This is a genomic window from Streptomyces sp. NPDC040589, from assembly GCF_055594445.1.
In genome coordinates, this window is sequence record NZ_JBVIWP010000015.1 from 56345 (window position 1) to 166654 (window position 110310).

109 protein-coding genes and 2 pseudogenes (2 of these 111 only partly in view) are annotated in these 110310 nt (G+C 72.0%); 46 read left to right on the plus strand and 65 right to left on the minus strand.

The features are described from left to right. On the plus strand, positions 1 to 897 hold the 3' portion of the coding sequence (locus tag ACZ58V_RS39355; protein WP_468189376.1) for a serine hydrolase domain-containing protein. Its footprint begins 318 nt before the window's first position; 897 of the gene's 1215 nt are visible here — the last part of the coding sequence; the start codon falls outside the window, past its left edge; its stop codon occupies positions 895 to 897. On the opposite strand, the gene ACZ58V_RS39360 is transcribed toward ACZ58V_RS39355, so the two are convergent. Continuing rightward, positions 894 to 1943, minus strand: a complete 1050-nt coding sequence (locus tag ACZ58V_RS39360) for an acyl-CoA dehydrogenase family protein (RefSeq protein WP_468189378.1) — start codon at positions 1941 to 1943, stop codon at positions 894 to 896. The two genes, ACZ58V_RS39355 and ACZ58V_RS39360, sit on opposite strands and share 4 nt — an antisense overlap. Positions 1944 to 2073: 130 nt before the next feature. On the opposite strand from ACZ58V_RS39360, the gene ACZ58V_RS39365 reads away from it, so the two are divergent. Both ACZ58V_RS39365 and ACZ58V_RS39370 read left to right on the plus strand, forming a co-directional pair. Then, on the plus strand, positions 2074 to 2424 hold the full coding sequence (locus ACZ58V_RS39365; RefSeq protein ID WP_382833188.1) for a YciI family protein: 351 nt from the start codon (positions 2074 to 2076) through the stop codon (positions 2422 to 2424). Continuing rightward, entirely contained in the window at positions 2421 to 3656 is a 1236-nt protein-coding gene (locus tag ACZ58V_RS39370) for an RNA polymerase sigma factor (RefSeq protein ID WP_471296067.1), read from the plus strand. The genes ACZ58V_RS39365 and ACZ58V_RS39370 overlap by 4 nt, the downstream gene beginning before the upstream one ends. Here the strand turns inward: ACZ58V_RS39370 and ACZ58V_RS39375 are convergent. Next, positions 3631 to 4734: a substrate-binding domain-containing protein gene (locus ACZ58V_RS39375; RefSeq protein WP_468189382.1), complete on the minus strand. Its 1104-nt coding sequence runs from the start codon at positions 4732 to 4734 to the stop codon at positions 3631 to 3633. The two genes, ACZ58V_RS39370 and ACZ58V_RS39375, sit on opposite strands and share 26 nt — an antisense overlap. A gap of 77 nt (positions 4735 to 4811) precedes the next feature. On the opposite strand from ACZ58V_RS39375, the gene ACZ58V_RS39380 reads away from it, so the two are divergent. The 4 genes from ACZ58V_RS39380 to ACZ58V_RS39395 all read left to right on the plus strand — a co-directional run bounded on the left by ACZ58V_RS39380 (position 4812) and on the right by ACZ58V_RS39395 (position 8755). Then, positions 4812 to 5249 (plus strand): MarR family winged helix-turn-helix transcriptional regulator, encoded by a 438-nt coding sequence (locus ACZ58V_RS39380; protein WP_468189384.1) that lies wholly within the window; start codon positions 4812 to 4814, stop codon positions 5247 to 5249. 194 nt (positions 5250 to 5443) lie between these two features. After that, positions 5444 to 6334, plus strand: coding sequence for a glycoside hydrolase family 19 protein (locus ACZ58V_RS39385; RefSeq protein WP_468189386.1), 891 nt, complete (start codon positions 5444 to 5446; stop codon positions 6332 to 6334). Positions 6335 to 6430: 96 nt separating this feature from the next. After that, positions 6431 to 7795 (plus strand): phospholipase, encoded by a 1365-nt coding sequence (locus tag ACZ58V_RS39390; RefSeq protein ID WP_468189583.1) that lies wholly within the window; start codon positions 6431 to 6433, stop codon positions 7793 to 7795. 42 nt (positions 7796 to 7837) lie between these two features. Continuing rightward, positions 7838 to 8755, plus strand: a complete 918-nt coding sequence (locus ACZ58V_RS39395; RefSeq protein ID WP_468189388.1) for an oxidoreductase — start codon at positions 7838 to 7840, stop codon at positions 8753 to 8755. On the opposite strand, the gene ACZ58V_RS39400 is transcribed toward ACZ58V_RS39395, so the two are convergent. Continuing rightward, positions 8752 to 9210 carry a pyridoxamine 5'-phosphate oxidase family protein gene (locus tag ACZ58V_RS39400; RefSeq protein WP_471296068.1) on the minus strand — a complete coding sequence of 153 codons (459 nt, stop codon included), beginning with the start codon at positions 9208 to 9210 and terminating at the stop codon, positions 8752 to 8754. The two genes, ACZ58V_RS39395 and ACZ58V_RS39400, sit on opposite strands and share 4 nt — an antisense overlap. A gap of 62 nt (positions 9211 to 9272) precedes the next feature. Next, positions 9273 to 9668 (minus strand): tautomerase family protein, encoded by a 396-nt coding sequence (locus ACZ58V_RS39405; protein ID WP_471296070.1) that lies wholly within the window; start codon positions 9666 to 9668, stop codon positions 9273 to 9275. 127 nt (positions 9669 to 9795) lie between these two features. On the opposite strand from ACZ58V_RS39405, the gene ACZ58V_RS39410 reads away from it, so the two are divergent. Beyond that, positions 9796 to 10188: a VOC family protein gene (locus ACZ58V_RS39410; protein ID WP_471296072.1), complete on the plus strand. Its 393-nt coding sequence runs from the start codon at positions 9796 to 9798 to the stop codon at positions 10186 to 10188. A 43-nt stretch (positions 10189 to 10231) separates the two neighbouring features. After that, a complete protein-coding gene (locus tag ACZ58V_RS39415) occupies positions 10232 to 11311 on the plus strand; it encodes an adenosine deaminase (protein WP_471296075.1) in 1080 nt (359 codons plus the stop codon). Here ACZ58V_RS39415 and ACZ58V_RS39420 read toward each other — a convergent pair. The 3 genes from ACZ58V_RS39420 to ACZ58V_RS39430 all read right to left on the minus strand — a co-directional run bounded on the left by ACZ58V_RS39420 (position 11293) and on the right by ACZ58V_RS39430 (position 14317). Beyond that, complete coding sequence (locus ACZ58V_RS39420; protein WP_189725368.1) at positions 11293 to 11808, minus strand: mycothiol transferase; 516 nt, start codon at positions 11806 to 11808, stop codon at positions 11293 to 11295. The genes ACZ58V_RS39415 and ACZ58V_RS39420 overlap by 19 nt on opposite strands. Positions 11809 to 11835: 27 nt before the next feature. After that, on the minus strand, positions 11836 to 13335 hold the full coding sequence (locus ACZ58V_RS39425; RefSeq protein WP_471296077.1) for a carotenoid oxygenase family protein: 1500 nt from the start codon (positions 13333 to 13335) through the stop codon (positions 11836 to 11838). Between the two features lie 67 nt (positions 13336 to 13402). Continuing rightward, complete coding sequence (locus tag ACZ58V_RS39430; RefSeq protein ID WP_189725370.1) at positions 13403 to 14317, minus strand: LysR family transcriptional regulator; 915 nt, start codon at positions 14315 to 14317, stop codon at positions 13403 to 13405. Positions 14318 to 14434: 117 nt separating this feature from the next. Here ACZ58V_RS39430 and mgrA point away from each other — a divergent pair, with 117 nt between their 5' ends. Further along, positions 14435 to 15427 (plus strand): L-glyceraldehyde 3-phosphate reductase, encoded by a 993-nt coding sequence (gene mgrA / locus ACZ58V_RS39435; protein WP_471296078.1) that lies wholly within the window; start codon positions 14435 to 14437, stop codon positions 15425 to 15427. A 44-nt stretch (positions 15428 to 15471) separates the two neighbouring features. On the opposite strand, the gene ACZ58V_RS39440 is transcribed toward mgrA, so the two are convergent. Next, a complete protein-coding gene (locus ACZ58V_RS39440; protein WP_468189404.1) occupies positions 15472 to 15759 on the minus strand; it encodes a DUF1905 domain-containing protein in 288 nt (95 codons plus the stop codon). A gap of 402 nt (positions 15760 to 16161) precedes the next feature. Between ACZ58V_RS39440 and ACZ58V_RS39445 the strand changes: the two genes are divergently transcribed. From ACZ58V_RS39445 to ACZ58V_RS39460, 4 genes are read left to right on the plus strand one after another with little or no spacing between them, the layout of a single operon-like run. Beyond that, positions 16162 to 16572 (plus strand): hypothetical protein, encoded by a 411-nt coding sequence (locus ACZ58V_RS39445; protein ID WP_184595929.1) that lies wholly within the window; start codon positions 16162 to 16164, stop codon positions 16570 to 16572. Between the two features lie 46 nt (positions 16573 to 16618). Then, positions 16619 to 18949 (plus strand): FHA domain-containing protein, encoded by a 2331-nt coding sequence (locus ACZ58V_RS39450; protein WP_468189406.1) that lies wholly within the window; start codon positions 16619 to 16621, stop codon positions 18947 to 18949. 9 nt (positions 18950 to 18958) lie between these two features. Next, positions 18959 to 19885, plus strand: coding sequence for a hypothetical protein (locus ACZ58V_RS39455; protein ID WP_471296082.1), 927 nt, complete (start codon positions 18959 to 18961; stop codon positions 19883 to 19885). Continuing rightward, entirely contained in the window at positions 19882 to 20868 is a 987-nt protein-coding gene (locus ACZ58V_RS39460) for a serine/threonine-protein kinase (RefSeq protein ID WP_468189410.1), read from the plus strand. The genes ACZ58V_RS39455 and ACZ58V_RS39460 overlap by 4 nt, the downstream gene beginning before the upstream one ends. 10 nt (positions 20869 to 20878) lie before the next feature. Here ACZ58V_RS39460 and ACZ58V_RS39465 read toward each other — a convergent pair whose 3' ends face one another. Then, complete coding sequence (locus ACZ58V_RS39465; RefSeq protein WP_471296085.1) at positions 20879 to 22177, minus strand: streptophobe family protein; 1299 nt, start codon at positions 22175 to 22177, stop codon at positions 20879 to 20881. A gap of 179 nt (positions 22178 to 22356) precedes the next feature. Between ACZ58V_RS39465 and ACZ58V_RS39470 the strand changes: the two genes are divergently transcribed. Beyond that, positions 22357 to 23481, plus strand: coding sequence for a DUF6777 domain-containing protein (locus tag ACZ58V_RS39470; RefSeq protein ID WP_471296088.1), 1125 nt, complete (start codon positions 22357 to 22359; stop codon positions 23479 to 23481). A 1-nt stretch (position 23482) separates the two neighbouring features. On the opposite strand, the gene ACZ58V_RS39475 is transcribed toward ACZ58V_RS39470, so the two are convergent. The 3 genes from ACZ58V_RS39475 to ACZ58V_RS39485 are packed head-to-tail and all read right to left on the minus strand — an operon-like array spanning position 23483 to position 24617. After that, on the minus strand, positions 23483 to 23899 hold the full coding sequence (locus ACZ58V_RS39475) for a PRC-barrel domain-containing protein (protein WP_471296091.1): 417 nt from the start codon (positions 23897 to 23899) through the stop codon (positions 23483 to 23485). Beyond that, positions 23896 to 24480, minus strand: a complete 585-nt coding sequence (locus ACZ58V_RS39480; protein WP_471296093.1) for a PRC-barrel domain-containing protein — start codon at positions 24478 to 24480, stop codon at positions 23896 to 23898. Before ACZ58V_RS39480 ends, ACZ58V_RS39475 begins: the two co-directional genes overlap by 4 nt. Next, complete coding sequence (locus tag ACZ58V_RS39485; protein ID WP_468189420.1) at positions 24477 to 24617, minus strand: hypothetical protein; 141 nt, start codon at positions 24615 to 24617, stop codon at positions 24477 to 24479. The genes ACZ58V_RS39480 and ACZ58V_RS39485 overlap by 4 nt, the downstream gene beginning before the upstream one ends. A gap of 191 nt (positions 24618 to 24808) precedes the next feature. Here ACZ58V_RS39485 and ACZ58V_RS39490 point away from each other — a divergent pair, with 191 nt between their 5' ends. Further along, positions 24809 to 25273, plus strand: a complete 465-nt coding sequence (locus tag ACZ58V_RS39490) for an ATP-binding protein (protein ID WP_468189422.1) — start codon at positions 24809 to 24811, stop codon at positions 25271 to 25273. A gap of 162 nt (positions 25274 to 25435) precedes the next feature. Here ACZ58V_RS39490 and ACZ58V_RS39495 read toward each other — a convergent pair whose 3' ends face one another. After that, positions 25436 to 26320 (minus strand): RNA polymerase sigma factor SigF, encoded by an 885-nt coding sequence (locus ACZ58V_RS39495; RefSeq protein ID WP_189725381.1) that lies wholly within the window; start codon positions 26318 to 26320, stop codon positions 25436 to 25438. 301 nt (positions 26321 to 26621) lie between these two features. Here ACZ58V_RS39495 and ACZ58V_RS39500 point away from each other — a divergent pair, with 301 nt between their 5' ends. Next, a complete protein-coding gene (locus ACZ58V_RS39500) occupies positions 26622 to 27014 on the plus strand; it encodes a helix-turn-helix domain-containing protein (protein WP_468189424.1) in 393 nt (130 codons plus the stop codon). Between the two features lie 21 nt (positions 27015 to 27035). Here the strand turns inward: ACZ58V_RS39500 and ACZ58V_RS39505 are convergent, their stop codons facing one another. The 3 genes from ACZ58V_RS39505 to ACZ58V_RS39515 all read right to left on the minus strand — a co-directional run bounded on the left by ACZ58V_RS39505 (position 27036) and on the right by ACZ58V_RS39515 (position 29605). After that, a complete protein-coding gene (locus tag ACZ58V_RS39505) occupies positions 27036 to 27638 on the minus strand; it encodes a ClpP family protease (protein WP_382833233.1) in 603 nt (200 codons plus the stop codon). Further along, positions 27638 to 28279, minus strand: coding sequence for an ATP-dependent Clp protease proteolytic subunit (locus ACZ58V_RS39510; RefSeq protein WP_468189427.1), 642 nt, complete (start codon positions 28277 to 28279; stop codon positions 27638 to 27640). Before ACZ58V_RS39510 ends, ACZ58V_RS39505 begins: the two co-directional genes overlap by 1 nt. 102 nt (positions 28280 to 28381) lie before the next feature. Then, positions 28382 to 29605, minus strand: a complete 1224-nt coding sequence (locus tag ACZ58V_RS39515; protein WP_468189429.1) for an epoxide hydrolase family protein — start codon at positions 29603 to 29605, stop codon at positions 28382 to 28384. 123 nt (positions 29606 to 29728) lie between these two features. On the opposite strand from ACZ58V_RS39515, the gene ACZ58V_RS39520 reads away from it, so the two are divergent. Continuing rightward, entirely contained in the window at positions 29729 to 30211 is a 483-nt protein-coding gene (locus ACZ58V_RS39520) for a VOC family protein (protein ID WP_468189431.1), read from the plus strand. Between the two features lie 37 nt (positions 30212 to 30248). Here the strand turns inward: ACZ58V_RS39520 and ACZ58V_RS39525 are convergent, their stop codons facing one another. From ACZ58V_RS39525 to ACZ58V_RS39540, 4 genes and pseudogenes are all read right to left on the minus strand, one after another. Next, positions 30249 to 31139 carry an aminoglycoside phosphotransferase family protein gene (locus ACZ58V_RS39525; protein ID WP_468189433.1) on the minus strand — a complete coding sequence of 297 codons (891 nt, stop codon included), beginning with the start codon at positions 31137 to 31139 and terminating at the stop codon, positions 30249 to 30251. Between the two features lie 17 nt (positions 31140 to 31156). Further along, entirely contained in the window at positions 31157 to 32059 is a 903-nt protein-coding gene (locus ACZ58V_RS39530; protein WP_468189435.1) for an SGNH/GDSL hydrolase family protein, read from the minus strand. A 198-nt stretch (positions 32060 to 32257) separates the two neighbouring features. Next, positions 32258 to 32812, minus strand: a pseudogene (locus ACZ58V_RS39535) (cyclic nucleotide-binding domain-containing protein); the annotation flags it as partial. Between the two features lie 448 nt (positions 32813 to 33260). Further along, positions 33261 to 34268: a zinc-binding alcohol dehydrogenase family protein gene (locus ACZ58V_RS39540; protein WP_471296148.1), complete on the minus strand. Its 1008-nt coding sequence runs from the start codon at positions 34266 to 34268 to the stop codon at positions 33261 to 33263. Between the two features lie 145 nt (positions 34269 to 34413). Between ACZ58V_RS39540 and ACZ58V_RS39545 the strand changes: the two genes are divergently transcribed. Together ACZ58V_RS39545 and ACZ58V_RS39550 are read left to right on the plus strand one after the other, a co-directional pair. Next, entirely contained in the window at positions 34414 to 35214 is an 801-nt protein-coding gene (locus ACZ58V_RS39545) for a VOC family protein (RefSeq protein ID WP_468189437.1), read from the plus strand. A 41-nt stretch (positions 35215 to 35255) separates the two neighbouring features. After that, on the plus strand, positions 35256 to 35969 hold the full coding sequence (locus tag ACZ58V_RS39550) for a ribonuclease H family protein (RefSeq protein ID WP_468189439.1): 714 nt from the start codon (positions 35256 to 35258) through the stop codon (positions 35967 to 35969). On the opposite strand, the gene melC2 is transcribed toward ACZ58V_RS39550, so the two are convergent. Both melC2 and melC1 read right to left on the minus strand, forming a co-directional pair. Continuing rightward, the gene (gene melC2, locus ACZ58V_RS39555) at positions 35970 to 36791 is read right to left on the minus strand and encodes a tyrosinase MelC2 (protein WP_468189441.1); all 822 of its coding nucleotides are present in this window, start codon (positions 36789 to 36791) and stop codon (positions 35970 to 35972) included. Between the two features lie 31 nt (positions 36792 to 36822). Next, on the minus strand, positions 36823 to 37197 hold the full coding sequence (melC1, locus tag ACZ58V_RS39560; protein ID WP_468189443.1) for an apotyrosinase chaperone MelC1: 375 nt from the start codon (positions 37195 to 37197) through the stop codon (positions 36823 to 36825). 398 nt (positions 37198 to 37595) lie between these two features. Here melC1 and ACZ58V_RS39565 point away from each other — a divergent pair, with 398 nt between their 5' ends. Both ACZ58V_RS39565 and ACZ58V_RS39570 read left to right on the plus strand, forming a co-directional pair. Further along, complete coding sequence (locus tag ACZ58V_RS39565; protein ID WP_468189445.1) at positions 37596 to 39059, plus strand: MFS transporter; 1464 nt, start codon at positions 37596 to 37598, stop codon at positions 39057 to 39059. Continuing rightward, on the plus strand, positions 39056 to 39640 hold the full coding sequence (locus tag ACZ58V_RS39570; RefSeq protein ID WP_471296099.1) for a TetR/AcrR family transcriptional regulator: 585 nt from the start codon (positions 39056 to 39058) through the stop codon (positions 39638 to 39640). Before ACZ58V_RS39565 ends, ACZ58V_RS39570 begins: the two co-directional genes overlap by 4 nt. On the opposite strand, the gene ACZ58V_RS39575 is transcribed toward ACZ58V_RS39570, so the two are convergent. Further along, positions 39630 to 41351 (minus strand): cholesterol oxidase substrate-binding domain-containing protein, encoded by a 1722-nt coding sequence (locus tag ACZ58V_RS39575; protein ID WP_468189585.1) that lies wholly within the window; start codon positions 41349 to 41351, stop codon positions 39630 to 39632. The two genes, ACZ58V_RS39570 and ACZ58V_RS39575, sit on opposite strands and share 11 nt — an antisense overlap. A gap of 154 nt (positions 41352 to 41505) precedes the next feature. Between ACZ58V_RS39575 and ACZ58V_RS39580 the strand changes: the two genes are divergently transcribed. After that, complete coding sequence (locus tag ACZ58V_RS39580; protein WP_468189449.1) at positions 41506 to 42489, plus strand: aldo/keto reductase; 984 nt, start codon at positions 41506 to 41508, stop codon at positions 42487 to 42489. A 24-nt stretch (positions 42490 to 42513) separates the two neighbouring features. On the opposite strand, the gene ACZ58V_RS39585 is transcribed toward ACZ58V_RS39580, so the two are convergent. Next, on the minus strand, positions 42514 to 42858 hold the full coding sequence (locus tag ACZ58V_RS39585) for a hypothetical protein (protein ID WP_468189451.1): 345 nt from the start codon (positions 42856 to 42858) through the stop codon (positions 42514 to 42516). Between the two features lie 221 nt (positions 42859 to 43079). Here ACZ58V_RS39585 and ACZ58V_RS39590 point away from each other — a divergent pair, with 221 nt between their 5' ends. Next, positions 43080 to 43505 carry a DUF6328 family protein gene (locus ACZ58V_RS39590; protein WP_468189587.1) on the plus strand — a complete coding sequence of 142 codons (426 nt, stop codon included), beginning with the start codon at positions 43080 to 43082 and terminating at the stop codon, positions 43503 to 43505. A 39-nt stretch (positions 43506 to 43544) separates the two neighbouring features. Here the strand turns inward: ACZ58V_RS39590 and ACZ58V_RS39595 are convergent, their stop codons facing one another. From ACZ58V_RS39595 to ACZ58V_RS39605, 3 genes are all read right to left on the minus strand, one after another. Further along, positions 43545 to 43970 (minus strand): SsgA family sporulation/cell division regulator, encoded by a 426-nt coding sequence (locus ACZ58V_RS39595; RefSeq protein ID WP_468189453.1) that lies wholly within the window; start codon positions 43968 to 43970, stop codon positions 43545 to 43547. Positions 43971 to 44032: 62 nt separating this feature from the next. Further along, positions 44033 to 45064: a hypothetical protein gene (locus tag ACZ58V_RS39600; RefSeq protein ID WP_468189455.1), complete on the minus strand. Its 1032-nt coding sequence runs from the start codon at positions 45062 to 45064 to the stop codon at positions 44033 to 44035. A 91-nt stretch (positions 45065 to 45155) separates the two neighbouring features. Then, a complete protein-coding gene (locus ACZ58V_RS39605; protein WP_468189457.1) occupies positions 45156 to 46127 on the minus strand; it encodes an LLM class F420-dependent oxidoreductase in 972 nt (323 codons plus the stop codon). A 73-nt stretch (positions 46128 to 46200) separates the two neighbouring features. Between ACZ58V_RS39605 and ACZ58V_RS39610 the strand changes: the two genes are divergently transcribed. Continuing rightward, positions 46201 to 47634 (plus strand): serine hydrolase domain-containing protein, encoded by a 1434-nt coding sequence (locus ACZ58V_RS39610; protein WP_471296102.1) that lies wholly within the window; start codon positions 46201 to 46203, stop codon positions 47632 to 47634. Here ACZ58V_RS39610 and ACZ58V_RS39615 read toward each other — a convergent pair. From ACZ58V_RS39615 to ACZ58V_RS39640, 6 genes are all read right to left on the minus strand, one after another. Beyond that, entirely contained in the window at positions 47626 to 49272 is a 1647-nt protein-coding gene (locus ACZ58V_RS39615) for a serine/threonine protein kinase (protein ID WP_471296150.1), read from the minus strand. The genes ACZ58V_RS39610 and ACZ58V_RS39615 overlap by 9 nt on opposite strands. Positions 49273 to 49615: 343 nt before the next feature. After that, positions 49616 to 50575, minus strand: a complete 960-nt coding sequence (locus ACZ58V_RS39620) for a threonine/serine dehydratase (RefSeq protein ID WP_471296105.1) — start codon at positions 50573 to 50575, stop codon at positions 49616 to 49618. Positions 50576 to 50675: 100 nt separating this feature from the next. Further along, complete coding sequence (locus tag ACZ58V_RS39625) at positions 50676 to 51746, minus strand: polyprenyl synthetase family protein (RefSeq protein WP_471296107.1); 1071 nt, start codon at positions 51744 to 51746, stop codon at positions 50676 to 50678. Then, positions 51743 to 52807, minus strand: a complete 1065-nt coding sequence (locus tag ACZ58V_RS39630; protein ID WP_468189465.1) for a tetratricopeptide repeat protein — start codon at positions 52805 to 52807, stop codon at positions 51743 to 51745. Before ACZ58V_RS39630 ends, ACZ58V_RS39625 begins: the two co-directional genes overlap by 4 nt. A gap of 182 nt (positions 52808 to 52989) precedes the next feature. After that, positions 52990 to 53667, minus strand: a complete 678-nt coding sequence (locus tag ACZ58V_RS39635; protein ID WP_468189467.1) for an AIM24 family protein — start codon at positions 53665 to 53667, stop codon at positions 52990 to 52992. Positions 53668 to 53747: 80 nt separating this feature from the next. Then, positions 53748 to 55172 (minus strand): CAP domain-containing protein, encoded by a 1425-nt coding sequence (locus tag ACZ58V_RS39640; RefSeq protein ID WP_471296151.1) that lies wholly within the window; start codon positions 55170 to 55172, stop codon positions 53748 to 53750. Positions 55173 to 55256: 84 nt separating this feature from the next. Here ACZ58V_RS39640 and ACZ58V_RS39645 point away from each other — a divergent pair. Continuing rightward, positions 55257 to 55525, plus strand: a pseudogene (locus ACZ58V_RS39645) (alpha-galactosidase D); the annotation flags it as partial. Positions 55526 to 55707: 182 nt separating this feature from the next. Next, complete coding sequence (locus tag ACZ58V_RS39650) at positions 55708 to 56952, plus strand: SGNH/GDSL hydrolase family protein (RefSeq protein ID WP_468189469.1); 1245 nt, start codon at positions 55708 to 55710, stop codon at positions 56950 to 56952. Positions 56953 to 56998: 46 nt separating this feature from the next. Here the strand turns inward: ACZ58V_RS39650 and ACZ58V_RS39655 are convergent, their stop codons facing one another. From ACZ58V_RS39655 to ACZ58V_RS39670, 4 genes are all read right to left on the minus strand, one after another. Then, complete coding sequence (locus ACZ58V_RS39655) at positions 56999 to 59935, minus strand: helix-turn-helix transcriptional regulator (protein ID WP_471296110.1); 2937 nt, start codon at positions 59933 to 59935, stop codon at positions 56999 to 57001. Positions 59936 to 60032: 97 nt separating this feature from the next. Then, complete coding sequence (locus ACZ58V_RS39660) at positions 60033 to 60395, minus strand: UBP-type zinc finger domain-containing protein (RefSeq protein ID WP_468189473.1); 363 nt, start codon at positions 60393 to 60395, stop codon at positions 60033 to 60035. Then, the gene (locus tag ACZ58V_RS39665; protein WP_471296112.1) at positions 60392 to 61837 is read right to left on the minus strand and encodes an ATP-binding protein; all 1446 of its coding nucleotides are present in this window, start codon (positions 61835 to 61837) and stop codon (positions 60392 to 60394) included. The genes ACZ58V_RS39660 and ACZ58V_RS39665 overlap by 4 nt, the downstream gene beginning before the upstream one ends. After that, complete coding sequence (locus ACZ58V_RS39670) at positions 61834 to 63510, minus strand: NAD(P)/FAD-dependent oxidoreductase (protein ID WP_471296114.1); 1677 nt, start codon at positions 63508 to 63510, stop codon at positions 61834 to 61836. Before ACZ58V_RS39670 ends, ACZ58V_RS39665 begins: the two co-directional genes overlap by 4 nt. Before the next feature lie 189 nt (positions 63511 to 63699). Between ACZ58V_RS39670 and ACZ58V_RS39675 the strand changes: the two genes are divergently transcribed. Continuing rightward, positions 63700 to 64581 carry a universal stress protein gene (locus ACZ58V_RS39675; protein WP_468189477.1) on the plus strand — a complete coding sequence of 294 codons (882 nt, stop codon included), beginning with the start codon at positions 63700 to 63702 and terminating at the stop codon, positions 64579 to 64581. A 13-nt stretch (positions 64582 to 64594) separates the two neighbouring features. Here the strand turns inward: ACZ58V_RS39675 and ACZ58V_RS39680 are convergent, their stop codons facing one another. The 3 genes from ACZ58V_RS39680 to ACZ58V_RS39690 form a co-directional block, all read right to left on the minus strand. Next, entirely contained in the window at positions 64595 to 65827 is a 1233-nt protein-coding gene (locus tag ACZ58V_RS39680) for a DUF4032 domain-containing protein (protein WP_468189479.1), read from the minus strand. 41 nt (positions 65828 to 65868) lie between these two features. Continuing rightward, positions 65869 to 66615, minus strand: coding sequence for an MBL fold metallo-hydrolase (locus ACZ58V_RS39685; protein WP_468189481.1), 747 nt, complete (start codon positions 66613 to 66615; stop codon positions 65869 to 65871). A gap of 115 nt (positions 66616 to 66730) precedes the next feature. Continuing rightward, positions 66731 to 67354, minus strand: a complete 624-nt coding sequence (locus ACZ58V_RS39690; RefSeq protein WP_468189483.1) for an alpha-ketoglutarate-dependent dioxygenase AlkB — start codon at positions 67352 to 67354, stop codon at positions 66731 to 66733. Between the two features lie 119 nt (positions 67355 to 67473). On the opposite strand from ACZ58V_RS39690, the gene ACZ58V_RS39695 reads away from it, so the two are divergent. Both ACZ58V_RS39695 and ACZ58V_RS39700 read left to right on the plus strand, forming a co-directional pair. Beyond that, a complete protein-coding gene (locus tag ACZ58V_RS39695; protein WP_468189485.1) occupies positions 67474 to 68154 on the plus strand; it encodes a TetR/AcrR family transcriptional regulator in 681 nt (226 codons plus the stop codon). Continuing rightward, positions 68130 to 69803 (plus strand): FAD-binding dehydrogenase, encoded by a 1674-nt coding sequence (locus tag ACZ58V_RS39700; RefSeq protein ID WP_471296118.1) that lies wholly within the window; start codon positions 68130 to 68132, stop codon positions 69801 to 69803. The genes ACZ58V_RS39695 and ACZ58V_RS39700 overlap by 25 nt, the downstream gene beginning before the upstream one ends. Positions 69804 to 69822: 19 nt before the next feature. Here ACZ58V_RS39700 and ACZ58V_RS39705 read toward each other — a convergent pair whose 3' ends face one another. From ACZ58V_RS39705 to ACZ58V_RS39715, 3 genes are all read right to left on the minus strand, one after another. Continuing rightward, positions 69823 to 70173 (minus strand): DUF488 domain-containing protein, encoded by a 351-nt coding sequence (locus ACZ58V_RS39705; protein WP_471296120.1) that lies wholly within the window; start codon positions 70171 to 70173, stop codon positions 69823 to 69825. A 75-nt stretch (positions 70174 to 70248) separates the two neighbouring features. Beyond that, entirely contained in the window at positions 70249 to 70500 is a 252-nt protein-coding gene (locus tag ACZ58V_RS39710) for a WhiB family transcriptional regulator (RefSeq protein WP_193478998.1), read from the minus strand. 103 nt (positions 70501 to 70603) lie between these two features. Next, positions 70604 to 71821, minus strand: coding sequence for a saccharopine dehydrogenase family protein (locus ACZ58V_RS39715; RefSeq protein WP_468189491.1), 1218 nt, complete (start codon positions 71819 to 71821; stop codon positions 70604 to 70606). A gap of 103 nt (positions 71822 to 71924) precedes the next feature. Here ACZ58V_RS39715 and ACZ58V_RS39720 point away from each other — a divergent pair, with 103 nt between their 5' ends. Further along, positions 71925 to 72632, plus strand: a complete 708-nt coding sequence (locus tag ACZ58V_RS39720; RefSeq protein WP_382833303.1) for a TetR/AcrR family transcriptional regulator — start codon at positions 71925 to 71927, stop codon at positions 72630 to 72632. Between the two features lie 13 nt (positions 72633 to 72645). Here ACZ58V_RS39720 and ACZ58V_RS39725 read toward each other — a convergent pair whose 3' ends face one another. Next, entirely contained in the window at positions 72646 to 73554 is a 909-nt protein-coding gene (locus tag ACZ58V_RS39725) for a LysR family transcriptional regulator ArgP (protein WP_468189593.1), read from the minus strand. Positions 73555 to 73623: 69 nt separating this feature from the next. Between ACZ58V_RS39725 and ACZ58V_RS39730 the strand changes: the two genes are divergently transcribed. Both ACZ58V_RS39730 and ACZ58V_RS39735 read left to right on the plus strand, forming a co-directional pair. Further along, positions 73624 to 74241, plus strand: a complete 618-nt coding sequence (locus ACZ58V_RS39730; RefSeq protein WP_468189494.1) for a LysE/ArgO family amino acid transporter — start codon at positions 73624 to 73626, stop codon at positions 74239 to 74241. A gap of 83 nt (positions 74242 to 74324) precedes the next feature. Continuing rightward, positions 74325 to 75302, plus strand: coding sequence for an MFS transporter (locus ACZ58V_RS39735; protein WP_471296124.1), 978 nt, complete (start codon positions 74325 to 74327; stop codon positions 75300 to 75302). Between the two features lie 4 nt (positions 75303 to 75306). On the opposite strand, the gene ACZ58V_RS39740 is transcribed toward ACZ58V_RS39735, so the two are convergent. Both ACZ58V_RS39740 and ACZ58V_RS39745 read right to left on the minus strand, forming a co-directional pair. Then, positions 75307 to 75762 (minus strand): cyclic nucleotide-binding domain-containing protein, encoded by a 456-nt coding sequence (locus tag ACZ58V_RS39740; RefSeq protein WP_189725423.1) that lies wholly within the window; start codon positions 75760 to 75762, stop codon positions 75307 to 75309. Between the two features lie 528 nt (positions 75763 to 76290). Continuing rightward, on the minus strand, positions 76291 to 76512 hold the full coding sequence (locus ACZ58V_RS39745) for a hypothetical protein (protein ID WP_468189498.1): 222 nt from the start codon (positions 76510 to 76512) through the stop codon (positions 76291 to 76293). 274 nt (positions 76513 to 76786) lie between these two features. On the opposite strand from ACZ58V_RS39745, the gene ACZ58V_RS39750 reads away from it, so the two are divergent. The 5 genes from ACZ58V_RS39750 (at position 76787) to ACZ58V_RS39770 (ending at position 80025) form a co-directional block, all read left to right on the plus strand. Further along, positions 76787 to 77221, plus strand: coding sequence for an ATP-binding protein (locus ACZ58V_RS39750; RefSeq protein WP_468189500.1), 435 nt, complete (start codon positions 76787 to 76789; stop codon positions 77219 to 77221). 202 nt (positions 77222 to 77423) lie between these two features. Next, positions 77424 to 78287: a SigB/SigF/SigG family RNA polymerase sigma factor gene (locus tag ACZ58V_RS39755; RefSeq protein WP_468189502.1), complete on the plus strand. Its 864-nt coding sequence runs from the start codon at positions 77424 to 77426 to the stop codon at positions 78285 to 78287. A 29-nt stretch (positions 78288 to 78316) separates the two neighbouring features. Continuing rightward, complete coding sequence (locus ACZ58V_RS39760) at positions 78317 to 78553, plus strand: DUF5133 domain-containing protein (protein ID WP_468189504.1); 237 nt, start codon at positions 78317 to 78319, stop codon at positions 78551 to 78553. 169 nt (positions 78554 to 78722) lie between these two features. After that, positions 78723 to 79562: a DUF1206 domain-containing protein gene (locus ACZ58V_RS39765; RefSeq protein ID WP_468189506.1), complete on the plus strand. Its 840-nt coding sequence runs from the start codon at positions 78723 to 78725 to the stop codon at positions 79560 to 79562. Between the two features lie 28 nt (positions 79563 to 79590). Next, a complete protein-coding gene (locus tag ACZ58V_RS39770) occupies positions 79591 to 80025 on the plus strand; it encodes a hypothetical protein (RefSeq protein ID WP_184586420.1) in 435 nt (144 codons plus the stop codon). A 12-nt stretch (positions 80026 to 80037) separates the two neighbouring features. Here ACZ58V_RS39770 and ACZ58V_RS39775 read toward each other — a convergent pair whose 3' ends face one another. The 8 genes from ACZ58V_RS39775 to ACZ58V_RS39810 form a co-directional block, all read right to left on the minus strand. Next, positions 80038 to 82281, minus strand: coding sequence for an FUSC family protein (locus tag ACZ58V_RS39775; RefSeq protein WP_468189508.1), 2244 nt, complete (start codon positions 82279 to 82281; stop codon positions 80038 to 80040). Positions 82282 to 82364: 83 nt separating this feature from the next. Further along, complete coding sequence (locus tag ACZ58V_RS39780; protein ID WP_468189511.1) at positions 82365 to 83738, minus strand: NAD(P)/FAD-dependent oxidoreductase; 1374 nt, start codon at positions 83736 to 83738, stop codon at positions 82365 to 82367. A 230-nt stretch (positions 83739 to 83968) separates the two neighbouring features. Next, positions 83969 to 85699 (minus strand): PP2C family protein-serine/threonine phosphatase, encoded by a 1731-nt coding sequence (locus ACZ58V_RS39785; RefSeq protein WP_468189513.1) that lies wholly within the window; start codon positions 85697 to 85699, stop codon positions 83969 to 83971. Continuing rightward, positions 85696 to 86907 carry an anti-sigma regulatory factor gene (locus ACZ58V_RS39790; RefSeq protein ID WP_471296128.1) on the minus strand — a complete coding sequence of 404 codons (1212 nt, stop codon included), beginning with the start codon at positions 86905 to 86907 and terminating at the stop codon, positions 85696 to 85698. The genes ACZ58V_RS39785 and ACZ58V_RS39790 overlap by 4 nt, the downstream gene beginning before the upstream one ends. Next, on the minus strand, positions 86907 to 87347 hold the full coding sequence (locus tag ACZ58V_RS39795) for an anti-sigma regulatory factor (protein WP_468189517.1): 441 nt from the start codon (positions 87345 to 87347) through the stop codon (positions 86907 to 86909). Before ACZ58V_RS39795 ends, ACZ58V_RS39790 begins: the two co-directional genes overlap by 1 nt. Then, positions 87347 to 87766, minus strand: coding sequence for an STAS domain-containing protein (locus ACZ58V_RS39800; protein WP_471296130.1), 420 nt, complete (start codon positions 87764 to 87766; stop codon positions 87347 to 87349). Before ACZ58V_RS39800 ends, ACZ58V_RS39795 begins: the two co-directional genes overlap by 1 nt. Then, positions 87763 to 88650 (minus strand): STAS domain-containing protein, encoded by an 888-nt coding sequence (locus ACZ58V_RS39805; protein WP_468189521.1) that lies wholly within the window; start codon positions 88648 to 88650, stop codon positions 87763 to 87765. Before ACZ58V_RS39805 ends, ACZ58V_RS39800 begins: the two co-directional genes overlap by 4 nt. Positions 88651 to 88847: 197 nt before the next feature. Beyond that, positions 88848 to 89249, minus strand: coding sequence for an STAS domain-containing protein (locus ACZ58V_RS39810; protein ID WP_382833330.1), 402 nt, complete (start codon positions 89247 to 89249; stop codon positions 88848 to 88850). Between the two features lie 344 nt (positions 89250 to 89593). On the opposite strand from ACZ58V_RS39810, the gene ACZ58V_RS39815 reads away from it, so the two are divergent. Continuing rightward, positions 89594 to 89965, plus strand: coding sequence for a PRC-barrel domain containing protein (locus ACZ58V_RS39815; RefSeq protein ID WP_471296132.1), 372 nt, complete (start codon positions 89594 to 89596; stop codon positions 89963 to 89965). A gap of 38 nt (positions 89966 to 90003) precedes the next feature. On the opposite strand, the gene ACZ58V_RS39820 is transcribed toward ACZ58V_RS39815, so the two are convergent. The 8 genes from ACZ58V_RS39820 to ACZ58V_RS39855 form a co-directional block, all read right to left on the minus strand. Further along, positions 90004 to 90438 (minus strand): ATP-binding protein, encoded by a 435-nt coding sequence (locus tag ACZ58V_RS39820; protein WP_189725437.1) that lies wholly within the window; start codon positions 90436 to 90438, stop codon positions 90004 to 90006. Between the two features lie 114 nt (positions 90439 to 90552). Continuing rightward, positions 90553 to 92451, minus strand: a complete 1899-nt coding sequence (locus tag ACZ58V_RS39825) for an AMP-dependent synthetase/ligase (protein WP_468189524.1) — start codon at positions 92449 to 92451, stop codon at positions 90553 to 90555. 170 nt (positions 92452 to 92621) lie between these two features. Next, positions 92622 to 93710, minus strand: a complete 1089-nt coding sequence (locus ACZ58V_RS39830) for a glutamate--cysteine ligase 2 (protein ID WP_468189526.1) — start codon at positions 93708 to 93710, stop codon at positions 92622 to 92624. A gap of 112 nt (positions 93711 to 93822) precedes the next feature. Continuing rightward, complete coding sequence (glgB, locus tag ACZ58V_RS39835) at positions 93823 to 96030, minus strand: 1,4-alpha-glucan branching enzyme (protein ID WP_471296135.1); 2208 nt, start codon at positions 96028 to 96030, stop codon at positions 93823 to 93825. Positions 96031 to 96033: 3 nt separating this feature from the next. Then, a complete protein-coding gene (locus ACZ58V_RS39840) occupies positions 96034 to 97404 on the minus strand; it encodes a maltokinase N-terminal cap-like domain-containing protein (protein ID WP_468189530.1) in 1371 nt (456 codons plus the stop codon). Positions 97405 to 97432: 28 nt separating this feature from the next. Continuing rightward, positions 97433 to 99151: a maltose alpha-D-glucosyltransferase gene (gene treS / locus ACZ58V_RS39845; RefSeq protein ID WP_468189532.1), complete on the minus strand. Its 1719-nt coding sequence runs from the start codon at positions 99149 to 99151 to the stop codon at positions 97433 to 97435. Then, a complete protein-coding gene (locus ACZ58V_RS39850; RefSeq protein WP_471296138.1) occupies positions 99148 to 101145 on the minus strand; it encodes an alpha-1,4-glucan--maltose-1-phosphate maltosyltransferase in 1998 nt (665 codons plus the stop codon). Before ACZ58V_RS39850 ends, treS begins: the two co-directional genes overlap by 4 nt. A 75-nt stretch (positions 101146 to 101220) precedes the next feature. After that, a complete protein-coding gene (locus ACZ58V_RS39855) occupies positions 101221 to 101544 on the minus strand; it encodes a DUF5133 domain-containing protein (RefSeq protein ID WP_189729889.1) in 324 nt (107 codons plus the stop codon). Positions 101545 to 101908: 364 nt separating this feature from the next. Between ACZ58V_RS39855 and ACZ58V_RS39860 the strand changes: the two genes are divergently transcribed. Beyond that, on the plus strand, positions 101909 to 102421 hold the full coding sequence (locus ACZ58V_RS39860; protein WP_189729887.1) for a pep a2: 513 nt from the start codon (positions 101909 to 101911) through the stop codon (positions 102419 to 102421). Further along, complete coding sequence (gene glgX / locus ACZ58V_RS39865; RefSeq protein WP_468198253.1) at positions 102418 to 104562, plus strand: glycogen debranching protein GlgX; 2145 nt, start codon at positions 102418 to 102420, stop codon at positions 104560 to 104562. Before ACZ58V_RS39860 ends, glgX begins: the two co-directional genes overlap by 4 nt. A gap of 6 nt (positions 104563 to 104568) precedes the next feature. Here the strand turns inward: glgX and ACZ58V_RS39870 are convergent, their stop codons facing one another. Further along, positions 104569 to 105372: a VOC family protein gene (locus ACZ58V_RS39870; protein ID WP_468198251.1), complete on the minus strand. Its 804-nt coding sequence runs from the start codon at positions 105370 to 105372 to the stop codon at positions 104569 to 104571. Between the two features lie 251 nt (positions 105373 to 105623). On the opposite strand from ACZ58V_RS39870, the gene ACZ58V_RS39875 reads away from it, so the two are divergent. Continuing rightward, positions 105624 to 105950, plus strand: coding sequence for an ANTAR domain-containing protein (locus ACZ58V_RS39875; protein WP_468198249.1), 327 nt, complete (start codon positions 105624 to 105626; stop codon positions 105948 to 105950). Between the two features lie 20 nt (positions 105951 to 105970). Here the strand turns inward: ACZ58V_RS39875 and ACZ58V_RS39880 are convergent, their stop codons facing one another. Further along, positions 105971 to 106762 (minus strand): RNA polymerase sigma factor SigF, encoded by a 792-nt coding sequence (locus ACZ58V_RS39880; RefSeq protein WP_468198246.1) that lies wholly within the window; start codon positions 106760 to 106762, stop codon positions 105971 to 105973. A gap of 248 nt (positions 106763 to 107010) precedes the next feature. Between ACZ58V_RS39880 and ACZ58V_RS39885 the strand changes: the two genes are divergently transcribed. The 4 genes from ACZ58V_RS39885 to ACZ58V_RS39900 all read left to right on the plus strand — a co-directional run bounded on the left by ACZ58V_RS39885 (position 107011) and on the right by ACZ58V_RS39900 (position 109853). Beyond that, the gene (locus ACZ58V_RS39885) at positions 107011 to 107466 is read left to right on the plus strand and encodes a MarR family winged helix-turn-helix transcriptional regulator (RefSeq protein WP_468198244.1); all 456 of its coding nucleotides are present in this window, start codon (positions 107011 to 107013) and stop codon (positions 107464 to 107466) included. Continuing rightward, positions 107463 to 108320 carry an ABC transporter ATP-binding protein gene (locus ACZ58V_RS39890; RefSeq protein ID WP_471296142.1) on the plus strand — a complete coding sequence of 286 codons (858 nt, stop codon included), beginning with the start codon at positions 107463 to 107465 and terminating at the stop codon, positions 108318 to 108320. The genes ACZ58V_RS39885 and ACZ58V_RS39890 overlap by 4 nt, the downstream gene beginning before the upstream one ends. Then, positions 108280 to 109140, plus strand: coding sequence for an ABC transporter permease (locus tag ACZ58V_RS39895; protein WP_471296144.1), 861 nt, complete (start codon positions 108280 to 108282; stop codon positions 109138 to 109140). The genes ACZ58V_RS39890 and ACZ58V_RS39895 overlap by 41 nt, the downstream gene beginning before the upstream one ends. Before the next feature lie 191 nt (positions 109141 to 109331). After that, on the plus strand, positions 109332 to 109853 hold the full coding sequence (locus tag ACZ58V_RS39900; RefSeq protein WP_215123975.1) for a hypothetical protein: 522 nt from the start codon (positions 109332 to 109334) through the stop codon (positions 109851 to 109853). A gap of 33 nt (positions 109854 to 109886) precedes the next feature. On the opposite strand, the gene hemC is transcribed toward ACZ58V_RS39900, so the two are convergent. Continuing rightward, positions 109887 to 110310, minus strand: partial view of a hydroxymethylbilane synthase gene (gene hemC, locus ACZ58V_RS39905; RefSeq protein ID WP_468198236.1) — the final stretch only. Its footprint extends 512 nt past the window's final position; the window shows 424 of its 936 coding nt (coding positions 513-936); its start codon lies beyond the right edge, outside the window; its stop codon occupies positions 109887 to 109889.

Genomic DNA, 110310 nt, shown 5'->3' on the forward strand with positions numbered 1-110310 from the left:
GCCGAAGGCAGACTGAGCCTGGACGACACGGTCGAGTCCTGGCTGCCCGGCCTGGTGCGGGGCAACGGCTACGACGGGAACAAGATCACCCTGCGCCGGCTCCTCAACCACACCAGCGGCATCGCCAACTACACCGACGACCCCGCGTTCATCCACGGCGCAGCCGGACCCGGCTTCCCGGAGCACCGGTACGACACCCACACGCCCGAGGAACTCGTGGCGATCGCGCTGAAGTACCCGCCGCTGCCCGACCCGGAGACGGCGCCGGTGTACTCCAACACCAACTTCGTCATCGCCGGAATGGTCATCGAGAAGGCGACGGGCCGCTCCTACGCGGAGGAGATCACCCGTCGCGTGATCCGGCCGCTGAAGCTGCGCGGGACGTCCTTCCCCGGGACATCGCCGAAGATGCCCGACCCGCACCCCGTCGGCTACTCCCGGCTCCATGAGGAGGCCCCGGACGCGGAGATCCATGACGCCACCGGACAGAACATGACCTGGCTGGGCGCGGCCGGCGACGTCATCTCCACCAGCGGTGACCTCAACCGGTTCCAACGAGCTCTGCTCAAGGGCGAGTTGTTGCGACCGGCCCAGCTGAAGGAGATGCTCGACGAGGTCCCGGCGGGGGGCGGCATCGGGTACGGACTCGGAGTCGAGTTCGCGGAGCTGTCCTGCGGCGTGAAGGTGGTGGGCAAGAGCGGCCGTACCAACGGATCCCTGTCCGCGATGGTGGGCACACAGGACGGCAAGCACCAGATGACGTTCAACATCAACGGTGACTGGCTCCAGGACGGATCGCTCTACGTCGATGTGATCGAAGCGGAGTTCTGCGGCAAGGTCCCGTCCCGCACCGGCAAACCCCTGACCGGCAGGCCGCTCCTGCCCCGGCTCGGTTAAGCCGACGCCAGCGACCCGAGGTGCCTCCGGCGTGCCTCGGCCGTCTGGCCCTGCACCAGGAGGAACATCCCCTCGCGGGCCAGCCGCTGCGCCCGGCTGTCCAGGGCCATGGACCGGCCGCCCCCGGCCACGACCGCCGCGGTCGTGGCCGCGCGCATGAGGTCGTACGCGCGTGTCTTCACAGTCAGGCGCTCCGGGACGCACTCGTGGGGGACCGGGTGGTCGGCCAGCGCGTAGGCCTCCCGCCGGACCTCGTCCAGCCGTGCCCGCAACGAATGGGCCGTGTCCTCGCCGTCCGGGGCGTCCGCCACCAGGTCCAGCGCCGCGTACGCCACCCCGAAGACGGCCGGACTGGCGTTGGCGGCCCTGGGCAGGTCGACCAGGGCGAACTCCTTCTGCGGCACGCGCAGCACGACGGCCTCGTCCGGCACCCACAGGCCGTCCAGTTCCAGGGAGACCGTACGGGCGGCGGTGAGGGCCGCGAGCCGCATCGGCGCCGACGGAGACAGCCCCGGCTGCTCGCGGGCCTCGGCGAAGACGAACACCACCTCGGCCGTGTCCGTCACACCGGCCAGCAGCATCACGTCGTTCAGACCCCAGCCCGTGAACCAGGGCACCGTTCCCTCGAAGCGCCAGCCGCCCCGCTCGGGAACCGCCCGCACGGGGACGCGGGGGAAGGCACGGACATGGGCGAACGCGATACCGGCCATCACCTCGCCGGTCGCCAGCGGGCGCAGGAGCTTCTCGCGGACGGGCGAGTCATAGGTGGCGAGCAGCTTCACCGGAGTGTGGTGCTGTGTCTGCACGAACCATGTGGAGCAGCACGCCCCGGCCAGGATCTCCGCGGTCTCCCGCGCCACCTCGACGGGCGCCTCCGCCCCGCCGTACTCCTTCGGCGCGCCCACCCCGAGCAGCCCGGCCCGTTTCACCGCCTCGATATGGCTTTCCGGCACACCCTCCTGGTCGACGCGCTCGGCGTGCGGGACGAGGAGATCGTGCGCCAGTCGCTGTGCGCGGGTGACGAGGGGATGGGGTGTGGTGGTCATGGGAGAAATTCTCTCGGTCGCGCGGCGCGGGGTGTCGATCCGGGGGCGTGTCGTTCGTGTAGGAGGTGCAAGGACACCCCGACATCCCCGTACCCCGACAGCCCGACACAAGGACGCCATGGAGGCCGTCATGAAGTACTACCTGCTCAGCGTGATGCAGCCGGTCGGCGGTCCGCCCGCCATCGAGGTCCTCGAAGAGATCGGCAAGAACCTCGACGCCTTCCACCAGGAGCTGCGCGAGGCGGGTGCGTGGGTCTTCGCCGGAGGACTGCACGGCCCGGAGTCCTCCACCGTGCTGCGGCCCCGCGACGGCGACGTCCTGATCACCGACGGCCCGTACGCCGAGGGCAAGGAGATGCTCGGCGGCATCTGCCTCGTCAGGGCGCCCGACCTGGACGCCGCCCTGGAGTGGGGGCGCAAGGCGGCCCTGGCCACCACCCTGCCGATCGAGGTGCGCCCCTTCATGGGCGGCGCCGAATGACGGGTGTGGACGTCGAGGCGGTCTTCCGTGCCGAGTACGGCCGCGCGCTCGCCGTCCTGGTCCGCTTCCTCGGCGACATCGACCTCGCCGAGGAAGCGGTCCAGGACGCCTTCACCACGGCCGTGCGGCGCTGGCCGGAGACGGGCGTCCCGCCGAGCCCCGCCGGGTGGATCATCACCACGGCCCGGAACCGGGCCGTCGACCGGCTGCGCCGCGAGTCCTCGAGACAGGCCCGGCACGCCGAGGCCGCCCTGCTGCACGCCTCCGACGCACCGCCCGAGGAGGGCCCCGTGCGCGACGACCGGCTCCGCCTGATCTTCACCTGCTGCCACCCCGCGCTCTCCCTCCGGGCCCGGGTCGCCCTGACCCTGCGCCTGCTCGGCGGGCTCACCACCGCGCAGATCGCCCGCGCCTTCCTCGTGCCCGAACCGACGATGGCCCAGCGGCTGGTCCGCGCCAAGGCGAAGATCCGCGACGCCGGGATCCCGTACCGGGTGCCCCGCGACGCCGACCTTCCCGACCGGCTCGGCGGGGTCCTGGCCGTCGTCTACCTGATCTTCAACCAGGGGTACGAGGGCTCGCCCGACCTGTGCGCCGAAGCCGTACGGCTCGGCCGCCTCCTGACCGACCTCATGCCGGACGAGGCCGAGGCGACCGGCCTGCTCGCGCTGATGCTCCTGGTCGAGGCGCGCCGCGACGCCCGCGAGAACGACCGGGGCGAACTGGTGCCGCTGCCCGAGCAGGACCGGGCCCGCTGGGACCGTGACCTGATCACCGAGGGACAGGCGCTCGTCCGCCGCTGCCTGCGCCGCGACCGGCCCGGGCCCTACCAGATCCAGGCCGCCATCCAGGCCGTGCACAGCGACGCGCCGACCGGCGACGCCACCGACTGGGACCAGATCCGGCAGCTCTACGACCAGCTCATGACCCTCGCCCCGAGCCCGGTCGTGGCCCTGAACCGGGCCGTCGCCGTCGCCGAGACCGACGGCCCCGGGCCTGCCCTCGACCTCGTGGACGCCCTCGACCTCGACGGCTACCACGTCCTGCACGCCGTCCGCGCCGACCTGCTGCGTCGCCTGGGCCGCGACACGGAAGCCGTAGCGGCGTACGACGCGGCCCTCGCGCTCGCGGAGAACCCGGCGGAACGCGCGTTCCTCGACCGCCGCAGGGAGGCGCTCGTACGGCGGCGCCGGGCGGACAGCCCTGTCACGGACGAGCGTCGAGCTCCGTGAGCACGTCGAAGTCGAGACCGTCGGCACGGGCCAGGTAGATGCGCTGGCGCACATGACCGTCCCGCAGGTGCAGCAGCCCGCGCGGGCCCTCGTACGACACCGCGCCCGCCGCCGCGCCGATCGCCGACACGTCCAGCGTCCCGGCCCTCCTCAGCAGCGCGGCCAGCAGCAGCACGCCCTCGTAGCAGGACTCGCCGAGGCTGCCGAGGGCGGGTGCCTCGACGCCGTAGCGGGCCGCGTACCGCCCGTGGAAGTCGAGGGCGTCCAGGTTGGCCAGCGAGGCGAAGAAGCCGGCCGTGCTGTAGAGGTCCTCGGTGGCCGCCGGGCCGCTCGCCATCAGCATGTTCTCGTCCATCAGCGTGCTCAGCCGCAGACAGCGCGCGTGCAGACCGTACGCCGCGAACGCCCGGTTGAAGCGCACCGCGTCGCTGCCGACGAGCAGCATCAGCACCCCGTCGGCGTTCGCGCGCTCGACGCGGCGCAGCACCGGCTCGAAGTCGTCGGTGCCGAGCGGGAGATAGGCCTCACCGGCGACACACCCGCCGGACGCGCGGGCGTACGCCCGGGCCGCCCGTGCCGTGCGCCGTGGCCACACATAGTCGTTCCCGACGACGAACCACCGCCGCACCCCGCGCTCGTGGGCCAGCAGGTCCATCGCGGGCCGCAGCTGATCGCGCGGGGTCTCGCTCGTCAGGAACACGCCCGCCGTGTCCTCCCCGCCCTCGTACAGCGCCGTGTACACGTACGGGACGCGGTGCGCGATCCTCGGCGCCAGCGCCTGCCGCACCGAGGAGATGTGCCAGCCCGTGACGCCCTGCACGACGCCCAGGTCCACCAGCGCCTCGACCTGGCCGGCGATCTCGTGCGGCGGGCCCGAGCCGTCGACCGGTACCAACCGGAGTTCCCTGCCGAGCACGCCGCCGTCCCGGTTGACCTCCTCGGCGGCCAGCCGCGCGCACAGCTCGCACGTCGGCCCGAAGATCCCGGCCGGCCCCTGCAGGGGAAACACGAGAGCCACGCCGAGCACGGAGTCGTCGGCCGTGAACCACTCGGGCGCGGGGAGGTCGTGCCGGAACATGGCGTCATGATTCCGGCTCCGTCAGGCGAACTCCAGTGCGTCTCTTACGATGGACGCACCTCTGAGCTAGGAGCGGCATGCCCACCCCAACTCCGCGTCGGTCCGACGACCTGGTGCAGCTGCTGACGCGGGCCGAGCGGCTCGCGGCGCGGCGGTTGCAGGCCGTGCTGGAGGAGGAGGGCTGCTCGCTCGACGCGTGGCGGGTGCTGGTCCTGCTGTCCGGCGGCGAGGGGCACCACATGACGGCGATCGCGGAGGCCGCCTTCCTGCCGCCTCCGACGCTGACCAAGCTGGTCGACCAGCTCGTCGACCAGAACCTGGTGCACCGCCGGGTCGACCCGTTCGACCGCCGCCGCATTCTCGCCCACCTCACCCCGCGCGGCCGGGAGTACTGGCAGCGCGTCGACCGAGCGGTCCGCGCCGGCCGGCCCACGCTCGGCGACGGCGACGACGAACTGCTGCGGTCCCTGCTGGACCGACTCGCGGCGACGCTGGCGGAGTCGGCCCACGTGTGAGCCCCCGGCAGCCCCGGACGCGGATGACTGGTCTACACCCTTGACTGGTACAGACCAACGCGGTTGAGTGTGCCTCCACAACCCCCCACCACGGCCGCCCCCACGCCGTGACCGGCCCGGCCGGCATGTGCGCCAAGGCTCTGCTTCGCCCTGCCTTGCCGGGTGCGGCCGTGCTCCGCAAAGGAGTTGAGCCCGTGTCGAGACGCCGTCTGTCCGCAGTCCTGGTCACCCTCGCCCTCGCGGGCACCGCCCCGGTGCTGCTGCCCGCCTCGAACGCCTCCGCCGCCGCGTGCTCCAGCTACCCGAACTGGGTGGCGGGCAAGTCGTACGCGGCCGGCGACATCGTCCGCTACACCGACGGCAAGGCGTACATCGCCGAGCACGCCAACCCGGGCTACGACCCGGTCATCAGCACCTGGTACTGGGAGCCGTACGCCTGCGACAGCGGTCCGGGCACGCCCAACGCGCGCTTCGTCGTCACCGAGGCGCAGTTCAACCAGATGTTCCCGAACCGGAATCCCTTCTACACGTACAGCGGGCTCACCGCGGCCCTGAGCGCCTACCCCGGTTTCGCCAACACCGGCAGCGACACGGTGAAGAAGCAGGAGGCCGCCGCCTTCCTCGCCAACGTCAGCCACGAGACCGGCGGCCTGGTGCACGTCGTCGAGCAGAACACCGCCAACTACCCGCACTACTGTGACTGGAGCCGGCCCTACGGCTGTCCGGCCGGCCAGGCCGCCTACTACGGGCGCGGCCCGATCCAGCTGAGCTGGAACTTCAACTACAAGGCCGCGGGCGACGCGCTCGGCATCGACCTGCTGAACAACCCCTGGCTGGTCCAGAACGACGCGGCCGTCGCCTGGAAGACGGCCCTGTGGTACTGGAACACCCAGTCCGGCCCCGGCACGATGACCCCGCACAACGCCATGGTGAACAGCGCCGGCTTCGGCCAGACCATCCGCAGCATCAACGGCTCTCTGGAGTGCGACGGCAAGAACCCGGCGCAGGTGCAGAGCCGCGTCAACAACTATCAGCGGTTCACGCAGATCCTCGGGACGTCACCCGGCGGCAACCTCTACTGCTGACGCCGGACCCCAGGGCGTGGTGTCATACGGGATGTCATGCACCTGATCAATTTCGATCGGTCCTGATCAGTCCGACGAAAGGCATCCCTCATGCGTCTGCGCACCCCCCACGCCCTGCTCGCCACGACCGCCGCGCTGGCCGCCGCGGTCGTGGCCCCGCCGCCCGCCACTGCCGCCGCGGTTCCGGCCCCGGGCACGTACTACGTCCAGAGCGCCACCTCTGGGCTCAACGCGGCCGACAACAACGGAGCGGTCGAGCAGCACAGACCCCGCGGCAACGAGGACCGCCAGCAGTGGCGGCTGAAGGCGAACGGGTCAGCCTCCCTCCTCGAGAACACCGACACACCGGGCACCTGCCTCGGCCGCAACGGCGACCAGGCCGCGACCGTCGCCTGCGCGAGCGCCGACGCCGCCTGGGAGATCGCCCCGGCCGGCACCGACCGTTACACGCTCAAGGCCCCGGGCACCGCGCGCCACCTCACGGTGGCCCCCAAACCGGCCGACGCCACCTACCCCGCCCGGCTCGCTGTCGGCCCGGCGGGCGACCTCGCCGCCTGGTACCTCACCCCCGTCGACCCCGCCACCGGCCCGATGCCGCCGCAGGACCACCGCACTCTGGACCAGGTCACGTTCCTCACCTCGCACAACGCGTACGCCAACGGCGTCGACGGCGGCTTCGCACCGCCCTTCGTCAACCTCGTGCCCAACCAGACCCGCGGTATCGAGCGGCAACTCGCCGACGGGGTCCGCGGATTCATGCTCGACGTCCACCAGACCCCGGACGGCGCGATCCTCTGCCACAACAGCTGCACCCTCGTCAGCAGGCCGGTCGCCCTGTGGGTCGACCTCCAGCGCATGGTGGACTTCCTCAAGGCCCATCCCGACCAGTTCGTCACCGTCTTCCTGGAGGACTACGTCGACCCGGGCGTCCTGCGCGCGGAACTCGCCCGGGTCAGCGGCCTGTCGGACGTGCTGTACCGGCCCGACCGCACCGGCGTACGGCAGAACGGCTGGCCGACGATGGCGGACCTGGCCGCCGCCGGCGACCGGCTGCTGATCTTCACCGACCACAGTCGTTCCGCCGACCAGGCGGCGGGCCTGCCCCGGGACAGCTTCGGCGTCATGTACCAGCGCGAGTGGACCGTCGAGAACTACTGGTCCATGGGCTCGGGCGTCGGCTCCTCCGACTGGTCCTGCTACAGCCGCTGGTACGACGCCGGCACGAACATCCCGCTGACCCGCACCGACCCCGGTTTCCGCCCGCTGTTCGTCATGAACCACTTCCGCGACGTCGGCATCACCTCCACCGCCACGACCGACAACACCAAACTCGCCGACCGCGCCCGGCGGTTCTGCCAGCCGGCCGCCCGCAAGAAGCCCAACTTCCTCGCCGTGGACCACTACGACCGCGGCGACCCGGCCTCCGCCGTCGCCACCCTCAACTCGTACACCTATCCGTAAAACGGCTCCACCGGCCCCCGCGGCGCGTGTGAGACTCCGCCGATGAGCTCACAGACGATCACCGCGGACGCCGCGGGCACCTGGAAACTCGGCGACCTGCCCGTCCACCGCCTCGGCTTCGGCGCGATGCGGCTGACGGGCAGCGCCGCCTTCCACCACGGCACACCGAGCGACCGCGACCGGTCGATCGCCGTCCTGCGCAAGGCGATCGACCTCGGCGTGAACCACATCGACACCGCCGCCTTCTACTTCTCGTCGCTGCGCTCAGCGAACGAGCTCATCAACACCGCGCTGGGGCCCTACCCGGACGACCTGGTCATCGTCACCAAGGTGGGCCCGTACCGGACCTACGACGGGGAGTGGGGCACCTCGGCACGCCCCGAGGATCTGCGCGGCCACGTCGAGGAGAATCTGCGCCAGCTCGGCCGCGACCACCTGGACGTCGTCAACCTGCGCCGGATGCCGAAGTACGACTCGATCGCCGAGCATTTCGGCGTCCTCGCGGATCTGCGGGACGCGGGCCTGATCAGGCACCTGGGCATCTCGGGCGTCGAGCCCCGTCACCTCGCCGAGGCGGAGGCCATCGCACCCGTGGTCTGCGTACAGAATCGGTACGCCCTCGACCGTCCCGACCCCGTGGCCGACGAACTGCTGCGGATCTGCGGCGAACAGGGCGTCGCCTTCGTGCCGTTCTACGCCGTCGCCGGCGAGAGCGGGGAGCACGGTGCGACCACCGTCCACGACGAGGAGCTGCGAGCCGTGGCCCGCGCCCATGGCGCGAGCCCCGCGCAGATCCGCCTCGCCTGGACGCTGCACCAGGGCCCGCACGTCCTCGCCATCCCCGGCACCGGCAACCCCGACCACCTCGCCGAGAACGTGGCGGCGGGTGCGATCCGCCTCACCGACGAGGAACTGGACCGGCTGGGCGCACCGCGGCGAAGGGCCGGGGCGAGCGGCTAGACCGTCCAGCTCCCGTCCCGCATGAGATGCCTGCGGGGCAACTCGTGCGCCTCGCACCACGCCTGCACCGTACGCGGCCGCACCTGGAAGAACGCGTACGACGCGTGGTCCTCGCGGGGATCCCAGCCGGTCTTCGCACGGAACGCCTCGGCCGCGGCGGGCGGCACCTCGGCGGATGTGAAGGTCTCCACGTCGCCGTCGACGAGCACGACGTCCCGGGTGTCCCCGAACGCCAGCCGGGCCTGTCGGCCGTCCCGCAGATTGCGGCCGGTGGGGTTGGTCAGCCGGGTGCACAGCCACACGGCCTCGTCGTGCCACACGAACCACAGCGGAACCAGACACGGCACCCCTTCGGCGCCGGCCGTGGCGACCCAGATGTCGATGTCCCGCTCCAGCCGGACCAGCAGGTCCGCCTTGCGCTGCTCGGGGGTGCGAGGTGGCTCGGTGATCTTCATGGACGGGACGCTAGCGGCCGGTCCGGGGGTCCCGCCTCGGGCTGCGGGCGTAGGCCGAAGGCCTAGGCCCTCGTGGAATCGAGGTACTGCGCCAGCCCCTCGCCCAATGACCAGTCGGCCGACTCGTTCTCGGTCAGGACCACGAACACGTTCCTCGGCTCGGTGCCCGCGTACGCCTGGGCGAGCTCGGCGATTCTCCGGTACAGCGCCTGCTTCCGCGCGGGCATGCGACCGGAGCGGAGTGTGATCGCGACGTAGACGATGCCGTCGTCGCGGTGCACGCCGAGGTAGTCGTCGTACCGCAGCGTGCCGCTCGTGCCGTCGTGGTCCGTCAGGATCTGGAACCGGTCGTCGGGTGGAATGCCGAGCGTCTCCCGCAGGGCGTCGTGGACGGCGCGGCCGAGCGCGGCGAGGCGCTCGGGGCCGGCGCGGAGCGTGTCGATGCGGACCAAGGGCATAGGGCCTCCCGGGGATCGTGGATCACGACTGTACATACTAGTAGTTACAGAGAAGAGTGATGTAGTTGGCATCCCATGCGTTTTACGTTTAACCTCTCCCGTCAACCGCACGCTCCGAGAGGTCCCGATGAGACGTATCGCCCTGGTCACCCTCGTCGTCGACGACTACGACGAGGCGATCCGCTTCTACACCGAGGCCCTCGGATTCCGGCTCGCCGAGGACGCGCCCCGGCCCGACGGATCCCGCTGGGTCGTCGTCGAGCCCGGTGCCCCGGGAGCCGGCAGCGGCCTGCTGCTCGCCCGCGCCAAGGGGGAGGCTCAGGCCGCCCGGGTGGGGGACCAGGCCGGAGGGCGGGTCGGATTCTTCCTGCACACCGACGACTTCGCCCGCGACCACAACCGGATGACCGCCGCGGGCGTCACCTTCCTGGAGGAGCCGCGGCGTGAGCCGTACGGCATCGTCGCCGTCTTCCAGGATCTGTACGGCAACCGCTGGGATCTCCTCCAGCCCGTCGGCTGACCTTCCCCTCGCTTCGAACCGCCCGCTCAAGGAAAGACCCGCCATGACTGCTACGCGCGTAGACGCCGAACTGATCCGCCGGCTTCCCAAGGCCGTGCTGCACGACCACCTCGACGGCGGCCTGCGCCCCGCCACCGTGGTGGAGCTCGCGGACGCGGTCGGCCACACCCTGCCCACCACCGACCCCGACGAGCTCGCCGCCTGGTACTACGAGGCCGCCAACTCCGGCGACCTGGTGCGCTACATAGCCACCTTCGAGCACACCCTCGCCGTCATGCAGACCCGCGAGGGCCTGCTGCGCACCGCCGAGGAGTACGTCCTCGACCTCGCCGCCGACGGCGTCGTCTACGGCGAGGTGCGTTACGCCCCCGAGCTGATGCTGAACGGCGGGCTCACCCTGCCCGAGGTCGTGGAGACGGTCCAGGAGGGCCTCGCGGCGGGCATGGCGAAGGCGGCTGCCGCAGGCACACCGGTCCGTGTCGGCACCCTGCTGTGCGGGATGCGGATGTTCGACCGGGTGCGGGAGGCCGCCGACCTGGCCGTGGCGTTCCGGGACGCCGGTGTCGTCGGCTTCGACATCGCCGGTGCCGAGGACGGGTTCCCGCCCGCCGACCACCTCGCGGCCTTCGAGCACCTGCGCCGCGAGAACGTGCCGTTCACCATCCACGCCGGGGAGGCGCACGGCCTGCCCAGCATCCACCAGGCCCTCCAGGTGTGCGGCGCCCAGCGCATCGGGCACGGCGTGCGCATCACCGACGACATCCCCGACCTCGCGGCGGGCAAGCTCGGCCGTCTCGCCGGCTGGGTGCGCGACCGGCGCATCGCCCTGGAGATGTGCCCGACCTCCAACCTCCAGACCGGCGCCGCGGCCTCCATCGCCGAGCACCCGATCACCGCGCTGAAGGACCTCGGCTTCCGCGTCACCCTCAACACGGACAACCGGCTGGTGTCGGGCACGACGATGACCCGCGAGATGTCCCTGCTGGTCGAGCAGGCGGGCTGGAGCGTCGAGGACCTGCGCACGGTCACGGTGAACGCCCTGAAGAGCGCGTTCCTCCCCTTCGACGAGCGGAACGCGCTCATCCGGGACGTCGTGCTGCCCGGCTACGAAGCCGCGCTCTGAAGGAGTCCCCGCAGGTAGGCGGCCTGTCCGATGTGCTGGAGATCGTCGGACAGGACGCTGACCAGCCGGACCCCCAGGGTGACCGGCGGATCCCAGCGCTCGTCGACGACCCGCTCCAGGTCCTTGGCGGCCAGGCCGCGCAGGGCGGTGAGGCTCTGGTCGTGCACGGCGTCGTAGTAGCCGGTCAGCATCTCGCCCGAGTCGACCCGGACCTTGGCGACCTTGGCGGGACTGTGGCCGTAGCCCGTGTCGTGGCGGGACAGGCCCAGCCCGAAGCGCTTCTCCCAGTCCTGTGACAGCCACACCTGCTCGAGGCCGAAGGCGTCGGCGAAGTGGTCGTCCTGGACCCGGGTGAGGTGCCAGACCAGCCAGGCGACGGAGTTGGCGTCGGGGGAGGGGCGGGCGGCCAGTTCGTCGGGCCCGAGGCCCTCGACGGTGGCGTGGACTTCTTCGCGGATGCGGCTGTGAGCCTCGATGAGGACGTCCTTTGCATGCATACGTCCACCATCGCCCATCGCGTCACCTCACGCGTCGGGTACCCAGCTCCCGTGGAAGCCCAGGGGCACCCGCCCCGGCAGATGGATCCGGGCGACCGGTTCGCCGGTGAAGTCCTGGGTCGAGAGGATCACCAGGTCCGACGCACCGCGGTCGGGGTCGTGCACGTACGCGATCGCGTAGCCGTCGTCCTCGGCCGCGCCCGGGTCGGCCGGGTCGCACGGTACGAACACGGCCTCGCTCGCCGCGGAGCCCCGTGGCAGCCGGTGCACCTGCGCCGTGCCGCGCAGCAGATCGTGCTTGAACAGGGCGTTGCCGAAGGCCCGGTCGGGCGGGTTGCCGTCGGCACTCAGGTACGCCAGTGTCATCTCCGCGGACGCCGCCGTGTAGCCGTAGCGGTGCCGACGGGACACCAGCGCCTCGTTCACACGCGGGAACTCCTGCGGACGGTCGTCGAGCGTCTTCGTGCGCACCCGGCCGCGGCGCAGGTCGATCGTCCAGCGGTCGAGCCGGGCGGTCCCCGCTCCGTACGGCCCGCCCGACCCACGGCCGGCCACGAAGAAGGGCGCGTCGAAGTTCGTCATGTCGATGACGATGTCCGGGCCCTCCTCATAGGCGTTGAGGGTGTGCGAGTAGTACACCGGGTCCACGTCGAACCAGCGCACCGCACCACCTGCTCGCGGCAGGACGCCTACCCGCGCCGGGTGTTTCCTGTTCCAGACATACGGCACGATGTCGCCGCGCTCGGCGCCCGCCGGGTCGAAGGTGACCGGCATGTCGAGGATGACCACGTGGTTCTCGGTGAGCGCGAAGTCGTGGATCATCGGCGCGTCCGCCACCGGGATCGTCGTGGTGCGCGAGACCCGGCCCGTCGGGTCCACGACGAGGTGGCGCACATGGTCCCAGGTCGGGTAGTAGGCGATCGCGTGCAGCTCGCCGGCGTGCACATCGAGCTTGGTGTGTGCCGTCAACGGCCCCTTCAGGGTGCCCCGGAAGTCGTACGTGCCGATGGTGTTGAGCTCGTCGTCGAGTTCGTAGGGCAGGGGGCCGCTCTCCTGGAGCGCGAGGATCCGTCCCCGGTAGGGGATCACATGGGTGTTGCAGGGGAAGTCGTCCGGCGGCACGGGGCCCGGATACGGCTCGCCGAGCTTCTTCGCCACCTGGGACGAGCGCACCCACCTGTTGCGGTACCACTCGGCGCGGCCGTCGCGCAGCCGGACGCCGTGCACCATGCCGTCGCCGAGCATCCAGTGGTGGGCACGCGGGTCCTCCAGGCCCAGGACATTGGGGCCGTTGCGCAGGTAGCGCCCGTTCAGCTCGCGCGGGACGCGGCCGGTGACCGGCAGGTCGAAGGCCGTCAGTTCCTCGGTGACGGGCTTGAACGCGCCCTCGAGAAAGGGGAAGTGCCGCTTCGCCGGGGCCGGCGCCGCAGCGGCGGGCCGCGCTCCCGCCCCCGTGCCGACGAGTCCGCCGGCCGCCGTGATCGCGGCCGCGCCGCGCAGTACGTTCCGTCGCGTGTGGTCCGTCATTTTCCGTACTCCTGACCGCGGTTGTCGTGGGGTGCGGTCATGAGTCTGCGGCGTGAGACGGCCCGGGTCAGGAGGGGCAGACACCGTCCTGGGGTGTTGCCAGGCCCCCTGTTTCCAGCAGGGTCATCAGCGCCCGCGCGGCCGGACTGGTCGCCTGCGCGGGCGGCAGCAGGGCGACGGTCTCGTACGGAGTCCCGCCGGTGCCCTCCACCGGCAGGGCGGTCAGCGACGCGCGCTTGTGCCGGAAGTGCCGAGGCACGACGGCGATGCCCAGGCCCTCGTCCACCAGGTCGAGGAGGCTGTGCACGTCGTTCACCTCCAGGGCGACGGTCCGCCGCACGCCCGCCGCGGCGAACGCGGCGTCGGTGGTGCGGCGGGGCCCCCAGTCCGGGTGGAAGTCGACGAACACCTCGCCCCCCAGATCCGCCGGCGTGACGGACGCACCGGCGGCGGCGAGCCGGTGGCTGGGATGGCACAGGACCGTCATCGGTTCACTGGTCAGCGGCACGGACCTCAGCTGGTCGGTGTCCTCCTGGGTCCGCACCACGAAGGCGAGGTCGAGCCGCCCGGCCGCGACCTCCTCCGCCAGTGCCCCCGAGCCCGCCTGCCGCAGGCAGATCTCGACATCCGGGTGCTGCCTCCGGAACGTGGCCAGCAGCCCCGCCACATTCACCCCGGCGACGCACTGCTCGCTGCCGAGCGCCAGCATGCCGCGCAGCACGCCCTGCACCGCCGCCACCGCCTCGTGGGCCGTGCGCACCTGCGCCAGGATCCGCTCCGCCTCACCGAGCAGCGCCCGCCCGGCCGGGGTCAGCGTCACCCGGCGGGTCGTCCGTACGAAGAGCGGCGTCTGCAGCTCCCGCTCCAGCGCCCGGATCGAGGCCGACAGGCCCGACTGGGAGACCAGGAGGCGTTCCGCCGCCCGGGTGAAGTGCTGGTCCTCGGCGACCGCGACGAAGTGCTGCAAGTGGCGCAGTTCCATGACTGAGAAGCGTAACCGCTGAATTCCATCGGATTCTTCTGTTGGACGCATGGGAGCAGGTCACGCCAGAGTGGACACCGGTTTCTTCCCGACCGTGCCAACCCCTCTGGAGTCGCGTTGTACACCGCACACCCCGACCGCTACGCGGACATGCCCTACCGGCGCACCGGACGCAGCGGCCTGAAGCTCCCCGCGCTCTCGCTCGGCCTGTGGCACAACTTCGGCCCGGACCGGCCCGTCGAGACCCAGCGCGCCATCCTGCGCCGCGCCTTCGACCTCGGCGTCACCCACTTCGACCTCGCCAACAACTACGGCCCGCCGCCCGGCGCCGCCGAGTCCGCGCTCGGTGAGTTCCTGAAGTCGGACTTCGCGGCGTACCGCGACGAGCTGGTCATCTCCACCAAGGCCGGCTACCTGATGTGGCCCGGCCCGTACGGCGAGTGGGGCTCGCGCAAGTACGTGCTGTCCTCGCTGGACCAGAGCCTGCAGCGGATGGGCCTGGACTACGTCGACATCTTCTACTCGCACCGCCCCGACCCGGACACTCCGCTGGAGGAGACGATGGGCGCCCTGCACTCGGCGGTGCAGCAGGGCAAGGCGCTGTACGTCGGTGTCTCCAACTACTCCGCGGAGCAGACCCGCGAGGCCGCCCGCATCCTGGGCGAGCTGGGCACCCCGCTCCTCATCCACCAGCCGCGCTACTCGATGCTGGACCGCCGCCCCGAGGAGGAGGGCCTGCTCGACGCCCTCGACGAGCTCCAGGTCGGCTCCATCGTCTTCTCGCCGCTGGAGCAGGGCGTGCTCTCCGCCCGCTACCTCGACGGCATCCCCGAGGGTTCCCGGGCCGCGAGCGACAGCCCCTTCCTGAACTCGGACGCGCTCACCGAGGAACTGGTGGGCCGGCTGCGCGACCTGAACGACATCGCGAAGTCGCGCGGCCAGACCCTGGCCCAGCTGGCGCTGGCCTGGGTGCTGCGCGGCGGCCGGGTCACCTCCGCGCTGGTCGGCGCGAGCAGCGCGCAGCAGCTCGAGGACAGCGTCGGCGCCATCCGCAACCTGGACTTCGACGCGGACGAGCTGGCCCGGATCGACGCGATCGTCAAGCAGTAGCGGTCTCCTCGGCCGGGGGCGGACGGCCGCCCCGGCCGAGCCGCCTAGGAGATGATCCGCTCCTCCAGGCGCACGGTCACCGTGTCGCCCTCCTCCTTGCCGATGGCCTTGCGGATGCCGGCCTTCACGGGCAGCTTGTGCGTGCCGTCGCCCAGCGCCATGAACGAGCTGCGGAACGGGTGCCCGTCGATCGTCCCGCGGACCTTGACCAGGCCGCGGGTGCCGAAGAACTCGACGGACCGGGGCCAGACCAGGTAGGTCCAGCCGCCCTCGGCGGGGCTTCTGCGCAGGACCGCGGTGAACTCCGCGTCCAGATCTCCGGTCGTGGCCATGACGTCCTCCGGTGCTCGGGGGCCTCTCACCCATCAGACCCCGGGACGCGGGGAAACTCATCGCCGCCCGCACGCCGCGGCCGGGGCCCGGTAGGCCGTATCCGCCGGTCAGGTGCCGGAACACCGCTCATGGCGAACCTCGTACGGACCACCCTGCGCGCGCCCGGCGAGATCGCCCTTTACCCCAGGGGCATGCGTCCGGGGGCCGCTCGCCGGGTTTCGGCCAACCCGGGGTGTGAATATGCCAGGAGAGTGGCCGGAAAGTCGTGGTGACACTGTTTCAACAGTGAACATACTGACCTGCGAGAGCGTTTTCACATCGAGCGACGGCGCCCTCACGCACAGCACGCGAGCCGCGGAGAGTCGAGTCCGGCGGGCGGGCAGGGCAACGGGGGAGGTCACGTGCACGACGAGTTCCTGTGTCACGTCACTGCGTACGGAGTCTGCGACGGCCGCCGCATCGGAGTGCCCCTGGGGACCTATCGGGCGCCCACCCTCGCCCTCGCCCTGTGGTGGCTGCGCGACCGCGCCTCCTGGATCGCCCAGCGCCTCGACCCCCAGCCCGACGCCGAGCACTTACCGCCGGGCGCGCTCGTGCCGGTAGCGGACACCGTGCCCGACGTGCCCACACAGCTGCGCGCCTGGTGTGCCGACCCCGGTCACCAGGAGAGGGTCGCCGAGGAGTTGGCGGCCGGACGGCTGGTGCGCATCGCCACCAGCGACGACACCACCGAGTACGAACTGCTCGCCGAGTCCGTGGACGCCCTGCGGATGCAGCGGACGGCCCCCGGCCTGGGAATCCCTGTGGCCTGACCTGCTTGCAGAGGCGTATAGCAGGCAAATCGGTAGAATCTTGGCCATGGCGCAGTCTTCGGTAGCACCAGAACTCGTCCTGGAGACCGAGACGGACTCCACCGTGATGATTCCGGGTCGTGACTACCGCGTAGGACGCGACCCGTTGAGCGACATCGTCATCGACGACGACCGGGTCTCCTGGCACCACGCCGTGCTGCGGCCCACCGACGGCCACTGGACCATCGAGGACGAGAACAGCACCAACGGCACCTATGCCGAGGGCCGCCGCATCCACGAGTGGGACGTCGGCCCCGGCACCGTCATCCGCTTCGGGAACCCGGCCGACGGACCGCGCGTGGTCCTGCTGGGCCGCCCCGCACCGGCCCCGGAACGCCCCTCCGCCGTCTCGATGCCGGCGGCGACCGGCACCTACCGGCAGCCCACGACCGTACGGCCGCTACCCGCCCGCACCGTCCGCATCGGCCGCGCCACCGACAACGACCTGGTCATCGACGACCTGGTGGTCTCCCGCCGGCACGCCGAGCTGCGCGCCCTGCCCGACGGCACCTACGAGATCACCGACCTGGGCAGCCACAACGGCACCTATCTCAACGGCAGCCCTGTCACCAGCGCCCCCGTCGGCCAGGGCGACATCGTCGGCATCGGCCACTCGGTGTTCTGCCTCGTCGGCGACGAACTCCAGGAGTACGTCGACACCGGCGAGATCTCCCTCGACGTACAGGACCTCGCGGTCACCGTCGACCGCGGCCGCAAGACGCTGCTCGACCACGTGTCGTTCCCGGTGGGGGAGAAGTGCCTGCTCGCCGTCGTCGGCCCGAGCGGCGCCGGGAAGTCCACGCTCCTCAACGCCCTCACCGGCCAGCGGCCCGCCGACCACGGCACCGTCCTCTACGACGGCCGTGACCTCTACCGCGACTACGCCGAGCTGCGCCAGCGCATCGGCCTCGTCCCGCAGGACGACATCCTGCACGCCCAGCTGACCGTCCGCAAAGCCCTCTCCTACGCCGCCGAGCTGCGCTTCCCGCAGGACACGGCCAAGGCCGAGCGGCGCGCCAGGGTCGACGAGGTGATCCGCGAACTGGGCCTGGAGCAGCGCGCGGACCAGCACGTGCACAGTCTGTCGGGCGGCCAGCGCAAGCGCGTCAGCGTGGCGCTGGAGCTGCTGACCAAGCCGTCGCTGCTGTTCCTCGACGAGCCGACCTCCGGCCTCGACCCCGGCATGGACCGCTCGGTGATGCACATGCTGCGCGGCCTCGCCGACGACGGCCGGACCGTCATCGTCGTCACCCACAGCGTGCTCAGCCTGGACGTGTGCGACCGGCTCCTCGTGCTCGCGCCCGGCGGGAAGACCGCCTACTACGGGCCGCCCGAGGACGCCCTGGCCTACTTCGGCTTCGAGCAGTGGCCCGAGGCCTTCGAGGCCTTCGAGCGGGACAAGGACCGGGACTGGGCGGGGGACTACCGCGCCTCGCCCTTCCGGGACCGCTACATCGCCGACGCCACCGCCCAGCCCCGGCAGCCCCGGTCCGAGCCCGTCGTGATCGCCGCGCCGCCCCGGCCGCGCAGCCGGGCCGCCCAGCTGAACACGCTGGTGCGCCGCTACGCCTCCGCGCTCAGCGCCGACCGCACGTTCCTGATCATCATGATCGCCCTGCCGTTCGTGATGGGCGTGATGGCGAGGGCCCTGTCGGGCGGCAAGCTGACCCTCGACACGGCGATGAACACCCTGCTCATCCTGTGCGTCGGCGCCGTGCTCACCGGCGCCGCCAACGCCGTGCGCGAGCTCGTCAAGGAACGCGTGATCTACCAGCGGGAACGGGCGGTGGGCCTGTCCAGATCGGCGTACCTGATGTCCAAGGTCGTCGTCCTGGGTGCCATCACCGTGCTGCAGGCGGTGGTGCTGACGCTGGTCGCCCTGCTCGGCGTGGACCTCCGCGCTCCCGGCGACGAAGGCGTGCTGATGCCGCCCCTGGTGGAGATCACGGTCGCCGTCGCGCTCCTGGCGTTCACGGCGATGATGCTCGGGCTGCTCATCTCGGCGCTGGTACGCAAGGAAGAGGTGACGATGCCGCTGCTCGTGCTCGTCGCCATCGTCCAGGTCGTCTTCTGCGGTGCCCTGCTGAAACTGGGCGGCGTGCCCGGGCTCGAGCAACTCGGCTGGCTGGTGCCGGCGCGCTGGGCGCTGGCCGCGATGGCCGGCACCGTCGGGCTGGCCCGGATCGTGCCCAATGAGCTGACCAGGGACGCGCTCTTCGAGCACTCGGCGGGCACGTGGCTGCTCGACGTCGGGATGCTGGTCGTGCTGTCGGCGCTCTTCGGCTTCCTCGTGTCCCGGCTGCTGCGCCGGCACGAACCGGCCGTGATGCGGAAGTAGGGAGCCCCCATGACGACTCCCGGTTTCCGGCCCACGCACGTCGTCCCGCAGCACGGGATGCCCGCCTGGGAGGCCCCCGACCCGGCCCGGCCCACCGTGGACCTCGACCCCCTGCTTCCGGTGCAGCTCGTCGAGCAGCAGGGCGACTGGGGGCATGTGCTGTGCTTCAACGGCTGGTCGGCCTGGGTCGACGGCCGTCACCTGGTCGCAGTACCGCAGGATCCGCCCGCCGCGGACGGGCCGCTCACCTTGACCGCCGACTCGCGTCCGCTGCTGACCCGCACGCAGGAGGCCCTGGCGCGCTACCGGTCCGCGGTCGAGGACCTCGCGGGCGGCCTCGACCGGGAGGCCTTCCACTCCCGCACCCACGGGCTGCGGATCGGCGTCGTCGTCGACGGCGAGTCGGTGTGGCTCTACGACGCCGCGCACGGGCACTGGGTGTACGCGGAGGGCATCCGGGCGACCACGTACGCGACGGACGAGACACCGAGGTCCCAGCCGGCGTCCCGACCGTCCGAGACCCCGACGCCGGCGCCCACCCCCACGCGGGTGGTGCCCCCGGAGGCGGTCGAGGAGCCGCCTCGGGCCGAGGAGGCCGCGCATCCGGCCGGGGCGCCGCCCACGCCGGGCGTTCCGCCCGGGCCGACGCGGGTGGTGTCGCCCGAGGCGCCTGAACCGGCGCGTGCGGTGCCGCCTGCGGCTCCCGAGCCGACGCGGGTGGTGTCTCCCGATGCTCCCGAGCCCACTCGCCTCGTGTCCCCCGAGGAGGCCGAGGAATCCGCCCGCCCCGCGGATGCCCCGCCCACGCGTGTCGTGACTCCCGAAGAGGTGGAAGAAGAGGCCGAGGAGCCGGACGGCCCCGCCGAGGCCCCGCCCACGCGCATCGTGGGGTCCGAGCCCACCCGGGTCGTGTCGCCCGAGGGTGACACCCGTTGACCCGCGAGACGAGCCTGTTCTCCGGGCGGCCCTCCGAGCTGCTCGGGCAGCAGATCGCCGGGTACCGGATCGAGAAGGAGATCGGGCGCGGCGGCATGGCCGTCGTGTACCGGGCCCGCGACCTGCGTCTGGAACGCACCGTCGCCCTGAAGCTGCTCGCCCCGGAACTCGCCCGCAACGACACCTTCCGGCGCCGCTTCACCCACGAGTCCCGGGCCGCCGCCGCGATCGACCACCCGCACATCGTGCCGGTCTTCGAGGCCGGTGAGACGGACGGCGTGCTGTACATCGCCATGCGGTACGTCGTCGGCAGCGACCTGCGCCATCTCCTCGACCGGGAGGGCCCGCTGTCGCCCGCCACCACCCTGCGTATCGCCGCCCAGGTCGCCTCCGCGCTGGACGCGGCCCACGACCACGGCCTGGTGCACCGGGACGTGAAGCCCGGCAACATCCTGGTGGCCCGCGGCACCGACAGCGACCACCCCGAGCACACCTACCTCACCGATTTCGGCCTGACGAAGAAGTCGCTGTCACTGACCGGCTTCACCACGGTCGGCCAGTTCGTCGGCACGCTCGACTACGTCGCACCCGAGCAGATCTCGGGCCGCCCGGTCGACGCCCGCTGCGACGTGTACGGCTTCGCCTGTGTCGTCTACGAGATCCTCGCCGGCCATCCGCCCTTCCGCCGGGACGACGACATGGCACTGCTCTGGGCCCACCAGTACGACGAAGCGCCGCCGCTCACCGAGGCTCGGCCCGACCTCGCCCCGAAGGTCGACCCCGTCCTCGCCAAGGCCCTCGCCAAGAGCCCCGACGACCGGTACCCGTCCTGCCTCGCCTTCGTCGCCGCCCTGCGTGCCGCGACGACCGGCGGCGGGCCCGCCGTCGGCCACACCCCCACCCGTGCGGGCCGAGAGCCGGGGGAGGAGCGGCCGAAGCCGCCGCCGCGCTGGGCGGAACCGGTCTTCACACAGCGGACGTAGAGCCCCGGCGTCAGCTCTCGCTGTCGGAGCGGACCTCACCCCGCCGCCGTACGTGCCGCGCCAGCAGCGCCCCGGCGAATCCGGTCACCAGACCCCAGGGCACGGCCAGGCCGACGGCACCCCACAGCCGGGGTCTGAGGAAGAGTTCGCCCCCGAGGCCCCCGCCCAGGTCGCCGATGCCGAGCACGGACAGGCCATAGTGCGCGGAGATGCGTCCGACGAGGCAGATCATGAACACCGTGAGCATGAGGGCGACCGCCATGTGCACGGCGTGCTGCCAGGCCCGGACCCGGGCCGGTGACCGGGCCGCCATCACGAACGCCGCGGCCAGCAGCAGCACTACGTCGATGACCAGCAGCCACCACACCCGGCCGTCGTGCTCGGAGAGCGTCCGCAGGTTCAGCTCCGAGATGTCCGGAGTGCGCAGCACCTCGTCGAGCACCTGCGGCATGGGCAGTCCGAACGGCCCTTCCACGCGGCCGGTCCAGGTCGCGCCGAGGCCGATCGTCAGCGCCAGCCACACCAGGTTGGGCATGCCGAGCAGAATCACGGCGAACGTCTCCGTCGCGTGGCCCCGCGTCGCCGCGACGACCAGCGCGATGACCACGCCGATGACGACATACGCGAGCAGCAGCGCGACCATCGCGTACGCCGCCGGCCGCACCGACGCCTGAAAGCGCAGCAGCCCGGCAGGCAACGGGGCGGCGCGCGACACCAGCAGGGCCAGCACCAGCACACCGGCGAGCCAGACCAGTCCGACGAACACGGACAGCGGCACGTCGGTGGTGAAACCGATCTTCGGTGAGGCGCCGAACAGGTCGCCGAGTTCCCCCAGCTCCTCGTCGCCGAGGGAGAGGGCGAACGTGTGACGGGCGGCGAGCGTCAGGCCGATCAGCGCGAGCAGCCACAGGACCGCGATCCTGGCGGCCCAGCCGGCCAGCTCCGCGGCGCCGGCGACCGCGCGATGGCGCAGCGGCCGCAGGAAGCCCCAGGCGATCACCAGCGCCCCGGTGAGCGTGACGGACAGCGGGATCACGGTCAGTCCCGCCTGCGTGTCGGCGAAGTCGCCGGCGCTGCCGGAGAGCTTCACCGTGCCCCCGACGGCGGTGACCACGGTCGCCATGACGACCGGGGCGAACGCGCCGTCCGGAAGGTCCGTGGCCCCGGCGGCCCACAGGCCGAGCGTGGCCACCACCAGCATGGCGAGCAGCCCGCCGAGCACCGTGCCGAGGGCGTGCACCCAGCCGTGGCGGGCGACGGCCCGCGCGCCGGAGGTACGTGCCTGGCCGGAGGAGGTGCGCGAACTCACGCTGCCACGCTAAGCAGCGCCCGCGCCGGGCGCCCGTCGGGAGGTCCGTCCGCGTCGGCTTGCGGGCCGGACGGGATCGGGGCACACAATGAACTCGTAGTGGAAGAAGCGGTATATATCAGGACTGATCGCCTCGGGTGTGCGAAGGCCGCACAGAACCCACGTGGGAAGAAGAACTCGTGAGCGTCGAACCGCCGTCGTCCGGTCGCCCCACAGGACCTCCCTCGGGCCCGCTGTCGGGACCCTCCCAGCCGCCCTCGGGAGGCGGCGGCCCGCCCTCCGAACCTCCGAGCGGGGGTGGTGAGCCGCCGGAGCCCCGCCGCCCGTGGTGGGGCTCCGCACCCCGTGTCGCGCTGATCGCCGGCGCGGTCGTGGCCGCCGTGGTCCTGGCCGTGGTGTTCACCCGCCCCGACGGCGGCTCCGGCGCGTCCGACGGCGGTACCGGCACCTCCGACAGCGATGTGTTGCTGCAGCCCGCGGCCGACACCGGCCCGGACCCGTTCACCGACTCGACGGCCAAGGAGAGTTCCGCCCCGTCGGTCACGCCGAAGCCCGGAGGATCGGCGCCGCAGAACGCCGTCAGGGCCGTACGGGGCGGGACGCCCGGCCTGTACGGCGGCACCCGCAACGTCGCCAGCTGCGACGTGGAGAAGCAGATCACGTACCTCAAGCAGGCCCCGGACAAGCAGCGCGCGTTCGCCTCGGTCCAGCGCATCGACCCGTCCGAAGTCCCCGCCTACCTGCGCTCGCTCACCCCCGTTCAGCTGCGTATGGACACCTGGGTCACCAACCACGGCTACAAGAACGGCCGCGCCACGCAGTACCAGGCCGTCCTCCAGGCCGGCACGGCCGTGCTCGTCGACGACCGAGGCGTGCCCCGGGTGCGCTGCGCGTGCGGCAACCCGCTTGGCCCGCCGGCCTCCCAGCAGAAGAAGACGACCGGAGACAAGTGGGCGGGGTACAAGGCGTCGGACGTCGTCGAGGTCAGGCCCGCTCAGCAGCCGGTCGACGTCTTCGTCATGTGCGAGCCCGACGGCGAGTGGTTCAAGCGCGACAAGGGAGACACGGGCAAGAACGACCGCAAGACCGCTCCACCGGACAAGCCCACCCCGTCGGCGACCGTCACCACGCCGACCGGCTCGCCCTCGTCGCAGCCGACCTCGAGCGAACCGACGCCCACGGAGACGTCTTCGGAACCGTCGACGGGCGACTCGCCGCCGGCGGATGACTCGCCGCCCCCGCCCGGGAACGACACCGGCGAAGACACCGGTGGCGGCACGACGGACCAGCCCCCGGCTTCCTGAGTCACCCGGCGCGCACCACCAGGGCGTAGCCCCCGAGCCCGAGCAGCCGATGGGCCGGCACATCGCCGTGGGCGGTGACGATCGCCTCGACGCGGCCGGTGTCCGGTTCGAACGCGACGTCCTGGACCGTGCCGAGCCAGTCACCCGTCTCGGTGAGGATCCTGAGGCCCGGCAGCTCGTGGTGCGGCGGCACCTCGGCCGGGACGGTCGCTGAGCGGACGAGCACGGCGTCCGGGCCGAGGGCGTGCAGGGAGCCCCAGGCCAGCACGGTCTCCTTGCGGGAGTGCCGGCCCCGCACCCGGACATGGGTGACCACACCGGCCGCGGCGTCGACCGTCAGCGACCTCAGGACGCCGAGCTCGTCCGCCTCGGCCAGGGTCAGCACCGGCAGGCCCCGCGCCTGCGAGAACAGCATCATGGCGGTGTCCCCTCGTGCCCCTGGTGGAAGGCGCCCACCCGGGCGACGAAGGCCGGCAGGTCGTCGGCGACATAGCGGGTGGCGTCCGCCGGGATGACCAGGGCGCGGCCGGAGACCGCGAGCGTCTCGCCGCGCGGTACGTACACCCGGTGCCTGCGCCGCCGGGAGCCCTTCACCAACGCCTTGACCGCGGCGATCCGGAATCCCACGACCCGGCCGCTGGTACCGCCCTCGACGACCACGTCGAGCACGGTGCCGACCTCGGCGCCCTCGTCCGTCAGCACCTTGGCGTGCAGTACCCGGCCCTGCCGGGCCTCACGGCGTGCCACGACGACGGGCGTGTCCGTCAGGGCGCCGGCATCGACGATCATGACCGCGTGCGGGCCCAGCGCGTGCACCGCCGACCAGGGCAGACTCTGCTTCAGCGGGCCCGACAGCAGACCCCGGCCGCTGAGCGTGAACCCGGTGATACGCCCGGCCGCGGCATCGAAGACGGTGTCCTTGATCTGCGCGACGGCGTCGCCGCCCAGGGTGACCACAGGCAGGGTCGTCAGGCTCCGTGCCGCCATCAGCTGGTTCATCGCAGGCCCTTCCCGCCGGGCCGGCGACGGACCGCGATGACCGTCCCCGACCGCCGGCCGGCCTGTACGGCGAGCGTCACCACGGCGACGCCGACGAGCGCCGCGACCACCACGACCAGCCATGTCCACCAGGCCACCGCACACCTCCGGCGATCCGGCCCGGCCGCCCTCGACCGGTCCGTTTTCCCTCCGAGTGCCCCGCCCGCGGGGGACAATGCCCAGGGCAGGGGACGGGCGGAAAACGTGTCAGGACTGCGAAGCCCGGCTCGGGGTACGAGCACTGGTGCAGAGCGTCCGGCCAGTCCGGCTTCTTCCCAGAAAGAAACGAATGATCGACCACCTGGACGGGGCAGTGATACCGACTGGTTTCGACGTGCCCGTGGAACCGCTGAGGCGGGCGGCACACTACTCAGGCGAGCAGGGATGTATCGCCGAGGCGCGGTCCTTCGCCGCGCTCTTCCTCGACCAGCTCAGGACCGAGTGGTGCGCGAGCATCGACGACCGCGCCGACGGCGCGGTGCAGCTCGTGGTCAGTGAGCTGGTCACCAACGCGGACCGGCACAGCAACGGGCCGTACATCCTGGAACTCGTGGGCACGGACACCGCCGTGACCGTGTCGGTCTACGACAGCAGCTCCGCCCTGCCCCGCATCTTCCCGCGCAACCCGGAGCGCGTCGGCCGGCACGGCCTGGAGATCGTCCACGCGCTCGCGGAGCAGGTCAGCGTGGAGCGGGTGCCGGTGGGCAAGCGAGTGCGCGCCGTGCTGCCGCTCGCCGGTGCGACCGGGGGCTGAGCCGCCCGGCTGAACCGTCCGAGTGAGGTTCCCCTCCCGTGCGGTGTCCATCGAGGGCGCTCGCGCGCCACAGATGCCGACACCGTCGCGGGTGCCGTCCCACTCCCGCATGGGGGACAGCACCCGCTGGTCGCCGTATGCCCGGCCGGCCCGCCGTCTGCGTCAGGCGCAGCCGAGTTCGCCCAGCATGCCCTCGCGCAGCCGGGTGATGATCCGCTTGATCAGGCGCGAGACGTGCATCTGCGAGCAGCCGAGCTCCTCGCCGATCTCCGCCTGGGTGGCCTCCTCCACGAACCGCATGTGGATGATCTGCCGGTCGCGCTCGCTGAGCTCCGCCATGAGCGGGGCGAGCGAGTGGAAGTCCTCGACGAGCCGCAGCCCGTCCTCCTCGACGCCGATGAAGTCGGCCAGGACCGCCTCGCCGCCCTCCGGCCCGTCGCCGGTGAGCGCGGCGTCCAGCGAGGACGAGTTGTACCCGTTCGCGGCGATCTGCCCCTCGACGACCTCGTTCTCGGAGATGTTCATCAGCGTGGCCAGCTCGGCGACGGTCGGCTCGCGGTCCAGCCGGCTGGCGAGTTCCTCGCGGGCCTTGGCCAGCTCCACGCGCAGCTCCTGCAGCCGCCGCGGCACATGTACCGCCCACGTCGTGTCCCGGAAGAACCGCTTGATCTCACCGACGATGTACGGCAGCGCGAAGGAGGTGAACTCGACCTCGCGTGACAGCTCGAACCGGTCGATGGCCTTGATCAGGCCGATCATGCCGGTCTGGACGATGTCCTCCATGTCGTCGCCGCGGCCCCGGAACCGGCCGGCCGCGAACCGCACGAGCGACATGTTCATCTCGATCAGCGTGTTGCGCGCGTACTGGTACTCGTGCGTGCCCTCTTCGAGTTCCGTCAGACGCTGGAAGAACTGGCGGGACAGCGCCCTGGCGTCCCGCGGGGCAACGGACCGCGGGTCCACGACCGGCAGTGCTCCGTCACCCGTTCCGGCCTCGGCGTTCTCCCCGGCGACTGCTGCCTTTGACCGGATCACGGCGGTCTCCATTACCTCTCCCCACGAAGTGACGGCTATATCGGCCTAGGTCCTTCCGGGTTGCGGATACCCGGGTAGGCGCAACACATGCCCCCGAATGCCGTGCGGCGAAAATCGGTGGAGCGCGGCATTCCGGCCTGTCCATGCTCACCCATACGGCCGACACTGGGCAAGAGGCAGTGGCGCGGCCCGAGCGCCGGAGCTGAAACTTCCCGGTCCCAACGCCGTGGCCCGGCCTTCGCGTTCCGCTGATTCCACCCAGGGCGGAACGCCGGGCCCTTCCCCTGGCGGCCGGCGCTCCTAGGCTGGAGCAGTGAGCAACCACGTGCCGAACGAAGCCCGCGTCATCCCGCTGCGCCCGCAAGGCGCGAGCCCCCCGGCCCCCGCTGTGAGGGAGCCGCTTTGGCGCGACCTGGTCGGCGATGTCCTGCGCCGTGAACGCCTCGCGCAGGAGCGCACCTTGAAGGACGTCGCCGACGAGGCACGGATCTCCATGCCGTATCTGTCGGAGGTCGAGCGCGGCCGCAAGGAGGCCTCCTCGGAGGTCCTCGCGGCCGCCGCCCGCGCCCTCGGACTGAGCCTCGGCGACCTGCTGTCGAGGACACAGGGCGAACTGACCCGCGTCGCCTCGCGGTACACGGGAGGCGGCAGCCGCCGCGCGGCGGGGTCCCCGTCGTCGCACGACGGACTGTGCCTGGTCGCCTGAGTCTGTCTGTCGGCCGGCGCCTCAGACCTGCACGAGGCGCCGGCTGAGCACCTCATCGGCCAGCCCGTAGTCCACCGCCTCCTGGGCGGTGAACACCTTGTCGCGGTCCATGTCGGCCCGCAGGGTCGCCACCTCGTGGTGGGTGTGCCGCGCCAGCACCTCCTCCACCTGGGAGCGGATCCTCACCATCTCCCTGGCCTGGAGGGCCAGGTCGGAGACCATGCCGCGCTGCCCTCCGGTCGCCGGCTGGCCGAGCAGCACGCGAGCGTGCTCCAGCACGAACCGCCGTCCGGGGTCGCCGCCCGCCAGCAGCACGGCCGCCGTGGAGGCCGCCTGCCCGACACAGAACGTCGAGATCGGCGCCCGCACGTACGACATGGTGTCGTAGATGGCCATGAGCGAAGTGAACGATCCCCCGGGCGAGTTGAGGTAGATCGCGATCTCACTCTCCGGGGACGAGGACTCCAGATGGAGCAGCTGCGCGATGACGACGTTGGCGACACCGTCGTCGATCTCCGTGCCGAGGAAGATGATCCGCTCGGACAGCAGCCGGCTGAACACGTCGTAGGACCGCTCGCCCTGCGGGGTGCGCTCGACGACGTTCGGAATCGTGTAGGTACCCATCACTGCAGCCCCATCCTGCGCCGGCCGGCCGTCGGGCGGACGTCCGCGAGGGACTCCACGACCCGGTCGACCATGCCGTACTCCCTGGCCTCCTCGGCCGTGAACCAGCGGTCCCGGTCGCCGTCCCGGGAGATCGTCTCCTCGCTCTGGCCGGTGTGCTCGGCGGTGATCCGCTCGATGGTCCGCTTGGTGTGCTCCAGGTTCTCCGCCTGGATCTCGATGTCGGCGGTGGTCCCGCCGATGCCGGCCGACGGCTGGTGCATCATGATCCGCGCGTTGGGCAGGGCGTAGCGCTTTCCGGTCGCGCCGACGCTGAGCAGGAACTGGCCCATGCTCGCGGCGAAGCCCATGGCCAGCGTGGAGACGTCGTTCGGGATGAGCCGCATCGTGTCGTAGATGGCGAGGCCCGCGTGCACCGCCCCGCCGGGGCTGTTGATGTACAGGCTGATGTCGGTGCGCGGGTCCTCGGCGGACAGGATCAGCAGCTGGGCGCAGACCCGGTTCGCGGAGACCTCGTCGACCTGGGTGCCCAGCAGCACGATGCGCTGCGCGAGCAACTGGGCGGCCAGCTGGTCGTCGAACCGGCTCGGAGGGGTGTCGCCCTCCTCCGCCCGGGGGGCGAGTGTCGTGAGTGGAGTCATCGGTTCTCCTCGTCGTAGCGGAAGTTCCGCGGAAGTGCCGTCGACTCCACTCTTGACCTCGGACGACGCCGTTGTGCGGATTCTCTGCCCGCGGCAGATTCGCTACCGGCAGAGCGGGCGCCAGCCCTTCTCGCGCAGCTGCCGGAAGAACGCCCGCACGTCGTCCACCAACAGGCCCGGTTCCTCCATCGCGGCGAAGTGCCCGCCCCGGTCGAACTCCGTCCAGCGGACGATGTTCTCCGTCCGCTCCGCCTTGTGGCGCAGCGGGATCTGCGGATCGCCGAAGAAGGACGCCACCGCGGTCGGCGCGGTGGAGGGCTCGTGCGGGGCGGCGATCCGCCCGCCCCGGGCGTGGGCCCGCTCGTAGTAGACCCGGGCGGACGAACCCGCCGTGCCCGTCAGCCAGTACAGCATCACGTTCGTGAGCATCTGATCCCGGTCGACGGCCTCCTCGGGCAGCTCGTCGGAGTCCGTCCACTCCCGGAACTTCTCCACGATCCAGGCGAGTTGGCCCACCGGAGAGTCCGTGAGCGCGTACGACAGGGTCTGCGGCCGGGTGGACTGCACATGGAAGTAGCCCGTGCTGTCGCGGGACCACTCCTCCCACCGGCGCCAGGAGGTGAGCGTGCGCTCCCGCTCCGCGGGACTCAGCGCCTCCAGCTCCTCGGCGGTCGGCTCGGTGGCCTGCTGCCCGCCGGGCAGCAGATTGAGGTGGATGCCGGTGACCCGGCCGGGGTGGACGCGGCCCAGTTCGCGGGAGATGCCCGCGCCCCAGTCGCCGCCCTGGGCGCCGAACCTCTCGTAGCCGAGGCGCGTCATCAGCTCGGCCCACGCGTCGGCGATCCGGCGCGCCTCCCAGCCGGTCTCCCGGGTGGGCCCGGAGAACCCGAAGCCCGGGATGCTCGGCAGCACGACGTGGAAGGCGTCGGCAGGATCGCCGCCGTGCGCGGCCGGGTCCGTCAACGGCCCGACGATGTCGAGGAACTCGACGATCGACCCCGGCCATCCGTGCGTGACGATCAGCGGGGTGGCGTCGGGTTCGGGGGAGCGGATGTGCGCGAAGTGCACCCGCGCGCCGTCGATCTCGGTCGTGAACTGCGGCCACGCGTTCAGCCGCGCCTCCGCCGCCCGCCAGTCGTACGTGTGCCGCCAGTGCCGCACCAGCTCGCGCAGATAGCCCGACGGAACGCCGTACGTCCACCCCACCCCGGGCAGCTCGTCGGGCCACCGGGCCCGGTCGAGGCGGTCGTGGAGGTCGTCGAGGTCGCTCTGCGGGATGTCGATGCGGAAGGGACGGATGCCGCTGTCGGCGGGCGTAGACGTCATGACCGGGATGCTAGTTCCGAACGGTGTAACGGCCACCTGAATTTGCCGGCCGGCCGACCGATGAGTTCCGGGGCGAGAGCCGGTCGACAGTGGTGACAGCGTTCCACGCGCCCGGGAGGACTCATGACCACCGACGGTTTCACCACGTGCCTCTGGTTCGACGGCCAGGCCGAGGAGGCCGCCCACCTCTACGTCTCGATCTTCAAGAACTCCAGCATCGGCGAGATCGCCCGCTACCCCGAGGGAGCGCTCCAGCCCGCCGGCAGCGTCATGACCGTCGAGTTCACCGCCAACGGCCACAAGTTCCTCGCGCTCAACGGCGGGCCTCAGTTCACCTTCACCGAGGCGGTCTCCTTCATGATCTTCTGCGCGGACCAGGAGGAGATCGACTATTACTGGACCAAGCTCACCGAGAACGGCGGCGAGCCCGGCCCGTGCGGCTGGCTCAAGGACAAGTACGGCCTGTCCTGGCAGGTCGTCCCGGACCGGCTCCAAGAGATGATCACCGACCCTGACCCGGCGAAGGCGGCCCGGGTGACCACGGCGTTCATGGCGATGAGCAAGTTCGACATCGCCACCCTGGACAAGGCCTACGCGGGCGAGTGACCCTCCGGGTCAGGGGCAGGCCCGGCCGAGCCTGCCCCTACTCCGTCTCGGCCAGGATCTCCCGGATCACATGTCGGGAGTTCTCCGCGACCGGCGGGTTCGTGTCCCAGTAGTACGGCAGCGCGATGACCGCGATCGACAGGGCCCAGCCCCGACCCCGTGCCCACTCGGCCTCGCCGGCGCCCGCGGCCTCGCGGAGGCTCCCGCGGACCCCGGCGGGCAGCACGCACCAGGCGCTGATGAGGTCGACGGCGGGATCTCCCACCCCCACCGTGCCGAAGTCGATCACGGCGCTCAGCCGTCCGCCCGTGACCAGCAGGTTCCCGGCCATCAGATCACCGTGTGCCCAGACCGGCGGCCCGGCGTACTCCGGGGCGCGCAGGGCCTCCTCCCACGCCTCCGTCACCGCCGCGGTGTCGATCCGCCCCGAGAGCTGGGCGAGCGCCTCGCGCAGGAAGCGGTCCCGGGTCGCCAGCGGCACGCCCCGGTAACCGGTCGGGCCCTCTGCCGGGGCGATCCGGCGCAGGGCCGCGACGTAGGTGCCCAGGTCCTCGGCGAGCAGTTCCGGCTCATCGAGGGCGCCGGGCACCGGGTTGCGGCCGTCCAGCCAGCCGTACACCGACCAGGGCCACGGGAAGCCCTCGCCGGGCTCGCCCCGCCCGAGGGGTTCGGGCGAGGCTACGGGCAGGCCCGGGCTCAGCCGGGGCAGCCAGCGCAGTTCGTGCGTGATGGCCTCGACGGCGCGGGGATGCCGGGGGAGCCGCACGACCTTGTCCCCACCGAGGCGGAACATGGCGTTCTCGGAACCGGAGGACTCGATGCGCCGCAGGGGCAGTCCCGCCCACTGCGGGAACTGTCCCGCGATCAGCCGGCCGACGAGCGGGACGTCGATGTCCCGCTCGTCCTCATGCATTCGCACAGCACACATGGCACCCATTTGAGCGGTCAACCCGCCGACTGTCGAATGGTTTTGGTGATCTCCCGGGCGATGCGCAGGATGCCGGGGGAGCGCACCGGGCAGGGCTTCGGTGTGGACGTCGTGGGCGCCAGGCAGAAGTGCAGATAGTCGTCGTCGCGGTGCAGGGCCGTCCGGTCGCGGCCGGGCTGGGTGCAGTAGTCGGGGTGGGCGCGCTCGTAGGCCGTGCAGGGCAGGTGCTGTGTCCACGTGTAGCGGTCCGAGCCGGGGCTCACCGTCCCCCCGGCGTCGGCGACGATGTCGTCCGAGTCGGCGGCCAGCCGCTCGTACAGCCCGTTCACGCGCCGCACCCGGTCGGGCGTGATCGGGTCCGGCCCTTGGAGCACCCACACGATCCGCGGCCGGCGTGCCCCGCCGGCCGTCGTGATCTGCTCGACGAGCCTGCGCGCGTCGGCCTCGTACCGCTTGAAGTACCGCTCCCGCGAACCGTCGTACGTGATCTTGTCCATGCACCAGGTGAAGTCCCAGGCGTTGCCCCAGAACTGCAGCACCACGAAGTCCGGCCGCAACGACCGCACCAGGGCGGCCGCCTTGTCCCGTGCCGGTACGAGCGACCGCTCCGCGGTGCCCTCCAGGTAGTCGCACAGGGTGGTGCCCGAGTAGGGGGCGCTCGTGTACTGCGCGCGCAGGTCCCGGCGCAGCTCCTGGCCGAGGACCTTCTGGTTCTCCATGGCGAGCGAGTCGCCGAGGTACAGCACGCGGGGCGCCTTGGCGGGGGCGCGGGGGCTGGGCGAGGCCGGGGCCCGCTGGTGCGTGGTCGTGGACACCTCCGGCGCGGACGGCGGGGACGCGTCAGGTCCGGACGACGGATCCCCGCACGCCCCGAGCAGCAGCCCGGCCAGCAGGAGACCCGCGATCCACGGTCCGCGCATAAGGCAACTCCCGCCCCGGCCGGTGAAACGGCTCCCCAGGCAAGCACAGCCGGGCCCGGGGCGAAAGACACGCGTCGGCCACGAGGTGCCCGTGACCGACGACTTGATGCTCGGTCAGACGCGGTCGGCGACGATCATCAGGTACTGGAAGCTGCCGTTCTTGTACGCGGTCAGGAACGTGTCCTCGATGCCCGTGACGAGATGGTCGGCCCGCCCCACGGCCTCGTCACCGAGCCCCTCCCCGTCCGTGACGACCCCGATGACCTCCTCCTCGCCGTACTTGCCGGTGGCGTACCGGGTGAAACGGCCGTGCACGATCAGGTAGGCCTCGGTGACGGGCTGGCCGGCCTCGAAGAGCACCTCGCCGGCACGCACCTCACGGACCTCGAAGCGCGACGCGATCTGCTTCAGCACCTCGGCGTCGGAGTAGCCGCGCAGCACGGGCAGTTCGGTGAGCGTCTGGGGGATGACCCTGATGTCGTCGGCACCGTTCTGCTCGAACTCCACCCGGCCCCGGCCGAGACGCAACGTCAGACGCCGGTTGACCCGGTAGGCACCGCCCCTGACATCGACCCACGGCAGCATCTTGAGCAGCCAGCGCGAGGTGATGGCCTGCATCTGCGGCACGGACTTGGTGGTGGTGGCGAGCTGGCGCGCCGCCCGCGTGCTGAGACTGGTGAGCTGGGCCTCGGCCGCGCCGGTGCCGGCAGCGGGCTCGGTGGCGGGGCCGGTGGTGCTTTCGGGGGCGGACACATTCCCTCCCTGGGATCGAACGGGATGTTCGCTGAGTGAGCGGGGCGAGGCCTTGCTGAGCAGGGGTGGCCCGGGAGGCCCGGGACACGGGTGCGCCCTGTCCCCCCCCGCTGAGCTGAGTGGTCGGCCGGGATGGGTGGAGTGGTGGCGGGGACGGTGGGGTGGCCGGCGAAGGCGGCGACTCGTGGCGCCCGTGAGCCGGACGCGCCGCGAGTCATAGCCAAACAGCGGCAGAGGTGGCCCGATAACCGCGTGAAGGGGGGCGGTTTCTCGCGCCGGAGGTGGCAAACCCACGATGGGGGTGGAGGACGAGCGGGCGTGTGCCCCCACGCCGGTCGCCGACCCGGCCGCGCCCGGCGCACAGGGTGCACAGACGCCGCGTATCGCAGCAGTCACCGCCCGTACCGCTCCGGCGCACACCCCGTGGCGACTCGCACGCCGACAGCACTCACACCCAGTCGTTCACCAACACCGCCGCCCCGTCGAACCGCCCCGCCTTCAGGTCCCCTAGCGCCTCCACGGCCCGCGACAGCGGGTAGGGACGCGTGGTCGCGCGGACGCCGTAGCGGGCCGCCAGTGTCAGGAACTCGCGACCGTCCGCACGCGTGTTGGACGCGACGCTGCGCACCTGCTTCTCGTAGAACAGCTCGGTCTCGTAGTGCAGGGGAGGCGTGTCCGTGAGGTGGATGCCGGCGATGGCGAGGACGCCGCCCCGGTCGAGGGCGCGCAGTGCGACCGGGACCAGTTCGCCGACCGGGGCGAAGAGGATCGCGCTGTCCAGCGGCTCCGGCGGCCTCGCGTACGCGTCCTGCGCGGACGCCGCGCCCAGTTCCAGCGCCAGCCGCCTCGCGGCCGCACCACGCGTCATGACGTGCACGACGGCACCCTCGGCCAGCGCCACCTGCGCGCACAGGTGGGCGCTCCCCCCGAAGCCGTACAGCCCGAGCCTCCCACCGGGCGGCAGCGCGGCCCGCCGCAGCGCGCGGTGGCCGATGATGCCCGCGCACAGCAGGGGCGCCAGCGCCACGTCCGGCACGTCGTCCGGCATCCGATAGGAGAACGCGGCCGGTACGGTCGTGTACTCCGCGTAGCCGCCGTCGGCGTACCAGCCCGTGTACTCGGACCGGGGACAGAGGTTCTCCGCGCCGCGTGCGCAGTACGCGCAGTCGCCGTCCGTGCGGCGCAGCCAGGCCACACCGACCCGGTCGCCCACCGCGAAGCCGCGCACCGCCGCGCCCACCCCGGCCACCGTCCCGACGACCTCGTGCCCGGGCGTGACACCCGCCCGGTGCACGGGCAGATCGCCCTCGGCGACATGCAGATCCGTACGGCACACTCCGCAGGCGCGCACCCGCACCAGCAACTCGTCGTCCGCCGGCACCGGCACCGGTTTCTCCACCAGTCGGAGAGCCCCCTCCTCGACCGGACCCGGCCGCTCCACCGACCACGCGCGCATCGTCCCGTCCGCCATACCGCTCCCCGTCCTGCCGAGGGCTCCCGCCCAGTCTGCGGCGGAACGGCCGGTTCGGCGCGCGGGCCGCCCCGAGGGTGACTAGCGTGAAAAAAGCGGACCATCCACCCACCCGAAGAGGGCCGTAGCCATGGCCGTGCAACCTGAAGGAGCCCCTTGCTGGGCCGACGCGACGTTCAGTGACCTCGAAGGGGCCAAGAACTTCTACGGAGACGTCCTGGGCTGGACCTTCGCCGAGGCGTCGGCGGAGTACGGCGACTACACCCAGGCCTACGCGGACGGCAAGGCGGTGGCCGCCGTCGTCCCGCCCATGCCCGGCCAGCCGGAGGCCCCGTCGCAGTGGTGTCTGTACTTCGCCGCCCGGGACACCGCCGCCACGGCCGCCCGGATCCGAGACAACGGCGGCGAGGTCCTGATGGAGCCGATGCAGGTCGGCGACTTCGGCACCATGTGCCTGGCCCGCGACCCGAGCGGTGTCGTCTTCGGCGTCTGGCAGGCGGGCACCCACGAGGGCTTCGAGGTGATGGCCGAACCGGGCGCCTACACCTGGGCCGAGGTCTTCACCCGCGAGCCCGAGAAGTCCGACGCCTTCTTCCCCGCCGTCTTCTCCTACCGGCAGCGGGACATGGAGGACGGCGAGATGGACTTCCGCATCTACGACCTCGGCGAACGCACCGTGCTGGGCCGGATGAAGATGACGGAGGAGTTCCCGCCCGAGGTGCCGCCGTACATCAACGTCTACTTCACCGTCGAGGACTGCGACGACGCCGTGGCGAAGGCGACCAAGCTCGGTGGCGTCCTGCGGTTCGGCCCGATGACCACGCCGTTCGGCCGGTTCGCCGCCATCAGCGATCCGCAGGGCGCGGACTTCTCGGTGATCGACATCACGACGACCGAGGGAGACATGCCGAAGCTGACCGACGTGTCGTAGCCACCCCACCCTCCCGGCCGGGCGGACCGTGCGGCCATGGCATGATCGAGCTCATGCGTGAACGTGTTGTGGCCGCGTGCGACGGGGCTTCGAAGGGAAACCCGGGGCCCGCGGGCTGGGCCTGGGTCGTCGCCGACGCTTCCGAGAGCCCGGTGAGCTGGGAGGCGGGGCCGCTCGGCAAGGCCACCAACAACGTCGCGGAACTGACCGCGCTGGAGCGCCTGCTGACGGCGACCGACCCGGGCGTACCGCTCGAGATCCGGATGGACTCGCAGTACGCGATGAAGGCCGTCACCACCTGGCTGCCCGGGTGGAAGCGCAACGGCTGGAAGACGTCCGCCGGTAAGCCGGTCGCCAACCAGGACCTCGTCGTGCGCATCGACGAGCTCCTGGACGGCCGCTCGGTGGAGTTCCGCTACGTGCCCGCCCACCAGGTCGACGGCGACCGGCTCAACGACTTCGCCGACCGCGCCGCCAGCCAGGCCGCCACCGTCCAGGAGTCCGCGGGCAGCGAGCTCGGTTCCCCCGAGCCGCCGCCCGCCCCGGACACCCCGGTCAAGGCACCCCGCTCCCGCCCGCGTGGCGGCTCGGCCCGCACCGCGAAAGCCTCCGGCGCCAAGGGCTCCTCGCGCACCATCAAGGCGAAGTTCCCCGGCCGCTGCCAGTGCGGCCGCTCCTACGCGGCGGGCGAGCCCATCAGCAAGAACGACGGCGGCTGGGGGCACCCGGAGTGCCGCACGGCCGCCACCGCCTGATCAGGCGTCGAACGTGTAGTGCGCCGTGTGGTCCAGCAGATCCGCCGGGCTCGTGTCGTGCCACGGCCGCATCGTCTCGTTGAGGTCGATCACGTTCGGCGTGCCCGAGACCGGCAGGTAGCCGGAGCCGGGGTGCCGCCGCTGCCACTCGGCCCACAGCTTGTCGATGTACGCGTGGTGCAGCCAGAACACCGGGTCGTTGGGCGAGGCGCCGGTGGCCATGTGCCCGCCCACCCACACGTGGACGCGGTTGTGCAGATTGACGCCGCGCCAGCCTTCGAGATGGTTGCGGAAACCGTCCGAGCCGCTGTTCCAGGGCGCCATGTCGTACGTCGGCATCGACAGCACCGACTCGACCTCGGCCGCCGTCGGCAGCTGGCGCCCCCCGGCACCGAGGGACCGGCGCAGGAACGTACGGCCGTCGACCCGCACGTTGATCTGCCAGTTCCCGCCGGCCGCGGCGAACGGCCCGTCCGGCACCCGGCCGTCCCGGTCGCGCCCGGTGCCGCCGAGGAAGTCGGGCGCCCAGAGCGAGGCACGCGGCGAACGGTCGACGGTCCAGTCCCAGTACGGCAGGGCCACCGACGCGTCCACCGACTGGAGCGCCCGCTCGAACTCCAGGAGGAATCTTCGGTGCCAGGGCAGGAAGGACGGTGAGCGGTGGCCCGTCCGCTCGCCGTCGTCGGTGTCGGAGACGATGAAGTCGTTGTGCGTCGTGACGAACTCGTCGTAGCGGCCGCTGCGCTTCAGCTCCATGAGGGCGGCGACGAAACGCCGCTTCTCGTCGGCGGTCAGGGCGGACTGGTTCTTGCGGACGGTCATGTGCGGGTGCTCCAGAGCCTTTCGGTGCGGTTCAGTTGGCGGGGAAGGGCAGCAGCGGCGCGCCCTGCAACTCGTCCACCGCGGCGCGGGCGGCGGCGCGCGGGGTGGCCACCGGGTCGTAGTGGCTGACGACGCTGATCCAGGTGCCGTCGGCGTTGCGCATCACGTGCAGTTCCACACCGTCGACGAACACCGCGTATCCGGCGCCGTGGTGGTGATGGCCGGTCCCGGTGGCCGGGCGGCCCTGTATCCGGCGGCCCTTGTAGACCTCGTCGAAGGTCCTGGGGGAGTCGTGGTGCCCGTGCCCGGTGGCGGCCGTGGCGGGTACGACGGCGGGCAGGACGCCGGCGGTCCCGGCGAGGACGGCCGCGGCGGTGAGCGCGCGGCGACGGCTGAGTTCCGGCATGCGGACCTCCTGGGTCGGTTCGGGTGTTGACCTGGGCATGCCTATCGGTCCGTCCGGTACCGGGAGAAATCCGCGCGAGCCGGTTGGCTGTGATCCGGGCAATTCCCCTTATGTCGTGCAAGGTTGAACAAAGATGATCTTGCCGTCAGAGGGTGGGACGCGGGCACGGAAGGGGAGATTCCGCCTGCTTGGGATGTCGCGGCGGTTGTTCCTCCCCGTGAGGCCCGCTGCCCGTGGTGCACGTCACGCCGCGAAACTGGCGCGATTCGGTGGTCCGCCCTCCTGGCGGCGCCCCGAGGCCGACCGGACCTCCCGGCTTGGGTGAATTACAATTCACCGGCTAAGGTGAATTGCCATTCACCCGCCGCCTTGCCCAGGCGCTGCCCGCTGGAGTGCCGATGGACCGGACCGCCCCGATACGCAACCGGCTCACCGTCCCGGTGCTCGCGTTCGGCGGCATCCTCATGGCCGTCATGCAGACCGTGGTCGTGCCCCTGCTGCCCGACCTGCCCCGGCTGACCGGCGCCTCGGCGGGCACCGTCTCCTGGATGGTCACGGCCACCCTGCTGTCCGGGGCCGTCCTCACCCCGGTCCTGGGCCGGGCCGGCGACATGTACGGCAAGCGACGGGTGCTCATGGCGGCCCTCGCGCTGATGACCCTGGGTTCGGTCCTGTGCGCCCTGACCTCCGACATCGGCGTGCTGATCGCCGCCCGCACCCTGTCCGGGGCCGCCGCCGCGGTCGTCCCGCTGTCCATCAGCATCCTTCGGGACGAACTGCCGCCGGAGCGCCGGGGCTCGGCCGTGGCGCTGATGAGCTCCACTGTCGGCATCGGCGCCGCGCTCGGCCTGCCGCTGGCCGCGGTGATCGTCCAGTACGCGGACTGGCACACCATGTTCTGGGTGACCAGCGCCCTCGGTGCCACGGGCGTGACGCTGGTCTGGTGGGCGGTGCGGGAATCGCCGGTGCGCGAGCCGGGCCGGTTCGACGTGCCGGGCGCGCTGGGACTGGCCGTCGGGCTGGTCTGCCTGCTGCTCGGGGTGTCCCAGGGCGGGCAGTGGGGCTGGGGCGGCCCGCGTGTCGTGGGCCTGTTCCTGGCCGCCGCCGTCGTGCTCGCGCTGTGGTGGTGGCAGCAGCTGAGGGCCGAACAGCCGCTGGTGGACCTGCGGTTGGTGGCCCGGCCCCGGGTCGGACTGTCCCATGTGGCCGCGCTGCTCGCCGGATTCGCGTTCTACGCCAACACCCTGGTCACCGCCCAGCTCGTGCAGGCGCCCGAGGCGACCGGGTACGGGCTCGGCCTGTCCATCGTCGCCACCGGCCTGTGCCTGCTGCCCAGCGGCGTGGTCATGCTGCTGCTGTCGCCCGTCTCCGCCCGGATCTCCGCCGCGCGCGGGCCGCGCGTCACGCTCGCCCTCGGGGCGGCGGTCATCGCCACCGGGTACGCGGTCCGTATCGCCGACAGCCGCGACCTGTGGATGATCATCGCGGGGGCCACCGTCGTCGCGACCGGCACCACCCTGGCCTACTCGGCGCTGCCCACGCTGATCCTGCGTGCCGTGCCGGCCGGGCAGACCGCCTCCGCCAACGGCGTCAACGTCCTGATGCGGACGATCGGCCAGGCCGGTTCCAGCGCCGCCGTTGCCGCCGTCCTCGTGCACCACACCAGCCTGGTCGGCGGGGCCCCGGTCCCCACCCTGCACGGATATCTGCTGGCGTTCGCCATGGCCGGTGCGGTCGCCCTGGTGGCCGTGGTGGCGGCGCTGTGCATACCCGGCGACTCCACGGCCGACGAACCGGACGGCCGTTACCCGGCCGGGGACCGCACCCGGGGCGCGCACGACCGGGCGATGGAGGGAGCATGAGTGCCGTGAGCACTCCACCCGTCACGCCCACGCCGGCCCGCAGGGACGCCGAGGCGACCAAGGCGGCCATCCTCAAGGCGGCCCGTCATCTGCTGGCCCGGCACGCGCACGCCGACATCACGCTCAAGGCGGTCGCCGAGCGCGCCGGCGTGAGCCCGCCGCTGATCCTCAAGTACTTCGGCAACAAGGACACGCTGTTCGCCCGGGTCATGTCCTTCGAGACCGACGCCGCCGCCCTGCTGGCCGCGCCGCTCGAGGAACTCGGAGCGCACATGGTCCGGCACGTCCTGGTCAGCCAGTCCGAGCAGGGCGCCGACCCGCTGCTGCGGATCGTGTTCGCGCCCCTGCACGGCGAGCAGGGCGACATCCTGCGCGCCAACTTCCGCACCCAGGTGACCGACCGCCTCACCGACCGCCTCACCGGCCCCGACGCCGGCCTGCGCGCCGAGCTGGCCGTCGCCACCCTGCTCGGCCTGGGCGTGATGTACGGCATCGCCCGCGGCACCGAGGTGCGGGCGAGCACGGTCGACGCCCTGGTGGACCGGTACGCGCCCGCGGTGCAGGCACACCTCACCCCGTAACGCCCTGGCCGAACAGCCGGTCCAGGAAGGCGTTGCCATACACGCGGTGCGGGTCGAGCCGGTCCAGCACCGCGTCCGCCTCGGCCCACTCCGCCCTACCGACGGCGGCAGGCACCACCGACCCCAGAACCTCCTCGTCGCTCCACACCCCGTCGTCCGTGTACGCCCACCCCTTCGACCACTCCACCCGGGTGAGCGCGAACCCGCCGTCGAAGGTACGCAGCAAGAACCGCTCGATCTCGCGCAGGAACGCCTCCGCGTCCGGCGTGCCCGGCAGCGTCAGGACGTCCAGCCACACGGCCGTGTCCCACTCGGGGTGGTCCGCGCGCGGCCGGAGCGCGGACAGCAGCGGCGGGCGGGCCCCGGCCACTATGGCGTCGCCCGGCTCGTCCAGGCCGGTCACCCGGATCTCCACCGAGCCGTTGACCGGGAAGCTGCCCCGGGCCGCGTACGCCGCCAGCCGCTCCCGGTAGAAGGCCGCGAACTCCGAGAGCACCCGTTGCACCTGCTCCCGCGAGGTGAGGACCGCGTAGCCGTCGGCGTGCACCCGCAGGGTGCTCGGCTTCAGATACAGCAGGGTGTTCTTGGACGGTCCCCAGAGGTCGGCGGACAGCGTCGTCACCAGCCCGAGCGCGGCCGCGTCGTACTGCGCGGCGCCCAGCACCGGCGCCAGATACCAGGCCGCGTCCGACGTCATCCGGCCCACCAGCTCCGCCACCGGCGTCGGGATGTTGTCGGAGAACGGGTAGTTGTACGGCCGCGTCACACGCCGCGAGGTCAGCGGCCGGGCGGGGGTAACGCTCCACACCTTCAGCCAGGGATGCTCGGTGAAGGCGAACCAGATCGCCTCGACCCGCCCGGCCTCGTCCAGGAAGCGTGAGAAGGTACGCCCGTCGGAGCCGGGCGCGGCGAACAGCTCGCCGGCCGGGATGTCCGTACGGCTCACGCACCGCAGGTTCGTGTTCGCCCCCACCCGCAGCACCACCTCGGTCACCAGGGACCGCCCGAGATGGGTCAGCAGCGCGGCACAGTCCGCCTCGTCACGACGGAACGTTCGCACCACGTACGCGCCGGCCCGGGAGTCCCAGACGACCGCCGTCAGGGACAGGATCAGATTGCTGAGCGAGCCGTACGTGTGCCCGGGCCGCCGGCGTTCGCCCCGCGCGGGGACGGCCGTGCCGTGCGCGTCGATCGCCAGGGCGCCGCCCAGGGTGAGGACACCGGGAGCGGGAGCGGCCGTGACGCCGAGGCCGTGTTCCTCCAGGAAGGTCAGCAGGGCCTCCAGGGTCACGCCGGTTCCGGCCCGTACGGCCGTCGGCGAGTCCAGCGTGAGGCCCCTCAGATGAGGCGTGGTGTCGACGAGGAGGACGGGCGCGCCGGACGGCGTCCCCTCCGTCACGGTCAGGGGTGACCAGCCGTGCGAGGCGCCCCGGGCGCGCACCCGCCACCCGTGCCGCCACGCCCAGTTGACGACCTCGGCCACCTGTTCCGGGCTGCCCGGCGCACAGGCCCACAGACCGTCCGCGGTGATCTCGCCGACCCAGTTCCGGTACGCCGAGCGGTACAGCGCGACATCCGCCGGAAAGTCCGGCAACTCCGCCGCCGCGGCCGCCGGATCCGCCGGCAGACCCGGCACGGCGGCGAGGGCGGCCGCCGTGAGGAGGAAGCCCCGGCGCGTCCAACGCGAGTGCTGGGAAGGGAAGTTGCTCATTGAACCGGTAGTCACGTGGAGTCACGCTAGGGGCCCGACTGACACGTAACACGTTCCTGTCGCAACTATTCACTCGTGTGAGTGAATCGGGCAGGGCGGCGGGCCGGAGCGATACGTTCCGCGCGCGGCCGTGACGGATGACAGACTGACGCCCATGGACGAGCGCACATTCGACAGGTCGGGTCAGCACGCCTCCGTCATAGGCCTGGGCACATGGCAGCTGGGTGCCGACTGGGGAGACGTCGACGACAAGGAAGCCCTCGCGGTACTGGAGACGGCGGCCGAATCCGGGGTGACCTTCTTCGACACCGCCGACGTGTACGGCGACGGCCGCAGCGAGCAGACCATCGCCGCGTTCCTCAGCGGCAGGCCGGACCTGCACGTCCTGGTCGCCACGAAGATGGGCCGCCGCGTCGACCAGATCCCCGGGAACTTCGTGCTCGACAACTTCCGTGTCTGGAACGACCGCTCGCGGCGCAACCTCGGCGTCGACCGGATCGACCTGGTGCAGCTGCACTGCCCGCCCACGTCCGTCTACTCCACGGACGAGGTGTTCGACGCCCTCGACACCCTGGTCGAGGAGGAGCGCGTCGCCGCGTACGGCGTCAGCGTCGAGACCTGCGAGGAGGCGCTGACCGCGATCGCCCGGCCCAACGTGGCGAGTGTGCAGATCATCCTCAACCCGTTCCGCATGAAGCCCCTGCGCGAGGTGCTCCCGGCCGCCCGTGAGGCGGGGGTCGGCATCATCGCCCGCGTCCCGCTCGCCTCCGGCCTGCTGTCGGGCAAGTACACACGGGAGACGGTCTTCCCCGACAACGACCACCGCGCCTACAACCGGCACGGCGAGGCCTTCGACGTGGGCGAGACCTTCTCCGGGGTCGACTACGCCACCGGTGTCGAGGCCGCCGCCGAGTTCGCGGCGCTCGCCCCCGAGGGATACACCCCGGCCCAGCTGGCCCTGCGCTGGATCATCGAGCAGCCCGGCGTCACGACCGTGATCCCCGGCGCCCGCTCACCCGAGCAGGCCCGTGCCAACGCGAACGCCGCCCGCCTGCCGGGGCTGTCCGGCCAGACGTTGGCGGCGATCAGCGACCTCTACGAGCAGCGGATCAAGGACCAGGTCGAATCCCGCTGGTAGAGACGGTCTTCCTCACGGCATCCGTCACGGCACCAGGAGCAGCTGCCGTTCCTGCTCCTGGTCGCCGGAGGCGACACCGTCGTCGCGAGCCGTGAAGGCCCGGGTGAGCGTGTCGCTCGCCCGCCGCACCGCCTCCGGGGTGCCCTGCACGGTCACGGTCACCGGCGCGGACAGCCGCTCGGCGCTCTCCCCGGCACTGCCGGCGCGCCCCGCCTCCGCATCGCCGAAAGTGGCCATGTGCACCGTCGCGTTCTCGTCGGCGGGAAGCTCGTCCGGCGCCCCGAACGTGCCTTGCAGGGCGCGGACGACCGCTCGTGCGTCGTCCGTGCCGCCGCCGCTGAGCGTCACGGTGAGCTGCGTTCCGGACATGCGTCCACGACCTCCTCGGGTTCTGCGTCATTCGCGTCGTCCGTGTAACCGTCGCCTGATCGCTCAAACCGCCGCCCGGCCCGGGAGGACGGCCCGTTCCGGGGAACTCGCGGGAGAGAAGCACCTGAGGTCTCACACCGGGAGGAACAGTGTCGGAGACGGTAGAGGGCGGGGCCAGGCGCCGGGGGCGCAACGAGACGGAGGAGGAGAGAGCGGACCGGATGTGGCAGGAACTCATCCAGGAGGTCCGCGTGGCCCAGATGGGCGTGCAGATCCTGTTCGGTTTCCTGCTCACCGTGGTCTTCACCGAGAAATACGAGGAACTGACCGGCACGGACCAGACGATCTACCTCGTGACGGTGGTCCTCGGCGCGTGTGCGACCGGGGCACTCATAGGCCCGGTGTCCCTGCACCGCCTCGTCTCCGGGCGGCGCGTCAAGCCGCAGGCGGTACGGCTGGCCTCCCGGCTGACGCTGCTCGGCCTCCTCCTGCTGCTGGCCACGACGACCGCCTCTCTGCTGCTGATCCTGCGCGTGGCCACGCACAACGGCTTCGTGCCCTACCTGGTCGCCGGAGTGGTCTGCTGGTACCTGCTGTGCTGGTTCGTCCTGCCCCTGTGGACCAGGTACCGCCATACGTCGGAGTGACGGCCGCCGTGCCGCCGGGCCGGCCCGAGGACCCGGGGATCAGCCTCCGGCGATGACGCCCGCCAGGAAATCGTCCACGTGGACCTCCTCGCGGCCCGGCGGGACCACCTCGTGGGTCTCCCGCAGGAACGCCGCGAACCCCGGGGCCCACGCGAACACCAGGGCGTGGTGACGGCCGCCGTCGGGGCGGGCGTCACCGAGGAACTCCAGGCGCAGCTCCTCCCACATGCCCCGCGACACCGGGCGGATCCGCACGTCGCCCACCCCGACCGGACGCCGCAGACCGTCGGAGAGCATCTCGCGGTCCAGCTGCCACCGGGCGAGGACCCGGCCGTCGTGGCTGAACACGAGGGTGACGGCGAACGGGTCCGCGGCGTCGTAGCTCAGGTGGGCGAGTACCGAGAAACGGTCCGTGTCACCGGCCTGGAGCTGCACCACCAGGGTCTTGTGCACGAAGGAGTTCACGAAAGGGCCTCCGGGAAGAACCGACGTAGAGCCCTCTAGTACCCCTCACACGCGCAAGATGCTCAGCCCTCCGGGTGATTCCCGCGGGCACCGCGCAGCGACTCGATACATACGGCCACGGCCCGCTGCAGCTCCTCCAGGCGCTCCACCATGTCGTCCTCGTAGAACTCCGGGGTGTCGTCGAAGGTCAGCTCCTCGAACACCTTGGTCGCCCTCTGCAGGCTGCTGTAGAACTTCGTGCGCCGCTCCTGCACCCGCAGCCCCGGGTCGGCCTCCACGGTCTCGACCACGAGGGACTTCATGGTGTCGTACGCCTCGGTGGCCCACTCGCCGGAGTCCTCGCCGTCGTCCAGCTCGTCGATGAGCGACAGATGCCGTTCGGCCTCCTGACGCAGGTCGGCGGGCGCGTCGAGGGTCTGCCCGGCGGGCGTCTTGATCTGCCCCGACTCGGCGATCTGGCGCACGTAGCCGATGCGGTCGGCCGACCTGCTCTCGCCGGCGACGGCCTTCTTCAGCTCGTCGGTGCGCACGACGTCACGGGCCAGCTCGGCCTGCAGTTCGGGGTCCTCCCTGACCCGGTCCAGCAGGGCCTGACGGGCCGCGCGGGCGGTGGAGGGGTCGGCGAGGATCGCGGCACGCAGTGCGGTGGGATTCTCCGCGACCTCCAGCGCCTTCGTGGGCCGGATGCCCTCCGCCGCGGCGGCCTCGGCGATGGCGGTGCCGCGCTCGGAGCCGGCGCCGGAGCGCGAGACGTAGTAGCTCAGCCACACGTCCGCGTCCGGCAGTTCCACGTCCTCACCCGGCGCCAGCGCCTCGAAGTGCGGGACCAGACCGTCGTCCGCCGCCCGGTCCCACGCCTTGTAGTAGCGCATGACCCGCTCCGCAGAGCACCCGGCGAGTTCCGCGAACTCCTTCGCCGACACCTTCGGCGTCTCGTCCGCGCCCTGCCCGCCGGGCCGCACACTGCGCGCCACCTTCAGCCCGAAGGCCCACCCTCCGGTCCGGGCGTACGCCCCGAACTCCCGCGCGTCCAGCGCGACCAGGTCCAAGACGGGCGCCGGGGAGGTCTCGGGCGGGGTGATGGCTACGGTCACGGACGACTCTCCTGAGGGGGGTTGGCTGCATCGAGTACGTGCAGGCCAGCAGCCTATATCCACCCTCGGAGAGCCTTTGCCGGCACCGGCCTCAGCCGAACGCGTCGCGCAGCGCGGGCAGCAGGGTCTTCTCCGACCAGTCCAGGTACGCCGGCTGCGACTCGCCGCCGATCTGGACCAGGGCGATCTCGGTGAAACCCGCCTCGGCGTACGGGCGGACGGCCTCGACGAACGCGTCCGGGTCGTCACCGCACGGGATGGCGTCGGCCACGTCGTCGGGCGTGACGAACTGGGTCGCCGCATCGAAGGAATCCGGGTGCGGCAGCTCCGAGTTGACCTTCCAGCCGCTGCCGAACCAGCGGAACTGGGAGTGGGCGCGCTCGACGGCCGTGTCCCGGTCGGGGTCGTAGCAGACCGGCAGCTGCCCGATGCGGGGCTTGCCCGCGCCGCCGTGCCGGTCGAACGCCTCCAGCAGCCCCGCCTTGGGCTCCGTGGCGATCACCAGGTCACCGAGCCGGCCCGCGAGTTCACACGACCGCTCCCCGGAGACCGCGACGCCGATGGGCGGCGCCTCGTCCGGCAGGTCCCACAGCCGGGCCGACTCCACGTCGAAGTGCGTGCCCCGATGGTTGACGTGGCCGCCCTTGAAGAGAGCCCGGATGATCTCCACGGCCTCCTCGAACATCTCGTGCCGTACGTCGACGGACGGCCAGCCGCCGCCCACCACATGCTCGTTGAGGTTCTCGCCGGAGCCGAGTCCCAGCCGGAACCGGCCCTCGGACAGCAACTGCAGCGTGGCCGCCTTCTGCGCCACCACCGCCGGGTGGTAGCGGAACGTCGGGCATGTCACGTACGTCATCAACGGGATACGGGACGTGGCCTGGGCGGCCGCGCCGAGCACGGCCCACGCGTAGGGGGAGTGTCCCTGCGAGCGCAGCCACGGGAAGTAGTGGTCGGAGGTCACCGAGAAGTCGAAGCCCGCCTCCTCGGCCCGCACCACATGGTCGACGAGCTCTCGGGGGCCGGCCTGTTCGGTCATCATCGTGTATCCGATTTGCACCATAACCGGCGAGTCCCCGGACAGCGGGCGTGAAAACGGCTCGATCAAGGTCCGTCGGCAGAGGGAGGATGCCTCCATGAGTGCCTCCGCCCTGCCGACCGGCAGCCCCGCTTCCCAGGGCGTCGACGCCTCCGGCGTCCACGCCTTTCTCGACGCCCTCGAAGCGGCCCCGGAGATCGAGCCGCACAGCCTGATGATCATGCGACACGGACACCTCGTCGCCTCCGGCTGGTGGGCGCCCTACACCCCCGATCGCCCCCACCTGCTGTACTCGCTCAGCAAGAGCTTCACCGGGACCGCCGCCGCACTGGCCGAGGCCGAGGGACTGCTCGACTTCGACGCGCCCGTGATCTCGTACTTCCCGGAGTTCGAGGCCGACATCACCGACCCCCGCAGCCGCGCCATGCTCGTACGGCACGTGGCGTCCATGTCGAGCGGCCACGAGCGGGAGACCGTCGAGGAGACCTACGGTCTGGACCGGGCGGAGCCCGTGCGCGGGTTCCTGCTGCTGCCGCCGGAGCGCGACCCCGGCACCGTCTTCGCCTACAACCAGCCCACCACCTACACCCTCGGCGCGATCGTCCAGCGGGTGACCGGGCAGCGGCTCACCGAGTATCTGCGCCCGCGGCTGCTGGATCCGCTCGGCATCGGCGAGGTGTTCTGGCAGCGGGACCGTGCCGGCCGCGAGATCGGCTACAGCGGTCTGCACGCCACCACCGACGCCGTCGCCCGGCTCGGCGAGCTGTATCTGCGCGACGGGGTCTGGGAGGGCAAGCGGCTGCTGCCCGAAGGATGGGCGGCCCGTGCCTCGCGCCCGCACATCCCGACCGCCGGTGCCATGGGAGACCTGGACCGGCAGGACTGGGACCGGGGCTACGGCTACCAGTTCTGGACCTCCCGGCACGGCTACCGGGGCGACGGCGCGTACGGCCAGTTCTGCCTGGTACTGCCCGAGCACGACGCGGTGATCGCCACGACCGCGGCGACCGAGCGGATGCAGGACTTCCTGAACCTCGTCTGGAGGCATCTGCTGCCCGCCTTCGGCCCCGAGCCGCTGCCCGGCCGGGAGACCGCAGACGCGGCCCTGCGCGAGCGCCTCGCCGGGCTCGCGCTGCCGCCCGCCCCGGGCAGTCCGACACCGCCCGGACGGGCCGAGGGCTGGGCCGCCGCCGAGTTCAGCTCCTCAGAGGCGGACGGTCCGGCCCTTTCGGCCGAGCTCGGGCAGGACGCGGACGCCTGGATTCTCAGGCTCACCGAGGGGGCGGCCCGGCTGGACCTGCGGATCGGGAAGGCGGACTGGACGGTGACGGAGGGGCCGCTCCCGACCGCGGTGAGCGGCGGCTGGACCGATGCCGGCACGCTGGCCGTGGAGGTCGTGTTCCTGGAGACCCCGCACCGCTTGGCGCTGACGTGCTCCCTCGCGGACCGTACGCTCACCGCGCGCTGGCGCACGCAGCCCCTGCGTCCCGGCCCGCTCACCTCGCTGCGCGCGCCGCGCGGCTCAGTCTGAGTCCGGCCGGAAGGTCTTGAGGACGGTGCGCAACGTCTCCTCGTTGGCGCTGTCCTCCCAGTCCGCGGCCGGGGTCGTCCAGCGCAGCGAGAAGCTCCGGCCCCCGCCCAGCAGGAAACCCCGGCCGAAGGTGCGCACCCGGGTGTCGCCGACGTCCGCCGTCCACTGCATGTCGGCGGCCTCGCGCCCCTGGTACGTCGTCGCGCGGATCGTGCCGATCCGCTCGTAGTCACCGGACTGCTTCAGGTTCGGTTCGACGTCGTCCCGCCACACGGCCACGGGGTCCGGGCCCGCGTCCGCGCTGTAGGTGACGGCCAGCGTGCGGTCGTCGCCGTCGGCGCCGAAGACGACCCGGTACGCCAGGCCCTGACGGTCGGTGTCCAGCCGCTTCCAGCCCTCGGGGAGCGCGACGGAGAAGCCCTCCGGTGCCTGGTAACGGTGGAAGCCGGGCGGCAGGCCGGTGGCCGGGGCGGACGGCGTGGGCTCCGGAGACGACGGGGTGGGCGTGGGGGAGGAAGGGGAGGAAGGCGTCTCGGTCGGGCTGGGCGTCCCGGACGGCTCGGGACTGTCGCCGCCGGTGCTCTCGCCCGGCGAGGCCGCGGAGGCCGGTGGCCGGGCCGGCGAGTCGGCCGCCTCGCCGCCGGTGTCACTGCCGGGCAGCCCCTGGGTCGCGGCCAGCACGGCGACCGCGACGGTGACCACGGCCAGGGCCGTCCCGGCCACCATGGTCCGTCTGCTCCAGGCCGCGTTCCCCGGCAGTACGGCGGCGTACGAGCCGCGCAGCCGCGGAGCCTGCACCGACGCCATGGCCGCTTCCGGGTCCTCGCTGAGCGCGCGGGTCAGCGCCTCACGGACCACCGGGCGGGTCAGCCGCTCCCGTGAGTCCTTGCGGAGCAGCCCCTGCACGACCTGAGTGAGCGGCCCGGAGCGCACCGGCGAGCGCAGCGGCAGCCGGTCCACGGCCTTCAGGGTGTTCTCCGGGCGCCCCCGGTCACGGAACGGCGGGCGCCCCTCGACCATCGTGTAGAGGATCGCGCCCAGCGCCCACAGGTCGGCGGCGGGGCCGATGCGCTCGTCCCGGGCCTGCTCCGGAGAGGCGTACGCGGGGGCCGTGAGCCGGGGCGCGAGGGTGGCGCCGGCCAGACCGTAGCCGGTGACGACGACCGAGTGGTCCTCGCGTACGAACACCTGGCCGGGGCTGAGTTCGCCGTGGGTGATGCCCTCGGCGTGCGCCGCGTCCAGGACGTCGAGCAGTTCCAGGCCGATGCGGGCGGCGCGCACGTAGTTGAACGTCCCCTGCTCCGAGAGGAGTTCGCCCAGCGGCGTGCCGTCGATCCACTCGTTGACGGTCCACAGGGCGCCGGCCTCCTCGAGGGTGTCGACGACCCTGGCGACCCGGCCCGGGCACAGCAGCGCCATGCTCTCGGACGTGCGCAGCAGCCGGGCGGAGGCCCGGCGCTCGGGCTCGAGCGGGTCGTCCGGAAGCCCGATCTGGGTGACGAGACACGGTCGCGAGACATCGCCGGCGCCGGTGTCCTCGGCGTACCAGCAGATGCGGTTGGTCTCGCGCTGGATGATCTCGAGCAGCCGGTACCGGCCGGCGACCAACTGGTGTGTGGAGACGTGCGCCCTGCCCATGGCCATCCCTCGACTGGAAACCTGGCTCTCAACCTTTTCCAGAGGTACGGGGAGTGAGGCGCACTCTGTTCAATCGGATCGCAACTCCGTGTTCATTCTTGTCTTTTGTTCAAGAGATGGGGGCAAGTGCGCGAGGAGAAACGGTCTTTCATGGGCTCCGGCACGGCTCACCTCGGCCGCCCGGCCCTCCTTGGGCTCGGAGAATTGGCCCGCCGCCGCCCGCGGATTCGCAAAATTCCGGGCTGGCCTGGTGGTAACCGCCGGTAAATGAGGCGGTGTACAACATCTGAACTCGGAGCCCTCCGACGAATTCCGCGAAGGATTCCCGAGGGCGGCCGGATCCTCAGCGCAGACCGAAGCGATGCGACCAGGCGATCATGTCCCCCGTGGTGGCGTTGCCCCCGCACACCACCAGGCCGAGCCGGGCTCCGTCACCGACCCGCTCCAGGACCCGCCGGGCGGCGGGCAGCAGGCAGCCGGCGGCCGGTTCGGCCCACACCTTGGCGTGGTCGGCCAGCTCCAGCGAGCCCCGCACGGCTTCCCGGTCCGGGACCACGAGCACCTCGGTGACCAGGGCCGAGACATGGTCGTACGTCAGCTGCGACACGGACGGGGCGCTGAGCGTGGAGACGATCGACGACAGGGCGACCGGCCGCGGGCCGCCCGCCGCCAGCGCCTCGGACATCGCCTGCGCGCCCTCGGTCTCCACGCCCCACACCCGCACCCCGGGCCGGAGCGCCCGCAGTGCCGCGGCGACACCGGAGATCAGCGCGCCGCCCCCGATGCTGACCAGCACGTCGGTGAGATCCCCGGCGTCGGCGGCGAACTCCAGGCCGACCGTGCCCTGCCCGGCGATCACCACCGGGTCGTCGAAGGGATGGACCAGGGTCAGCCCCTCCTGCTGGAGCCGCGTCATGAGCGCGAACGCGCCGTCCATGTCGTCGGTCAGCCGCACCGACGCGCCCGACGCCTCCGCGATCTCCACGGCACGGGCGGGCGCCGAGCGGGGCATCACCACCGTGGCCTTCACATCGAGGGCCGCCGCCATGACCGCGAGGGCGATCCCGTGGTTGCCACCACTGACCGCCACCACCCCCGCGGCCCGCTCGGCCTCGCCCAGCGACAGCAGCTTCGCCGTCGCCCCGCGCGCCTTGAACGAGCCGGTGCGCTGCAGCAGTTCCAGCTTCGCGGTGACCGGGGCGCCGAGCAGCGCCGACAGCCCCGGGCTCGGCACCGTCGGGGTGCGCACGACGTGCCCGGCGATCCGCTCGGCCGCGGCTTCGATCTCTGAGATGCCGATCACGGCTGTCGTCCTTCCGGCGCGGGGGTCGGGGAACACGCCTGGTCGCACCCTGGCCCGCCGACCCGGCCGAGGTCAATCACGCCGGACGGAAGGCACCGGATCAGACGTCGCGCCGTACCAGGAAGTCGAGCAGCGAGCGCAGTTCGCCGGCGGCTCCCGCCGCCAACGGCACCCCGGCCAGCGCCGTCTCGACGGCGGCGATGTGACGCCGGGCCTCGGCCAGGGCCGCCGAACGGCCGCCCGCCTCCTCGATCAGCGCCGCCGCCGCATCGGGCTCCTCGCCGCTTTCCAGGAGTGTGGCGATCCTGCCGCCGCTCGGGGAGCCGAGCGCGAACAGCACGGGGAACGTCTTCTTGCGCTCCCGCAGATCGCCGTGGACCGGCTTGCCGGTGACCCGGGGGTCACCCCAGATGCCCAGCACGTCGTCGACGATCTGGAAGGCGATCCCGAGGTGCCGGCCCGCCCGGTCGAGCGCGGTGACCGTCTCCGGGGCGGCGCCCCCGAGCACGGCACCCAGCGCGGCCGCGCAGCCCAGGAGGGCGCCCGTCTTGAGCTCCGCCATCGTCCGGTACTCGTCGGGCCGTACCCGCCGCGGTCCCGTCCAGGGCCGCTCGGCGAACAGCAGGTCGTCCGCCTGCCCACGCACCAGATCGCCCAGCGCCCCGGACAGCGTCCGCACGGCCCCGGCACCGCCCGGCTGCGCGGCGAGCGTCTCGACGGCCAGCGCGAACAGGGCGTCGCCCGCGAGCACCGCGGGTCCCGTGCCGTAGGCCTTCCACACGGTCGGGCGGCGGCGCCGGTCCGCGTCGCCGTCCATGATGTCGTCGTGCAGCAGGGAGAAGGTGTGCACCAGCTCCACCGCCACGGCCGCCGCCACCCCGGACCGGCCGGGCGCACCGGCCGCCTCGGCGCCCAGCACCGCGAGCGCCTGCCGTACGCCCTTGCCGCCCGAGGCGACGGCCGGTGCGCCGCCCACCTCACACCAGCCGAAGGAGTACGCGGCCATCTCGCCGACCCAGGGATGCAGTCGCCCGACGGCCTCGGCCAGGGCGGGGCGCACGAGGGTACGGCAGCGTTCGAGGATCCGGTGGGCGTCCGCGGAGCGCGTGGTGGGGGCCGGAGTCGCGAGGTCCTGCCGTGCCGCCCGTACCGCCATGGGGAGCGCCGTCATCGGGTCGCCTCCGCCCCCGCGAGAGCGAGCCCCGTGTCCGGTATGCCGAGCTCCTCATGGGCGCGGGCCACCATCTTGCGGGCGTGCTGGAGGCCGATCCGCTCCAGCGTGCCGGCGAGGTCGGCCAGTTCGGCCGCCGTCTCGCCGCGGTCGCGGCCCAGCCGGGACAGGGACTTGGCCAGTCCGAGGCGAGAGAGAGCCTCACCGCGCGGCTCGCTCATCTCGCGGAACTCCGCGAGCGCCTGCTCGTACAGATCGCGTGCCTCGGCGTAACGCCCGGCCCGGTACAGCACGTTGCCGCGCATCTTGTGGTTGTAGGCCAGCGCGCTGGACAGCCGCATCGCGCGGCAGGCCGTCTCCGCCTCGCTCAGCAGCCCCAGGGCCCGCTCGGTGTCCCCGTCGCGCACCGACACCACGTCGGCCAGACCGCGCAGCGCCCAGGCGTGACCACGCCGGTCGTCGGCGCGCGCCGCGATCTCGGCGGACTCCTCGAACAGGGCGTACGCCCTGTCGTAGTCCCCGGTGTTGCGGTGCATCTGCGCGATGCCCTCCAGCGCCCACACCGTGTGCCGCGCCTCCCCGCGCCGCCGCGCCTCGGCGAGCAACTGCTCGTGCAGCCGGCCGACGGCCTCGTAGTCGCCCTGGATACGGCCGGTCTCGGCCAGACCCGCCAGCGAGTAGCCGCGTACGACGATGTCCCCGCCGCGTTCGCCCAGATCGGCCGCGAGCTGGAGGAGGCGGCGGGCCAGCCGGAGCGCGCCGCGCTGCCGTGCCAGCGTGCCGCCGCTCCACAGAGCCCAGGCCATCGCCCCGACGTCCTCGGCCTCGCGGGCGGCGCGGTAGCTCGCCTTCCAGGCCCGGTCCGCGTCCGCGACCCGGCCCAGCCGTCGCTGCGCCTCGGCCACAGCGAGTCCGGAACGCGCCACCTCCCCGGGCTCGCCTGCGCGCTCGGCCGCCCTCAACTGCTCGGTGCCGGCGGCCAGTACGTCGGTCAGTGAGGAGTTGACGGACAGAGTGGTGAGCGCGCCCTGGTACTCCGGGGCGAATGCCTTGCCGTACATCGATGCCTTTCGGTCCGTATACGCACCATGTATACGCGCTGTGTATACATGGTGCGTATAGAAGGGGGGAAACCGGCCCTGGCCACAAGAGCCAGGGCACACCTGTTGCCGATCAAGACGTCGGTGGAACGGACCGGGTTGCCTGTGAGGCGTAGATCACCTGAGGGGCTTGAGCGCTTCGATCAGTGCTGCCCGGGCTTCTGCGCGGTCGCCTCGCTCGGCCGTACCACGACGTATCCCTCGCCCTGGAGCAGCAGTTGCACGGCCTCGCCGGAGCCGCCGCGCAGCATCGACCCGATGGACTGGGAGCGGTGCAGGGAGGTCTGCAGGCCCGCGGTCCAGCCGACGATCGCGTCGGTGTCGACGTACACCGGGTACTGCGCGGAGACCGGAATGACGAGCGGGGTGCCCTCGCAGACCAGGCCCAGTTTGCCGTGCCCGGTGAAGACGCTGTTGAACAGACCGCCGCCGGTGATGCCGGCGCCCTTCACGGTCGCGATGCGATACGACAACGTGGCGTCGAAGCACAGGACGTTGCGGCCGTTGACGGTGAACTCGTCGCCGGGTTCGACGTCGACGATGAAGCAGTTCTGCGCTTCGTGGGCGAACCAGGCCTCGCCCTGCCCGCGCACCGCCATCAACGGCAGTCCCTCCCCGGTCACCGCGCGCTTGAGCATGCCGCCCACGCCCTGGCCCTTGCGCTCGAACTGGAGGTTGCCGCGGTAGGCGATCATCGCGCCCTGCCGGGAGAGCATCTCGCCGTTCACCGTGTACCGGACGCACTTGGCGTTCTCGATGGTCATGCCCGCCGCGACGGCCGGCTGGGCCATGTGTTCGCTGGAAAAGAGGTCACCCTTCATGCGGGCATCCTCGCCCGGAGCGTCTCCCTCCGCCAAGATCGCGGATGGGGGGAGACGGCCCGGAGCGCGGTGGTGCGGTGTCAGGCGCCGAAGAGCTGCGTCCAGTACGTGCCCGCCCTGCCGCCGCCCGCGAAGCCGATGCCGATGTGGGTGAAGCCGGGCTTGAGGATGTTGGCCCGGTGGCCAGGGCTGTTCATCCAGCCCTCCACGACGTCGCCGGGGGAGCGCTGGCCGCAGGCTATGTTCTCGCCGACGGAACGCCGGGTGGATCCTGCCGCGGCGGCCCGGTCCCAGGGCCGGCTGCCGTCGGGCGCGGTGTGGGAGTAGAAGGCACGGGCCACCATGTCGGCGCTGTGCGCCTGCGCGGCGGTGGTGAGCAGAGGGTCGACGGCCAGGGGCGGGAGTCCGGCCCGTGCCCGCTCCCGGTTGGTGAGGTCGGTGACGGCCGCTGCCGTGCCCACCAGCCCGTCCGGTGTGAACGGCCGGGCCCACAGCGCGGTCCAGAAGGTGTCACCGGAGGGGCCGTCGTGGACGTGGGCCAGTCCGGCGTGGGTGAACGCCGGGTCGAGCAGGGTGCGGCGCGGAGCGTCGGTGCGCAGGCAGTACGCGACGAACTCGGCGGGTGTGCGCGGGCCGGACACGAGGTGCTCGCCGATGGCGAGGTATGCGTACCCGGCGCCGGTGACGCGCTGGTAGACGGAGACACCGTCCCGGCTCTCGACGCCGAGGCGTCCCGTCATCGCCATGGCGGCGGCGTGCTCCCGGGCCGCGGACGCCAAGCGGGAGTCGAGGGTCGCCGACGGCGAACCGGCTTCGGTGCGCGCGGCGTTGACCAGCGCGACGAACCCGTCGGGACCGGGTGCGGAGGACGCGAAGGCGGGAGGTCCGGGGGAGTGGGCGGCACGGTGGGCCGGTTCGGTCGCGGCCCGGTGCCATGCGTCCGAGGCCCCTGCCTGCCCGGCCGTGGGCGCGGGAGCCGCTCGGCGCACCCTGCTGTCGAGCGTGCCCGGCTCCGAAACGGACGTGTCGTCCACGACATCGACGCCGAAGTCCCGGGCGACTCCCGCCAGTCCGTCGGCATACCCCTGGCCCAGGGCCCGCAGCTTCCAGCGGTCGCCGCGCCGGTAGAGCTCCGCGAGCAGCAGCACCGTCTCCTGTCGGGGGCGTGGCGGGGTGAACCGGGTGAGGGGGCGGCCACCGGCATCGGTGACGTGGAGCGTGGGGGAGGGCAGGCGGCCCAGGGTTGTTCCGGGCTCTGCTGGGCTGACGGCGACGGTGACCCGGGTGGCTCCGGCACGCAACCTCGCCGGGTCCATGGTGAGCGTGTCGCCCCGCAGCGCGGCTCCCGGCGCGGCCGGCTGGTTGTAGAAGACGAAGTCGCCGTCGCCCCGCACCTTTCCGCTGTCGTCCGTGATCAGCGCGGACACGTCGAACGGCCCGGGCACCCGGACGGTCACCGCACCGCCCGGCAACGCCAGATTGCCACCGGGGACCAACTCGCTGATCACGCCCGGACAACGGCCTGGGGAGTGCGAGGGTTCCCAACGGAGGTCGAGCCCCGGGCTCGAGAGTGATCCCTTGCTTCTCTTAAGCTCACTTTCAACGAGGTCGTCGTCGACCGCCCCGGCACCTACCAGGTGAAGGTCGCCTACGTCAGCGGCGACGCCCGCCCGGTCGAGGTCTCCGCGAACGGCGGCGAAGGCGCCCGCCACAGTTACCCCTCCACCGGCGCCTGGGGCACCGTCGAGACGGTCAGCGTCCCGGTGACCCTCAAGGCCGGTACCAATACGACCACGTTCGACAGCGGTTCGGGCTACGCCCGGACATCGACCGGATGGACGTGCCGAAGCCGTCCTGACAGTCATGATCGAGATGCTCGTGCCGTCGCGGCCGGGGGCGTGGAAAGCGTCGGGGGACGCACCACTACCGTGTCGTACGCCGGGACCACCCGGACGAGCCGCCGCGCGCCCGGCGGCTCGACGACCCTACGAGACCTCGCGCCGTGAGAACGCCCGCCGACCGGCCGAAGGAGCGCCGACGATGCCCCGCACCGCACGCCCCCGCCGCCGTACCGCCCTGGCGGCCCTCTCCACCTGCCTGGTGCTGGGCTGCGGAGCCGGCGCGACACCCCAGGGGGCCGAGCAGGCCCGGCCTCCCAGCGCCCCGGCCGAGCCAGGGGACGGCGTGGTCACCTGGGCCTCCTCGGCCGACCACATCGGCGAGGCGGTCGACGGCCGCGGCTACCGGCTGGTGGTGCACACCAGCGTCGGCGGCAGCGGCCTGCGGGTACGGCTGTCCAACGCCTTCGGCGACCAGCCGGTGACCTTCCGCAACGTCCACGCGGGCCTGCAGCGGGACGGGGCCGCGCTCGTACCCGGCAGCAACAGACGCCTGACCTTCGACGGCGCGCGCTCCGTCACCGTTCCCCCCGGCGGCATCGTCCACAGCGACCCGCTGCCCGGCCAGGTCCCCGCCGCGAGCTCGCTCGTCGTCAGCCTCTACGTCGCCCGGGCGGGCGGCGCGCTCACCGGGCACTGGATGGCGATGCAGACGTCGTACACCGCCGAGGGCGACCACACCGCGGAGGAGAGCGCGACCCACTGGAAGCAGCGGACCGGCTCCTGGTTCTACCTCGACGCCGTCACCGTGCGGCCACGGTCCGCTGCGGGTGCCGTGGTCGCCCTGGGCGACTCCGTCACCGACGGCTGGCAGTCCACCACCGACCTCAACCGGCGCTGGCCCGACTACCTCGCCCGCCGGCTGGCCAAGTCCCCCACGACGACCGTCAAGGGGGTGGCCAACGCGGGGATCGCCGGAAACAGGGTCCTGACCGACGGTCCCGGGCAGAGCGCCCTGAACCGCCTCTCGCGTGACGCGCTCTCGCTGCCGGGCGTGCGCACGGTGTTCCTCTTCCAGGGTGTCAACGACATCAAGCTCGAGCCGGGCCCCACGGCCGCCCAGCTGATCGCCGGGTACCGCACCCTGATCGACCGGGTGCACGCGGCCGGCAAGTGCGTCGTGGCCTCCACGATCGCCCCCTTCAAGGGCTGGCAGGAATGGGACCCCGCCGGGGAGGCCGTGCGCCGGGAGGTCAACGCCTTCATCCGCAACAGCGGCGAGTTCGACGCGGTCGCCGACTTCGACCGCGTCCTGCGCAGCCCCTACGACCCCGAGCGGATCCTCCCCGTCTTCGACGGCGGCGACCATCTGCACCCCAACGACAAGGGGATGCAGGCGATGGCCGACGCCGTCGATCTCGAGAGCCTCGACTGCGGGAGCCGTTAGCCCGGTCTGTTCGGCGCCTCGACGGCGTGCTCACCCGGTCTGCCGGTCAGCCCGACGCCGACGGCTCATGGGTGATCAGACCCTCCCGGTAGGCGATCGCCACCGCCTCGCCGCGGCTGGACGCGCCCAGCTTGGCGAGGATGTTGGAGACATGGACGCTGGCCGTCTTGCCGCTGATGAACAGCTCGTCGCCGATCTGCCGGTTGCTGCGGCCGAGGGCGAGCAGCCGCAGCACCTCCTGCTCGCGGGCGGTGAGCGCGCCGGCCCGGTCCTCGGCGCCCGGTGTGTCCGAGAGGCGGCCGCGCCGGACGAGGGCGTCGACCTGCCCCCGCAGCGGCGTGGCGCCGAGGGCGTCGGCGGTCTCCCGGACCGCCCGCGCCTCCGCCACCGCCTCCTCGCGACGCCCGGCCGCCACCAGGGCCTCGGCGTACCGCAACCGGCAGCGCGCCCGCTCGTAGACATCGCCGTAGCCGAAGGCCTTCGCCGCCTCCGACCAGGCCGCAGCGTCCGGCCCCGACACGGCCCGGAGCCACTCCGCCTCCGCCCGGGCCAGCCAGGCCTGCCCCTCGGGACCCTGGGGGCCGCCGTCCTCGCCGCGCTTGGCGGTGGCCCGCGCCAGTTCCACGAGTTCGGTCGCGGTGTCCGTCCAGCGGAGGGTTCCCGCCTCGTCGCCGGTCAACCGCAGCCCGGCCGCCGCGTCGGCCACCGCGGACAACGCGAGGGCGGCGAGCCGGACCGTGACGTCCGGGCGGGTGCCCGCCTCGTCGGTGAGGGCCGTGACCGTGGACCGCATCCACCGCACCGCGTCCTCGGGATCGCGGCGCAGCCCGGCGGCGTCGGTGAGCACGATGCCCGCGACCAGGGTGGCCATCCAGTCGAACGGCCCCTCCAGCAGGGCCCGCGACCGTTCGGCGGCCACGAGATCGCCGCGCGCCAGCGCCACGGACAGCGCCGGACCGTCCGTGTAGCCTCCGGCCGACGGCAGCACGTCCGCGTCCGTCGCCGCCGCGCGCACGCACTCGTCCCAGCGGCCCAGCACATGCAGCACCAGCAGTCGCAGGTACCGCATCTCCAGCGGATACGGCGAGGACAGCAGCCCGGCGCGCCGGGCCCGGTCCAGGCCCTCCGTCAGCCAGGGCAGGCACTCCGCCAGCGCACCGGACTCGTAGCACCCCATGGCCAGGTTGAACAGGGCGCGCAGTTCCACCGGCGCGTTGCCCGAACTCCGGGCCAGCTCCCGGGCCTTGACCAGCCGCTCACGGCCCTCCGGGCTGCGCCGCCCGCCGCCGTCGAACACGGCCAGGGAGATCAGCAGATCCGCCTGGGCATCGGTCACCCGCAGCCGCTCCGCCACGCCCAGGGCCCGGCGGGCGACCCGCACCGCGGTCTCGTTCTCCCCGACGTGACGTGCGGCCATGACATGAGTGGCCGCCGCCCACACCCACGTACGCGACGGCGGATCCTCGGGGATCATCCCCAGGGCCTCGCTGCTGTAGGCGAACGCCGCCGTCAGGCTGTCCACGCTCAGCAGGTTCCCGGCGAGGGTATAGCGGACCCGGGCGGCGAGTTCGGAGTCGGCGTCCTGGCCGAGCTCGCCCAGCGCGGACCGCGTGAGGGAGACGGCGCGGTGCAGCGCCCCGGCGTGCACGGCCGCCGCCGAGGCGCGCAGCGTCAGCGTCACCCGGTCGACGCCCCCGCCCGAGGGCCGCACCTCGGAACCCACCGCGGGCCACAGGTCCAGGGCCGCTTCGAGATGCCGCTGCTCCTCGGCGGGCGCACCGACCCGCTGGGCGTGGTCGGCCGCCTCCAGCGAGGCGGTCAGCGCCTCGGCGAGGTCGTGGCTCTCCCGGTAGTGGTGCGCGCGCTCGGCGGCGCTCTCGGCGGTCCGGCCGCGCCCGGCGAGCAGCCGCGCGAACGCGCCGTGCAGCCTCGCCCGCTCCCCGGGAAGCAGATCGGCGTAGACGGCCTCGCGGGCGAGGGCGTGCCGGAACGAGTACGTGTCCTCGTCCCCGGCCACGAGAAGCTGCCGTCCCACCGCCTCGCGCAGCGCCGACTCCAGTTCCTCCTCGGGCAGGCCGACCGCCTCCCGCAGCACATCGTGCTCCACCCGGCGTCCGGCGACGGCCGCGGTCCGCAGCACCTGCTGCGCGGTGTCGGAGAGCTGCTCGAAGCGGATCAGCAGCACATCGGCGAGTCCGCCGGGCACCCCACCGGGCTCCGAGTCGGTGGCCGCGAACAGTTCCTCCGCGTAGAAGGCGTTCCCCTCGGCGCGCTCCACGATCCGCCGCACGGTGGTGTCCGGCAGCGGCCGGTGCTCCAGGGCACGTACCAGCCGCGCCACATCGGGGTCGGCCAGCGGCCGCAGCTCCAGTCGCTCCACGGAGGGCAGCCGTATCAACTCCGCCAGCAGCGGCCGCAGCGGATGCCGCCGGTGCAGGTCGTCGGCCCGGTACGAGGCGAGGACCGCCAGACGGTGCCGGAGGACACCCCGGCCGAGCAGGAACCGCAGCAGATCCCGCGACGACTGGTCGGCCCAGTGCAGATCCTCCAGCACGAGCAGCAACGGGGCGACATCCGCCACATCGGCGAGCAGCCCCGCCATCCCCTCGAAGAGCCGCAACCGGCCGTCCACGTCCCGCACACCGTCGGTCCCGGCCCCCAGCAACCGCTCGACCACCGGGTGCGAGGCCAGAGCGGCGGCGAACCGCTCATCCCCCGCGAGCACCCCCAGCACCTCGGTGAACGGCAGATACGGCAGCCCGACGTCCCCGAGGTCCACGCAGTGCCCGGTGACAACGATCATCCCGGTTTCGGCGGCCTGTCCGGAGACCTCCTCCAGGACCCTCGTCTTACCGACTCCGGCGTCTCCGGCGACCAGTACCGCACGCGCTTCCCCATCCCGGGCACGCTCCAGCACGCCACTCAGCCGGGCAAGTTCGGACTCCCGCCCCACAACCGGCGTGACGAATGAACCCTGCGGCACTGAACCAACCTTCACTTGTTAGGGGCGCGGGAGCGGGGAACTGCGCGATCAACCACAAACCGTTCGCAGCCGCCGTGTCTCAGACAGCCTCGAGCTCCTAGGCCCGCAACACCTTCGCCCAGTCAACCGGCACCCGCCCCGCAGGCCCCGGCGTCGGCTGGTCCGCAGGATGACTCACAGGCGGAGCCAGTTCGGGCCCGGCCTCGTACAACTCGTTCGCCGAGTAGTCCCAGTACCAGTTCTCACCGGGCTCGAAGCTCTGCACCAAGGGATGCCCGGTAGCCCGGAAATGCCCCGTCGCATGCTTCGCGGGCGAACTGTCACAGCACCCCACATGCCCGCACCGCGCGCACCGCCGCAGATGGAACCACCACCCGCCACCCGCATCGCACTCGACGCACCCGTTGCCGCTCGGCGGCACGCCCGGGTCGATTCCGTTGTCACCACTGTCGCCACTCATGAAGGCTCCTCCTCGACCGATGTAAGCGGAAGCAGCACCTGGAACCGTGTGTCCCCCGGCTCCGACTCCACCTGAATGCTCCCGTGGTGCTTGTTGACCACGATCCGCCAGGAGATGTCGAGCCCGAGCCCGGTCCCCTCACCGACGGGCTTCGTGGTGAAGAAGGGATCGAAGATCCGCCCCTGGTCCGCCGCCGGGATCCCGACGCCCGTGTCCCGGAACTCCACCAGCAGCCGGTCGTGGTCCGGAGCCGTCCGCACGGTCAACGTCCCCTCGCCGCCCGCGCTGTTGATGGCCGAGACCGCGTTGTCGATCAGGTTCGTCCACACCTGGTTGAGCTCCGCCGGGTACGCCGGGATGCTCGGCAGCGTCCGGTCGTACTCCTTGACGACCTTGATCTCCTTGCCGATCTTGCCCGACAGCATCAGCAGGGTGGAGTCGAGGAGTTCGTGCACATCGGCGTTCTGGAAGGGCGCCCGGTCGAGCTGCGAGTACTGCTTCGCCGCGTCGACGAGATGCGAGATGCGCGTGGTCGAGTCGGTGATCTCGTCCATCAGCAGCTCGGTCTCGACGGTGTAGTTCAGCCACCCGATCGCGCTCGGCAGGATCTCCTCGTCCACGGCCGCCGCGACCTGGTCCAGCCAGTCCACGTCGAGCCCGGCCTGGACGAAGGTGGGCGCGATCCGCCAGCCGTCCGGGATGCCCTGGTCGTCGAGCCAGTCGCTGAGCGCGTCCTCCCGGTCGGAGGCCTCCAGCGGACTCAGCGTGGGGGCCTTGGCGACCCGCTCGGCGGTGCGTTCCTGGAGGTCGATGAGGTTCGCCATGACCTCGGGGGAGTACGAACCCTGCGCGATGATGGCCAGCTTGTGCCGCATCTTGCCGACGCGCTCCCGCAGGGTCGCGGTGGCCCGTACGGCCGCCGCAGCGGGGTTGTTGAGCTCGTGGGTGAGTCCGGCGGACAACGAGCCCAGCGCCAGCAGCCGTTCGCGCTGCCCGATGGCCCGCTGGGTGCTCTTGGAACCGAAGAACAGCCCCTCCAGCAGATGCACCGCCATCGGGAACCACTCCTGCATGATGTCCGCGAACGTGTCGGCGGGCAGCACGAAGAACCGCGTCGGCTCGGTGACGCGCATGGAGTTGTTGTAGACCTGCCGCACCCGGTCGCCCAGATACGCCTGCATGGACCCCGCGTACACCCCGCGCTGGGAGGTCCGGGTCACCTCCACGTCGTCCCCGCCCACCCGGCGGTACAGCACGACCGTGCCCTCGAGCATCACGTAGAAGCAGGTGGCGGGCTCGCCCTCGGTGTACACGGGGCCAGGCTCGAACCGCTCCACCCGCCCCTCGCCGCACAGCCTGCCGAGCTGCTCGGGCGTGAGCTTCTCGAACAGGAACAGCGCCCCGATCTCCTGGGGGCTGCACGGCATCGACCGACCGCTCATGACTGCTCCAGATACCGGTGGACGAGCATCACGGCCATGGCTCCCTCTCCGACGGCGGACGCCACGCGCTTGGCGGACTCGGCACGGGCGTCGCCCGCCACGAACACGCCGGGCACGTTCGTCTCCAGGTGGTACGGCGGCCGGTCCAGCTCCCAGCTCTCCGGCGGGCGGCCGTCGGGGGTCAGATCGGGCCCGGCGAGGATGAAACCGCGCTCGTCCCGCAGCACCGTGCCGTCCAGCCAGCCGGTCAGCGGGGCCGCGCCGATGAACACGAACACCCACTGCGCGTCGACCTGTTCGGTGTGCCCGCTGTCCACGTCCCGCAGGGTCAGCCGTTCCAGGTGGCCGTCGCCGTGCGCGGCCTCGACGACCGTGCGGGAGCGCACCTGGATGTTGGGCGCCTCGTCTATCTGCTGGATGAGGTAGTGCGACATCGAGGCCGACAGCGACGGGCCGCGCACCAGCAGCGTCACCGACTTGGCGCCCCGGGACAGGTACATCGCCGCCTGCCCGGCGGAGTTGGCGCCGCCCACGATGTACACGTCCTGCCCCTGGCAGGAGGGGGCCTCCGTCAGCGCCGACCCGTAGAACACCCCGCACCCGGTCAGGTCGTCACAGCCGGGCGCGGCCAGCTGCCGGTACGACACGCCGGTCGCCAGGATCACGCTGTGCGCGGCGACCGCCGAGCCGTCGGAGAACCGTACGATCCGGGCGGCGCCGTTGACCTCCAGCGCCGTCACCTCACGCGCGGTGAGGATCTCGGCGCCGAACTTCCCCGCCTGCCGCCGCGCCCGGTCGGTGAGCTGCGCACCCGACACACCGTCGGGGAAGCCCAGGTAGTTCTCGATGCGTGAGCTCTGCCCCGCCTGCCCGCCGGTCGCCGATCGCTCCACCAGCACGGTGCGCAGCCCCTCGGAGGCACCGTAGACGGCGGCGCCGAGCCCGGCAGGGCCGCCGCCGATCACGACCAGGTCGTAGAAGTCGGCCGTCGGGGTCGTCGCCAGACCGACCCGGGCGGCGAGGTCGACGGCCTCCGGTTCGACCAGGGGCGTCCCGTCCGGCGTGATCACCACCGGCAGCCGCATCCCGTCCGTGCCGGCCGCGGCCAGCAGCCGCCGGCCCTCCGGTTCTTCGGCGGAGTACCAGCGGTACGGCACCTGGTTGCGGGCCAGGAACTCCCGTATGTCCGAGGACCGCGACGACCAGCGGTGCCCCACGACCTTGGTGCTGGGCACGGGCCGGAAGTCGCTCGTCCGCCACGCCTGGAGCAGGTCGTCGAGCACCGGGTACAGCTTCTCCTCGGGCGGGTCCCACGGCTTGAGGAGGTAGTGGTCGAGGTCGACGACGTTGATCGCGTCGATCGCCGCGTTGGTGTCCGCGTACGCCGTCAGCAGCACCCGCCGCGCGCCCGGGTACACGTCCAGGGCCTGTTCGAGGAACTCGATGCCGTTCATCTGCGGCATGCGGTAGTCGGCCAGGATCACCGCCACGAGATCGCCGCGCAGCTTCAGCTCCCGCAGCGCGTCGAGCGCGGACTCGCCGGACTCCGCGCGCACGATCCGGTACGACGCGCCGTACCGCCGCCGCAGGTCCCGGGCCACGGCCCGGGAGACCCCCGGGTCGTCGTCCACGGTCATGATGACGGTCCGCGCCGCGTCGGCGGCCTGTGCCATACGTCCCCCACACCGGGCGGTCGACTACCGGCACGGCGCCCCGGGGCACCGCACCGACCTTCGCCCATCGTATGTTCGATCGCCGCGCCGCGCTCCGATACGGAGATCAGCTTCGGATGCCTCGGCTCACCAACGGGGGGTAGTGAAGACTGAGCAGCACGCCGTGACGTTCCGCAGGGAGGCAGCCGGATGACACGCCCGATCACCGCAGGGGTCGACGGATCGCGGGAGAGCCTCGCCGCTCTGTCCTGGGCGGCCCGGGAGGCGGTGCGGCGCGGGCTGGCACTGCGGGTGCTGCACGCCTGGCGGCCCCAGCCGCAGGACGCGCCCGAGGCGCGGATCGCCGGGGACGCCGACAGCCAGGCGGAGTGGGTGCGCAACGCGGTGACCGATGCCGTCGGGACCGTCACCGAACGGCACCCGGACCTCGACGTGACCACCGACGTCGTCGAGGGGCCGGCCGTCGACACCCTGCTCGCCGCCGCTGCCGACGCCGAGCTGCTGGTGCTGGGCTCGCGCGGGCACGGGCCGATCGTCGGATTCCTGCTCGGCTCGGTCGGCCAGCAGGTGATCGCCGGGACCGCGCGGCCCGTCGTGCTCGTCCGGGCCGGCGACGAGCCTTCGGCCGAGGCCGCCGGGCGCGAGATCGTCGTGGGCCAGCAGGGCGACCCGGAGGACAGCGCCGACGCGCTGCGGTTCGCCTTCGAGACGGCGGCCGCGCGCGGGGCGACCGTGCGGGTCGTACGGGCCTGGACCCTGCCGCCCGTGTTCGCCTACAGCCCGGGCTCGCTGAAGCTCCTCGACGAGGCCGGAGGACTGGAGCCGTACGAGAGGAAGAGCCTGGACGCGGCGGTCCGGCCGTGGCGGGATCGCTTCCCCGAGGTGCCGGTGACGGAGCACGTGGAGATGGGCAGCGCCGGCCAGGTCCTGCTGTCGGTGGCGGGGACGGCCCAGCTGATGGTGGTGGGCCGCCGGGCGCACCGCACGGCCGTCGGTGCCCGGATCGGCTCGGTGGCGCACGGGGTGCTGCACCACGCGGACTGCCCGGTCGCCGTGGTGCCGCACGCCTGACGGCCGCGGCGGCTCAGTCCGCGGTCGGCTGCAGGGTCTTGCGGGCCTTGGGCAGGATGTTCCGGATGTAGTCCTCGACCGCGGTGTCGATGCCGATGTCGTGCTGGGCCCGCTCGGACATGTACCAGCGGTGTTCGAGGAGCTGGTGGTAGATCTCCGCCGGGTCCACGCCGCCGCGCAGCTCGGGCGGCACGGCCCGTACGGTCGGCCGGAACACCTCCCGCACCCAGCGGTGGGCGAGTACCTCCGGGCGGGCGCCCAGGGGATCGCCCGGCGCGTAGTCGTCCTGGGTCGCCATCCAGCTCTCCAGGTCGTTCAGCAGCCGCCGGGCCTGGTTCTCCTCCGTGTCGAGGCCGGTCAGGCGCAGCAGCTGCCGCTGGTGGTGGCCGGCGTCGACGACCTTGGGCACGAAGCTGACCGTGTCACCGTTCGAGGCGTGCTCGATCTGCATCTCGGCGACGTCGAAGCCGAGTTCGTTCAAGCGGCGGATCCGGCGCTCGATGTGCTGGTACTTGCCGGCCGGATAGACGGAGGTGCGGGTCAGCTCGTCCCACAGGCCGCGGTAGCGGGCACAGATCTCCATGCCGAACTCGATGGGGTCCACGGACGGGTGCAGCGCCCCGGACGCCTCCAGGTCCAGCAGCTCCCCGCTGATGTTCACCCGGGCGAGGTCCAGGTCGTACTCGCGCTGTCCGACGCTGAGCTGCGGATGCAGATCACCGGTCTCGGCGTCCACCAGATAGGCGGCGTAGGCACCCGCGTCCCGCCGGAAGAGGGTGTTGGACAGCGAGCAGTCGCCCCAGGCGAACCCGGCCAGGTGCAGCCGCACCAGCAGCACGGCGAGCGCGTCCATCAGCCGGTGCATGGTGGCCGGGCGCATGGTCGTCTCGAACATCGAGCGATACGGCATCGAGCCGCCCAGATGCCGGGTGACCAGGACGCTCTCCAGCGGGGCGCCGTCCGCGGTGGTGCGGCCGGTCACCACGGCGAGGGGGTCCACCGACGGGATGCCGAGCCGGTCCAGGTCGCGCAGCATGTCGTACTCGCGCTGCGCGGGCCGCGCGGCCAGTTCCTTGACGGCGATCACCTCGTCGCCGGCCCGGGAGTAGCGCACCACGTGCCGGGAGATACCGCGCGGCAGGGGCACGAGGTACTCCTCCGGCCACTCCTCCAGGGGCACGTCCCACGGCAGTTCCAGCAGGAGCGCGGGATGCTCCGGGTTGGTCGCGCTGATCTGCAGTGCCATGGGCCGGGTGTCCTTGTCTCGCCGCCGATCGTCACATCAGATTAAAGGGCGTGCTCGCGGGCCCGCAGAGCGGCGTCCCGCACCGGACCGCGGTGGACCGGCCCGTGCCCGGGCAGCAGCAGCTCGCCCTCCAGCTCCGCGAGGAGGTCCAGGGAGGCCACGGCGCGCGGGCGCTCGTGGTGGAACATGTCCGGTAGCAACTGCGGTCCCTCGATCCGCGAGGTGGGGTGCCCGCTGACCAGGGCGTCGCCGGAGATCAGCACGCCGGTGCCCGGCACGTGGTAGGCGCAGTGCCCGTCGGTGTGGCCGGGCGTGTGCACCGGCACGGGCCGGCCCGGCAGGTCCAGGGCACCCGTCGTCGGGAACGGCTCGGGGGCCGTGACCGGGTTGTGCGTCGTGCCACCGGAGCGCAGCGCGTGCACCACCCACGGCAGCACACCGGGCCGCCAGGCGTTCCGCAGCACTGTCCCGACGGACACCTGGTGCAGGAACTCCCGGCGCGCGTGCGGCACTTCGGCCTCGTGCAGGTACACGGGCGTGCCGTACGTGGCGCGCAGGTACTCGGCGGAACCCAGGTGGTCGTTGTGCGCGTGCGTGATCAGCACGGCCGCGACCGCCTCCGGGGAACTGCCCACCTCCGCGAGCGAGGCGAGGACCTGCTCCCGGTCCCCGGGGTAGCCGGTGTCGACCAGTGTGACGGCGTCCCCCTCCGTGAGGATCACCCAGTTGGTGTTGGAGCCGTGCACCAGATAGGTGTCGTCCGCGACTTGCCGTACGTCTGCCCGCATGATCGCCCCGCGTTGTGTGGTCCCAGCCCGACGAGAGAAGGAAACCAGACCCCGCCGCAGGCGGAATTGCCGGGTCCGCTCAAGGGGCCCGGGCGACAGGGCGGTTCGGGCCGCCTCAGTTCACGCCGTGCGGGCGGAACTGGATGCTGACGCGCGGCCCCGTCGCCCGTGTGCTCTTGGGGACGGAGTGTTCCCAGGTGCGCTGGCAGGAGCCGCCCATCACGACGAGGTCGCCGTGGCCCAGCGGACGGCGCACGGTGTCGCGGCCACCGCGCATCGGGCGCAGCAGCAGGTCCCGGGGTGCTCCCACCGACAGGATGGCGACCATCGTGTCCTCGCGGGCACCGCGGCCGATCCGGTCGCCGTGCCAGGCCACACTGTCCCGGCCGTCGCGGTAGTAGCAGAGCCCGGCCGTGGTGAACGGCTCGCCGAGTTCGCCGGCGTAGTGGGCGGACAGGGAGTCCCGTGCCTCGTCCAGTACCGGGTGCGGCAGCGGGTCGTCCGCGCCGTAGAACGCGAGCAGCCGGGGGACGTCGACGACGTGGTCGTACATCGTGCGCCGCTCCGCCCGCCACGGCACCTCGGCGGCCAGCTGTTCGAACAGGTCGTCGGAACCGCCGAGCCATGCGGGCAGGACGTCGAGCCAGGCGCCGAAACCGAGGTCGGTCCGGCTGATCCCGTCGAGAGGACCGAGGCGCAGCTCGTCGGTCTGGTCGAAGAGGGAGCCCTGGAGGTGCATGAGCCCAGCCTACCCCGTAATCGAATATATGTTCCATCGGAATGGGGAGGGCTTCTCCGTGCGAGGCTTTCGATACACCGATGTATCGAATACAGTCATGTATCGAAAGGGGGCCGGACATGGCCGTGGAGGGAACGACGGGGCGTGTGACCAGGCGCCGGGTGCGCACGCGGGCCAACCTCCTGGACGCGGCGTTCTCCGTGTTCGCGGCCAAGGGCTTCGGCCATGTCTCCATCGAGGAGGTCTGTGAGGCCGCCGGCTACAGCCGGGGTGCCTTCTACTCCAACTTCTCCAGCCTCGACGAGCTGTTCTTCGCCCTCTACCGCGAGCGGGCCGACCTGATCGCGGAACAGGTGTCGGGGGCCCTCGCCCTCGACGGGCCCGGCCTCGACGTGCCGGCCGCCGTGGACCGTGTCGCCGACGTGCTGCTCCTCGACCGGGACTGGCTCCTGGTGAAGACGGACTTCCTCGTGCACGCGGCCCGCGACCCGGACGTGGCTCGCAGCCTGCTGGAACACCGCGCACGGCTGCGGCAGGCGATCGCCGACCGGCTCGGCCGGGCCCGCGGGCACACCGCACTGCCCGCCGTACTGGGCGACACGGACGGCGCCGCCCGTGCCGTGGTCGCGGCGTACGACGGCGTCACCACGCAACTGCTGCTGGACCGGGACGTCGAACACGCCCGCGTCTGGCTGAAGCAACTGCTCACGGCCCTGCTGACCGACGGCAGCGGCACCCCCGAGCACAGGCAGAACCGAGGAAGGGAACGGTCGCCATGGATGCCGACGCCATCGTCGTAGGAGCGGGCCTCGCCGGCCTGGTCGCGGCGCACGAGCTGACCAGCAAGGGCCGCAGGGTCGCCCTGGTCGACCAGGAGAACGCCGCCAACCTCGGAGGGCAGGCCTTCTGGTCCTTCGGCGGGCTGTTCCTCGTCGACTCGCCGCAGCAGCGGCGCCTGGGCATCAAGGACTCCTTCGACCTCGCCTGGAGCGACTGGCGGGGCAGCGCCGGCTTCGACCGGCTGGAGGACGAGGACTCCTGGGCCGTGCGCTGGGCGCGCGCCTACGTCGAGTTCGCCGCGGGGGAGAAGCGGTCCTGGCTGGACGGGCACGGCATCACGTTCCTGCCCACCGTCGGCTGGGCCGAGCGCGGCGACCTCACGGCGCACGGGCACGGCAACACCGTGCCCCGCTTCCACGTCGCCTGGGGCACCGGCACCGGCGTCGTCGAACCCTTCGTCCGGTACGCCAAGCAGGCCGCGCGCGACGGGCTGCTCACCTTCCACCACCGCCACCGCGTCGACGAACTGGTCGTCGAGGCCGGCACCGCCCGGGGCGTGCGCGGCACGGTCCTGGCCGAGGACACCTCACCCCGCGGTGTCGCCTCCAACCGTGACCCGATAGGCGAGTTCGAACTCACCGCCCAGGCCGTCATCGTCACCAGCGGCGGCATCGGCGCGAACCACGACATCGTCCGCCGCTACTGGCCCGAGCGCCTCGGCACCCCGCCGCAGGAGATGGTCACCGGCGTCCCCGCCTACGTCGACGGGCGGATGCTCGACATCAGCGCCGAGGCGGGCGTACGGCTGGTCAACCGTGACCGCATGTGGCACTACACCGAGGGCCTGCGGAACTGGGACCCGATCTGGCCCGGCCACGGCATCCGCATCCTGCCCGGGCCGTCCTCGATGTGGTTCGACGCCCTCGGCCGCCGCCTGCCCGGGCCGTACCTGCCCGGCTACGACACCCTCGGCACCCTGAAGCATCTGCGCACCACCGAGGACATCGCCGGGTACGACCACTCCTGGTTCATCCTCACCCAGAGGATCATCGAGAAGGAGTTCGCGCTCTCGGGCTCCGAGCAGAACCCCGACATCACCGCCAAGGACCGCGCCGGGTTCCTCAAGGAACGCATCCTCGGCAAGGGCGCGCCCGGACCGGTCGACGCGTTCCTGCGCAAGGGCGCCGACTTCGTGACCGCGCCCAGCGTCGAACAACTCGTCGCGAAGATGAACGACCTCACCGACAAGCCGCTCCTCGACACGGCCGGGATCAAGCGTCAGATCGAGGCCCGCGACCTGCAGATCGCCAACCCCTACGCCAAGGACGCCCAGGTGCAGGGCATCCGCAACGCACGCCGCTACATCGGCGACCGCCTCGGCCGGGTCGCCACCCCGCACCGCATCCTCGACCCGGCGGCCGGCCCCCTGATCGGCGTCAAGCTGCACATCCTCACCCGCAAGACCCTCGGCGGCATCCAGACCGACCTCGACTCCCGCGCCCTCGGGGCCGACGGCAAGCCGGTGGAGGGGCTGTACGCGGCCGGCGAGGTCGCCGGTTTCGGCGGCGGCGGGGTCCACGGCTACAACGCGCTGGAGGGCACCTTCCTCGGCGGCTGCCTCTTCTCGGGGCGGGCGGCGGGCCGGGCGGCGGAGAAGCAGACCGCCTGACGGGCTCGGGCCCGCCTCCTCAGCCTTCGAGGAGGCGGGCCAGTACCGTCGCGTGGCTCCGCTCCGGCGTCTTGGACGCGGTCAGCAGCGTCACCTCGCCCTCGCGGACCAGGTCCCGCACCCGGCCGAGGAGTTCGGTGGCCTCGTCGCCGGCCAGCTCCGCCTCGTACCGCTCGGCGAACTCCTCGTGGGAGGCCTCGCCCGCGTGGTACCAGCGGCGCAGCTCCGTCGACGGGGTGATCGCCTTCGGCCACTCGTCCACCCGGGCCGCGTCCTTCGACAGTCCGCGCGGCCACAGCCGGTCGACCAGGACGCGCGTCCCGTCGTCCGGCTCGGGCGGATCGTAGACACGGCGGACGCGCACGCTCATGGCCGGCCCCTTCTGCGACGGTCGGGTCTGCCGCGAGCGTAACCCCGGCCGCACCGAACGGCCGGTGGACGGACGTCAGCCGGAGCGGCGCCGGGCTGCCGCGCGCCGCTTCAGCGCACGCCGTTCCGTCTCGCTCGTGCCGCCCCACACACCGATGGACTGCCCCGTGTCCATGGCCCATTGCAGGCACTCGTCCTGGACGGGGCAGCGCCGGCACACCGACTTGGCCTGCTCCGTCTGCAGCAGGGCCGGGCCCGTGGTGCCGATCGGGAAGAAGAGCTCGGGGTCCTCGTGCCGGCAGGCAGCGTGGTCTCGCCAGTTGTCCATGGAAGTCACCTGCATCACAGTAGAAACGTGCCCGTTCGGATGCTTACTCCTTTTCGGGTCACCTGTCGATGCCTCGTGAAACAAATACCGCCCGGACAACCGTTCACTGCTCGCGCAGGCCCCAGGGCGAGCCGTAGGCCGTCAGCAGGTCCAGGAACGGGCCGGCCGGGAAGGCCTCCGGGCCGAGGACGCCCGTGCCGGACCAGGCGCCGGTGGCGAGGAGTTCGAGCGCGACGACCGGGTTGACGGCGGTCTGCCACACCACGGCCTGGCTGCCGTACTCCGTCATGGACCACTGGTTGTCGACCACGTGGTACAGGTACACCTCGCGCGGCTTCCCGTCCTTGACGCCCCGCACCCAGGTGCCCGCACACGTCTTGCCGTGCATCCGCTCGCCCAGGGTCGCCGGGTCGGGCAGGCACGCGGCGACCACGTCCCGGGGCGAGACCGCCACCGGCCCGTCCGGCCCCGGCACGGTCACCGGGTCGGTGCGGTCCAGACCCAGCAGGTGCAGTGTCTTCAGCGTCTCGACGAACTCCCGGCCCAGGCCGTACTTGAAGGTGACCCGGCGGGCGTCGACCCAGCGCGGGACGAGCAGCACCTCCTCGTGCTCCACGTTGACGCACTCGACCGGTCCGATGCCCTCGGGGAAGTCGAAGACCTCGGGCTCGCTGAAGGGCGCGGTGGTGAACCAGCCACGGTCGCTCTCGTAGACGACCGGGGGGTTGAGGCATTCCTCGATCGTGGTCCAGATGCTGAACGAGGGCGCGAAGTCGTAGCCGTCGACGGTCAGATTCGCGCCGTCGCGGATGCCGATCTCCTCGATCTCGTCGAAGAGTTCGTCGGCGGCGTACCGCGCGAAGACGTCCGACAGGCCCGGCTCCACCCCCATGCCGACGAGGGCCAGCACCCCCTCCTTCTCCCATTCGGCCGCCTGCGCGAACTGCTCGTCGCCGAGCCTCACCCCGCACTCCGCGTACGGCCGGTCCTCGTGCGGGTGGGACAGCGACATCGCCATGTCGAGATAGGTGGCGCCCGCGGCCCGGGCCGCGCGGAACAGGGGCATCACGAAGCGGGGGTCGGTGGCGTTGAGCAGGACGTCGCAGCGGTGCCGTGCCAGCAGGCGGGCCACCGCCGCCTCGTCGCCGGCGTCCACCTGCTCGGCGGTGAACCGCGTGTCGCCGCCGAGCGCGGCGACCGCCGCCTCGGCCCGGGCCGGTGCGTAGTCGGCCACCACCATCGCCTCGAAGAAGGGTCGCCGGGCCGCGATACGGGTGATCGCGCCGCCCACACCGCCGGCGCCCACAAGCAGAACACGCATGACAGAAACTCCCTATTCGCGAAGAACGTGGCGGGCCCTTGAGGAGATGAAACGCCGCCCTCTGTCTTAAGGTCAATGGCGTTGGCATAAGGAGGGAGCCGTCGTGCCGAAGCCCGTGGTGCCCGAGGAGAAACGCCGCCGGCGCAGGCCCACCAAGAGCGGCACCGTGCTGTCCGAGGAGCTGATCGTCGAGACGGCGCTGCGCATGCTGCACGAACACGGCAGCGCGGGACTGACCGCCCGCAGGCTCGGCCTGGCCCTGGACGCCGACCCGAGCACGCTCTACCGGTACTTCCGGGGCATGGACGACCTGACGCTCGCCATCGGCGACGCGCTGATCGGGCAGGCGCTCGGCGGCTGGGCGCCGACGGGGGAGTGGCGGGCGGACCTGCGGGCCGTCGGGCTGCGCATCCACGCCGCGTACGTGGCGCATCCGCAGGCGGCCGTGCTCACCGCCAGCCGTGTCTCGGGCCGGGCCCACGAACTCGCCGCCGACGAGGCGGTCCTGGACGTCCTGCGCACGGCGGGCTTCCCGCTGCCGGACGCGGTGCGGGTCTACCACGCGTTCGTCGACACCACACTGGCCTTCGCCGCGCTCGACGCCGCCTCGCTGGCGCTGCCCACCGCCTCACTGCACGCCGACGAGGAGATGTGGCGCTCGACGTACGCCCGCCTGCCCGCCACCACCCATCCCCGCATCGCGGAAGCGGCACCCCTGCTCGCCACCCGCATGCTGACCAGCGCCTATCCGACGGCCCTGGACATGCTGCTGCACAGCGCGGCGGCGCAGTTGGAGAGTATCGGGGAGTAGGGCGGTACGCCCCTCAGGTGCGCAGCGCCTCCGCGGCGGTAGCCATCACCGTCTCCGCGACCTGCGCCAGCGCCGGGGAGTCGAGCTTCCACTGCTGCCAGTACAGGGGAACATCGACCGTCCGGCCCGGGGCGAGCGCCACGAGCAGGCCGGTGCGCAGCAGGGGATCCGCCTGGGCCTCGGGCACCAGACCCCAGCCCAGTCCGGCGGCCACGGCGTCGACGAATCCCTCCGACGTCGGTACGTAGTGCCGCAGCGCGCTCGCGCCGCTCCGCCCCCGGGTGAGCCGGCGGACGAAGCCGTCCTGGAAGTCGTCCCTGCGGTCGAAACACACGACGGGCACGTCGAGAAGAACCTGCTCCAGAGGGCCGCCGACGTGGCGTGCGGCGAAGTCCGGCGCTGCCACCGGGAGGTAGCGCATCCGCCCGAGGGACCGCACCGAGCAGCCCGGCACGGCGTCCGGTGACGACGTCACCGCGGCCATCACCACGCCCTCCCGCAGCAGCGCCGCCGTGTGGTCCTCGTCCTCGCGGCGCAGCTCGAAGTAGAGCCGCAGCTCCTCCGGCACACGCGTGAGCACCCCGAGGAACCAGGTGGCCAGCGAGTCCGCGTTCACCGCAACCGAGACCCGGGTCGGCTCGCCCGTACCGCTCAGGCCCAGCTCCGCGTACGCGTCGCGCTCCAGCCGCGCCACCTGGCGGGCCAGCCGCACCAGCACCTCGCCCGACTCGGTCGGCCGCACCGGCTTGGTCCGCAGCAGCAGGACCCGCCCCGTGCGCTGCTCCAGCGCCTTCACACGCTGGCTGATCGCCGACGGCGTCACATGCAGCGCGGCCGCCGCCGCGTCGAAGGTGCCCTCGTCCACGACCGCGAGCAGGGTCCGCACCTGGTCCAGCGGCAGGTCCGCCATCACAGAGGTCATCACACGCGCTAATGATACGTAAGGATCTTTAGCTGTACCGGGGGCGGGTCCGTCCGTAGCGTCAAGGCCATGACCAGCACCATCACCGCCGCAGCCGCGGGATTCGGCACCGGACTGTCCCTCATCGTCGCCATCGGCGCGCAGAACGCCTTCGTCCTGCGCCAGGGGATCCGCCGTGACGCCGTCCTCGCCGTCGTCGGCATCTGCGCCCTGTCCGACGCCGCCCTCATCACGCTCGGGGTCGGCGGCGTCGGCGCGGTGGTGGTGCGGTGGCCGGGCGCGCTGACGGCGGTCGGCTGGATCGGCGGCGCGTTCCTCCTCTGCTACGGCGCCCTGGCCGCCCGCCGGGTGATCCGGCCGGACGGCGGCGCGCTGCGGGCGGACGGGGAGGCGGCCGGATCACGCCGCCGGGCCGTGCTCACCTGCCTGGCGATGACCTGGCTCAACCCGCACGTCTACCTCGACACCGTGTTCCTGCTGGGCTCCGTCGCCGCCGACCAGGGCCCGCTGCGCTGGACGTTCGGCCTCGGCGCCGTGCTGGCCAGCCTGTGCTGGTTCACCGCCCTCGGCTTCGGTGCCCGGCTGCTCGGCCGTCACCTCGCCAAGCCCGCCGCCTGGCGCGTCATGGACGGCCTGGTCGCCGCCACCATGATCGTGCTCGGTGCCGCGCTCATCGCCGGAAGCTGAGACCTCGACTCCGGGGCGCTCGGCGGCTGGTGGGATAGTGATCCCCGGCCCGGTAGATGTAGCGAGCATCCAGGAAGCGGCGAGTGGACACGAGCGAGAGCACGACGGAAGAGCGGGATCCGGCGCCGGAGGCACCCCGGCGCCGTGGCTGGCGCCGCTGGGCCATGGACACCCGCCCCCTGCGCCGCCCCGCCTACCGGCGGCTGTGGGGCTCGACCATCGTCACGGCCGTCGGCAGCCAGCTCACCGCCGTCGCCGTGCCCAAGCAGATCTACGACATCACCGGCTCCTCGGCCTGGGTGGGCGCGGCGAGCCTGGCGGGCCTCGTGCCCCTGATCGTGTTCGCGCTGTGGGGCGGGGCGATCGCCGACAGCATGGACCGGCGCAAGCTGCTGCTGGTCACCAACAGCGGCATCGCCGTCACCTCGCTGCTGTTCTGGCTCCAGGCCTTCGCCGGTCTGGAGTCGGTCGCCGCGCTCATGGTGCTGCTCGCCATGCAGCAGGCCTTCTGGGGCCTGAACGCACCGGCCCGCACCGCCTCCATCGCCCGACTGGTCCCCGAGGACGAACTGCCCGCGGCGGGCGCCCTCGGCTCGACCGTGATGCAGACCGGCCAGGTGGCCGGCCCGCTGCTCGCCGGTGCCCTCATCCCCGTGATCGGCGGCCTGTTCTCCGGCACCTTCTCCCGGGCGCGCCGGCACGGCTGGATGGTCATCGGAGCGGTGGTCGTGTGGGGTGTGGCCGTCGCGGGCTTCGGGCTGAGCAGCAGTCTGTGGGTCGGGGTGGCGTTCCTCGCCGTGGCCGGTGTGGCCGACATGGTCTCGATGGTCTTCCGGGGAGCGATCCTGCTGTCCGCCGCCACCGACGAGATGCGCGGGCGCATGCAGGGCGTCTTCACCGTCGTCGTGGCGGGCGGCCCGCGCCTCGCCGACGTGCTGCACGGCACGGCGGGCTCCGCCTTCGGCCCCCGCACCGCCGTCACGGGCGGCGGCCTGCTGGTCGTCGCCGTGATGCTGGCCCTGGCCGCAGCGGTACCGGCGCTGCGCCGCTACCGCGTCTGATGTCTCACAGGGCCCCACGCCGGTGCAGTGTGTACTGCTCCATCAGCTTGCCCCGGGTCATCTCCAGCCGGTGCGCGAGCACCTCGGCGACCGACCGCACCAGCATCAGCCCCAGCTTGGAATCCTCCTCGCACAGCTCCAGCACGGCCGCCGCGTCGAACTCGTAGGCCCGTACGGGACTGAACGCCACCGCGCCGAAGTCCCAGGTGTGCGGCGGGAACAGCCAGGACCAGCCGAGCAGGTCGCCCGCGCCGAGGCTGGCCACGGTCACCCGTTGCAGGGAGTTGACCTCCTGGTCCAGGGAGACCGCGCCGGAGCGGATGACCCAGAAGCGATCGGCCGCGCCGCCCGCCTCGAAGATCCGGGTGTCCTCGGGGAAGGACACCTCCCGCGCGAGCGTCATCAGACGCTGCCGCTGCGGCGGAGGCAGGGCGGTCAGGAGTTTGATCGCTTTGGTCATGACGCGGAGCTCCTCGCCGGGCTGTCGACTTCCGGTGCTTTCTCCCTACGCCCATTTCAGCCGCTGGCGGGGCCTCGGGCACCTCGGCGTGCGCAACTTTCTCCGGGCATGAAAAAGCCCTGGCTGGACGGGGGAGACCAGCCAGGGCCGTTAGCGGTGATGCACGGAGGACCACGGGTTCGACTCCGGCACCACGTATGAATGAACGATAAACCATTTAAGAGCCGTGTGCGCACCCGGACCGGGTTGGGTGACCCGTTTCACGTCGGAGTCACCGCACGCTCTCGGCGACGACCCGGACCGTATTCAGCTCCGGGTCCGTGGGATCGGGGAGGTGCATGCCCGCCGCTCGGCGCCGCGCGCCTGCTGGTGCCCAGGCGGTGTGAACGACAGCTGCCCTTTGCGGCGGTACTCGTCCAGGGCTTCCAGAACCGGTGCTCGGGTGTGGTCGACTGTCATCCGCACCGGGTGCCCGGCACGTCCTCTGGCAATCGACCCCGGTCCGGCACCGGGTACGAGCCCTTCCGGTCAGTCCTCCGGACTGTGTTTGCCCGGCGTCAGGATCTCGTCCAGCACCCTGACCACCGCCTCGTAGGACATCCCTCGCACGGTCGCGTCTCTGGCCCCCTTCGGGTCGGTCGCGCCCAGTTCCTCGCTCCTGGCACGCCACGTCCGCTCCTCCCGCAACGCGCAGGTCCTCGCGCGCCGGATGCGCCGCAGCAGTTCGTCCGAGTCCACCACATCGGTCATGCACCCCGCCTACCCACGCATCGCGCCGAGATGGCACCGACCGGCGGCCGTTCGGGGGCTTTTCGACAGGAGGAGGCGGACCGGAGGTTTGCAGGTGCGGGGAGAGGTCAGCCGAAGAGAAGAGGACCGCGGCGCTCGCGAGGTGCGCGCCCCGAACGCCGCGGCAGGTTGAAGGAAGCAGCGGGCACCGTGAGCCCCAGGCGTGCCCGTGCGGACGGCCATGGAACGCGGGCCGGACCCGGCTTCCCGTCTTCACCGACCAGGGAGCTGCAGGATGTGCGACGAGCACATGATCGAATCCGTATTCGGGCCGCTCGGCGCGGACCGGGCCCGGCCGTACAAACCCGCCGAGGCGCGCCGGGCCGTGGAGCGAGCCGTGGCCGAACGCTGCCGCGCCACCCACACCCCGTGCGACGCGGACGCCCTGTCCGACGCGCTGCTCGTCGTCTCGGAGCTGACGACCAACGCGATCCTGCACGGCGGCGGCGTCACCGACTTCCAGGTCGACGTCGACGGCCCCGGCGTGCGAGTCTCGGTGAGCGACCGCAGTGACGCACTGCCCGTCACCGCGCCGCCCACCGATCCGCACGGACGGCTGCGGCACGGGGGCCACGGCTGGCCCATCGTGTGCCGGCTCTCCCGCGACATCCGCGTCTCGGACCTGCCCGCCGGCGGCAAGTGCATCACCGCCGTCGTACCCCTCGCCTGAAAACCCGGGTGCCGGCTCCCGGGCAGATTGCACAGCAAAGTGGAGTTTGTTCCACCGGGGGCAGGGCAGTCGCAATCTCGTGCTTCGGACCGGAGGCGCGCCGGCGGGAGCGGTATGACTGCCCCGGAGGCCCTCCAGGCGATCCGGGCGGTGCCCCTCCCGCGGTAGACCCTGAAATCACCGTTGTCAGGAGCGAATCCGCATGCTCATCGACACGCCCACGAACCGCCCCGGCACGTCCGGAACGACGACCACCGCCGCCCGGCGGCGGCACGACGACGCCCCGGACACCGCGGCCCTCTTCACCCGGATGGCGGAACTGGAGGAGGGTCCCGAGCGGGAGGCCGTCCGTGACGAGCTCGTCGCGCTCTGGCTGCCCATGGCCCACCGCATCGCCGGCCGCTTCCGCGACCGCGGAGAGTCGCTGGAGGATCTGAAGCAGGTCGCGGCTCTCGGGCTGGTCAAGGCCGTCGACCGGTTCGACCCGAGCCGGGGAGCCTTCGAGAGCTACGCCGTCCCCACCATCACCGGCGAGGTCAAGCGGCATTTCCGGGACCGGATGTGGGCCCTGCGGGTCCCCCGCCGGGTGCAGGAACTGCGCAACAAGGTGCGGGTGGCACGCCGCGAACTCACCCAGAACCCGGGCAGCCCCGAGCCCTCCGTGGCGGACCTCGCCGCCCGCACCGGCCTGACCGAGGAAGAGGTGAGCGCCGGGCTCGAAGCGCTGGAGAGCTTCAGCACCCTGTCGCTGGACGCCGAGCTCTCGGCCGACGACGACGGCTACAGCCTCGCGGACACCCTCGGCGCGGCGGACGCCTCCTACGACGTCGTGGTCGACCGCGAGTCCGCCAAGGAAGGCCTGCGCCGCCTGCCGGAACGCGAACGGGCCATTCTCTACATGCGCTTCTTCGAGGACATGACGCAAAGCCGCATCGCCGACCACCTCGGCATATCCCAGATGCACGTCTCCCGGCTCATCAGCCGCAGTTGCGCCCGAGTGCGCGACGAGGCCCTGGGGCAGCGGACGGGCGCCCGGGACAGCGGCAGCACCTCCACGACGGCCTGACCCCCCGACCCACGAGGAGCGAGAACCACATGCTGAGACCCCATCCCGCCGTGCTGCGCCGCCTCGTCGACGAGTACGAGGCACTGTTATCGGCCGCCCAGTCCGGAACCGCACCGGCGGAGCCCGGTCCACGGGCACGCGACCTGGCGTACACGCTGTGCGTGTCCACCGGCACCCGTGACATCGGGCGAGCCCTGGAAGCCGCACACCAGTGGCTCGCGACCGCGCCCGCACCGGCCCGGGAGACCGCAGCCCTGGCCACCTGACCACGGGCGGAACAGGGGCCCGGCCGACGGCATCAGCCGCGGCCGGGCCCCTTCGCGTACCCGCCACGGCCGGGGCACTCCTGGGCCGCCAGGCCGGAATGCGCTGGTCCGGAGGCCGGCCGGGTGTGTGGCCGCCGAGCCGGGGCATCCGGAACGCCGGGAGGCAGACATGAACACGAGTGCGCTGGCACAGACCGGACGGTTCCGAGCCCGACGGGCGGCACGGGGTTCGGTGACCGAGGGGGCGGCACGGGCGGGATTCGCCGCCCGGGGCGTGATCTATCTGCTGGTCGGCGCGCTGGCGCTGCAGATCGCCTTCGGTGACACCAAGGAGCAGGCCGACCGCGGGGGAGCCCTGGCGGCAATCTCGCAGAAGCCCTTCGGAGCGGTGCTGCTCTGGGCCCTGGGCATCGGGCTCGTCGGCATGGCCCTGTGGCGGCTGTCCGAGGTGTTCTTCGGCTCCGTCGGACAGGACGGCCGCAGCGCCCGCAAGCGGCTGATGGCAGCGGTCCGCTGCGCGTTCTACGCCTTCGTCGCCTACTCCGTGCTGTCCTTCGCGGCCAGCCGTGACCAGAGCGGCGGCGGCTCCAGCGACCAGCAGTCCCGGGACGCCACCGCCAGGGCCCTGGAGATACCCGGCGGGCAGTGGCTGGTCGGCGCGGCCGGGATCGCGATCGTCGCCGCGGGAGGGTGGATCGGCGTACGGGCGGTCCTGCGCAAGTACCACGACAAGCTCCGGCTCGGGCAGATGGGCCCCCGCACCCGGCGGCTGGTGGACGTCACCGGTGTGGCCGGCGGCGCCGCCCGCGGGCTGGTGTTCGCCGTGGCGGGTGTCTTCGCCCTCCGCGCCGCGATCGACTACGAACCCGACCAGGCCAAGGGCCTGGACGACACCCTGCGCACCTTCGCCGACACCCCCCTCGGCCCCTGGCTCCTGGTCTGCGTCGCGGCCGGGCTGGTGCTGTTCGGGGTGTTCTCCTTCGCGATGGCCCGCTGGCGACGCGTCTGAGCCGCGTCCTGCGGGGAACACGAAGCCAATGAGCGATTCCGAGATTCCGCATGGCGACGACCGGCCCGTGGACATGTACCTGGACCTCCTGCGCATCCGGATGGACACCGAGGACTACCGCCTCCTGATGCGCGTGGTGGAACCGGTCCTCGAGGCGATCGACGAGGAGCGCCTGTCCAGCCTCGACTTCGCGCTCGACTCAGGGGCCGGCGACGAACTGCCCCAAGAGGTGCGTGACGAGGTGGCCCTCGTCATCGCCACCGCCGTCACCGGCCGCCTCGACAACGAAGTGGTCGAACTCGACGTCGACGACACCGGCCCGGTCAGGATCGTCACGGACGCGACCACCGCGTCCGACCCGGACCGCCTCGGCGAGATAGCCGACTACATCAAGGAACGGCACAGGCAGACCGAGGAGCTCCGGGGCATCGCCGAGGTGAGCGGCCTGCCCACGGACTTCTGAGCGGTACCCGCCTCAGCCCCGGGGTTCCGCCACCGGCACGCCCAGCGGCCGGGCCAGGCCCACCACGGCCTCGTCCAGCCGCTCCAGATGCCGCAGCACGCGGTCGGTGATCCGGCCGTAGCGCGGTGTGCCGGCGTCGGACCCCAGCAGCGAGGCGATGCTCGGGCCCGTCTCCACCCGGGCCCCGGTGTGCTCGTCCTCGACCCGGGCCGCGATGGTCCCGATGTTGCGCACGGTACGCGCCGCGGCCCCGCGCAACCGCGGGTCCGCCGCGATCGAGGGATGCGTGGGCAGCAGCTCGGCGGTCGCCGCCAGCGTCCGCGCGTGGTACGCGCACGTCTCCAGCAGCGCCACCACGTACCGGGCCGTGTGGCGCCGGGCCCGCAGCGGCGTGACCGGGTGGGTCAGCGGCTGCGTGGCGGCCCGCAGGTCGGCCAGCGCCTGGTCCAGGTCACGCGCCTTGTCCAGCAGCTCGTCCGCGGGCCCGCCGCTGAGCTGCCCGACCGCGGCCTCGGTGACGTCCGCCAGCCGGTCGAGCACGGTGCCGAGCAACTCGTTCGTACGGCGGTCCGTCCGCACCGGCAGGACCAGCGCCGCCGCGACCACGCCGCAGGCAGCGCCGAGGGCGGTCTCCTCCACCCGCAGCACGAGCACGTCGAGGCTGTAGGTGTGCAGCAGTGTGTACAGCAGCCCCAGCATCGCCGTGACGAAGAACGACATCAGCGTGTACGACAACGGTGCCGAGTAGAACATCGCGAAGATCAGCACCAGCACCAGCGCGAACGCCGTCCAGGTGTTCTGCCCGACCAGGCCCGCCAGCACGATTCCGGCCACGACGCCGAACACCGTGCCGAGCAGCCGCCGGTAGCCCTTGACCAGGATCTCGCCCGTGGAGGCGGTGTTCAGAAAAACGATCCAGCAGGTCAGCACCGCCCAGTACCAGCGCTGTGTGGACAGCATCTCGCCGCCCACGATGGCCAGCGTCGAGCCGACGGCGACCTGCACGGCGGCGCGGGTGGTAGGCCGCCGCAGACCTGTCTCCTCCTCGGCGGCCGGCTCCTCGCCGCCCCCGTCGATCGCGGCGTCCTCGGCGTCCAGCTCCTCGCGGGAGCGGGCCGTGGCAGGGGTGTCGTCCGACTCGTCCTGCGGGCCGTCCAGCGCGATCCGCAGACCCATGACCGCGCGGGCCGCCTCGCCGATGCCCCGGAAGACATCCTGGACGGCGGCGGGCGCGGGCGGCAGGTTCTCCTCGTCCCGGTAGCCGAGAAGCCGGTTGCGTACGTGCGCCAGCGCGGTGCCCGTATCGCCGCTCCCGGCCCGCAGCACGAGGGTGCGCAGCGCCTGGAGATCCCGGCGGAGCGTGGCGGTGGCCTCGTCAGGCACCGCCGGCGCGCTCAGCGACGGCGCGGGCGCGCCCGGCAGGTGCAGGGTGAGCGTGTCGGCACGCTCGGCGCTGCGGGCGGTCAGCAACAGCAGACCGAGCCGCTCGGCGGCGATCTCCGCGTCCGCGACCCGGCGCTGCACGAGCCGCGCCACCGACTCGTCCGAGGTGCCCTCGTCCAGCTGCGCCTGGATCATCATCGCCGTCTCGTGCAGCCGCGCGGTGCCCTCGCGCACGGCGTTCAGGGCCTTGTCCATCTCGTCCCCGTCGGCGTCGAGGAGGTCGAGCTGCGCGGACACCAGCTGGGCCAGCCGGGCGCGGAAGGCCAGCCGCAGCCGCATCAGGACGCCCGTGGGCGTCGCGGGCACCACCGCGAAGCGCAGCACGGCACTGGAGCAGAACGCCACGGCCATGACGCCGCACAGCGCGGGCAGCGAGGAGACGGTGACGCCGACGAACAGGGACAGGAAGTAGATCTGGAAGCCGATCAGCCCCAGCGCGGTGCCGCGGTCGCCGAACCGGCGGCCGTAGACCGCGCAGAAGATAAGGACGACGAAGAAGATGTCACCGACGTAGAGACGCGCGTTGAGCACCGCGCCCAGGGACACGGAGGCCAGCGCCACCGGCAGGCCCAGCGCCAGCGTCACGGCCTGGGGCCCGAGCTGCTTCTCGCGGATGGCGAAGGTGGCGACCATCGCCGCCATGGCCCCCGCCACCAGCAGGTGCACATCGGCCCCGAACAGGCTGAGCACGGCCAGGGTGAGTGTGATGGCGCCGACCGTGCGCAACCCGGCCGTCAGGCGCAGCAGTCCGGGGTCGGACGCCGCGATCCGGTCCCGCAGTCCTGTCCACACCGACCGTCCTGCTGCCCTCACGCCGCCGCACTCTCTCCCGACTCACCCCAAGATCCGCGTCTCAGCATGTCATGCCGGAATCGGAAGATCCCCTTCGGCCCCGCCTAGTCCCGCCGCCCGGTCCCCTTGATGTGCTCCCGCACCTGTTCCGGCGTCAGATAGGCGTCCGTGTACTCGAAGTCCTTCAGCCGGGCGGCCCTGCGGGTCTGGAAGCCGGTCCGTACGAAGTCGTCGCCGGCGACCGCGTTGAGCAGCCAGTTCGTCATCACCCGCGTCTTGGCCACGTTGGTGCGCAGGGCCGACCAGTGGTAGCCGCGGGCGACGGCCTGGGCGGGCAGGCCGCGCAGTTCGATGCCCAGCGGCTTGGAGACCGCGTCGGTGCCGCCGAGGTCGACGACGAGCCCGAGGTCCTTGTGGACGTAACGCTGCATCGACTGTCCCCGCAGCGCCGCGATGACGTTGTCGGCCACGTGCTTGCCCTGCCGCAGGGCGTGCTGCGCGGTGGGCGGGCACATGGCGCCGTCGTCGCCCTTGGCCAGATCGGGTACGGCGGCCGAGTCGCCGAGCGCGAACACCCCGTCGTTGCCCGGCAGGTTCATCTCGGGGGCGACCGCGAGCCGTCCCTTGACCGTCTCGGCGCCGAGCGTGGCGATGAGGGGGCTGGCGACGACCCCGGCGGTCCAGATGAGCGTGCGGGTCGGGATCACCCGGCCGTCGGTGAAGGTGACCTCCTCGGGGCCCGCCTTGGCGATGGAGGTGCCCAGGGAGATCTCGATGCCCCGCCGGCGCAGGATCTCCTGCGCGCTGCTGCCGAGCTTGTCGCCGAGCTCCGGCATCAGCTTCGGCGCGATGTCGATCAGATGCCACTTGATCAGCCCCGGGTCCAGCCGCGGGTAGCGCTTCACGGCGGCGTGCGTCAGGCGCTGCAGGCAGGCCGCGGTCTCGGTGCCCGCGTAGCCGCCGCCGACCACGACGAACTGCAGCCGCGAGGCCCGCTCGTCCGGGTCCTGGCTCGCGTCGGCCAGATCCAGCTGCGAGATGACGTGGTCACGGATGTACGCCGCCTCGGCGAGCGTCTTCATCCCGAACGCGTGGTCCGTCAGACCTGGGATGTCGAAGGTACGGGTGATACTGCCGGGGGCCAGCACGATGTAGTCGTACGGCTCGTTGACGATCTGGTCGGTGATGGTGCGGATGACGCAGACCTTGGACTTCAGGTCGACGCCGATGGCCCCGCCCGGAATGATCCGCGTGCGGTACTTCTTGCTGCGGCGCAGGGAGACGGCGATCGACTGCGGCGTGAGCACGCCGGAGGCGACCTGGGGGAGCAACGGCAGGTAGAGCTGGTAGGCGAACGGCGTCACCAGCGTGACGTCGGCCTCGTCCGGGGAGAGTTTCCGTTCCAGACGGCGGACGCACTCCACGCCGGCGAAGCCTGCGCCAACCACCAGGATCCTGGGTCGTGTCACGGTGTTCATCCCTTTCTGCGGCTCCAGGCGGTCTGCCTCGAACGCCTTTCGACTGCCCCTGGATCGCTGGTTCGCACCCCTTCGATCCCACCGCGTGTCCGACCGGGACGCCAGTCGGACGCGGCAGGCAGACGAACGCGTCGATCACCACCATGCCCGTCCGGTGGCCGAAAAGCACCAGGCGGGAGTGAAGAACGCGTGCAAGGAACGGCCGGCCGGGCGCCGGTCGGAGCGCGCCGTCAGGACGCGGCGTCCCCTTGGAGATGACACAGCAACAGGCACACGTCGTCGTCGCGCTCGGAATCGCTCAGCAGCGGATGCAGGATCCGGTCCGCCGAGCCCTCCAGATCCGCGTCCAGCTCCGCGGAACGGAACCCGCCGAGCGCCGTGGCCAGCCGCTCGATGCCCGGGTCTATGCCCTGCGCGCGCCGCTCCACCAGCCCGTCCGTGTACAGCGCGAGCGTCGAGCCGGGCTCCACATGTTCCGTGTGGTCGGTGATCTCCTGGGTGAGCGGGATGCCGAGCATGGCGCCGGGTTTGGCGTCGAGCGTGCGCACGGTCCCGTCGGGCAGCCGCAGCACCGGCGGCGGATGGCCCGCGGCGGCCCAGGTCAGAGTGGGTTCGTCCGGGTGGAAGCGCGCGATGACGGCGGTGGCGTACAGGTCGGGCTGCAGATGGTGCAGGAACCGGTGCAGCCGGGTCAGCAGCCGGCCCGGGCTGTCGCCGTCGACGGCGTACGCCCGCAGCGCGGTGCGCAGCTGGCTCATCATGACGGCCGCGTGCAGCCCGTGCCCGGTCACATCGCCGATGACGGTGATGAGACCGCCGTCCCGCTGGCGGAACGCGTCGTACCAGTCACCGCCGATGTTCATCCCGTGCGTGGCGGGCAGATACCGGGCGGCCAGGCTCAGGCCCGGCGTCGTCGGCAGGTCCGTGAGCAGGGCGCGCTGCAGCGTCTCGGCGATGTCGCGGTTGTGCTCGAAGCGCCGGGCGTTGTCGATCGCGATGCTGGCCCGCCGGGTCAGCTCGATCAGCATCACCGCGTCGTCCGGGTCCCAGCGCGCACCGGGCGGCGACAGGGTCAGGACTCCCAGCGGCGCCCGCCGCGTCGGCAGCGGCACACACAGCAGCGGACGCCCGGGATCCAGCGCCGACGGCGGCTGGTCCTCGACGCCGGGCAGGCCACCGGGATGGTCGGCGGCGTACTGGGGCCGACCGGTCCGGGCCGCGACCACGGCGGCGGCCGGATGCGGCGCCGAACCCTGCCGGTCGTCCTCGTGGTCGAACAGCCAGATGTCGACGCTGCGCGCGTACTCCGGCACCAGCAGGTCCGGCAGCCGGCGGACGATCTCCTCGTGGTTGAGCGAGGCCGTCAGCACGGCACTCGCGTCCGCGAGGAACGTCAGCCTGCGGCGGGCGCTCTCCGCCTCGGTGCGGGCTCTGCGCTCGGCGGCAAAGGCCTCGCGCTGGGCCCGCCCGGCCGCGTCCAGCTCCGCGTGCAGCGCCAGGACGCCCTGGTTCGTCTGGTGCAGCTCCTCGCGGTGGAAGGAGACCAGGTCCTCCTGCTCGGTGAGCTTGTCCAGCACCACGGCCGTGTCCTCGTCGGCACCGAGCAGCGCCTCCGCGAGGGCGGCCGGGTCGTCCGCGACGGTGCCGCTCTCCCCGGCCCGGGCCGCCTCGGGGCAGGGGACCGTGACCTCCCACGGCGGCTCCCCGGCCGCGCCGGACGCGTCCGGCGACGGGGTCACCACGGCATGCAGCAGCCCCTCCTCGGCGGGGGAGCCGGCCAGGTCCGTCGTGAGCAACCAGGTGCCGCCCTTGGTGAGGCACTGGCGCAGGTGGGCGCTGAGCGCGGCGGCCAGCCTCGTCCGCTCGACGGTGGGCACACCGTACGCGGCGGCCAGGCGCGCGAGGGCGATGCGGGCGCGTGCCGCATCGGTGACGGTGGTGATCTGCCAAGTGCGCATCATGGGCGTTCCGGCGGGGTCGGAGTCAGCACGGCCACGGCGGTGTCGTCCCGCACCGGCCGGGCGGGACTGCTCGCGTCACGTATCGTCACGGCGGCCGTCACGGCCGGGTCGGCCGCGGGCAGCCCGGCGCCGGACGGCGGCGTCCAGCGGCTGGGCAGGCCGTCGGTGTGCAGGATCAGCAGCCGGTCGTCCGCCCAGTCGGCCTCCTCCTCGCGGAGGGTGCCGGGCCGGTGGACGCCGACGATGCCGGGCCGCGACAGCAGATGGCGCCAGGTGCCGTCCGTGCGCAGCCGCGCCCCCACGTTCCCGATGCCGGCGAACCGCAGCCGCCCGGCCCGCAGATCGAGCTGGGCCACGGCGACGGCCGCGCCCCGGGTGCCCTTCAGCGCGTCGTGCAGTTGCCGCAGCACCTCGGCGGGGGAGAGGTGGGCCCAGCGGTGCAGCGCCACGACCGCGGCGGACGAGGCACGAGCGGCCTCCGGACCGTGCCCCAGACCGTCCGCCAGCATCAGCGTCACCCGCTCCCCGGCCCGCACCCACGCCCAGGCGTCGCCCGAGCACTCGGCTCCGGCGTAGGGGATGTTCACGCCTCCGGCCCGCACGGAGGCGACGGGCTCGGGGCCGTCGTCCGACGGGCCGGGCCGCGCTTCACGCCAGGGGACACCGCCGGACCACCCAGGAACGGCACCACCCGGCGTGTCGGGTCCGGGCGTCCCACTCCAGCTCCCCGAGACCCCGTCGGCCCACACGCGCACGGCCGGCCCGGCGGGCGTGCCGTCAGCGCGGGGGGTGGCGCCCACGCGGGCCACCGCGACCGTGCCGCGGCCGGGCGTGCTGTGCAGGCCGAAGTCGTCGGCGAGACGCAGACACGTGCCGAGGCCCGCGCCGAGCGAGCGGGTCGTGGAGAAACCGTCGCGCAGGGCCGCGGGCACGTCGGCGATGCCCGGGCCGTGGTCGATCGCGGCGATCTGCACGACCCGGGACTCCTCACGTCCCTCCCGCAGCACGGGCGGCGCCACGACGTCGATGAGCACCTGACCTCCCCCGGCGTGCTTGAGCAGATTCGTGGCGAGCTCGGTCGCGACCAGCGCGGCGGCCGCGGTGCGCCGCTCGTCGAGGCCGGCCAGCGCGGCCGCGTCCTCCGCGGCGACCCGCGCGTCGCGCACCCGCGTCGAGTCACGCACCGGGACGTCCCACACGCGCGGCATCAGGCCTCCTCGCGCGGACGCGGCGGGTGGGCGACCCAGCAGGTCACCCGCACGGTGGTGCCGTCGCCCGGCGTGCTGTCGATCTGGAAGTCGTGCACCAGGCGCCGCGCGCCGCTCAGCCCCATCCCCAGCCCGCCGCCGGAGGTGTAGCCGTCGCTGAGCGCCCGGTCCAGGTCGGCGATGCCCGGCCCCGCGTCGGTGAAGGCCAGCCGCAGGCCCTGCGCACCCGCGCTGCTGACGTGCGTCGCCTCCATCTGCCCGCCACCGCCGTGCACGAGGGTGTTGCGGGCCAGCTCGCTGGCCGCGGTGACCAGCTTGGTCTGCGCCACCAGGCCGAAGCCGAGCAGGGCAGCGGCCTGCCGCACATGCTGTCGCACCCACACCAGGTCCAGGTCCGACCGGATGGGCAGGCAGGCCTCCACGCCCGCGGCAGTGTGCATCACGGACTCTCCTGACGCGGGCCGCCGGGACGGGTCACCGGCTTCTGATGCGCGAGGAGCTCCATGCCCGCCTCGGTACTGAGCGCGGTGCGCAGCCCCGGCAGCGTCAGCCCCAGTTCCACCAGGGTGATGGCGACCGCCGGGCGCATGCCGGCCACCACGGTCCGCGCGGCCAGCAGCTTGGCCTGCGCGGCGATCTCGGCCAGCACCCGGCCGAGGAACGAGTCGACGATCTCCACGCCGGAGATGTCGATGAGGACACCGCGCACCCCGGTACGGGAGATGGTCTCCGCGAGGTCCTGCTGGAGCTGCTGCGCCATGCTGTCGTGCAGGTGCCCCTGGAGCGTGACCAGGAGGACGTCGCCGAGCCGCAGGACCGGCACATGGCCCGTGACGGGACGGAGGTAGGCGTCGCTCACCGCTGTCCCGCACCCGCGTTCACGATGCCAGCGCCGAGCTGGTGCAGCGCGTACCCCAGCGCGTCGGCGAGGTTCGCGCGGGTGATCACGTCCAGGTCCAATCCGAGGTGGACCATGGTCTGCGCGATGGCGGGACGGATGCCGGAGACGATGCACTCGGCGCCCATCAGCCGCGCGGCGGCCACCGTCTTCATCAGGTGCTGCGCCACCAGGGAGTCGACCGTGGGCACGCCGGTGATGTCCAGGATCGCGAACCGGGCGTGCTGGTCGACCACGGCGTCCAGCAGCGTCTCCATGACCACCTGGCTGCGCGCGCTGTCGAGCGTCCCGATCAGCGGCACGGCCACGATGCCGTCCCACAGCCGGATGACGGGCGTGGCCACCTCCATCAGCTGCAGCCGCTGCCGGTCGCTGAGCGCCTCCCACTCGCTCAGCGCCGTCTGCATGGCCACCAGCCGCAGGGTGCCCATCAGCACGGTCAGCGCCGTAGAACACGCCCGCAGGTGCTCGGGCGGCGCCTGCTCCAGATCTGCGGCCAGCAGGTTCTCGATGGGCGGCCGCAGGGCGGCCAGCTCGCTGGACACCTGGGTGTTGGACAGCCCGGCACGGGAGCGGGCCGCGCCCATCCGGGCCAGCTGCTCCCGTACCCCGCTGAACCCCGCGGAGTCCGGATCCTCCACCTGGTCCGAGTCGGCCACCTGGGCCAGCGCGTCCACGACGGCCTTGCCCGCTTCCACCGCCTCGTCGCGCGAGACGGTGAACACGGTGCGGAACAGGGGCTCGTCCGCCCACCGCTGGGCGATCTGTTCCCGCCGGCGGTGCAGGAAGTCCCTGACCTCCCGGGTGGGCGTTTCGAGCTGTCCGTCCGCTTCGTGCTCCGGCACCTGGTTCTCTCCTCTTCCGCGTTGCGTCGACCGAGCCCGCTTCGGGAAACGAGAACGGCATGATCACACTTGCCGGGCGACAACTCTAACCATGCCCCGACCTCGTACGACACCGGATCCGGCGCAAGCGATCCGGTTCAGGGGAACGGCCGCCGCCGGCCGACGCGCGCGCACGGCGGAGCGAGGGCACCGGGTCTTCAGGCGCCCGCTGCCCCCGGCTCCTCGGGGGTGTCCGGCACTTCGTCGGCACGGGCCAGGGCCTCGTCCACGCTCTCCGATATGGGAACCGTGATGCTGACGCCCGTCAGGTCGAGGATGCGTCGTACGGCGGACGTCGGGCTGATGACGTGCACGCTGCCGGCGGTCTTGCGGGTCTCCTGGTACACGCGGAGGATGATGTTCATTCCCGACGAGTCCATGAAGGGGACGGACGACAGGTCGAGCAGGAAGTGCCGTCGGCCGTGGTGGAGTTGGTTGGCCAGATGGGCCTGGAACTCGGTCGCGGTGTCGACGTCCAGGTAGCCGTCGACCGTGATCAGGGCCACGTCCTCCCGGGGCAGCTCGACTTCCACGGACAGCGGGTTCTGGGCGAGGGGCACGGATACCTCCAACAAAAGCTACGGCCTGGGCTGGTCACCTCTCAGGGGTGACCGGGGTGCGGGGCGATGCCGGTCGTGGGGCGGGCTCGAATGCCGTGTCTCATGTGCCTCCCTTCGTCACCGGGCTCCGTTTTCACCGCGCCCCCGCGATTACCCCGGAAGCCGTCCTCCATTCCTCCTGACCCGAACCTCTCCGAGACCCGCCGCTCCGCTTCGTACGGTGGCAGGGGTGTGCGCCGAATGCGCGTGCGGCAGGAGGGTAATTGCTGCTGTGGAGCCGGGTGGGCGGGGACCGTCCGCCCGGGGATCCGCGATCCGCACACCGCGAAGGAGGATGGAGCAGCGTGGCCATCGACAGAATCTGGTCGTACGCGCCGGACAGCGGTCACGTCGAGGGGCAGGACCTGACCGGGTTCACCGTCGCCGCGACCGACGGCACGATCGGGCACATGGACCGCGAGGCCGCCCCGCACAGCATGCGGCACCTGGTCGTCGACACCGGAGTCTGGGTGTTCGGCCGCAGCGTGCTGGTGCCGGCCGGAGTCGTCATCGGCATCGACACACAGGCCCGGAAGATCACACTGGCCTGTACCAGGGGAGACGCGAAGGAGGCCCCCCGCTTCCAGACGGACAGCGAGACCAGGGACCGGGAGTACCTGACGGCCGTGGGCGACTACTACGACCGGCTGCCGCCACGCGAGACGGCCTCGGTCTGAGCCGGTCACGGGCGCTCCGCGCCCGTGACGCTCCCGGCTCACCAGGGCAGGAACACGTGCACGTCCTTGCCGCGCTCGTCTGCCACCACGCTGACCTGGTCGCACAAGGTGTGGATCAGGTGCCAGCCGATGCCGCCGCCCCCGCTGCGCGGATCGAAGGGCCGCGGGGCGGGCTCCGTGCTGCTGGTGTCGTGCAGCACCACGTGCACCCCGTCGAAGGTCCGGCGCATCCGCAGCGCGAACGGACCCGGGGCGTACTGGACCGCGTTGGCGGCCAGTTCCGTCACCACCAGCAGGATGTCGTCCCAGTACTCGGGGGCAGAGGGCGGCGAGGATCGTGCCAGGTCGCGCAAGAACCCCTCCGCGGCCAGCCGCGCACCGGTCACGTCGTGCGGCTCGCCCACGAAGCTGTTCGTGCGGCTCGGGATGTCCTCGGAGGTCAGTGCTTCGTCCCCACGCGGCTCGGTTGACATATCGCCTTTCCGGCCCGGTCGTCAGCAAGGGCTGTCGTCAGGGCTGTCGTCCTCTCTCTTGCGTCGCCACTGTCGTGTTCCCGTGCGAGCGCGGACTACGCGTCCGGTCCGCGTTCAACGGAACACGTTGTCCGAGTCGTCCCAATGCGACGGATCCTCCGGGGTGCTCGGCCGCCCGGGACGCCGGCGCGACTCGTACATCGTGTCGATCTCGGCCGCGTAGTGCCGCACGATCTCGTCCCGGCGCAGCTTCATCGACGGCGTCAGCAGCCCGTTGGTCACGTCGAACGGCTCCGGAAGCACCCGGAACACCCGGATCGACTCCGAACGCGACACGGCACTGTTGGCCGCGGCCACGGCCCGCGCGACCTCCTCCCGCAGCGCGTTCTCCTCCCGCGCCTCCCGCATCTCGCCCTGCAGCGCCAGCGCCGCCCGCCAGTGCGCCAGGAACTCCGGATCCAGCGTGATCAGGGCACCGACACAGGGCCGGTTGTCGCCCACCACCACCGCCTGATGGATGAGCGGATTCATCCGCAGCCGCTGCTCCAGGGAGGCAGGGGCGACGCTCTTGCCGCTGCTCGTGATGATGATGTCCTTCTTGCGGCCGGTGATCGTCAGGTAGCCCTCCGAGTCCAGTCGCCCGAGATCGCCGGTGGCCAGCCAGCCCCCGCGCAGGGCGGCCCGGGTGCCGGCGTCGTCACCCACGTACCCCTGGAACACCGACGGGCCGCGCACCAGGATCTCCCCGTCGTCGGCGACCTGGATCTCCGTGCCCGGCAGCGCCTGCCCGACGGTCCCGGACTTCTCCCGGCCCAGCGGCTGCATCGTCACCCCGCCGCTGGTCTCCGTCAGGCCGTAGCCGTCGTTCACGTAGATGCCGATGCCCTCGTAGAAGAGGGACAGGTCACGGCTGAGGGGGGAGCCGCCGGACGTCGCCCGCCGCACCCGGCCGCCCAGGGCGGCCCGCAGCCTGCGGTACACCGTGCGGTCGTAGAGGGCGTGCTGCAGCCGCAGATCGAAACCGGGTCCGCGGCCCCGGCCCAGCCGCTGGCGTTCGAGGGCCGCGGCGAAGTCCCGCGCCGTCTCGGCGGCCCGCTCGAACAGCCCGCCGTGGCCCCCCTGCTGCGCCGTGCGCAGGAAGTTCTTGTAGATCTTCTCGAAGACCGACGGGACCGCGTAGAAGTACGTGGGCCGGAAGGAGCGCAGCGCCGAGAACAGCGGCTCCCCGCCGAGGTCGGCCTGGTGCCCCATCAGCAGGCCGCCGCGCACGCACAGGCCCTGGATCATGAGCCCGTACACATGGGAGAAGGGCAGGAACGCCAGCACGGAGCCCTGCTCCCCGCGCGCTGCCGCCGTCTGGCCCCAGCCGGCCAGCAGCGTGTCGCAGGTCCCGGCCAGATTGCGATGGCTGAGGGCGCAGCCCAGGGCGTGGCCGGTCGTGCCGGAGGTGTAGGCGATGACGGCCGTGGAGTCCGGCAGCACGATGCGACGCATCGAGTCGACCGTGGCGAGTGCCACGGACTCCCCGCGCACCGCCAGCTCCTCCAGTGCTCCCGCGTCCAGCTGCCAGACGTGGCTCAGCAGCGGCAGCGCCGCGCACACCGAGCCGACGGTCATGACGCCCTGCTCGTCCTCCACCACCACGGCCACACAGCCGGAGTCCCGCAGGATCCACTCCACCTGGTCGCGGGACGACGACGGGTAGACCGGGACGACCTCGGCGCCCACGGCCCACAGCGCGTAGCACAGGACCGTCCACTCGTACCGGGTGCGCGCCATGATCGCCACGCGGTGGCCCGGCGCGATCCCGGACGCGATCAGACCCTTGGCCACGTCCACCACCTCGTCGCGCAGCTCGATCGCCGTCACCTCCTCCCAGACGGCGGAGGCGGGGTCGGTGCGGCGGGCGAGCATCGGCCGGGTGGGTTCGCGGTCCGCCGTCTCGAAGACGCTGTCGGCGAGCCCGCCGGTCAGGGGCGAGAAGGCCGGTGGAGCGAGGGCCGTTTCGCGCATGCACTGCTCCTGACGTGTACGGGGTGTGACATTGCCGACGGGTACCGTCATCGGCGGTGCTCGAATGTAGTCGAGTCGGGACCCTTCGGGGTCGGGAAATACGGAAGTGACACCGCTGATGATCTCGGTGTGATCGGAGGAGGGACGGGACGAAGGAGGGGCGGTACGCCTCACGCCTGGGTGTGGCGCACGCACTCGGTGACGACGTCCCGCAGGCTGCCCGTGCGCTCCATCAGCGCACGCTGCACCTGTGCGCCGTTGCCCTCCCGCAGCAGTTCCTCGCAGGCGGCCCGGGCCCGCTCGAGGTCATCGGTGTCCGCGAGGGCCTGGCCGACATGGTCCAGCAGGGCACGGACGACTGCCTCGGCGGGCATGCGCCGCATGGTCGCGGGGTGCAGCAGCTCGCCCGTCAGACCGGACCGGGCGGCCTGCCAGTGGGCCAGCCGCAGCAGGCTGACGCTGTGGTCGAGGGGCTCTTCGCCCGCCCGCCACGCGCGTGCGGCGGTCTCGACGAGCCCGCGGACGAGGGTGGCGACCAGCGCGGCCGTGCGTGAGCGCAGGCAGACGTCCGCGACCCGCACCTCAACGGTCGGATACTGCCGGGACAGCCGCGCGTCGAAGTAGATCATCCCGTCGTCGAGGACGGCCCCGGTGGCCACCATCTCCGCGACCAGCCGGTGGTACCGCTCGGCCGAGCCGAAGATCTCGGTCGGACCGGCCGACGGCCAGCGCTGCCACACCCGGCTGCGATAGCTGCTGTACCCCGAGTCGTGGCCCTGCCAGAACGGCGAGTTCGCGCTGAGCGCCAGCAGCACCTGCAGCCAGGGCCGCACCCGGTCGACGACAGCGACGCCCTCCTCGTCGGACTCCACGGCCACGTGAACGTGGCAGCCCATGACGAGCTGCTCCCGGGTGGCGATGCCATACTGCTCCGCCATCCACTGGTACCGCTGGTTGACGCTGATGGCGGGGCTGACGGGCAGCGGGGAGGTGGCGAGCGCCGCGACGGTGCAGCCGATCTCCCCGGCGTGCCGGGCGGCCTCCTTGCGGCAGCGGACGATCTCGGCGCGCAGGCTCTCCATGGACGACTGCGGATGGGTGGCGAACTCCAGCATCTGCTCGTGGAGTTCCTTCTCGAAAACGTCCTGATCCGCGTCGTCCCGCGCGGCGTGGGCGAGCACCGCCGCGGACAGGGCCCGCGGCTCGCCGGTCTCCGGATCGACCAGGAGGAGCTCCTCCTCCACTCCGACGGTGCGCACCTGATGCCCGCCCTTCTGAGACCCTGCCGCGTCGTACCACCGGACTCTCCCGGTGGTACGACCCCCAGTGCCCCTCACAGGCGGGTCGGACACCTGGTGTGCCCGCGCGGCGTCACGGAGCGAACGGCCTCAGCCACACGGTGGCCAGCGGCGGCAGCGTGATCCGGACACAGCCGCCCTCCGGTTTGGCCGGATCCGGGTTGGTGACGCCGCTTCCGCCGTAGCGCGTGTCGTCGGTGTTGAGAGTCTCCTGCCAGGCGACGACGTCGTCCGGGACCCAGAGACCGTAGTCGTGCCGGACGACGGGGGAGAAGTTCGACACCGCCAGCAGCGGACTGCCCTCGGCGTCGTACCGCAGGAACGCGAAGACGTTGTCGTCGGCCGAGTCCACCGCCACCCACCGGAAGCCCTCCGGACGGGTGTCGCACTGCCACAGCGCCGGCGTCGCCCGGTACGCCGTGTTCAGGTCACGCACCAGATCACGCACGCCCCGGTGGTCACCCGCCGAGTGGTAGCCGTCGTCGAGCAGCCACCACTCCGGCCCGTGCTCCACCGACCACTCGGCCCCCTGCGCGAACTCCTGCCCCATGAACAGCAGCTGCTTGCCGGGGTGGGCCCACATGAAGCCGAGGTAGGCGCGGGTGGTGGCGCGCCGCTGCCACCAGTCGCCCGGCGCCTTGGACACCAGCGCCTGCTTGCCGTGCACGACCTCGTCGTGGGAGATCGGCAGGACGTAGTTCTCGCTGTACGCGTACACCATCGAGAACGTCATCTCGTGGTGGTGGTACTTGCGGTGCACCGGCTCGTGGCTCAGGTACTCCAGCGAGTCGTGCATCCAGCCCATGTTCCACTTCAGCCCGAAACCGAGCCCGCCGGTGTCGGTGGGCCGGGTCACGCCGCCCCAGGCGGTGGACTCCTCCGCGATGGTGACCACGCCGGGAGCACGCCGGTACACGGTCGCGTTCATCTCCTGCAGGAACGCCATGGCCGCCAGGTCCTCCCGGCCGCCGTAGGCGTTGGGCTCCCACTGGCCGTCCTCGCGTGAGTAGTCGAGGTAGAGCATCGAGGCGACCGCGTCCACCCGCAGCCCGTCGATGTGGAACTCCTCGCACCAGTACACCGCGTTCGCCACGAGGAAGTTGCGTACCTCGGTGCGGCCGAAGTCGAACTCGTACGTGCCCCAGTCCGGGTGCTCGGCCCGCCGCCCGTCCCCGGGCTCGTACAGCGGGTCCCCGTCGAACCGGGCCAGCGCCCAGTCGTCCTTCGGGAAGTGCGCCGGCACCCAGTCCATGATCACGCCGATGCCGGCGCGGTGGCAGGCGTCGACGAAGAACCGGAAGTCGTCCGGGGAACCCAGCCGGGCCGTCGGCGCGTAGAAGCCGGTGACCTGGTAGCCCCACGAGCCGTGGAAGGGGTGCTCGGCGACCGGCATCAGCTCGAGGTGCGTGAAGCCGAGGTCCTTGACGTACGCCGGCAGCTCCTCGGCGAGCTGCCGGTAGGTCAGCCCCGGGCGCCAGGACGGCAGATGCACCTCGTACACCGACATGGGCGCCTCGTGCACCGGCGTGTCGGCGCGGTGCGTCATCCACTCGGCGTCGGCCCACTCGTAGTGCGAGGCCGTCACGATCGACGCCGTGTTCGGCGGCTCCTCGGCACGGCGGGCCATCGGGTCCGCCTTGAGGAAGCGGTGCCCGTACCGGGAGTGGATCTCGAACTTGTACGCGGTGCCCTCGCCGACGCCCGGCAGGAACAGCTCCCACACCCCGGACGCGCCCAGGGACCGCATCGGGAACTGCGTCCCGTCCCAGTGGGTGAAGTCAGCGGCGACCCGCACGCCCTGCGCGTTCGGCGCCCACACCGTGAACCGGGTGCCGGTCACGCCCTCGTGGGTCATGGGCTCGGCGCCGAGCGCCTGCCACAGCTGCTCGTGCCGGCCCTCGCGGATCAGGTGCAGGTCGAGCTCGCCGAGCGCGGGCAGGAAGCGGTACGGGTCGTGTACCTCCTGCTCACTGCCCTCGTACGCCACGTGCAGCGTGTACTCGGGGATCGCCTCCAGCGGCAGCACGCCCGAGAAGAGGCCGTCGCCCTCCGAGACGAGGGCCGTGCGCTTCCCGCCGATCACGACGCTCACGGAGCGGGCGAAGGGACGCAGCGCCCGGAACACGATCCCGCCGGGGACCTGGTGGGCGCCGAGCAGCGCGTGCGGATCGTGGTGGGCGCCCGCCAGCAGGCGCCCGCGGTCCTCCGGGCTCAGGGCGGGCGCGGTCGCGCCCGGGACCGGGCCTGACGGCTCCGGGATTGAGGTGTCTCGCAGGGCCACGGCTCAGTCTCCTCTCACAGCGAGGCGCTCGATCGCCGCCATCGGTACAGGCAGCCAGTCGGGGCGGTGCCGTGCCTCGTACAGCACCTCGTACACGGCCCGGTCCGTCTCATAGGCGCGGAGCAGTCCGTGTTTCTTGCGCGGATCCCAGCCGGCGCGGGCGGCGTAGCCCGCGCAGTAGGCCTCGCGGCAGCGCCGCGCCCACTCCGGGCGCCAGGGGCGGCGCTGCCGGGCGGCGTAGTCGAAGGAGCGCAGCATCCCGGCGATGTCCCGCACGGGGGAGTGGGCGCTGCGCCGTTCGGAGAGCGGCCGGGACGGCTCGCCCTCGAAGTCGATGACGAACCACTCACGCCCGGCCCGCAGCACCTGACCCAGGTGCAGGTCGCCGTGGATGCGCTGGGCGGGCGGCCCGGGGTCGCAGGTGGTGAGGGCGGCGAACGCGGTCCGCAGGCCCGGCACGAACGGCTGGAGCGCGGGCACGCAGTGCGCGGCGGCGTCCAGCCGCTCGGTCATCGCCGTCGCCGTACGCCCGTTCTCCCCGGGCGCGCCGACCGGGAAGGCCGAGGCCAGCGCGAGGTGCACATCCGCCGTGGCCGCGCCGAGCGCCCGGGCCTGCACCGTGAAGTCGTCCCCGGCGGCCAGGGCGTGCAGCGCCAGCGTCCAGCCGTCGGAGGCGTCCCGCAGATACGGCTGGAGCACACCGAGCGTGGCCTTGAAGGGATGGTTCATCTGGAACCAGGCCACGGGCGCGGGGACGCGGTGGCAGCCCTGGCGGGCCAGCGCACCCGGCACCTCCAGGTCCGGGTTCACGCCCGGCTGGATGCGCCGGAAGATCTTCAGGATGTACTCGTCGCCGTACACCAGCGAGGAGTTGGACTGCTCGGCGTCGAGCAGTCGCGGCACCAGTCCGGCGGGCACCCGCTGGTCCGGGTCGCAGTCGAAGCGCAGCGGGCCGGCCGTGCCGGGCTGCCGCAGCCGGTCCAGGAGCAGCTGGGCCGAACGGGGATCGTGCAGCGCGTCGTAGACCGTCAGACCGGCCAGCGGCCCGTCCTGCACCCGCCCGATGAGCGCCCGGCCGAGGCGCGGCGACGGGTGCTCCCGTACGCCCAGCAGGAGCTGGTAGCAGTCGCCGGCCGGGGGCGCGCCGCCGGGCGAGGGCACACCCGTGTGCCCGGCGTGCCCGGCGTGGACCAGCAGGTGCAGACAGCCCGGGAACAGCTCGGTCATCGACAGCAGGCCGAGCTCCGTGACGGGCCGGTCCTTGCCCGCGAACCAGCGCTGGCGGGGCAGCCAGTCGCGCAGCAGCGCGCAGAGCGACTCCATGGGCTCGGCCGGGCGCGTGAGGCTCGGGCGGAGGGGTGCGGTCTTCGGCATGGTCACGCCTCCTTGTCCCGGCGCGTGCTCACAGTCGCCGTCCGATGCGGGATGCGACTCGGGTGAGCCGGAACCAGTAGAAGCCGTGACCCCCGAGGGTCAGCAGATACGGCAGCTCTCCGATGGCCGGGAAGCGGACTCCGCCGAACAGCTCCACGGGATGGCGCCCGGCGAACTCGCGCAGATCGAGTTCGGTGGGCTGCGCGAACCGCGCGAAGTTGTTCACGCACAGCACCAGGTCGTCCTCGTACTCCCTGAGGAACGCCAGCACCGCGGGGTTGGAGGAGGGCAGTTCGGTGTAGGTGCCGAGTCCGAAGGCGGGGTTCTGCTTGCGGATCTCGATCATCCGGTGGGTCCAGTGCAGCAGCGACGACGGCGAGGACATGGAGGCCTCGACGTTGGTCACCTGGTGGCCGTAGACCGGGTCCATGATCGCGGGCAGGAAGAGGCGGCCCGGGTCGCAGGTGGAGAACCCGGCGTTGCGGTCCGGGGTCCACTGCATAGGGGTCCGGACGGCGTCCCGGTCGCCGAGCCAGATGTTGTCGCCCATGCCGATCTCGTCGCCGTAGTAGAGGATCGGCGAGCCGGGGAGGGCCAGCAGCAGGGCGGTGAACAGTTCGATCGAGTGCCGGTCGTTGTCGAGCAGGGGGGCGAGACGGCGCCGGATGCCGATGTTGGCGCGCATCCGTGGGTCCTTGGCGTACTCGGCCCACATGTAGTCGCGCTCTTCGTCGGTGACCATCTCGAGCGTCAGTTCGTCGTGGTTGCGCAGGAAGATGCCCCACTGGCAGTTCGAGGGGATGGCCGGGGTCTTGGCCAGGATTTCCGAGACCGGGTAGCGCGACTCACGGCGTACGGCCATGAAGATGCGCGGCATGACCGGGAAGTGGAAGGCCATGTGGCACTCGTCGCCGCCCTTCGCGAAGTCACCGAAGTAGTCGACGACGTCCTCGGGCCACTGGTTGGCCTCGGCGAGCAGCACGGTGTCCGGGTACTGCGCGTCGATCTCCTTGCGCACCCGCTTGAGGAACGCGTGGGTGGCGGGCAGGTTCTCGCAGTTGGTGTCCTCGGCCGCGTACAGGTACGGCACCGCGTCCAGCCGGAAGCCGTCGATGCCCAGGTCCAGCCAGAACTTCAGCGCGGCCAGGATCTCCTCCTGGACGCGCGGGTTCTCGTAGTTGAGGTCGGGCTGGTGCGAGAAGAAGCGGTGGAAGAAGTACTGACCGCGCACCGGGTCGTACGTCCAGTTCGACGTCTCCGTGTCGACGAAGATGATCCGGGCGTCCGGATAGCCCTTGTCGTCGTCGGCCCACACGTAGTAGTCGCCGTAGGGCCCGTCGGGGTCCTTCCGCGACTCCTGGAACCACGCGTGCTCGTCGCTGGTGTGGTTCATGACGAAGTCGATGATCACGCGCATGCCGCGCTGGTGGGCGGCGTCGACGAACTCCACGAAGTCGGCGAGGTCGCCGAACTCCGGGAGCACGGCCGTGTAGTCGGAGACGTCGTAGCCGCCGTCGCGCAGGGGCGACTTGAAGAACGGCGGCAGCCAGAGGCAGTCGACGCCGAGCCACTGGAGGTAGTCCAGCTTGGCGGTCAGGCCCTTGAGGTCCCCGACACCGTCGCCGTTGCTGTCCTGGAACGAGCGGACGAGCACCTCGTAGAACACGGCGCGCTTGAACCACTCCGGGTCCCGGTCTCTGACGGGTGTGTCCTCGAAGGTGTCCAGCACGGGCTCGTTCACGGTCATGAGGTTCCTGCCCCTCCGATCGCTTGCGCGGCGGGCGGTGACAGGACGTGGAAGACGTGCGCGGGAGCCCGCCCCGGCTCGAGACGCACGTAGTTGTTCCTGCTCCAGTGGTAGGTCTCGCCGGTGAGCTCATCGCGCACCGGCACCGACTCGTGCCAGTCCAGGCCGAGTTGCGGCATGTCCAACGAGACCGTCGCCTCCTGGGCGTGGTGGGGGTCGAGGTTGGCGACCACCAGGACGACGTCGTTTCCCGTGCGCTTGCTGTACGCGATGAGGGCGTCGTTGTCGGTGTGGTGGAAGCGGAGATTCCTGAGCCGGCGCAGGGCCGGGTGTTCCCGCCGGATGGTGTTGAGCTTGGTCAGCAGCGGGGTGATGGTGCGTCCCTCGCGTTCGGCGGCGTCCCAGTCGCGGCGGGTGAGCTGGTACTTCTCCGAGTGCAGGTACTCCTCGCTGCCTTCCCTGAGCGGGGTGTTCTCGCACAGCTCGTAGCCCGAGTAGATGCCCCAGGCCGGGGAGAGCGTCGCCGCCAGCACCGCCCTGACCTCGAAGGCGGGGCGGCCGCCCTGCTGGAGGTAGGCGTGCAGGATGTCGGGGGTGTTGGCGAAGAAGTTCGGCCGCATGTAGGACGCGGCCTCGCCGGAGAGTTCCGTGAGGTAGTCGGTCAGCTCCTGCTTGGTGTTGCGCCAGGTGAAGTACGTGTAGGACTGCTGGAAGCCGATCTGGGCCAGGGTGGCCATCATCGCCGGGCGGGTGAAGGCCTCGGCCAGGAAGATCACGTCGGGGTCGGTGCGGTTGATGTCCGCGATGACCCGCTCCCAGAAGACCACGGGCTTGGTGTGCGGGTTGTCCACGCGGAAGATCCGCACGCCGGTGTCCATCCAGTGCCGCAGTACGCGCACGGTCTCGGCGATGAGGCCGTCCATGTCGGCGTCGAAGGCGATGGGGTAGATGTCCTGGTACTTCTTCGGCGGGTTCTCGGCGTAGGCGATGGTGCCGTCGGGGCGGTGGTGGAACCACTCGGGGTGTTTCTGCACCCAGGGGTGGTCCGGGGAGCACTGCAGCGCGAAGTCCAGCGCCACCTCCAAGCCCAGTTTCCGGGCCTGGTCGACGAACCAGGTGAAGTCCTCCAGGGTGCCCAGGGCGGGGTGGACGGCGTCGTGGCCGCCCTCGGGCGAGCCGATCGCCCAGGGCACGCCGACGTCGTCGGGGCCGGGGGAGAGGGTGTTGTTCTTGCCCTTGCGGAAGGTCGTGCCGATCGGGTGGATCGGGGGCAGGTAGACGACGTCGAAGCCCATGGCGGCGATCGCCGGGAGGCGGCGCGCGGCGGTGCGGAACGTGCCGTGCGGCTGCTCGGAGGTGCCTTCGGAGCGGGGGAAGAACTCGTACCAGGAGCCGTACAGGGCCCGCTCCCGCTCCACCAGCAGCGGCAGCGGCTCGGAGGTGGTGACCAGGTCCCGCAGCGGATGACGGGCCAGTACCTCGTCCACCTCCGGCGCCGATGCCGCCGCAAGCCGTGCCGGAGGGGGCAGTGAGTCGTCGCGCAGTGTCTCCGCCGCGCCCAGCAGCACGCCGCGGCCGTCGTTCTTCGGAACGCCCGCCGCTGCCCGCTCGTAGAGGTCGGCGCCCTCCTCCAGGACCAGGCCCGGGTCGATGCCGGCCGGCACCTTGATGCCCGCCGCACGGCGCCAGGTGGCCACCGGGTCGCTCCAGGCCTGCACCCGGTACGACCAGCGGCCGACCGCGTCGGCGGTGACCTCGGCGCCCCAGCGGTCGCTGCCCGGAGCCAGCTCCCGCATCGGCGTCCACGGCCCGGGGCGGCCCTCGGGGTCCTTGAGCACGACATTGGCGGCCACCGCGTCGTGCCCCTCCCGGAACACGGTGGCGGTGACCTCGAACGTCTCTCCCACGACCGCCTTCGCCGGCCGGTTGCCGCTCTCCACGGCCGGTCGGACATCCCGTACCGGAATACGGCCGATGGCCCGGGTCCTACTCATGGTCCTCACCTCCACCGTGCTCGGAACCGGGCCCTCAGGGCCCGGTTCATGGGGACAAGATGTGCGGGAAGGCCGTTACCTTCCCGCTGGGTACCGCCGCTCCGCCGCCGGTGGTCTTCGTCGCACCGCGGTGGCCGGACGGGGTCGTTCGTTCTGTTCCTGCCGACAGGTGACCTGCTGTTCCTGCAGATAGGTGATCTGGTTCGTGCGCAGGTACCGCTCGGCCGCGTCCGCCGCCTCCCGTGCGCAGCGCTTGCCCATCAGCACGCAGAGCGTGTAACCGGAGTCCTCGAACGTGGTCCGCACCGTGCGGTCGTTGGGTGCCGCGAGCATCACGCGTTCCCAGGCCCGGTAACGCCGCAACTGCCGGGCGACTTCGGCTTTGGCGGGTAGCAGCATGGCGCCGATCACCTTTCGGGCTCGAGGGGCACGGTCTCCCGACGGTCGGACGGCGGCCGCGCGCACAGCGCCACGGAACCGTCACGGCGATCGAGTTCTGTCACACATGGTGCATGTATGACCACTTATCGTCCTGTTGGAGCTTCAACCAGTGGCGCGTCCGGGTGAGAGGTTCAGGCCGTCGAGGTGCGCCCGGTTGTGGGCCCGACCGCCTCAGCTGTGCGCTCGTGTTGCACGAACGGGCTAGCCCCCTCACTCTGAGGGTGACTCAGAAGCGATACACGCTCACGTTCCGTGCTCGGGGCTCGTCCCGCAGGACTGCGGGAGCGAGGAGGAGCTGAGCCTCGCGGTGAGGAGCCGACCGATGAAGACCGCAGTGCCCTGCTACTACCACCTCGACGTGGAAGTCAGCCCGGAACGGGTGGGACAGGTCAGCCGCATTCTGGCCGCTCACCTGAAGTTCTGGGACCTGGACAACCTGATCCAGCCCGTCTGCGGCGGTGCCGAGATGCTGCTCGAGGCCATCGACGAACACGCCACGGACAAGAACACCTCGATCGAGATGTGGTGGAACGGGCAGCACCTGATCACCGCCATCGGGGACAACGACCGCGCCCTGCGCCCCGACCAGGAACTGCGAGGCTGCCTGGAGCACCTCGCGGCGATGAGCGACGGCTGGGGCTGCTGCGCCACCGAGACCGGCAGCAAGGTCATCTGGTTCTCGCAGCGCGCCCGCGCCGGCGAACGCGTCCCGCTGGTGCCGACCGCGCCCGCCCCGCGTGTGAGCGAGGGCCTCGACGTGCCCCGCGAGGTGCGCGTCGCGCAGCTGGCCGGCCCGGCCGGCTTGCCGGACGAGGTCCTGGAGGAGGCTCGGTGACCCGTCGGCAGAACCGGAAAGGGGCGTCCGCCTGGAGCGGGCGCCCCTACCCGCTGGGCGCGTCCTACGACGGGGCGGGCACCAACTTCGCCCTCTTCAGCGAGGTCGCCGAACGCGTCGAGCTGGTCCTCGTCGACGACGACGGCACCCACACCCAGGTGCCGCTGGCCGAGGTCGACGGCTTCGTGTGGCACGGCTACCTCCCCGGCGTCGGCCCGGGCACGCGCTACGGCTACCGCGTGCACGGCCCGTGGGCCCCGGCCGCCGGCCACCGCTGCAACCCGGCGAAGCTGCTCCTCGACCCGTACGCCCGCGCGGTGGACGGGCAGATCGACAACCACCCCTCGCTCCACGAGCGGAACCCGGACGGCCCCGACCCGGCCGACAGCGCCGGGCACACCATGCTCGGCGTGGTGACCGACCCGGCCTTCGACTGGGGCGACGACCGCCCGCCCAGCCGTGCCTACGCCGACACGGTGATCTACGAGACCCACGTCAAGGGCTTCACCCGCACCCACCCCGGGGTGCCCGCCGAACTCCGCGGCACCTACGCCGGACTGGCGCACCCCGCGGCCGTCGAGCACCTCACCTCGCTCGGCGTCACGGCCGTGGAGCTGATGCCGGTCCATCAGTTCGTCCAGGACGGCGTGCTCCAGGGCCGCGGCCTGGCCAACTACTGGGGCTACAACACCATCGGCTTCTTCGCCCCGCACAACGCCTACGCCGCGCACGGCACCCGCGGCCAGCAGGTCGCCGAGTTCAAGTCGATGGTGAAGACCCTGCACGCGGCCGGGCTCGAAGTGATCCTCGACGTGGTCTACAACCACACCGCCGAGGGCAACGAGAAGGGCCCCACCCTGTCCTTCCGCGGCATCGACAACTGCTCGTACTACCGCCTGGTCGACGGCGACTGGGAGCACTACTACGACACCACCGGCACCGGCAACAGCCTGCTGATGCGCCACCCCTACGTGCTCCAGCTGATCATGGACTCGCTGCGGTACTGGGTCACCGAGATGCATGTCGACGGCTTCCGCTTCGACCTCGCGGCCACGCTGGCCCGGCAGTTCCACGAGGTGGACCGGCTGTCGGCGTTCTTCGACCTCATCCAGCAGGACCCGGTGATCAGCCGCGTCAAGCTGATCGCCGAGCCGTGGGACGTCGGCGAGGGCGGCTACCAGGTGGGCAACTTCCCGCCGCTGTGGTCGGAGTGGAACGGCATGTACCGCGACGCCGTCCGTGACTTCTGGCGCGGCGAGGACCATACGCTCGGAGAGTTCGCCTCCCGGCTGACCGGCTCCTCCGACCTGTACGCGCACAGCAGGCGCCGGCCCCGCGCCAGCGTCAACTTCGTCACGGCGCACGACGGTTTCACCCTGCGCGACCTCGTCTCCTACAACGACAAGCACAACGAGGCCAACGGCGAGGACAACCAGGACGGCGAGAGCACCAACCGGTCCTGGAACTGCGGCGCCGAGGGACCGACCCGCGACCCGGCCGTACGGGAACTGCGCACCCGCCTGCAGCGCAACTTCCTCGCCACGCTGCTGCTGTCCCAGGGCATCCCGATGCTCTCCCACGGCGACGAACTCGGGCGCACCCAGCGCGGCAACAACAACGCCTACTGCCAGGACAACGAGATCTCCTGGATCGACTGGCGGCTCACCGAGGAGCAGCGCGACCTGCTGGAGTTCACCCGGTACGTGATCCGGCTGCGCACCGGGCATCCCGTGCTGCGCCGGCGCCGCTTCTTCCTGGGCGAGACTCTGACCCGCGCGGACCAGCCGCTGCCCGACCTGGTGTGGCTGGCGCCCGACGCCCGGGAGATGACCGACGACGACTGGCAGCGCGGCGACGCGCACTCGGTCGGCGTCTTCCTCAACGGTGACGCCATCGCCGAACCCGACCCCCGCGGCCGGCCCGTCGTCGACGACTCCTTCCTGCTGCTGACCAACAGCCACTGGGAGCCGGTGGACTTCCGCCTGCCGGACGCCGCCTACGGCGAACGCTGGTCGGCGCTGATCGACACCGCCGACCCGGAGGGCATCCCGGACGAGGCGGAGCACAAGGCGAGCATGGGCCTCACCGTCGGAGCACGCAGCCTGGTCCTGCTGTCCCGGCCGTCCCGGAAGGCGGGCTGAACAGGGTCAGCGGCCGCGGCGCGACGTCACCGTGAACTGGGCGCCGTCGTGGTCGCGCAGCACGGCCTCATCGCCGCCCTTGGACAGCACGCTGCCGCCGTGCAGCTCCGCCGTCCGGGCGCAGGCCTCCACGTCGTCGACGGTGAAGTGGACCTGCCAGTGCGGCCGGATCGCGGGGTCGGGGGCCGCCTCCAGCGCCCCCGACTCGATCCGTGCCACCACGTCACCGCGGCTGCGCAGCACGACCTCCCCGCCCTCGTAGTGCACCTCGCAGCAGCCGGGACGCTGCGTCGCCCAGTCGAGGATCTCGCCGTAGAAGATGGCCGCGTCGAAGGCGTCACGCGTGTGGAGCGTGATGAAGACCGGCTGCGCGTTGCGCCAGGTCTCCCAGTCGGTGAACAGGTCGCCCTCCCAGATCCCGAAGGTCGCCCCGTCCCGGTCCGCCAGCAGCGCCGCCCGCCCCGGCGGCAGGGAGATCGGCCCGACCGCGACCGTGCCCATGCGTTCCTGCACCCGCGCCACCGCCTCGTCCGCGCTGCGCACGGCGAAGTACGGCGTCCACGCCACCGCCATCTGCCACATGGTCGCCACCCCCGCGATCCCGGCCACCGGCGAGCCGTCCGCCAGCGCGATCCGGTGCCGGTCGCCCAGCTTGGCCGGCCGCCACTGCCAGCCCAGCACGGCACTGTAGAACTCCTCCGTCGCCTTGACGTCCCGGCTGGTAAGGCTCACCCAGCAGGGCGCGCCGACCACGGAGTGTGATGAGACGACGTCCTTCGTGCCGGAGGGGGCGGGCATGTCGTGGTTCATGGTGTCGCGTCCTGATCTCGTCGGCCTGGCAGCCACCGGAGGATTGAACCCAGTGTCCAACCGGAACCGCTGTGGGCGCCTGCCGAGTACCCCGGCGGCGACGCGCAAACGGTGTCGTGAACCGGCCTGGTCCGCCCCGGTGGCACCGGGCGGGCCGAGTGACGACGATGGATGGGTCGGACACTGCGTCAAAGCACTCAAGCACCCTGTGAGGCCACACGGACAGCGGCGCACCGGACCCGGAGGTGACCATGCCCACGGACGGGGGCTCGGAGCGGATCTTCGAGCTGCAGGAGGAGATCCAGCAGCTGAAGGAGGCGGTCGTCTCCCACGCCGTCGTGGACCAGGCGATCGGGATGGTCGTGGCACTCGGCCGGGTCTCGCCCGACCAGGGGTGGGCCGTGCTGAAGGACGTCTCCCAGCACACCAACATCAAGCTGCGCAACGTCGCGGAACTGATCCTCGTCTGGGGGCGCACCGGCATGATGCCCCAGGAGATCCGGGCCGCACTGGAAGACGCCCTCGACCGCGCCGGACCGACGCAGATCCCAGGAACACCGCCACCGCCGGAGGCGTGACCCCCGGCAGCCCGAGTCGCTCACCCGGTCTCGGTCAGCAACTCCTCACGCAGGTGGGCGAAGCAGCTGCTGAGCAGCCGGGAGACGTGCATCTGCGATATGCCGAGCTGCTCGGCGATGCGGCTCTGCGTCATGCCCTTGAAGAACCGCAGATAGAGGATGATCCGCTCGCGTTCCGGCAGCGCCTCAAGGCAGGGCCTGACGGCCACCCGGTTGACCACGGTGTCGAAGGCCGGGTCCGGCCCGCCGAGCGCGTCCCCGAGGGCGTAGCCGTCCGTCCCCGGCATCTCCGCCTCCAGCGACAGAGCGGAGAAGCACTCCAGGGCCTCCATGCCGGTGCGCACCTCGCCCTCGGTGAGGTGGGCGTACTCGGCGATCTCGGCGACCTTGGGGGAGCGGCCGGGGGTGGTCTGCGACAGCTCCTTGGCGGCGTGCCGCACCCGGTTGCGCAGGTCCTGGACCCGGCGGGGCACGTGCAGCGTCCACATGTGGTCACGGAAGTGGCGCTTGATCTCGCCGGTGACCGTCGGTACGGCGTAGGCCTCGAAGGCGTTGCCGCGCGCCGGGTCGTAGTGGTCGACGGCCTTGACGAGACCGAGGGCGGCCACCTGGTACAGGTCCTCCAGGGCCTCGCCCCGGCCGCGGAAACGGACGGCGATCCGCTCGGCCATGGGCAGCCAGGCCTCGACCAGCTCGTCGCGCAGGGCCTTGCGCTCGGGCCCCGGGGACAGCCGCGCCAGACGTTCGAACGCCGCGGCGGTGTCGGGGGCGTCGTCGTGGGGGTGCGTTCTGGTGCTGCCGGCGATACGCATGATGCGCACCTCCCTGAGCAGGTGCCGAATGGACAGACACCGTGGGAAGCGCGGACTCGGACCTCACGGCAGGCACCGGGGGCCCGGGCGGCTCCCACGGACGTGCCTCCTGTCCGAAGCACTTCACAGCCCATTCCCGGGCGGGAAGATTACGAAACAATTCAGACAATACGCCCACTGGTCTTTCTTGACTTCTCTTGACCTCTCCTTGGATCGATTAGCTCTGCTACAGAACTAATCTCGCCCACATGGAGCCGGAGACCTTCCCCGACGAGCTGGCCGACGCGCTCGTCGGGGTCCAGCGGCTGATCAGGCGGCGTCTGCGGCGGGAGATGCCCGACCCGCGGCTGCGCGGTGCCGAGGCGGAACTGCTGCGGCTGGTCGTGACACGGCCCGGGATCGGCATCTCCGACGCCGCCAAGGACCTGAGTCTGGCGGCCAATTCGGTGTCGACCCTGGTCAATCGGCTGGCAGGGGCGGGCTACCTGGTCCGCGAGACCGACCCGGCCGACCGGCGGGCCGCCCGGCTGCTGCCCACGCCCGCCGCGCGGACCCGGCTCGACGAGTGGCGCCGGCGCCGCGCCGCCCTCGTACGACGCCATGTGTCCCGTCTCGACGAGCCGGGCCGCCAGGCGCTGCACGCGGCCATCCCGGCCCTGCGCAAGCTGGCCGACACCCTGCACGAGGAGGCCGAGGAGTCATGACCCGGGACACTGCCTCACCCCAGCCCGACGCCGTCACCTGCACCGGGCTCGCCTACGCCTTCGGCCGCACCAACGCCGTGGACGGGCTCGACCTCACGGTCCGGCAGGGCGAGGTCTTCGGACTGCTCGGCCCCAACGGCGCCGGCAAGACCACGGCCATCCGCTGCGTCACCACCCTGCTGCCGGTGCCCGCCGGCATGGTCCGCGTCTTCGGCCACGACACCGCCGGAGACCGCATGGCCGTGCGCCGCGTGCTCGGCTACGTACCGCAGCAACTGTCCGCGGACGCCGGTCTCACCGGGCGGGAGAACGTCGCCCTGTTCGCCCGCGTCTTCGACGTGCCGCGCCGGGAACGCGCCGAACGCGTGGGCCAGGCGCTGACGGCGGTCGGCCTCGCCGACGCCGCCGACCGGCTGGCCGGCACGTACTCCGGCGGCATGGTCCGCCGGCTCGAACTCGCACAGGCCCTGGTCAGCGCCCCGCGCCTGCTGATCCTCGACGAGCCCACGATCGGCCTCGACCCGATCGCCCGCACCGGCGTGTGGGAGCACATCGGCGCCGTCCGCGCCGCCACCGGCATGACCGTGCTGGTGACCACCCACTACATGGACGAGGCCGACCAGCACTGCGACCGGGTCGCCCTGATGCACCGCGGCCGGATCCGGGCCCTCGGCACCCCGGCCGAGCTCAGGGAGGGGCTCGGCGCACGCCGCCGCGCCGCGGGCGCGGCCCCGGACGCGCTGCCCATGCTGGAGGACGTCTTCCGTGACGTGGCAGGCAGCGGTCTCGACGACGAGGCAGGAGATTTCCGCGATGTCCGAAGCACCCGCCGCACCGCCCGCCGTGTCGGCTGACCCCGTCCGTGACGACGCCATCGCACTGCTGCTGAAGCCGCCGCGGCCCCGCGCGGGCCATCTGCTGCTGCCCGCCCGCGTCGGCGCGATGTGCGCGGTCGAACTGCAGAAGCTGCGCCACGACCGCACCGAGCTGTACACCCGGGCGGTCCAGCCCGCCCTCTGGCTGCTGATCTTCGGTCAGACCTTCACCCGCATCAGGGCGATCCCCACCGGCGGCATCCCCTACGTCGACTACCTGGCGCCCGGCATCATCGCCCAGTCCGCGATGTTCATCGCCATCTTCTACGGCATCCAGATCATCTGGGAGCGCGACGCCGGAATCCTCAACAAGCTCCTCGTCACGCCGACTCCGCGATCGGCACTGATCACCGGCAAGGCCTTCGCCGCGGGTGTGAAGTCGCTGGTCCAGGCGGTCGTCGTACTGCTCATCGCGGCCCTGCTCGGCGTGGCGCTGACCTGGAACCCGCTCAAACTGCTCGCCGTCGCCGCGATCGTCGTCCTCGGCTCGGCCTTCTTCTCCTGCCTGTCGATGACCATCGCCGGCATCGTCCTGAGCCGCGACCGCCTCATGGGTTTCGGACAGGCGATCACCATGCCGCTGTTCTTCGGCTCCAACGCCCTGTACCCGGTGTCCGTGATGCCGGGCTGGCTCCAGGCCGTCAGCAAGGTCAACCCGCTCAGCTACGAGGTGGACGCTCTGCGCGGACTCCTCCTCGGCACGCCCCACCATCTGGCGGCCGATTTCGCGGTGCTGCTCGTGGCCGCCGCGCTCGGCGTCACCGCGGCCTCGGCCCTGCTCGGTCGGCTGGCCCGTTGATCTTCACTCGGGAAAGTGATGTGCGGCACGCCTCGGCAACCGCTTTCTCCGATTGTTTCCGGATAACCGCTGGGCACGGCTTGATCGCCGATCAAATGGGATGAACTGCCTGGCCACAGCGCATTCCGCTCATTTGACAGTGCGCTGAGACCACAGATAGGAAGCAGCTTCCAGAGGTCGAGAGGGGCACCGTGTACGAGCCGAACGTGGTCGGGGACTGGCAGGAGTACGACGAGCATGCCGGTCTGCGGGTCCGCGTCCACCGTCTGGAACCGGCCGAGCCGCCCCGCGGCCGCGACGACGCCGCCGACGGGCTGACGTACTTCTGCCTCCGCGTGACCGTCGAGAACCGCGGCCGCCGGCACCTCGGTGTCCATCTCGAGGACGGCCAGATCGACGTACGGATCGGCCCCGACGGGGAGAGCGCCTTCCTCGACTGGCGCAACTCGCAGTTCATCGAGGGCTTCGACGTCTATCCACTGCGCCGGGCCACCGCCGTGCTGTACGCGGCCGGCACCGAGGCGTCCCTGAGCCTCGTGGACGTCCAGGTCCAGCTGCGCGTCGAGGAGGAGTGGACCGAGCGCCGGCTGTGGTCGGGCGGCATCGGCGTGCACGAGGGGCCCGCGGGGACCCAGCAGGGCGCGGTGCGGGACAGCCTGGCGCACCAGGTGAGCGTCTTCCTGAGGGATCAGGCGGAGGAAGGCACCGCCTGATCCGGCGTCAGGGCATCCCCGGCATCCCGCCGCTCAGTGCGGGATGCCGTCGATGATCTCGCGGGCGCCCTGGCGCAGCAGGGCCACGGCGACCGAGGTGCCGAGTGTGGCCGGGTCGAGTCGGCCCGCCCACTCGTGGGCGTTCAGCCGCGTCTTGCCGTCCGGGGTGAACACGCAGGCCCGCAGAGACAGTTCACCACTGCGGTCCACCCGCGCGAACCCGGCGATCGGGCTGTTGCAGTGCCCCTGCAGCACATGCAGGAACATGCGCTCGGCGGTCGTCTCCCGGTAGGTGTCCGGGTCGCCGAGGCCGCTCACCGCGTCGATGAGGTCGGCGTCGCCCTCGCGGCACTGGAGCGCCAGCACGCCCGCGCCGATGGGCGGCATCATCGCCTCGGTGGACAGGATCTCGCTGATCACGTCCTCGCGGCCGATGCGTTCCAGGCCGGACACCGCG

Excerpts from the sequence above, each read along its gene's own strand:
- ACZ58V_RS39360 (WP_468189378.1), bottom strand. The coding sequence starts at position 1,943 with ATGACCACCACACCCCATCCCCTCGTCACCCGCGCACAGCGACTGGCG.
- ACZ58V_RS39365 (WP_382833188.1), top strand. The coding sequence starts at position 2,074 with ATGAAGTACTACCTGCTCAGCGTGATGCAGCCGGTCGGCGGTCCGCCC.
- ACZ58V_RS39370 (WP_471296067.1), top strand. The coding sequence starts at position 2,421 with ATGACGGGTGTGGACGTCGAGGCGGTCTTCCGTGCCGAGTACGGCCGC.
- ACZ58V_RS39375 (WP_468189382.1), bottom strand. The coding sequence starts at position 4,734 with ATGTTCCGGCACGACCTCCCCGCGCCCGAGTGGTTCACGGCCGACGAC.
- ACZ58V_RS39380 (WP_468189384.1), top strand. The coding sequence starts at position 4,812 with ATGCCCACCCCAACTCCGCGTCGGTCCGACGACCTGGTGCAGCTGCTG.
- ACZ58V_RS39395 (WP_468189388.1), top strand. The coding sequence starts at position 7,838 with ATGAGCTCACAGACGATCACCGCGGACGCCGCGGGCACCTGGAAACTC.
- ACZ58V_RS39400 (WP_471296068.1), bottom strand. The coding sequence starts at position 9,210 with ATGAAGATCACCGAGCCACCTCGCACCCCCGAGCAGCGCAAGGCGGAC.
- ACZ58V_RS39405 (WP_471296070.1), bottom strand. The coding sequence starts at position 9,668 with ATGCCCTTGGTCCGCATCGACACGCTCCGCGCCGGCCCCGAGCGCCTC.
- ACZ58V_RS39410 (WP_471296072.1), top strand. The coding sequence starts at position 9,796 with ATGAGACGTATCGCCCTGGTCACCCTCGTCGTCGACGACTACGACGAG.
- ACZ58V_RS39415 (WP_471296075.1), top strand. The coding sequence starts at position 10,232 with ATGACTGCTACGCGCGTAGACGCCGAACTGATCCGCCGGCTTCCCAAG.
- ACZ58V_RS39420 (WP_189725368.1), bottom strand. The coding sequence starts at position 11,808 with ATGCATGCAAAGGACGTCCTCATCGAGGCTCACAGCCGCATCCGCGAA.
- ACZ58V_RS39425 (WP_471296077.1), bottom strand. The coding sequence starts at position 13,335 with ATGACGGACCACACGCGACGGAACGTACTGCGCGGCGCGGCCGCGATC.
- ACZ58V_RS39430 (WP_189725370.1), bottom strand. The coding sequence starts at position 14,317 with ATGGAACTGCGCCACTTGCAGCACTTCGTCGCGGTCGCCGAGGACCAG.
- ACZ58V_RS39440 (WP_468189404.1), bottom strand. The coding sequence starts at position 15,759 with ATGGCCACGACCGGAGATCTGGACGCGGAGTTCACCGCGGTCCTGCGC.
- ACZ58V_RS39450 (WP_468189406.1), top strand. The coding sequence starts at position 16,619 with ATGGCGCAGTCTTCGGTAGCACCAGAACTCGTCCTGGAGACCGAGACG.
- ACZ58V_RS39455 (WP_471296082.1), top strand. The coding sequence starts at position 18,959 with ATGACGACTCCCGGTTTCCGGCCCACGCACGTCGTCCCGCAGCACGGG.
- ACZ58V_RS39475 (WP_471296091.1), bottom strand. The coding sequence starts at position 23,899 with ATGATGCTGTTCTCGCAGGCGCGGGGCCTGCCGGTGCTGACCCTGGCC.
- ACZ58V_RS39480 (WP_471296093.1), bottom strand. The coding sequence starts at position 24,480 with ATGAACCAGCTGATGGCGGCACGGAGCCTGACGACCCTGCCTGTGGTC.
- ACZ58V_RS39490 (WP_468189422.1), top strand. The coding sequence starts at position 24,809 with ATGATCGACCACCTGGACGGGGCAGTGATACCGACTGGTTTCGACGTG.
- ACZ58V_RS39495 (WP_189725381.1), bottom strand. The coding sequence starts at position 26,320 with ATGGAGACCGCCGTGATCCGGTCAAAGGCAGCAGTCGCCGGGGAGAAC.
- ACZ58V_RS39505 (WP_382833233.1), bottom strand. The coding sequence starts at position 27,638 with ATGGGTACCTACACGATTCCGAACGTCGTCGAGCGCACCCCGCAGGGC.
- ACZ58V_RS39510 (WP_468189427.1), bottom strand. The coding sequence starts at position 28,279 with ATGACTCCACTCACGACACTCGCCCCCCGGGCGGAGGAGGGCGACACC.
- ACZ58V_RS39515 (WP_468189429.1), bottom strand. The coding sequence starts at position 29,605 with ATGACGTCTACGCCCGCCGACAGCGGCATCCGTCCCTTCCGCATCGAC.
- ACZ58V_RS39520 (WP_468189431.1), top strand. The coding sequence starts at position 29,729 with ATGACCACCGACGGTTTCACCACGTGCCTCTGGTTCGACGGCCAGGCC.
- ACZ58V_RS39525 (WP_468189433.1), bottom strand. The coding sequence starts at position 31,139 with ATGTGTGCTGTGCGAATGCATGAGGACGAGCGGGACATCGACGTCCCG.
- ACZ58V_RS39530 (WP_468189435.1), bottom strand. The coding sequence starts at position 32,059 with ATGCGCGGACCGTGGATCGCGGGTCTCCTGCTGGCCGGGCTGCTGCTC.
- ACZ58V_RS39540 (WP_471296148.1), bottom strand. The coding sequence starts at position 34,268 with ATGCGCGCGTGGTCGGTGGAGCGGCCGGGTCCGGTCGAGGAGGGGGCT.
- ACZ58V_RS39545 (WP_468189437.1), top strand. The coding sequence starts at position 34,414 with ATGGCCGTGCAACCTGAAGGAGCCCCTTGCTGGGCCGACGCGACGTTC.
- ACZ58V_RS39550 (WP_468189439.1), top strand. The coding sequence starts at position 35,256 with ATGATCGAGCTCATGCGTGAACGTGTTGTGGCCGCGTGCGACGGGGCT.
- melC2 (WP_468189441.1), bottom strand. The coding sequence starts at position 36,791 with ATGACCGTCCGCAAGAACCAGTCCGCCCTGACCGCCGACGAGAAGCGG.
- melC1 (WP_468189443.1), bottom strand. The coding sequence starts at position 37,197 with ATGCCGGAACTCAGCCGTCGCCGCGCGCTCACCGCCGCGGCCGTCCTC.
- ACZ58V_RS39565 (WP_468189445.1), top strand. The coding sequence starts at position 37,596 with ATGGACCGGACCGCCCCGATACGCAACCGGCTCACCGTCCCGGTGCTC.
- ACZ58V_RS39570 (WP_471296099.1), top strand. The coding sequence starts at position 39,056 with ATGAGTGCCGTGAGCACTCCACCCGTCACGCCCACGCCGGCCCGCAGG.
- ACZ58V_RS39575 (WP_468189585.1), bottom strand. The coding sequence starts at position 41,351 with ATGAGCAACTTCCCTTCCCAGCACTCGCGTTGGACGCGCCGGGGCTTC.
- ACZ58V_RS39580 (WP_468189449.1), top strand. The coding sequence starts at position 41,506 with ATGGACGAGCGCACATTCGACAGGTCGGGTCAGCACGCCTCCGTCATA.
- ACZ58V_RS39585 (WP_468189451.1), bottom strand. The coding sequence starts at position 42,858 with ATGTCCGGAACGCAGCTCACCGTGACGCTCAGCGGCGGCGGCACGGAC.
- ACZ58V_RS39590 (WP_468189587.1), top strand. The coding sequence starts at position 43,080 with ATGTGGCAGGAACTCATCCAGGAGGTCCGCGTGGCCCAGATGGGCGTG.
- ACZ58V_RS39605 (WP_468189457.1), bottom strand. The coding sequence starts at position 46,127 with ATGGTGCAAATCGGATACACGATGATGACCGAACAGGCCGGCCCCCGA.
- ACZ58V_RS39610 (WP_471296102.1), top strand. The coding sequence starts at position 46,201 with ATGAGTGCCTCCGCCCTGCCGACCGGCAGCCCCGCTTCCCAGGGCGTC.
- ACZ58V_RS39615 (WP_471296150.1), bottom strand. The coding sequence starts at position 49,272 with ATGGGCAGGGCGCACGTCTCCACACACCAGTTGGTCGCCGGCCGGTAC.
- ACZ58V_RS39625 (WP_471296107.1), bottom strand. The coding sequence starts at position 51,746 with ATGACGGCGCTCCCCATGGCGGTACGGGCGGCACGGCAGGACCTCGCG.
- ACZ58V_RS39630 (WP_468189465.1), bottom strand. The coding sequence starts at position 52,807 with ATGTACGGCAAGGCATTCGCCCCGGAGTACCAGGGCGCGCTCACCACT.
- ACZ58V_RS39635 (WP_468189467.1), bottom strand. The coding sequence starts at position 53,667 with ATGAAGGGTGACCTCTTTTCCAGCGAACACATGGCCCAGCCGGCCGTC.
- ACZ58V_RS39650 (WP_468189469.1), top strand. The coding sequence starts at position 55,708 with ATGCCCCGCACCGCACGCCCCCGCCGCCGTACCGCCCTGGCGGCCCTC.
- ACZ58V_RS39660 (WP_468189473.1), bottom strand. The coding sequence starts at position 60,395 with ATGAGTGGCGACAGTGGTGACAACGGAATCGACCCGGGCGTGCCGCCG.
- ACZ58V_RS39665 (WP_471296112.1), bottom strand. The coding sequence starts at position 61,837 with ATGAGCGGTCGGTCGATGCCGTGCAGCCCCCAGGAGATCGGGGCGCTG.
- ACZ58V_RS39670 (WP_471296114.1), bottom strand. The coding sequence starts at position 63,510 with ATGGCACAGGCCGCCGACGCGGCGCGGACCGTCATCATGACCGTGGAC.
- ACZ58V_RS39675 (WP_468189477.1), top strand. The coding sequence starts at position 63,700 with ATGACACGCCCGATCACCGCAGGGGTCGACGGATCGCGGGAGAGCCTC.
- ACZ58V_RS39680 (WP_468189479.1), bottom strand. The coding sequence starts at position 65,827 with ATGGCACTGCAGATCAGCGCGACCAACCCGGAGCATCCCGCGCTCCTG.
- ACZ58V_RS39685 (WP_468189481.1), bottom strand. The coding sequence starts at position 66,615 with ATGCGGGCAGACGTACGGCAAGTCGCGGACGACACCTATCTGGTGCAC.
- ACZ58V_RS39690 (WP_468189483.1), bottom strand. The coding sequence starts at position 67,354 with ATGCACCTCCAGGGCTCCCTCTTCGACCAGACCGACGAGCTGCGCCTC.
- ACZ58V_RS39695 (WP_468189485.1), top strand. The coding sequence starts at position 67,474 with ATGGCCGTGGAGGGAACGACGGGGCGTGTGACCAGGCGCCGGGTGCGC.
- ACZ58V_RS39700 (WP_471296118.1), top strand. The coding sequence starts at position 68,130 with ATGGATGCCGACGCCATCGTCGTAGGAGCGGGCCTCGCCGGCCTGGTC.
- ACZ58V_RS39705 (WP_471296120.1), bottom strand. The coding sequence starts at position 70,173 with ATGAGCGTGCGCGTCCGCCGTGTCTACGATCCGCCCGAGCCGGACGAC.
- ACZ58V_RS39710 (WP_193478998.1), bottom strand. The coding sequence starts at position 70,500 with ATGGACAACTGGCGAGACCACGCTGCCTGCCGGCACGAGGACCCCGAG.
- ACZ58V_RS39715 (WP_468189491.1), bottom strand. The coding sequence starts at position 71,821 with ATGCGTGTTCTGCTTGTGGGCGCCGGCGGTGTGGGCGGCGCGATCACC.
- ACZ58V_RS39725 (WP_468189593.1), bottom strand. The coding sequence starts at position 73,554 with ATGACCTCTGTGATGGCGGACCTGCCGCTGGACCAGGTGCGGACCCTG.
- ACZ58V_RS39730 (WP_468189494.1), top strand. The coding sequence starts at position 73,624 with ATGACCAGCACCATCACCGCCGCAGCCGCGGGATTCGGCACCGGACTG.
- ACZ58V_RS39740 (WP_189725423.1), bottom strand. The coding sequence starts at position 75,762 with ATGACCAAAGCGATCAAACTCCTGACCGCCCTGCCTCCGCCGCAGCGG.
- ACZ58V_RS39745 (WP_468189498.1), bottom strand. The coding sequence starts at position 76,512 with ATGACCGATGTGGTGGACTCGGACGAACTGCTGCGGCGCATCCGGCGC.
- ACZ58V_RS39750 (WP_468189500.1), top strand. The coding sequence starts at position 76,787 with ATGTGCGACGAGCACATGATCGAATCCGTATTCGGGCCGCTCGGCGCG.
- ACZ58V_RS39755 (WP_468189502.1), top strand. The coding sequence starts at position 77,424 with ATGCTCATCGACACGCCCACGAACCGCCCCGGCACGTCCGGAACGACG.
- ACZ58V_RS39760 (WP_468189504.1), top strand. The coding sequence starts at position 78,317 with ATGCTGAGACCCCATCCCGCCGTGCTGCGCCGCCTCGTCGACGAGTAC.
- ACZ58V_RS39765 (WP_468189506.1), top strand. The coding sequence starts at position 78,723 with ATGAACACGAGTGCGCTGGCACAGACCGGACGGTTCCGAGCCCGACGG.
- ACZ58V_RS39770 (WP_184586420.1), top strand. The coding sequence starts at position 79,591 with ATGAGCGATTCCGAGATTCCGCATGGCGACGACCGGCCCGTGGACATG.
- ACZ58V_RS39780 (WP_468189511.1), bottom strand. The coding sequence starts at position 83,738 with ATGAACACCGTGACACGACCCAGGATCCTGGTGGTTGGCGCAGGCTTC.
- ACZ58V_RS39785 (WP_468189513.1), bottom strand. The coding sequence starts at position 85,699 with ATGATGCGCACTTGGCAGATCACCACCGTCACCGATGCGGCACGCGCC.
- ACZ58V_RS39790 (WP_471296128.1), bottom strand. The coding sequence starts at position 86,907 with ATGCCGCGCGTGTGGGACGTCCCGGTGCGTGACTCGACGCGGGTGCGC.
- ACZ58V_RS39795 (WP_468189517.1), bottom strand. The coding sequence starts at position 87,347 with ATGCACACTGCCGCGGGCGTGGAGGCCTGCCTGCCCATCCGGTCGGAC.
- ACZ58V_RS39820 (WP_189725437.1), bottom strand. The coding sequence starts at position 90,438 with ATGTCAACCGAGCCGCGTGGGGACGAAGCACTGACCTCCGAGGACATC.
- ACZ58V_RS39825 (WP_468189524.1), bottom strand. The coding sequence starts at position 92,451 with ATGCGCGAAACGGCCCTCGCTCCACCGGCCTTCTCGCCCCTGACCGGC.
- ACZ58V_RS39840 (WP_468189530.1), bottom strand. The coding sequence starts at position 97,404 with ATGCCGAAGACCGCACCCCTCCGCCCGAGCCTCACGCGCCCGGCCGAG.
- treS (WP_468189532.1), bottom strand. The coding sequence starts at position 99,151 with ATGACCGTGAACGAGCCCGTGCTGGACACCTTCGAGGACACACCCGTC.
- ACZ58V_RS39850 (WP_471296138.1), bottom strand. The coding sequence starts at position 101,145 with ATGAGTAGGACCCGGGCCATCGGCCGTATTCCGGTACGGGATGTCCGA.
- ACZ58V_RS39855 (WP_189729889.1), bottom strand. The coding sequence starts at position 101,544 with ATGCTGCTACCCGCCAAAGCCGAAGTCGCCCGGCAGTTGCGGCGTTAC.
- ACZ58V_RS39860 (WP_189729887.1), top strand. The coding sequence starts at position 101,909 with ATGAAGACCGCAGTGCCCTGCTACTACCACCTCGACGTGGAAGTCAGC.
- ACZ58V_RS39870 (WP_468198251.1), bottom strand. The coding sequence starts at position 105,372 with ATGAACCACGACATGCCCGCCCCCTCCGGCACGAAGGACGTCGTCTCA.
- ACZ58V_RS39875 (WP_468198249.1), top strand. The coding sequence starts at position 105,624 with ATGCCCACGGACGGGGGCTCGGAGCGGATCTTCGAGCTGCAGGAGGAG.
- ACZ58V_RS39880 (WP_468198246.1), bottom strand. The coding sequence starts at position 106,762 with ATGCGTATCGCCGGCAGCACCAGAACGCACCCCCACGACGACGCCCCC.
- ACZ58V_RS39885 (WP_468198244.1), top strand. The coding sequence starts at position 107,011 with ATGGAGCCGGAGACCTTCCCCGACGAGCTGGCCGACGCGCTCGTCGGG.
- ACZ58V_RS39890 (WP_471296142.1), top strand. The coding sequence starts at position 107,463 with ATGACCCGGGACACTGCCTCACCCCAGCCCGACGCCGTCACCTGCACC.
- ACZ58V_RS39895 (WP_471296144.1), top strand. The coding sequence starts at position 108,280 with ATGTCCGAAGCACCCGCCGCACCGCCCGCCGTGTCGGCTGACCCCGTC.